Here is a 114,350-nt window from a genome sequence, read left to right as displayed (position 1 = left end):
GGCTGTGCCAGTCCGTTCGCGAGGCGAGTGGGAGATCGATGTGGCTGAAGCTCGCGGCGATGCGGGCGCGGGCGTCGGCCGCGTCGATGTTGCGGATGTGGACGTCCGCGTCGTCGGGAGGCTGGAGGTGCTCGAGCGTCTCGTCGACAGGGAGCTCGAACAGGGCGCCGCCGACAGCCCGACCGCCGAACTCGTTGTCGATCCGGACGACGGCGGTGAGCGGGTGTCCGGTCGGGAGGGTGACGCCGACGACGAGGTCGTCGCGGTCGCGGAACGGACCGGAGATCTCGAACGCACGACCGGACGGGGCGGCGCGGTGCAGCTCGGCGAGCCATCGTGGGACGGCGTACCCGCGGTCAGCCAAGTCTCGACGGGCCCACCTGCGCAGACCAGCGTCGTCGGCAAGGGTGGCGATCGCCAGCGCGCCTGCTGAGGCCTCGGGGCGATGTTGCGCCGCGAGCCCGCGGACGACGGCAGTCGTGTTGCCCGGATCCACCTCGGGGGCGCTCAAGAGGGCGAGCAGCATCGACGCCATGCCGAGCAGGGCGCCGGGCGTCGGACTCTCGAGTCCCTTCCGCAGGCCGGAGGAGAGGGTGGCTGCGGCTCTGGACATCAGCTCGTCGAGCTCCGCGGGCGGGGTCGTCTGCATGGATCGAACGCTAGTTCGAACCACTGACATCCACGTCGTCCTCTGCTCGTGAGCGCCGTTGACGTGCATGCCGTACTGCCGAGCTGTGTTCGCCAACATCCTCGCCCGAGGACGACGCGGGCCGCCCTGTAACGCGGGCGGGTCTGCCGGACACTGACCCCGACGTGGGCGCAGCAGCAGGACGACGGGCATGACCTCCGCGGCGGAGGTGCGGCTGGAGCAGCTCTGGCAGGAGCACGCGCTGGCCGTGCTGCGCTACGCCCGTCGCCGCGTGGACCCTGCCGACGTCGACGACGTGGTCACCGAGACGTTCACGGTGGCCTGGCGACGGCAGACCGACGCGCCGGAGTTCGCCCTGCCGTGGTTGCTGGCCATCGCGCGCCGGGTGGCGGCCAACCACCTGCGGGCGCGGGACCGGCGCGCGGCCCTGCTGTCCCGGGCGGCCGACGTCGCCGAGCGGGAGCCATCGCCCCAACCCGGGGCCGGCGAGGCGGTGGCCGGGGCGCTGGCCCAGCTGCGCGACGACGACCGGGAGCTGCTGACGCTCATTGCCTGGGATGGGTTGTCGCCGGCCGAGGCCGCCGAGGTGCTCGGGTGCTCCCCGGCCGCCCTGCGGGTCCGGCTGCACCGGGCCCGGCAACGCCTGCGAGCCGTGCTGGCCGAGACCGACCCCACCCCCGTACCGGACGCCGCACCCCAGAGAGGCCGACGATGAGCCGCACCCCCGACGACCTGGACCTGCTCCTCTGCGAGGCCGACCCGGTGGGCAGCGGTGCCCCGACCGTCGCCGAGGTCGCCCAGCTCGCCCGGCTGCGGTCCCGGGTGGACGACGGCCTCGGCGCCCCGGTCCGGCGGAGGCGCCGGTGGTGGCCGGTGCTGACCGTGCCGGTGGGGGTGGTCGCCGCGGCCGCCGTCGTCGCCGTCCTGGTGTCCGGGACGCCGCCGACCCGCGAGCCCGCTGCCGACCCGGCGACCGTCGAGGTGCTCGCCGGGAACGCCGCCCGCACGCCGGAGGTCCTGGGAGAGATCGCCACGGCCGCAGCGGCGGCGTCGGTGCCCGTGCCGCAGGCCGACCAGTACGTGTACGTGCGCAGCCTGAGCGCCTCGATCGACGCGACCCCGGCCTACGAGGGCACCGGGCCGGCGGTGTTCGAGGGGCTGCAGGACCGGGAGGTCTGGCTCTCGCAGGAGCCGGACGGCGGGATCGGCCTGATCCGCGAGGACGGCGTGGACACCCGGCTGAACCTCGAGCTCGGCGGCGGGGGCGATCCCGCCCGCTACGAGGTGCTCGCCCAGCTCCCGACCGACCCGCAGCAGCTGCTGGACCAGGTGCGGGCGACCGCGTCCGACGACCTCGCGGCGTTCCTCGCGATCGGGAGCCTGCTGCAGGAGAGCCTGGCCCCACCCGCCGTCGACGCTGCGCTCTACCGCGCGGTGGCGCTGATCCCCGGCGTCGAGGTCGTACCCGGGGCGCAGGACGCCGCCGGCCGCGCCGGGATCGGGGTGGCCCTGGTGCGGAACGGCCAGCGGCACGAGTGGATCTTCGACGCCGGTACGCACTCCTACCTGGGGGCGCGGGAGTACCTGGTCGCCGACGGTCCGATGGGTCCGGCCGGCACGCTCACCGGGTTGACCGCGGTGCTCGCCCGCGGGGTCGCCGACTCCGCCGGCACGGTGCCGGACGCCGAGGACCTGGTCGGCTGAGCATCTCCGGCCGGGGTGTCCGGTCGTCCCTGCGGGTGTCCGCGCATCGCGATGACCGCACACCCTGAGGGATGTGCGGACACCCCCGGGTCAGGGCAGCTCGGAGGCTGCGTCGTCCTCGCCGGCGGGGGCCTTGCCGCGCTGGTCGAGCCGGTCGGCCAGGCCGAACAGGAGGACGCCGACCACCATCGCCAGCAGCGTCGTCCCGAAGACGGTGAAGACGAGCCCTCCGTCGAGCTGGTCCCGCGCGACGAACCACATGACGGCCAGCGCCACCACCCAGATCAGCGGGCTGGCCATGCCGAGCACGCCGACCCCGCCGAGGACCCGCACCAGGATCGACCGGCGTCCGGTCACGGCCGGGTCGGGGGAGGGAGGCACCGCTCGACCGTAGGAGGCCAGGGTTGACTGTCCGTCGTGGACCCCGTGGTCGATGCGCTGCACTCCCTGCCCGTGCCGGTACCGGAAGCGATGACGGCGGTGCCATCGGTGCCCGGCATCTACGCCTGGTGGGGGCGCTTCGGCGCACTGCCCGGCATCTCGGGCCCGCGGCACCCGACCGCCCCGGTGCAGCTGCTGTACGTCGGCATCGCGCCCAGCGGGGCGACGTCGGCGGCGACGCTGCGCTCGCGGGTGGTGGGTGACCACATCCGCGGGACGACGGGGTCGTCGACGCTGCGGCGCTCCCTGGCCGCGCTGCTCACCGAGCAGCAGGGCTGGAAGAGCCGGTGGACGACGCGACCTGTGCTGGTGAACAAGGACGAGCTGGCGCTGTCGGACTGGATGGCGCAGACGCTGCACGTCAGCTGGGCCGAGCACGCCGAGCCGTGGACGGTGGAGTCCGACGTCATCGCCGAGCTGGAGCCCCCGCTCAACCAGGCGGAGAACAAGGCGCACCCGCTGCACGGCTTCGTGGCCGACGCCCGCCGCCGCTGGCGCGAGGCGGCCAAGGCCGCCGGTCGCTGAGCGCCGGCGGCTGCGTCAGGCGGCGAGGACCTAGCCGGCCCCTGCGTCAGGGGCAGCCCTCCTCGCGCTTCACCACGCCGAAGTCGATGGAGCCCTCGACCTCGCCGGTGACCTGCTGCCCGGCCGCCACGTTCTGGTCGCAGACGATCCAGTTCGAGTCGAGCACCTGGTTGCGGGTGCCGAGCAGGTCGTGGGACACGGTGAGGAAGACGCCGTAGGTCTGGATGGTGTCCTGGGCGGTCTGCAGGTCGGTGCCGACGAGGTCGGGCATGGCGAAGTCCACGACCGGCGCTGCCACGGTCGTGGGGGTGACCGCGGGTGCGGGTGCCGGGGCGGGTGCCGGCGTGGTCGCGGGCGCCTCGGTGGTCGGGGCGGCGGTGCTGGCCGAGGTCGCCGCGCTGGTGGCGGCGGGCTCGTCGCTGCCGCAACCACCCAGGACGAAGGCGGCCAGGACGGTCGCCGCTGCTCCCCAGGCGGCAGGACGGCGGAGGAGCGGCGTCCGCAGGACACCCTCCTGGGCCCGTGCTGCTCGTGCGGACTGGTCCTGGACGTGCTGCGTCATCGTGGTTCCCCCGTTGCTCCGTGGTGCGGCGTCGTGCCGGGGACCCCATCGGCGCAGACGACACCGTCCGGTACCGCGCGGTGTCGGTTTCGTCTCCTCTGCCACACGTGCCCCGTCCCTGCCGGAGTCGGGTGTGTCGGAACCGTCCGGTGTCGTTCCCCTACCTAACCTGGCGCGGCTCCATCAGCCACCCACGGGGGACACCATGCGTTCTGCTCGCTTCCGCTTCGACGGCGGCGCCGCGACCTACGTCGGCACCGCACTGCTCGGCCTGGCCATCACCGTCTTCACGCTCGGCATCTGCTACCCGTTCGCGTTGGTGCTCAACGAGCGCTGGCGGGCCAAGCACTCCTACATCGACGGCTTCCAGCTCCGGTTCACCGGCTCGGCGATCGGCCTGTTCGGCAACTGGCTCAAGTGGCTGTTCCTCTCCTTCATCACCTTGGGCGTCTACCTGCTCTGGGTGATCCCGCGCATCCAGCGGTGGAAGTGGCAGCACACCGAGTTCGACCAGGCCGCACCGCCGTTGCCGCTGGTGTCCGTGCACGCCGCCGGGGCGCTGCCGCCCCGCGGTGACGGTGGCTGGGCCGCGCAGCCCCTCCCGGCGGTCGGCCGGTGACGGCCTCCCCGCAGGAGACGGTCTCGGCGACCGGCACCGGGCGCTGGTACCTCTGGGTGGCCGGGCTGTCGGTCGGCTTCTTGGCCTGCGTCCCGTTCTGGCACGCGGCCCAGCAGCTGCACGGGCCCGACGTCCGCCGGTGGGCGGTCGCGTTCACCGCGGTGACGGCGTGGCTCGTCGTCCTCCTGGTCCTGACGCCGGACCGGAACCCCGACGGCACGACACCGGACTCGGTGTTCAGCACACTGGGCGGGTTCTCGGCGCTGGCGGCCGCGGTCGTGTCGGTCGTGAAGCTGAACGGTCTGCGGCGCGAGGTGTACGGCGGGGTGGTCCCGACCGCCCGGCCGCTGCACACCGACCCGGCGATCGCCTCGATCCTGGCCGCCCGCACCCGCCGCGCGGAGACCCGCGAGCTGATCGCTCGGGACCGGTCCATGGCACGTGAGCTCGGCATCGGCCGCCCGGACCTCGGCCGCGGCTACGACGACGGCGGGCTGGTCGACCTGAACGGTGCGCCTGCCTCGGCGATCGCGTCGGTCTGCGACATCGCCCCGGGGCTCGCCGACGCCGTCGTCGCGGCCCGCTCGGCACGGGGCGGCTCGTACTTCACCGTCGACGAGCTCTTCCTGGACGTCCACCTGCCGACCGAGGCCGAGGAGAAGCTGCGGGAGCGCGCCTTCGTCTGACGGGTCACGCACGCCCCGAGCCCAGGAGCGACGCCGTGTGTGCGACGGGTTGGTGGGGGCATGCAACGACCCATGGAGATGCGCACGCTCGGTCGCACCGGCGTCAAGGTCAGCCCGCTCTGCCTGGGAGCCATGATGTTCGGCGCGTGGGGGAACACCGACCACGACGAGTCGGTCCGGGTCATCCACGCCGCCCTGGACGCGGGGATCAACTTCGTGGACACCGCGGACGTGTACTCGGCGGGGGAGTCCGAGGAGATCGTCGGCAAGGCCTTGGCCGGGGGACGGCGGGACGACGTCGTCCTGGCGACCAAGGCGCACGGCGCGATGGGGGAGGACCCCAACCAGCAGGGCAACAGCCGCCGCTGGCTGGTGACCGAGGTGGAGAGGAGCCTTCGGCGGCTGCAGACCGACCACATCGACCTGTACCAGATCCACCGCCCCTCGGCGGACACCGAGATCGAGGAGACCCTCGACGCGCTGACCGACCTGCAGCGGGCGGGCAAGATCCGCTACTTCGGGTCCTCGACCTTCCTGCCCTCGCAGGTCGTGCAGGCGCAGTGGGCGGCGTCGGTGCGGCACTCCGGCCGGTTCGTCAGCGAGCAGCCGCCGTACTCGATGCTGGTGCGCGGCATCGAGCGGGAGCTGCTGCCGGTGACCCAGGAGTACGGCATGGGCACGCTGGTGTGGAGCCCGCTGGCCGGTGGCTGGCTGTCGGGCAAGTGGCGCAAGGGCGCCGACGCCCCCGAGACGCACCGCGCCTCGGCGATGGGCGGCCGGATGGCCTCGCGCTACGACCTGTCGGACCCGATCAACCAGCGCAAGCTGGACGCCGCCGACGCCCTGGCCGGGGTGGCTGAGCAGGCCGGGGTGAGCCTGCCGCAGCTGGCGATCGCGTTCACCATCGCGCACCCGGGGGTGACGTCGTCGATCATCGGACCGCGGACGATGGAGCAGCTCACCAGCCAGCTCCCGGCGGTGGACGTCGTCCTGACCGACGACGTGCTGGACGCCATCGACGCGATCGTGCCGCCGGGGACCAACATCCGGGCCGACGACGCCGGGTACGCCCCGCCCGCGATCACCGACGCGTCGCTGCGTCGGCGCTGACCCCCCCCCATCCCCCTCGACGACAGGAGGCGGTCGATGGCGACCGTGGTTCTGCTGGGCACGCTGGACACCAAGGGCGAGGAGTACAGCTGGCTGCGCGCGCAGCTGGAGGCCGCCGGTTGCGAGGTCGTCACGGTCGACGTCGGCAGCTTCACCGAGGACGCCGCGGCCGACGTCCCGTCGTCCGAGGTCGCCTCCCGGTCGGGGGTGGACGTCGGCCCGCTGCTCGCAGCGCGTGACCGCGGTGCGGTGATGGACGCGATGGGGAAGGGCGCGGCAGCCGTCGTCCGGGATCTGCTCGAGCAGGGCAGGTTGCACGCCGTCCTCGCCGTCGGTGGGTCCGGTGGCTCGTCGATCGCGGCGCCGGCGATGCAGGCGCTGCCGGTCGGCGTCCCGAAGCTGCTGGTGTCGACGATGGCGTCGGGGGACGTCGCGCCCTACGTCGGGCAGTCCGACGTCACGCTCATGTACTCCGTCGTCGACATCTCGGGGCTGAACTCGATCTCGCGGGCGGTGCTCGGCAACGCCGCCGCCGCCGCGGCCGGCATGGCCGTCGCCTACGAGCGTCGGACGGCGGAGCCGGCGACCGACGACGCGCCGCTGGTCGGCGCGAGCATGTTCGGGCTCACCACGCCCGCGGTCGACTAGGCTCGGGCCCGGCTCACCGAGCTCGGCTACGAGGTGCTGGTCTTCCACGCGACCGGCGCCGGCGGCCGCGCGTTGGAGGGCCTGGCCGATGCCGGGCTGCTCGCCGGTGTGCTCGACCTGACCACCACCGAGCTCGCCGACGACCTGGTGGGCGGGGTGCTCACCGCCGGTCCGCACCGGCTGGAGGCGGCCGGACGGCGCGGCATCCCGCAGGTGGTGAGCGTCGGTGCGCTGGACATGGTCAACTTCGGCGGCCGGGAGACGGTGCCGGCTGAGTTCGCCGATCGGCAGTTCCTGGTGCACAACCCCACCGTCACGCTGATGCGCACCACGGCTGAGGAGAGCGCGGAGCTGGGACGGCGGGTGGCGGCCAAGGTCGGCGCGGCCACCGGCCCGGCCGAGGTGCTGCTGCCGGTGGGCGGGGTGTCGGGGATCGACGTCCCCGGTGGGCCGTTCGCCGACCCCGACGCGGACGAGGCCCTCTTCGGCGCCGTCCGGGAGGGGCTGGCCGGCACCGACGTGCCGGTCACCGACTGGGACGGCGCGATCAACGACCCCGGCTTCGGCCGGCTGGCCGCCGAGCGACTGCACGCCCTGATCACCGCCGAGGGGAACTGATGGACGCCGCAACGGCACGAGCTCGACTGCTGGCGACCGCCGCTGCCGGCCGGCCGATCATCGGCGCGGGCGCCGGCACCGGCCTGTCGGCGAAGGCCGCGGAGGCCGGTGGGGTCGACCTGCTGATCATCTACAACTCCGGGCGCTACCGGATGGCCGGCCGCGGTTCGTTGGCCGGGCTGATGCCCTACGGCGACGCGAACGCGATCGTCGTCGACATGGCCCGCGAGGTGCTGCCGGTCGTGCAGGACACCCCCGTGCTCGCCGGGGTGTGCGGCACCGACCCGTTCCGGCTGATGGGCCCGTTCCTCGACGAGCTGGTGCGGATCGGGTTCGCCGGGGTGCAGAACTTCCCGACGGTGGGGCTGATCGACGGGACGTTCCGGGCGAACCTCGAGGAGACCGGCATGGGTTTCGGCCTGGAGGTCGAGATGATCCGCGCCGCCCACGAGCGTGGTCTGGTGACGGCGCCCTACGTGTTCGACGCCGAGCAGGCGGTGGCCATGACCGAGGCCGGGGCGGACGTGCTGGTGCCGCACATGGGCCTGACGACCAGCGGGACCATCGGCGCGCAGACCGCGATGACCCTGGACGACGCGGTCGCGCGGGTGCAGGAGCTGCGCGACGCGGCGGTGGCGGTGCGCCCCGACGTCCTGGTGCTGTGCCACGGCGGGCCGATCGCCGAGCCCGCCGACGCCCAGTACGTGCTGGAGCGCACCACCGGCGTCGCCGGCTTCTTCGGTGCGTCGTCCATGGAGCGGCTGCCGACGGAGAAGGCGATCGCCGGGCAGGTGGCGGAGTTCGCCGCGTTGCGCCTGACGTGACCGTCCGTAGGCCGGGGGCAGGGAGCGGGTTCAGCCGGCCGTCTCGGTGATCGCGAACTGGATGCTGCCCGACGGGGCGGCGCCGGCGTCCAGGGTCTTGTCGTCCAGGACGGTCGCGGTCTTGCCGTCCAGGAAGACCCGGGCGCCGTCCTGTTCGACGACCTGGTCGTCGTCGGCCGGCACCGCGGCCAGGCTGACGGCGAGGGACTGGTCGGCGGTGTCGCCGGAGATGCGCAGGCCGCCCTGCTCGGCGGCCTCGCTCTTCTCGGTGATGCTGCGGATCGCGGTGGTCGCCTGCGGGGTCAAGGTGAGCACGGGAGAAGGTCCTCTCGGAGTCCAGGACGTCGTTGCTGACCCCTCGAGCCTCGGCGGCCCGGGCGGCCCGGGTCAACCCGGCGCCGAGATCGTCATGACCTCGTAGCACGAGCAGGTGCCTGGCAGGCTGCAGGCCGTGGCCGATGACTTCCTGGTGGCACGCAACCCTGACCCGGACTCGTCGCTGCCCTACCTGATCCGGGTGCCGCTGGGTGCCGAGGGGATCGTGCTGAAGGCCCGGGAGACCTGGCCGGGGGCGACGAAGGTCTACTGCCACCGGGCCGAGGGCTGGCCGGCGGACGCCGAGGTCCTCGAGCGGCACGAGGTGCGCACCTGCACCCGGCGCGGACCGGCCATCGACCTCGTCCTCACCCGGGCCCGCCGCAACCGCTCGCAGCTGGTGCTCACCCGAGCCCGCGGTCGCGAGGTCGTCTTCTGGCAGACCCCCAGCACCAGCAAGCAGGCCCGGCCGGGTGTTGCGCTGCCCACCGCCCGGGCGGCCGGCCAGGTGCTGGAGATCGTCGTCGACACCGCGGAGAAGTACCCCTGGACCTTCGGCCACCAGCAGGCGGTGACCACCCGGCGGCGGTTGGCCGCCGGCGACTACGCCGTGCTGCGGGACGGCGAGGTGCTGGCCGCCGTCGAGCGCAAGACCCTCGCCGACCTGGTGACCAGCCTGCGCAGCGGGAAGTTGACCTATGCGATGGCCGAGCTCAGCGCGCTGCCCCGGTCGGCGGTCGTCGTCGAGGACCGGTACAGCCGGCTGTTCTCCCTGGAGCACTGGCCCGGCGCCGCGGCTGCGGAGGCGCTGGCCGAGGCGCAGGCCCGGTTCCCCGCCGTGCCGGTGGTGTTCTGCGAGACCCGGCCGCTGGCCCAGGAGTGGACCTACCGCTGGTTGGGCGCCTGCCAGGCCGAGTTGGCAGCCGCCGCGGACACCGCCGGGGTCGAGCAGACCTTCGCCCCGGCCGGGCCGGTGCCGGTCCCGGCGCCGACCCCGGCGCAGGTGCGCCGGTGGGCGCGCGCGGAGGGCATCGACGTCAGCGACCGGGGCCGGGTCCCGGCGGAGCTGACCGCCCGGTACCTGGCCTCCCGGACAGCCAGTACCGAGGACTGAGCCACGGCCTACCGGGCGGCGGTCGGCTGCAGCACCGCCTCGGTCAGCGCCTGGGTCCGGTGCTGGGTGAACTCCTGGTACTCGGGGTCGGCCACCATCGCGCTGAAGGCCTCCCGGCTCGGGTACCGCACCAGCAGGACGGCGTCCCACGCCTGGCCCTCCTCGGCGACAAGCGGGGTGCCGCCGTCCCCGGCGTAGACGACCTCGCCGCCGTAGCGGGGGAGGAACGTCTGCTCGACGGCCCGGGAGTAGGTGGCGTAGGACTCCCGGCCGCCGTCGGCGAAGCGCAGCAGGTTGAGCATGACCACGGGCCCGCCGGGGTCCTCGGCGAGGAACTGCTTCAGGTCGGCACCGCGGGGGTTGATCGCCATGGGCCCGCACCGTAGCGGCTCAGGCGGGCACCGGCGCCGTGTGCACCAGCTCGGCGATCTGCCGCTTGACCTCGTTGAAGGCCGGCGAGGTGACGTCCCGGTCGGGGAGGTGCGTGCGGGACAGGGCGGTGCCGCCGATGAACAGCAGCGCATCCGCCAGGCCGGCTGCGGAGAGCGCCGCGAGGACGTGGCTGATCGCGTGGTCGCGGAGCACCTGGGAGTCCGCCACCCCGAACCGGTCGCGGACCACTGCGGCCTCGGCCGGGTCGAGTCCGCGGCGGGGACGACGGCCGGCGGTCACGGGTGCTCGGCGCGGAGCCGCTCGAGGGTGCGGGTCATCCGTTGACCCCGGGCCAGCAGGTCGAGCCGCTCGGGTGCACAGCGGGGGAGCAGCGTCCGGACGACGTCCCGGACCTCGTCCGGCAGACCGCCCAGCTCGGGGCGCCGGGCGAGGTCGAGCACGGTCTGCTCCGGCGTGGTGACCAGGACGCGGCCGAGGTCCGTCGGCATCAGGGCGGCGTCCAGGTCGTCGACGTCGCGGGCCACGAAGGTGAGGACGGCGTCCGGCCGGTCGAGGAGGCGCAGCGGTCGCCGTCGGGTGGGGACGGCGACGACGGCGAGGCCGACGGCGCGGGGGAGCGCTCCGTGCAGCCGGGCCGCGGTCAGGTGCATCAAGACGGGGACCCGGTCGCCGTAGAGGGCGGTCGCAGCGCCCGCGGCGACCGCCTCCAGCGTGGGCAGCCAGGTGACGTCCTGGTCGTCGGGCAGGGCGTAGTAGAGACCCGGTGCCGCCTTGCGCACCCGTCCGCCGCGGGTGAGCCGGGCAAGCTGCACGTTGGGCTGGGTGTAGACAGCAGCCAGGTCCTGGGGACGGATCGTGCGCAGCGGCGCCTGGGTGATCGCCGTCGGGACGGCAGTCATGGATCCTCCTCTCACCGTGCAAAACCTTATCTTTCGGATAAGGATGTGACCAGTGGACGGTGCGTTGTGAGGTCGGAGGTCGGCACCGGACGACCGAACAGCCAGCCCTGACCGGCGTCCACCCCGAGCGTGGCCAGCCGGGCGCACTGCTCGTCGGTCTCGATGCCCTCGGCGAGCACCGTGGTGCCCATCCCGGTGGCGAGGGCGACCAGGCCGCGCAGCAGACCGACCGAGGCGTCGTACCCGGTGACCGAGCGGTCGAGCTTGAGCACGCTGATCGGGTAGCGCTCGAGGTAGGCGACCGAGGTGTAGCCGGTGCCGAAGTCGTCCAGGGCGACCCCGACGCCCTCGAGGGCGAGATCGCGGAGGGGGACGACACCGGCGTCGGCAGGCAGCTGGTCGTGCTCGGTGATCTCCAGGTGCAGGCGCTCCGCGGCCAGTCCGCTGGTGGCCAGGGCGGCGCGCACCGTGCCGGCCAGGTCCGGGTCGACCATGGAGGACCGGCCCAGGTTGACGCTCACCGACCAGGTCGGGTCGATCTCGGCCTGGGCGGCGCGGCAGGCCTCGCGGAGCACCCAAGCGTCCAGCGCGGCGCCGTGGCCCTGGGACTCGGCGATCGGCAGGAAGGTGTCGGGGGAGACGAGCCCGCGGGTGGGGTGCCGCCAGCGCAGCAGCGCCTCGCAGCCGATCACCCGCCGGGAGGGCAGCGAGACGAGCGGCTGGTAGAGCAGGAACAGCTCGCCGGCGGTCGGGTCGCCGTCCACCAGTCGGCGCAGGTCGGCGCCCAGCGCGAGCTGACCGAGCACCTGCTCCCGCTGCTCGGGGGCGAACAGGGTCGCGGTGCCGCGGGCGCCGGACTTGCTGGCGTAGAGGGCCACGTCGGCGTCGGCGAGGGCGTGCGCGAGCTCGCTCCCCGGTCCGAGCGGGACCCACCCGGCGCTGCAGCGGACCGGGAACGGCCGGCCGGCGAGGGTGACCGGCGCGTCGAGGGCCCGGGACAGGAGGTGCGCCGGAGCGTCGGCGCCCGGGGGCAGCAGCAGGACGAACTCGTCGCCCCCCGAGCGGCACACGGTGCTGCCGGCGGGGACGGTCTCGGACAGCCGGCTCCCCACGGCGACGAGCAGCTGGTCGCCGACCTCGTGGCCCCAGGTGTCGTTGACGTGCTTGAAGTCGTCGAGGTCGAGCACCACGAGCACCCCACCGGCCTGCACGGTCCGGCTCACCGGGTGCACGAGGTCCTGGAAGGCTGTGCGCAGGCCACGACGGTTCAGCAGACCGGTCAGCGGGTCCTGGCGGGCTAGCCGCTCGCTGGCGCGCACGGTCTGCGCGCCGCGGGCGATCGCCAGGCCGGCCAGCAGCGCCGCGATGGCCAGGTACGCCTGGTTCGGGAGCAGCTGGCCGCTCTGCAGCTGGGCGAGCGCGATCGGGACGAGCACCACCGGGGTGGTGCCCAGCAGCCGGGTCGACTCCGAGCGCTGGCGGCCCGGGCCCCCGGTGGCGAAGGCGGAGGCGACCTGGGGGTGCAGGCAGCCCGCAGCGAACAGCACCTGGGCGACCACCCAGACCACGCCCTGCTCGGCGTGGACGCTGGCCAGCCGGACGCCGGTGTCGGACACCAGGGCGTCGTACACCGACGCGGTGACCCCGCCCAGCAGGACCAGCCCGATGCTGGGTCCGAGGTCCGCGCGGGAGCTGATGTAGCGCAGCGCCAGGCACACCATGACAGCGTCGAGCGCCGCCACCGCCTGCGGCCACGTCAGGTCGGGGGACCGGATGGCGAGCGCCGCCTGGACGACGGCCAGGGCGACGACGCTGGCGATCATGGCGCGGTCGGCCCGCCGTCCCCAGTGCTCCCGGCGGGTCCGTCGCAGCTCGGGCCGCGCCCCCGAGCGCTGCCGGAGGAAGAGCAGGGGAGGAAGCCGGCGACCGCCACCATGCCGGCGGTCTGGAAGGCCATCCCGAGCGCTGGTGCGGCGCCGCCGACGGCGAACGCCACGGTCCAGCAGGCCAGCGAGGCCGACATGAACAGCCAGGGTCCCCGGCGGTCGGGCCGGTACAGGCGCAGACCCACCAGCGGTGCGACCGCGGCCAGCCCACTGGCCAGCAGCACCGCAACCGGTCGGGTGGCCGGCCAGACCGAGCCCGCGACCAGCAGCACGGCGGCGACCGCCAGGACACCCGTGGCGACGGGTGCGCTGGCGACCACCGCCGTGTCCGGGGGCACCGCGCGACGGGGGAGGCTCACGCCGGGGTCGTCGGTCGCGGGTGCACCGGGCTTGAGCGTGCGGGCGGCGGGTTCACCCCGTCGGGTCTGCCGGTGGGGGGCTGATCAGCCGAAGGGCTGGGTGACCGGGATGCCGGCGAGGGCCTGCAGGGTCAACAGGACGACGACGACGGCGTACCCGGCCGAGACGATCGCGACGACGCGGAACCGGGTGCCGGAGCTCTCCAGCGCCGGCACCCGACGCCGCTGCGCCTCGAGCCCGAACGCCAGCAGCGGCAGCGCCTGCAGGGCGTGCATGCCGACGAAGTGCGGGACCCGCAGGTCGCCGCCGGTGGTGGACCAGCCCAGCAGCGGCAGGCCGGGTCCGCCGTCGGCGACGCCGACCGCGTGGGCACCGGCGATGCCGGAGAAGCTGTCGAGCTGCTCGGCCGTCGGCGAGGTCATCAGGAAGGCGACGGCCATGCCGGCCAGGCCGATGACCAGTCCGGCGCGGATCGCCAGCCGGCGGGCCGGGTCGTCGGAGGCCCGCCACAGCAGGACGGCGAGGACGAGGGTGACCAGCCACACCGCGGCGATGGCGAAGCCCATGCTGGCCCAGGCGGCGCCACGCAACGGGCTGGAGACGTTGAAGTGGCTGGTCGTGCCGGTGGCGACCGCGCCGACGATCACCGCCATCTCGACGACCATCCCGGTGACGACCACCCAGGCGATGCCGCGGCCCAGTTTCCTGCGTCGCGCGGGCAGGAGGGTGAGCAGCAGAGCGATCGTCACCGCGTAGATCGCGATGGAGATGGAGAACTTCAGCGGCTTGAGCCAGCCGTTGGTGCCGGTGATCTGCACGGGGTCGACCACGGCCAGGATCGCGGTGACCACCGCCGTGACGGCCATGACCGCAGCGAGGACCAGCAGCGGCCGGTTGAGATCGGGCCTCGTGGGGGTGGGGGATTCGAGGACGGCGGTCATGACGGACTCCCGGGGACGAAACCGAAGCGGCGGACGGACTCGTTGGCCTGGGCCATGCGGCGGAGACCGGCGAAGAGGGCGTCACCCAGCACGGTGCCGATGACGACGGTCTGGGCGGCGGTGGCGGGTCCGGCGTCCAGGTTCTTGGTGACGGTGTCGAGGTCGGCCTCGGCGACCACCTCGGCGGCGCGGGCGTAGGCGGGCAGGGTGGCGGCGAGGTCGTCGCGGCCCAGGGCCCGGTACCGGTCGAGGACGGTGGCCGCGGCGGTGATGCCGGGGCCGTCGGGGGTGAACGTCCAGCCCTGCCGCCGGACGACGTCGGCGACCCGCTGCAGGGACTCCTCGGACGGCGGGGTGGTGACGGTGGGCAGCGACGCCTGGGCGATGCCCAGGGTGTTGCCGAACGGGTGGGCGGGGTCGTCGGCCGCGATGAGGATCTGCTTGGCCGCCGCGACGCTCAGGCCGCCGACCTCGATGAGGGAGCGGATCAAACGGAGGCGGGCGAGGTGGTCCTCGCCGTACTCGGTCTGGTTGTAGCCGGTGCGCTCGCCGGGGCTGAGCAAGCCTTCACTGACGTACCACTTGATCGAGGCGGCGCTCACCCCGGTAAGGCGAGCTAGCTCGGCTATGCGCACGGTGACAGCATCTCTATCGATAGCTGCGCTGTCAATAGACCGTCACTTCTGTTCCCGGGCCTGAGGCTGACTGCTGAGCCGGTTTCATACCGGCCCGTGTCGTAAGCCGCGGTGTGATGCATAGAGTGCGGAACGTGACCGGAGGACGGGCGGACGCGGTATCGGTTGGCGCTGACGGGGTGCGCACGAGCCCTCCCCTTCCCGATCCGGGTCAGGTGGTCGAGGTTCGCGGGTCGACCTGGGCGGTGGCTAATGTCCTTACCCAAGGGTTGCCACGCAGCCCGGCCGATGAGGCAGCCGCGCAGTTGAGTCACATTGTCGAACTGCAGTCGCTCGACGAGGATCGACTCGGCGAGCAGCTTTCTGTGGTGTGGGAGCTCGAGGTCGGACACACAGTCACTCCAGACCAGGGCCTTCCAGAGCGCATCCGTCCAGATGCCTTCGACGACCCGACCGTGCTGGCTGGCTTCATCGACGCGATGCGTTGGGGTGCCGTCACCTCAGCCGACCCCAACCGCTACCAGGCGCCGTTCTGGTCGGGTGTCAACGTCGAGGCCTACCAGCTGGAACCCCTGCGCCGGGCATTGAGCGCGCCGCGCACCAACCTCCTCCTCGCCGACGACGTGGGCCTGGGCAAGACGATCGAAGCCGGCCTGGTTATCCAGGAGCTGCTGCTCCGTCACCGAGCTCGCTCTGTGGTGATCGTTTGTCCGCCTAGCCTGTCGTTGAAGTGGCAGGACGAGATGCGTGAGAAGTTCGGTCTGGACTTCACCATCGTCGACAGCGAGCTCATGGCGGAGATCCGCCGCTCCCACGGGCTGCACGCGAACCCGTTCACGCTCTTCCCGCGGGTCATTGTGAGCATGGCGTGGTTGCCTCAGGCGCGGGCCCAGCGTCTTCTGCGCGACGTGTACTCGCGCACGGCCAACCCAGAGACCGCCAAGCGCTTCGCCTTTGACATCATCGTGGTCGACGAGGCGCATCACGTTGCCCCTGCCAGCCCGTCGGCGGTGGCCGGGGGCCGGGGCTACGCGGTTGACACCCACCGCACCGTGGCCGTGCGTGAGCTTGCCGAGAAGTGCGAGCACCGGCTGTTTCTCAGCGCCACCCCGCACAACGGTCACCCTGAGTCATTCACCGCCCTGATGGAGATGATCGATCCCCGTCGGTTTTCGCGAGGTGCTCGTCTCGACGCCGCGGCGCTGCGTGACGTCACCGTCCGACGACTGAAGACGGACCTGACCGACAAGGGCTTTCAGAAGCGCTCGGTCACAGCGCTCTCCTACTCCCCGAGCGCCGAGGAGCAGAGCAAGTTCGAGCTGCTCGATCGGATCGTCCGGCGGAGTGCGGAGCTCAACGGCACCAGGCCGGGCGGTGACATCGTCACGATGCTGTTGAAGAAGCGATTCCTGTCCAGCCCTTACGCCTTTGGGACGACGTTGTCCCACTACGTTGCCGCACGCGCCGGTGCCGGCTTGGTCGATGACGACTACGACGACGTATTCGGAGAGGGGCAGGCCGACGACGAGGAAGGGCTCTGGGAGCAGGACGAGGCGACCCGGCTCCGGGACTCCAAGAGTTCGGACCCACTCAGCGGAGCCGAGTCGGGGCAATTGGAAGAGCTCGCCCAGTGGGGGCTCAGCCATGAGAGCAAGCCCGACTCACGACTGGAACGACTCGTTGAGTTCCTCGACGCCGTCTGCCGTCCCGCCGGCTCCTGGTCGAACGAGCGCGTCGTGGTCTTCACCGAGTACGCGGATACCGTCGACTGGCTGACCAGGGTGCTCACGCAACGCGGGTACGCAGACGTGCTGGCCGTCGTTCAGGGGTCGACGCCGACTGAAGACCGCGAGGTACTCCGGGAGCAGTTCAACGCCGACCCGGCTACGGAAGTGGTCCGAGTGCTGCTGGCTACCGACGCGGCCGGCGAAGGCATCGACCTGCAGAAGTACTGCCACCGTTTGGTGAACTTCGACATTCCGTTCAACCCCTCGCGCCTGGAGCAGCGGATCGGCCGCATCGACAGGTACGGCCAGACCGAGCGCCCCGAGGTCTTCCACCTGGTCCCGGATTCGACCTCCTCCACCTTCGGCGCCGATGCTCACTTCCTGTCGATGATCGGTCGCAAGATCGCCCAGGTGGAGTACGACCTCGGGTCCGCCAATCAGGTCGTGGCCGGTGAGCTGACGAGGCACTTCGCTGGGGGGCGGGCCACCAAGAAGAAGAAGAAGGGCCTCGACGGGAATCAGGTGATCTCTCAGGCGCTGGCCGGAGGGCTGACGTTGAACTACAAGCTCACCGAGCTGGAGCAGGGCTACAGCGCCTCCCGAACGGCGATGCACCTGTCTCCCGCCAACTTGCGCCGAGTCGTTGACACCGCCCTTCAGATCAATCACCAGCTGCCGCTGATCCCCAATGACGACTTCGTCGAGGACCTCGACGCCGAGGTGTTCGATGTGCCCGCGCTGACGGCGGGATGGCGGCCTGCTCTGCGAGGCCTCGACACCCGTCGGAAGCCCGGCATCTCCCGCCCGATCACCTTCGACCCGGAGGCGACCGCGGGACGCGACGACCTGGTCTATGTGCACCTCGGGCACCCCATCGTGCAGAAGGCACAGCGGTCGTTGCGTCGCTCGCTGTGGAGCGCCGACTCCCCGCTGAACCGGGTGACCGCTGTGGTCGTCGATGGGCTCCCCGAGTCCTTCGTCGCCGCGGTGACGCGCATGGTGCTGGTCGGCCGGGGCGGTCTGCGGCTGCACGAGGAGGTGTTCCTCGCCGGCGTCCGGCTGCGTGGACGGCGGGTCATGGCCGAGGACATTGCCGAGACCGCGCTGGATACGGCTCTGGACGGAGGCGCTTTCATCGCCGCCCAGCGTGACCTTCGGGTCCAGCTGGAGGGGCTGTGGGACGCCGATGATGGAGCGCTACGGGCGCGGTTGGAGCAGTCGATGAGTCAACGGGCGGAGCGCCGACACACGCTCGTCGTCGAGCAGCTGATGAAGCGTGAAGCGGCCGACGTCCAGCGAGCGCAGGACATTTTCGCCGCGTTCCGCACCAACCTGAGCGAGAGCCTTGGAGCACTGGAGCAGGTTGAGAACGACCAGCAGCTGTCGCTGCTCCCGGATGAACAGGAACGCCAACGTCGCCGCGACATCGACGGCATGCTGCGGCGTCTCGCCGAGCTCGGCGACGAAGAAGACCGGGAGATCGGCGCGATCCGCGATCGATACGCCGAGGTCAAGCCGCACACCACGGCGGCTGCGGTGGTTTTCGCGCTGACGCCGGCCGACGCCCGAGGGGTGCTTGCCTGATGGCCCGCACTGCCTCCGCCGCCGGTCAGGGCGGTCGCCAGGTCACTGGTGCCTGGATGCGCCCGATGAGCGCCGCCGAGCTGCATCGCTCGTGGCTGACCCTCCTGGACACTGAGGGCCCGTTTCTCGCGGTCCCACCCCTCAAGCGCGTGTGGCCTCAAGGAATGCCGGCCCTCGCCGTCGAGGCAAAGGCCGCCCTGGCGTCGGCGCACCGCACCTTCGTCGCCGCGTGGGAAAGCTACGACCGGGACCCGTCCAAAGAGCACGCGCTCGCCAACTACCGGGACGCCCGGGACGCCTGGGTGCAGATCGTGCTCCGGGACGTCGCGGGTTGGGCCGAGTCCATGAGCTGGGAAGAGATTCCTGGCCTGGTGGCGTCGTCGCCCGGCCGGGAGGTCACGGTGACCGCGCAGGCGGCTATCCGGGACGGCGACAGATGGGGCTGCCTCGTCCACCTGGTCGACCCAATTGACTCGCTGCGCCAAGCCCCGGGCGACCGGTGGGCTGCTTCACCCGTCGACAGGTTGGAGGCTCTGCTGCGGGCCGGCGGACCTGAGGTCGGCTTGGTCACCGATGGTCGCTGGTGGGGTCTGGTGTGCGCCCGGGAGGGCGCCATGGTTGCGTCGGGGGTAGTCGACGCTCTGGACTGGGTCGCCGAGCCCCGGGTGCGGGATGCGTTCTTCTCGCTGGTCTCCCGTCGCCAGCTGATCGGTGGTGACCCCGCCGAGCGACTGCCAGTGCTGTTCAAGGACTCGGTGGCTGAAGCAGAGGAGATCACCGAGGCGCTCGGCGCGCAGGTGCGCCAGGCAGTTGAGCTGCTGATCCAATCCTTCGCCGAGTCCGCCGCTGAATCACAGCGGCACGGACTGCCCGACCCCCTTCCCCGTCGAGCTCACGACACGTACGAGGGTGCGGTCACGGTGCTGATGCGGATCGTTTTCCTCCTCTTCGCGGAGGAGCGGGGATTGCTACCGACCGGCGAGCTCTTCGAGCAGGGGTACGGGATCTCCGGAGAGCTGTCCAGATTGGTCGAGCGTGAGGCCGCTGAGACCGAAGAGGCGCTCGACTCGACCTCGTTGACTTGGCACCGGCTCTTGGCCACCAGCCGGGCCCTCTACACAGGGGCCTCGTTCGAGAACCTCCGGATGCCGCCCTACGGAGGGGGACTGTTCGATCCGTCCCGGTTCCCCTTCTTGACCGGTACGACCGACCGAGAGACCTTGGCGCTCACCGTGCCCGACCGGGTGATGCTGCACGTTTTGCGGTCCGTGCAGCTACCTCGGCTGAAGAGTGGCGAGGCCCGTCAGATCTCGTTCCGTGAGCTGGACGTCGAGCAGATCGGCTACATCTACGAGGGACTGCTCGGCTACACGGCTGAGCGCGTCGACGAGCCCCATTTGGGATTGATCGGCAAGGCCGGCAGCGAGCCGGAGATCCCCGTGGCCGTGCTCGAAGATCTAGCGGCCGAGCACGCAGACCCGAAGAAGCTGGCCGAAGCGATCCGGCAGTGGCTCAAGGACGACCAGCCCGCAGCTGTCCCGGCCTCGGCGACCGCGATCGCCAAGGGCATCGGTGCGGAGCCAGACCCTGGCGCCGTCAGTGCGTTGCGACAGGCGGTCGGGGACGACACAGCGCTTCACGGCCGGGTGCTCCCGTGGCTTGGCCTGGCTCGGCTCGACTTGCGGAAACAGCCCTTTGTCGTGTTGGACGGCGGCCTGCTGGTGAAGGAGACGCCGTCGCGCCGCAATGCGGGTGCCCACTACACGCCCAAGTCGCTGGCCACTGACGTTGTCAGGCACGCACTGGAGCCACTGTGCTTCGACCCCGGGCCGCACCAGACGGCGGATGAGAGTCAGTGGAAGCCCAAGACGTCGGAACAGATCCTTGCGCTCAAAGTCGCCGACATCGCGTGCGGCTCCGGGGCGTTCCTGGTCGCCGCCGCCCGGTACCTGTCTGAGCGAGTGGTCGAGGCGTGGGTTCGGCAAAACCCCGACCATGAGGCTCGCACCGACCTTGAACGCCGGGCGATCCGTGAGGTGGTCGCCAGCTGCCTCTACGGCGCGGACATCAATGAGATGGCCGTCGAGATGTGCAAGCTGTCACTCTGGCTGGTCTCCCTTGACCGGGATCAACCGTTCTCCTTCGTCGACGACAAGATATTCCTCGGCAACTCGCTGCTCGGGCTCACCGATGTGCAGCAATTGCGCACGCTGCACATCGATCCAAGCCGCGCGAAGAGGCTCGAGACGTACGGCGTGGACGACGTCAAGGTCAACGAGGTGGTACGCCGCGCCTCGGAGCTCCGCGTTCAGCTCGCCACCGAGATCGACGATCGCGACCCCGCCCGAGACGGTGCAGCGAAACGCCGCCAGCTTGCAGACCTACGGCGGCTCACCGCGGACCTGCGTCGGCTTGCGGACGGCGTCATCGCCGCTGGCCTGCCCTTGGGTGGGAAACCGGGTGGAAAGCTGGACGACGCCTACGAGAACCTCCGCATCGCCGCCCGAACCGCAGCTCCCCGTGATGGCGAGCCGGGCAACCCTGCCATGCTCGACACTTTGATCGACAAGGGCTTGACGCCCACGGTCGCGACCGACTACCGGCGATGGCAGCCGCTCCACTGGGTGCTTGAAGCTCCCGACGTCCTCGTTGACCATGGAGGCTTTGACGCGATCGTCGGTAATCCTCCCTTCCTTGGCGGTCAGAAGCTCACCGGCGCCATGGGCGACGGAGTACGCGAGTGGTTCGTGCACGCGCTAGCGGGCGGGACCAAGGGCAGCGCCGACCTGGTCGCCTACTTCCTGCTTCGTGCGACGAGCCTTCTTCGCAGCACTGGCACGGTCGGGCTGATCGCTACCAACACCATCGCTCAGGGCGACACCCGGGAGGTGGGCTTGGACCGGATGGTCGACGCGGGATTCACAATCACTCGCGCCATCCAGAGCCGGTCTTGGCCGGCGAAGAGCGCCAATCTGGAGTTTGCGGCGGTATGGGGCACCGTCTCGGCCGTGGCCGACTACGTGCCAAGGGTCAGCGACGAGCTTGTGGTAGCCGGAATCTCGACGCGTCTAGAGGCCGAAGGGCGGGTGACTGGGAATCCGGTGCGGCTCGCGGAGAATTCTGGGATTGTTTTTCAAGGAGCAATTCATCGAGGCGAAGGCTTTCTTGTCACACAGGAGGATGTAGAGACGTGGACTGCAAAGTCTCCCGCAAACTCAAACGTACTTAAGAAGTTTCTGACTGGCGACGACGTAAACTCAAACGTGGGCGCAAGCGCATCCCGATGGATTATCAACTTCGGAAGCATTCGTCAGGCGCCTGGTCTCGAATTTGAACTTCCGTCTCAGCGCCTGCGGGAAACGGTGGCAAAAGAGCGGCAGGCGAACCGTGATCCTCTAGTTCGCCAGCTCCCGTGGTGGCAATATTGGAGGTCGGCGCCGGCTCTGACTAAGGCTATCGCCAACCTTGATGAAGTTCTAGTGATTGCGCTATTGAGCAAGTCTGTCATGCCTATGCGAGTGCCGGCTCGGCAGGTCTTCAGCAATACCTTGGGTGTCTTTGCGTGCGACAATCATGTCCTGCAAAGCGTCCTTTCGTCCTCGGTGCATCAGCTGTGGGCAATTACCTACGGGTCCACGTTGGAGACTCGCGTGCGTTACGTTCCCTCTGACGTCTTTGAGACCTTTCCCCGCCCCCCGTCGACGGACTGGCTAGCTCAGGTTGGCGAAGCGCTCGATTCGGAGCGGCGTGAGGCATTGTTGCGTCGACAGCTGGGCCTAACCTCACTGTATAACCAGGTCAACGACTCGGAAATTGGCGACTCGGTGGATTCAGACGTGAATCGGATTCGCGCAATCCACGTCGAGCTAGACCAAGCCGTGATGGCGGCCTACGGCTGGGGCGACGTTCAACTCGACCACGGGTTCCACACCTACCGCCAGATGACGCGGTGGACTGTCAGCCCTGCCGCGCGGGTGGAAATCCTCGATCGGCTGCTGGAGGAAAATCATCTCCGGGCCGCAGCCGAGCAGGCAGCGGGTGTCACCGGTAAGGGTGCCAATCGGCGAATCTTCTCTGAGGAACAGGAGGCACTCTTCCCGTGACCGCAGCCACCCCCTCTAACGCCCGTCCGCAAGGCACGTACGAACTGAGTCACGAGCTCGACGGTTCGTCGTACGAGGTGCGTGAAAACCTCGTCGACATCCTGGAGCGGGAGCTGCTTGGCCCGGTCGGTGGCCCAGACGAGGTGCTCACGTTCAGTCCGCGCCAGCAGTACCTGGTCGGGCACATTGCTCCGGTCAAGCTGAGCGACGACGTTGCCGTCGCCGAAGTGGAGGAGGGAGAGTCCGGCCGCGGTGACCTGGTGCAGGTCCGCACTGACGAGGCCGCCCTGGCTGAAGGGCGTGGTGTACCAGTATTCGCCGCCGACGACTCCGAGGCCGAGTCGGAAGACGACGACGCCGAAGACCGCACGCCCAAGCAGGGACTCATGATCCCCTCGTCCATGGGTCTGCGGTTTCAGGTACCCGCGGATCTGGCCGCGTTCACGGTGCGCGCTTCCTGGGGTGTGTACGAGCCGGTCGAGACCGATGAGGTCACGAAGTCCGGCCGGCCGATCCGTAACTACCAGCGCACCCCTGTTGAAGAGCCCCGGACCGTCGAGCTCGCTGATCTGGTGCCCGGTGAGACCCACACAGTGCCCCTCCGCGACAAGGTCTGCCTGCGGATCGACCGCTACGACGACACGGCCCTTGGACGCGTGCTCGTGGAGATCGCCCTGTGCAACGACCGAGTCACCCCGATGCCGATCCCGATCGGCATGTGGCTGTTCCAGACTCGACTCGTCATCGACGCCGATGGGGCCCAGGTCTTCCTTCCGGTCCGAGACGCCCTCGAGGAGCACTGGGCAGAGCACGACCCCGAGGTCCGGCGGCTCGATCTCCAGTACCGCGATCGGCTGCAGTTCGCGATCGGCCGGTGCTGCTCAGTCACGTGGAAGGCGGAAGTCGGATCACGACGTGCCACGTCCGTCGAGACGACCTGGCTGCCTGTGTCAGAGACGCCGCAAACGCGTGCCGGCGAGATCGACAACGCGATGCTGTCCATGGCCGCGTTGGCAGAGGCGGACTCCACCGGGTTGGCGACCGGGCTGTCTCCGCTGTTCGCCGGCTACGGAGCCTGGCTTGATGAGCAGGAGGAGCTGGCTACCAAACTCCCGGCCCACCTCCAGGACACCGCCGCGGATGCCCTGTTCGAGGCCCGGAAGGTGCACAAGCGGCTGACCGCCGGGCTGGCGCACGTCACGTCCAAGCCTGAGGCCCTGCGCTGCTTCCAGTTCATGAACAGAGTGATGCGGGACCAGCGCATCGCCTCGCAGGTTGCCGCTGGACGCGCCTCGAATGCGGAGATGTCGATCGCTGACGCGCATGCGTTGGTGGCAGCCCGTGGCGACAAGGCCGCGACCTGGCGCCCGTTCCAGCTCGCGTTCATCCTGATGCAACTCGGGGCGCTCACCGACCCCACTGCCCGGCTGCGGAGCGCGGATCTTCAGGCGCAGGTCGAGCTGTTGTTCTTCCCCACCGGTGGCGGCAAGACCGAGGCGTACCTCGGCCTGGCGGCCTACACGTTCGCCATCCGCCGCAGGCAGGGTGTTGTCGATTCCGACGACGGCCCGCTCGACGGAAACGACGGGGTCGCCGTGCTCATGCGCTACACGCTTCGGCTGCTGACCGCTCAACAGTTCCAACGAGCGACAGCCCTCGTCTGCGCCGCTGAGCTGGCCCGGTGCGAGGATGAAGCCACCTGGGGGACAACGCCCTTTCGCATCGGACTTTGGGTCGGTACCGCCGTCAGCCCCAAGCGGTACGAGGAGGCCGAGGACCAGCTCGTCAAGGCCAACCAGTACGGCAGCCACCGACTCACGGTGCTGCAGGTCCAGCGGTGCCCCTGGTGTGGCACTCCGATTGGGGCCGCCAACGTCCGTGCCGACCCCGTCGCGCGGCGGGTGTTCGTGTACTGCGGAGACGAGCTGGCTCGCTGTCCATTTGCGAAGGGCGGCGCAGTCACTGAGGGCTTGCCAGTCCTGACCGTTGACGAGGAGATCTATCGCCTCACCCCCGCTTTCGTCATCGCCACCGTCGACAAGTTTGCGCGATTGGCCCGGGAGGGTGAGGCCGCGGCCCTGTTCGGTTACGTCAACCGGAGGTGCGGCAGACACGGGTACGTGCACGTCGACTACCCGCATTGCACGGGCAGCTCACACACCTCAAAGGGCGGCCCGGCGGCCACCGTCGTGCCAGTGAGCCGGCTCCGGCCACCGGACCTGATCATTCAGGATGAGTTGCATTTGATCACCGGGGCGCTCGGCACATCCGTCGGGCTGTTTGAGGTGGCCATCGAGACCCTCTGCAGCTGGCAGACTCCGGACGCCATGCCGGTGAAGCCGCTGATTGTGGCCTCGACCGCGACCGTGCGCAACGCGCAAGCGCAAGTGCGCGCCCTCTACGGGCGCTGGGTGGAGATCTTTCCGCCGCAGGTGCTCGACGTCGCCAACACGTTTTTTTCGTACGAGATCCCGATCAGCAAGGAACACCCGGGGCGGCGTTATATCGGGGTCAGTGCTCAGGGCGTGCGACTCTCCAGCGCCGAGATCCGGGTCGCCGAGGTGCTGCTGTCGGCAGGCCAGTTGCTCTTCGACCGTTCCGCGGACGACCCGGCGCTGACGGGGGACGCGCGGAAGGCCGCGGACCCCTACATGACCCTGGTGGGCTACTTCAACGCCACGCGTGAGCTCGCTGGCATGGCCCGCTATGTCGCGGACGACGTCCAGAACCGGGTTAAGCGACCGCGCCGGGGGGCCGGGTTCCCCAGCCGGCTCGGGGCCTCGTTCGGTGTACTCCACGTGGGTGAACTGACTTCTCGTATCGCGTCGGCTGAGATTGGTCGGACCCTGGACCGCCTCGGTGGTGAGTTCAACCCGGACTACGACAGCTCCGCAGCGTTCGGGGCGCGCATGGCGGCAGCCGATGCGGGTGTGTCCGCCTCCCCTCGCAAGGACGTGCCCTTCGACGTGGTTTTGGCGACCTCGATGCTGCAGGTCGGTGTCGACGTCCAGCGACTAGGTCTGATGCTCGTGGTCGGGCAACCGAAGAACACCGCCGAGTACATCCAGGCGTCATCTCGGGTCGGCCGAGACTCGGATGATCGGCCCGGTCTGGTGGTGTCGCTGGGGAACTGGGCGCGGCCGCGCGACCTTGCACACTTCGAGCAGTTCCGGCACTACCACGAGACCTTCTACGCGCAGGTGGAGGCGCTGTCGGTCACCCCCTACTCGCCGACGTCTCTCGAGCGTGGGATCGACGGCCTGCTGGTGAGCGTCGTCCGCGTGCTCCAGGCCGCCACCGCCGACGGTCTGTCTCCCGAGCAGGCAGCGGGACGAATCAAGCAGAACCTCACCGCCGTACAGGGGCTCGTGTCCCGCTTGATGCAGCGGATTGAGGCCGCGGCGCAGGACGAGGACGCGACCAAGCTGGCAGACCATCTACTGGTCAACCGGGTCGAGCACTGGTCGAAGCGCGCTGGAGAAGCCGTGGCCAACGGACAGACTCTCGTCTACGAGCGCACAGGGAAGGGCAACGCTCACATGCCGCTGATGATCAGCCCGGAGAACGCCGTCGCCGTTGCTGGCAGCTCGGTGCCCGCGCCCTTCCGGATCGCCAATTCAATGCGTGAGGTCCAGCCGGAGATCAACCTGCTGGTCAGTCCGCTGCCCGACCGGCTCTTCGCCCGTGCGCCCGAGGGCGCTCCTGCCTGGACTTTGCCTTCAGGGGACGACGCCTGATGGCCGAAGCCTCCACCGCATCGGCCGACGCAGTCGCGGACATGCTGGCCGACGCCACGGACTCCCTTGACCCGCTGACCGACGCCGAGAACGCACACGTCAAGAACCGTGCTCGAGTTGGATCAGCCCGTCCCTCGTCATTGCTGTACACCTACGGCCCCGGCGCAGTGATGGACCTGCCGAACTTCGCCGTGATGCCGGCCGGGCTCGACGACTGGGACCCCATCTGGAAGCGTCGCGAGCACGTGCCGACCATCATCGAGCCACGGCTGCTCGACGTCGTCCGGATGCACCTCGGCAGGGATGTCGACTCCCTCCGGCCTTACCCCTGGCAGCCGAAACGCGGAGGCCCGTCCACCGAGGGGACCGACCTCGGTGTCCCGGCTCGCGTGTTCCCGCAGTGGTTCCGGTGTACCGGCTGCGACTACCTCGGTCCGCTGCCGCGCTTCACCTACACGAACACCCACCCCTTCCGCCCCGACCTCGCGCAGTTCACCCACGAGAGCTGCCCTGGGCGAGGCAAAAAGTCCGGGGGGAAGGGCAAGCGGAGCAACCCGGCTGTGCCCGCGCAACACCTGTTGACCTGTACCAACGGACACCTCGACGAGTTCCCGTATGCACTGTGGGTGCACAAGGGGAGGGCCTGCCCCAGGGCTGAGAGTCCTGACCTCAAAATGCGGGACGCGAACGTCGGCGGCAGCGTCGGCTCCACGATCGTGTGCACGCAGTGCTCGGCCAGCCGCGGAATGTCGGAGGCGCAGGGGCGGGTCGGCCGCGACAAGTTGCCACAGAAGTGCCGCGGCCGCCACCCACATCTCGGCGCCTTCGATGCCGACTGCGACGCGCGACCGGCCATCGTCCTGATGGGTGCGTCGAACCTGTGGTTCGCGTCGACGCAGTCGGTCATCGTGATGCCGCGCGATGACAAGCAGCAGACGGCTGCGCTGGCCGACCAGATGCGCGCTGAACTCGGCTTGGAGAAGGTCGCGAAGTACCAGGCGCATCCGGACTTCCTGCGGGATCTTTTGTCGGCACACATCGACCTCGAGACGGTGACGGACGACGAGCTGGCGGCTGCGGCCGCGAAGGCGATGGCGGGGGATTCCGATGAGGTGCGCCAAGACAAGCTGGCGGGCTGGGACCCGATTGACTTGCTGGTGCCCGAGTGGGCCTACCTCCAGCAACCTGCATTGTTTGCGCAGCAGTCCAACAGCACTGGTCTTATGGTCACTGAGCGCGACCGAGGCGCAAAGCTGCATCCTCACGTTCAGCGCGTGGTCGCGGTCAACAAGATGAAGAAGGTGAACGCCGTCCTGGGGTTCACCCGACTGGACGAGATGGACCGGGTCAACGACCTGTCGAGCCGGCTGGTCAAGCTGACTCGCAACAAGCGGCCCAGGTGGGTGCCGGCAACCGAGGATCGCGGGGAAGGCGTCTTCCTGCAGCTCGACGTTGACGCGGTTGCCGCATGGGAGACCGTCGTCCTGGCGTCCCCGCTGTGGGCGGAGCATCGGCAGGCGCATGACCGCAACTTCGCCCGGCGGTTCTCGGAGACAGCGAAGAACGTCGACTCAGCGACGAGATTCCCTGCTCCCCGGTACTGGTTGCTGCATACGTTCTCGCACGCGCTCATCCGGGAAATGGCCATGTACAGCGGATACGGCGCAGCGAGCCTGTCCGAGCGCATCTACGGCTGGCCGGGCTCCGCGGAACGGTCCGCTGCGGCTGGCCTCCTAATTTGCACTACGGCGTCCGACAGCGAGGGCACGCTCGGAGGTCTGGTTGCACTATCGCAACCAGAGCGGTTGCAGTCGTTGGTGTCCTCGGCACTTCGGCGGGCTGCGCGCTGCTCGTCGGACCCGGTCTGTGCGATGCGGACACCAAGGGACCCTGAGGACTTCCTACACGGAGCGGCGTGTCATTGCTGCACGTTTGCATCCGAGACGTCTTGTGAGAACGCCAACCGATTTCTCGATCGGCGTTTTATGCTCACGCTCGCGACGACGACTGGCGCTAGAGTGCCTGGGTTCTTCGGCGTCACTAATGGCAGTTGATCCGTTGAACGACCTCGGCGGCTACTTCACAGGAGCTGAGGCCCGGGCCCTCGCTGCGGGGTTCGCTGGTGGCCGCCACATCACTCAAGTGCTCACTGCTGTTGATTCGGCCAGGCGCACCCAAGGTGGTCAATTGCTGGCGGCGGCCGGGCTAAATCACACAACCGCCGACTTGGCGGTAGCTGTCCTGACTGCCGTTGCGGGTGCGAAGGGTTCCGACCGCAAAGTGACTCCCGTGTGGACGATGCCCGGCAACGAGGCCACCGTTGGGCATTTAACCAGCCAATTCCACGTCCTCGTGCAGGGTGCGCGGCAGTCCATTACGTGCGCAACGTACAACTTTCAATCTTCGTCACAGATGTGGTCCGAATTGGCACTCGCCGCAGGTCGGCCCGGGGTTGCCGTCACGGTATATATTGACGCTTCGAAAGCGGATGCGGTTGCTGTGCAGAAGCAGCTTGCCGGTGCGACTGTCTACCGATCAAGCGAGCTGGATTCTGGACAAAAGGTCGTCAGTCATGCGAAATTTGTTGTGGTTGACCATCAACTAGTGCTTCTGACTAGTGCCAACTTCTCATACAGTGCTGAGAATCGCAACGTCGAGTTTGGTCTTTTGCTGCATGATAGCGGTCTGGCCGAATCAATCGAGTCTGTGATGACAAGCAAACACGGGTCTCTGTACAACCTGGCTAGTACTTGATGTGTCCACTCGAAGTGTGCGGAACTATGAGTTGGTCGGCTGTCATCGAGGTTGACCCTTCTTGCCCTGCAGTAGGTCACCTCTTACGCCCGCGTAATTCCGATGCATGTCGGCCAGTCCGGGTGACGATGGAGGTGACCGAATGCGCTGGTTCGGTGATGTTCCGAAGGTGTTGAAGGTCGGCTTTGCCGAGTTCATGGGTGCCCGTGAGGCACTTGATTACTGGCAGGTTCGGCTGGATGACGAGTTCGCTTCTGAGCAGCACGGCGAACGACCAGATCCGGACCGGACCGCCGAGACCCTGTTCCTCCTCGCGCAGGTGCAACTCGACCAGGCAGTAGCAATCTTGAATTCTGAATTCGACGTGGACGCCCGTCCGTTCTCAGGCGGCGAAGTTGGCCGAAGGTTGAGGGATGTCATTTCCGCCGTGGAAGACGGTCAGAGTGCGATAGAGGCTTATCAATTCGAGATTGATGTGGTTGGCGAGGGGGTGGACCTCTGGCGCTCGCTTCGGCAGGCGGAAAGTCTGGCCGTAACCCATGCGTTTGAATGGGATGGCAGCATCACCCTTACGCTGGGGCCACCACTGCCCCAGCTGAAATACTTGCGTGTCGAGGGCAGTGATGGCGCTGAACTAAATTCAACACCCATGGAGGTGTTTTCCGCAGCGAGCGCCTGCACAAGTTGCGTAGCTGAACTAGCGGTTCGCTATCGCAAATGGCGTAGTCAGGGCTGGGGTCCGGAACCCCAACATGAGGACGGGTATGGACAGACCGCACCGTAATGAGTCGAATAGGTGTATGCGAACGGCCAATCGGGGGTCGATTCCGCTGGCCGCGGAACGCGTCGTGGCGCTGAGAGCATCGAGACAGTTAGTCGTTTGGCCGGTCCTAATACATAGCTGATGTATTGGTTGATTGTCGAGACCAGGAGGAAGGTTGTCGAGATCTATTGTCGAACAATGTTTACGTGAAGCGCGAGCAGCCGACGGGTCGCGAGCTGGGCTCGTTTGGCTGGCGTTGGGGCGCGGTAAACGTTTCCGGAATAGGGCGGGATGTCACGTAAGTCCGGCGGGTGGGCCTGTCGCGTGGCCAGTCACAGTTCACCCAGAGCGGTGCCAGTCCCTCGGTGTCAGAACCGCATGATTAAGTGCTGTCGATCGGCGAAGCGTTCGACACATCGACGGGGGTTGTCGTGGTTCCGACTGTGGTGTTCCTGCACGGCGTAGGTGACGGCGATCCCAGTGCTGGCTGGTTCGGGCACATGAATGCCGGTCTTGAGGCAGTCGGTTACGACGCTGTCGACAAGGGCCAGACCATCGCCCCCCGGTATAGCAGCATCCTCGAGATGGACGGGGTGTCGGCCTCCGTGCCGGCGCGGACATACCAGCCCGACGACGAAGACGAGCGCCGTCGGCTGTACGAGCGTCAGCAGGTGAGCTTGGGGCGCCTGATCGGGCAGGACGACCGTGTCGAACCCGGCGGCCTGGCCAACGTGCCTGCTCTCATCGTCGACCTCATCCATGATGCGGCCACGTTGGTCGACCCCGGGCTCATGAAGCAGGTCACTCGCTACCTGAAGAACGAAGGGGTCCGCGGGGCCATCCTGCGCAACGTCCTGGAGCAGCTGCCGGTCGAGGGCAGCATCGTCTTGGTGGGGCACAGCTTGGGCTCCGTGGTCGCCATCGACCTCCTGGATCACCTCCCCGCGCAGGTGCACGTGCGTCGCCTGATCACCGTCGGCAGTCCGGCCGGGTCACCTTTCCTCCACGAGAAGACCGATCGGCTCCTCAAGCGCTTTCCGTACGGGACGGTCCGCGACTGGGCCAACCTTTACGGCCGTCTCGACCCCATCACCGCAGGTCGTGGGCTCGGCGGCACGTTCCCGGCAGCCCAGGATTTCCCGCTCGCGGTCGGCGTCTCGCACGGGGCGGAGTTCTACCTGCAGCATTCCCACGTCGCGACCCTGCTCGGTGAAGCGGTCTTCGGGTCGCAGAGCCGGGAACTCGTGCCGGTGGAGCGGGCCATCGATCTGCCAGAGTCGGTCCCCGAGCAGATGGCCGTCTTCGCGCTGTCCTTCGCCCACCACGTCCGGCGCAACATCACCGACCAAGCGGTGGCCCGCCGCTACGCCCTTGCGCTCGAGATCGTCCAGGAGGAGATGAGCAACAGGCTCCGGACGATGTTCGCCGCCGAGGGGAGGCTCGCTACCCCCGCCGTTCTCGCGCTGACGGACGGCAAAGCACCCCGGGTCCAGAGGGACTGGGAGCTCGACCAGGTCATCGAACCCATGGTGCTGTCGGCGTTGTCCAACCTGGTCCAGCCATACGACATCGACCCGGGCAAGGCGCCCATGGCAGCCCTCCGGGACATGGCGATCGAGGTCGGGATTCAGCCGGAGAGCGGCGAGACGATCGCTGCGTGCATCAGTGAGGTCCGTGACGCCCTCGTGAAGTCATCAGGCATCCCGTGGGGTCGGATTCTTATCGGTGCCGCCGGCGTGGCCCTCGTGGCTGCGGGACCGCTGGGCGTCGCCCTCGCCGCACCAGCCGGCGCGTTCGGGGCGGCTGCCTTCACTGGCGCGCTGGCGGCCTTCGGTCCTGGCGGAATGGTCGGCGGGATGGCGCTTCTCGGGACCATGACATCGGCCGGCAGTGCCGCAGCTGCGGCCGCTGCGTCGGCGCCCAGTGCGGCGGATGCGTCGCTCGACCAAATCGTTGTCGACGTCCTCGTGAAGGTGTCGGCGGCACGTGCCCGGCAGAAGCTGGACCTCACGCCGGAGGAACAGGTCTGGTTCCACGTCGTCGCCCTCGAGACGGAGGTCGCAGCTGAACGAAACCGCCTGACCAGCTTGAGCGACAAGAAGTCCCTCCGCATCGCCGACCTCGACAAGAAGCTTGAGGTGCTCCGTCGGTTGCTCAGCTGGATGCTCGAAAACGGACTGGCGCCGCGGATGCTCGACGCCGAGGTGGTGGCGCCGTGACATCGCAGCTCGCCTGGCTGGATTTCGACGCCGAGCAGCAGCGGCGCACCAGAGAGATGCTGCGGCTGTTCGAGGAGAAGGAAAGCCGGGACGAGCTCGGGATCGGTCAGGTGCGGGATGCCTTCTCCGACCTGATGTTCCCGGGGATGTCCGTCCTGCTCACGCGAGCCCGCTACTTCCTTCTGGTTCCCTGGTGCGCCGCCGCCGCGGACCGCACTGCTCGTCAGCGTCGACCCCAGTCGCTGGCCGACGTCGAGCGGCGCGTCGTCCTGACGCTGCTGGCCGAGGCGCCTGACGATTTCGGCATCATCGGCGCCCGCGCTGGCGCGAAGGTCAAGAACCTGCCATCGGTCATCTACAACCAGGCGCTCGAGCGGTACGGCATCGCGCGGGCTTATGTCGACGACCGGACTGCGCTGGAGGAAGAGCTCGGCGAGGAGGTCACTCGCCGGGCAAGCGGCCGCTGGGTGCCCTCGGTCCCGCCCGCACCGCCTGGCTTCCCCGACAGCGTCGTAGGCGGACTGCGTGTGGAGGCCGACGAGGCACGGTGGCTGACCGAGCAAATCGTGTCCGCTTGCCCGACGTCCTTCCTGGCGCACGTGCTGCAGTCCTCCGAGCCGATTGACGAGGTGCCCTGGGCGTGGTCGCACCCGGCAGTCACGGACGCCGACAGCGAGACCCGTGCGGTCGTGCAGGACGCAGAGCTGTTCTCCCTCGCGATGCACGGAGCGGCCCTGCTCTACAACCTGCTCATCGCGGAGAAGTACGAGGCGGCTGATCTGACCTCCGTGGTGGGGCCCGTCGACCGCTACCGCAGCCGTATCGACGAGTGGGCCGAGACGGTGTCCGGGCACCCCCGGCTCTCATCCTGGGACACCGCCAGCATGTGGGCCCGGGTGACCAACCAGAACCCACGCATCCAGGGCAATCCGCGCGCCCGCCTGTTCATCTCCACCTGGCTCGGCGTCCTCGGTGAGCTGGCCGGAATGGCCGACCGCGCCGATCTGAGGGCGCTCGTCCGCGACCGGGAGATCTCGATCAAAGGCCCGCAGTCGCGGCTCCGCCACGACAAGCTGCTCCGCACATGGGCAGGGGCCTCGGGAAGTCGCCGACTCGACTTCCGGTGGACCAACGTCCGGACGATCGTGTCCGACATCCACGCAGGAGCGGAGAGCGCCAGTGCTGGAGCCTGACGGCCGCGCGCTCCTGCTCGATGCCCTCCGCCCCCCGGACGGCTACATCCTCGACAGTGCCGTCGCGACGACATTCACCGTCCACCTCGAGTCCGCGTTGTCCGTTGCGCTCGCCTTCATCCCTCGGCGGTTGGCGGACAGCGCAGATCCGATCGCCCTCATGGAGGCCGTCCGGTCAGCCGCCGACCGGCTCGACGTCTTCCACCAAGCGGGCATGGCCGCTGCGCCACAGTCCCACTCGTCGATCGTGGCCTTCCTCGAGCCAGTGCTCCATGCGGTCCGGCGCCCGAAGGCCGGGCACCTCTTCCACCCCAAGCTGTGGGCCCTGCGGTTCGTGGCCGACGAAGGCGAAGGGGTGCGCATGCGGCTCGTCGTTCCGAGCCGGAACCTCACGAGCGACCGCAGCTGGGATCTGCTGCTGCAGCTCGATGGTGAGCTGACCGACTCGGCCGATCCGGTCAACGAACCGGTCGCCCGGCTGCTCGAGGCCCTTCCCGGTCTTTCGGTCGGGGAGGTGTCCCAAGTGCGGCGGGCGAGGATCGGGCGGTTGGCCGACGACGTTCGACGGACGCGCTGGGAGCTGCCCCAGGACATGACGGACATCAGCTTCGACGTCCTCGGGTTCGGAGCTGTCCTGGAGGACGACTTCTTCGTCGGCACGCGAGACGTCGTCGTCATCTCGCCGTTCCTCACCCCTGCCGGTCTGGCCACGGTGACGGCCGGTCGTCCGGCCACGGTCATCAGCCGCCAGGCCACCCTCGACGCGCTCCCTGCGGACACCTTGGCCGGGCATGACGTCTACGTCCTCGACCCCTTGACCAGCGAGCTGGTCCAGGCCCCCGACGCAGGACCGCCAGTCGCCACCGGCCTCGCCGGTCTGCACGCCAAGTGCTACGTGCTCAGCTACGACCGCAGGACCTGGATCCGCGTCGGGTCAGCCAATGCCACTGAAGCTGCCTTCGGGGGGAACGCGGAGATCATCGTGACCCTCGTGGGGCCCTCGTCGAAGCTGGGCGCAGCCGAGATGTTCGGGGACGACGGCCCGCTGCGCTCCATCCTGACCACCTACACACCGCAAACCCCGGAGGATGACGACGCGGAACTGACGCGTCTGGACAACGTCCTCGTCGATCTGGCGTCCGGGCTCTTCACGGTCACCGTGCTCGGTGGCGACGACGCGTACCGCGCTCGATTCACGGGCCCGGCCCTCGCCCCCGGGGAGGCCGGCATCGAGGTCTCGGCGCGGATGATCACCCTCCCGGGATCGGATCAACCACTTCGCGCCGGCGAACCTGTCGACCTCACCTTCGGTCCTATGGCCATCGATGAGATCTCCGCCTTCGTCGTGCTGACGGCCACCGGCCCAGACGGGGCACGAGCACGCTGCCTGGTGCTCGCCGACCTCGTCGATGCCCCCGGCGGACGGCTGGACGCCGTCATCGCTGGTCAGGTCGACACCCCTGAGAAGTTCCTCCGCTTCCTTGCCCTGCTGCTGGGAGCGGGGGACTCGACCTTCCTCATGGGCGCGGCCGACGCGGGCGACGCGAGCCGAGCAGTTGGTGTCCGGTTCGAGGCGCCGGGTCTGTTCGAGCTGCTGATGAGAGCCCTCGTCGACCACCCAGATCGCCTGGAGGACCTCGCGCGGCTCGTACCCAAGGTGGCCGGGGCCGGTGTCCTGCCTCCCGGATTCGCAGAGATATGGGCCGTCGTCGACGCGGCACGCGCCGAGGGAAGTGGGAAGCAGTGACCGGTTACGACGCGGCGGCGGACTTGGCCGGGCTCAAGGACTTCCAACGCGCGACCGTCGAGCACGTCGCCCAGCGCTTCTTCGTCGACACCGAGCCCACCCGCCGTTTCCTCGTCGCAGACGAGACCGGCCTCGGCAAAAGCGTCGTCGCGCGTGGTGTCGTCGCGAAGACCTTGCAGCACCTCCAGGACGACGACTCCGTGGACAGGATCGACATCGTCTACATCTGCTCGAATGCCGACATCGCAAGGCAGAACATCGAGCGGCTCCAGGTCGCCGGAGCCCGGGCCACCCACCTCTCCACCCGCTTGACGATGCTGGCCCGCCACACCGCGGCACTGGCTGCGGCCGACCGGACCCACATCGGCAAGCCAGTGAACCTGGTGGCCTTCACCCCGGGCACAAGTTTCGAGCAGGGGTGGAGCACCGGGCTCGCCCAGGAGCGCGCACTCATCTACTTGTTGCTCGAGCAGGAGCTCGGACTGACTGGCTGGGACGCGCGCAGTGCTCTCACCACACTGCGCGCGACGACTCGCACCTTCGGCCGTTTCCGGCAGGTCGTCGAAAGCCTCCGCGCCGAGCTCGGGAACGGCCCCGACGCGGTGATCGCGGAGTCATTCGCAGCGGCGATCCGCGGATCGGGTGCCGCGGGCGACGCCACAGCGCTGTTCGCTGATGTCGGCCGAAGTCGGGAGCTGACCGCCGATCTGCACCAGCGCTCCGTCGAGCTCATCCGCCTCATGCGCGGCCACCTCGCGCGCGCCTCGATCGACAGCCTCGAGCCCGATCTGGTTATCCTCGACGAGTTCCAGCGATTCCGGAACCTGCTGTCGACCGATGCTCACACGGAGAGCGCCGAGCTGGCGCAGGCGTTGTTCGGGTACGGCGCCGCGAAAGTGCTCCTCCTGTCGGCGACCCCGTACAAACCGTTCACGTTGGACCAGGAAGCCGCGGACACCGGCGAGAGCCACCACGAGGACCTCTTCGCAACCTTGCGGTTCCTCCGCGACGATGACCGATGGCTGGGCGACGTCCGGCAGGCCCTGGAGACGTACCGGACCGCGCTGGCATCCGGCGCCGGTGCGGCTGACGCTGCGAGTGGGGTGCGCCAACTCCTTCTGCCGGTGATGACCCGGTCCGAGCGACCCCGCCTGCGCACCGGCGAGATGGTGGTGGAGCGGCAGAACGACCTCGCCGACGTCGCGGTGGACGACGTCCGCGGGTACGTGACGCTGCGGGCCTTGGCGGACGAGTTGGGCGGGATCGCGACGCTCGAGTACTGGAAGTCGGCCCCCTACTTCCTCAACTTCGCCGACGGCTACAAGCTCGGCGACAGGCTGAAGGCGGCTGTGAAGGACGGGCCGTCCGCCGCCGTGCGCGAGCTTGTGTCCAGTGCGCAGCAGATGGACGCAGAGGCCGTCCGCGGGTTCCGGCCGATCGACTTCGGCAACGCCCGCCTGCGCCGGCTGGCTGCTGACACAGTCGACCAGGGCTGGGAGAAGCTGCTGTGGTTGCCGCCGTCCATGCCGTACTTCGCCCTGCGGGCCCCGTTCGCGCAGCACGCGGCCGCGGGCATCACCAAGCGGCTGGTGTTCTCGTCCTGGTCTGCGACGCCCACCGCCATCGCGGGACTCCTCAGCTACGAAGCGGACCGCAAGCTGTCCGGCGAAGCGCTGAGGGAGAACTCCCGTGCGGCTCGGGCCGCGGTCGCGAGCCGGTTGGACTACCGCCTCGAAGACGGGCGTCCCTCTGCCATGAGTGCGCTTGCGCTCTTCTGGCCGCACCCCGTCCTGGCGCAGGCGGCAGACCCCCTGGCCATCGCTCGCTCAGCGGGGGGAGCGCTGCTCTCGCAGGCGGACCTCGAGACCCGGGTGCGGGATGCACTCGAGGCACGGGGAGCTCAGGACGAACCGACCACGGACGGGGACAGCGCTTGGCGGCGCTACCTCGGCTGGCCCGGCGCAGTTCCCGCGGAGGCGTGGGCGGAGGCCGATGACGTGGCCGCCTACTTCGCGGGCGGGGCTGGGGACAGCGAGGGCGCGGGTGAGGAGTCGGCAGAGGCGGGCACCGGGCTGACAGCCCACATCGCCGCAGCGCTCGGTGTCGTCGACACGGGGAGGGCGCACCTCGGACGGCGGAACGCCCTGAGCCGTGACGTCGTCCGGTTGGCCGCCCACAGCCCGGGCAACATCGCCTGGCGCGCGCTCGGCCGGGTGCTGGCGGAAGCAGACGTCAGCCCGCAGGGCCGTTGGCATGCGGCGGTGCACCTCGCGGCAGGCTTGCGATCTCTGTTCAATCGGCTCGAGGGCACATTGGTCATCGGCGAGGACGACGCCGCCTACTGGCGATCCGTCCTTGACTACTGCGCCGCCGGGAACCTGCAGGCGGTCCTGGACGAGTACGTCCACCACCTGCGCAGTTCGTTCTCCGACGGTCCTCTCGACGACGACGGCCTGCTCGACCTGGCTGGCCGGATCGTCAGTGCGATCACGCTCCGCGTGGTCAACTACGCCCCCTATTTCCCGGTGCAGGACGACGGTCCACGCCTGCGAAGCCGATTTGCGCTGCGTTACGGCTCGGCGCGCGGAACCGCGGGCGACAGCGCCGAGGCTGCGCAAGTCCGGCAGCAGGACGTGCGGGCCGCCTTCAACAGCCCGTTCTGGCCCTTCGTGCTGACAACCACCTCGGCGGGCCAGGAGGGCATCGATTTCCACTGGTGGTGTTCAGCCATCGTGCACTGGAACACCCCGGCCAACCCCGTGGACTTCGAGCAGCGGGAGGGCAGGGTGCACCGCTTCGGCGGGCACGCTGTCCGCAGGAACGTGGCCGCTGCCCACCGATCGGACGTGATGTCGTCCGACGACGTGGATCCGTGGCGAGCGGCGTACGACGCGGCCAACCGAGCCACGGCTGACCAGGGCGACTTCGTGCCGTACTGGGTCTACGACGGGCCGGCGAAGATCGAGCGACATGTTTACCCGTATGCGCTGAGCCTGGACGGCCCCCGGTACGACCGGCTCAAGCGCGACCTCGCCATGTACCGACTGGCCTTCGGTCAGCCGCGCCAGGAGGACCTGCTCAAGTTGCTCTCGCGCAGAAGCGACGACGAGTTGAAGTCAGCTGACGTCATCGATCTTCGCCCCCCGGCCTTAGAGCGTGACTAGTGACGGCTCATCACCGATCGGCTTCTACGGTCTCTACCAAGAGGACGGGAGCAGGTTGGCTCCGACCAGGAGCCCGGTCGTTCATCCCGGGCCACCATTCCGGCGAGAGATCATGACCCGCTCGGATGACGGGGTCTTGAATCTGGCAGAGCGCTCGACGACAGTCGTGGCGACAGACGCCTAGGCAATCGCAGGGCAGCATCGGCCAGCGGTGATCGATGATGATTCGGGGGGCGCGTGAACGGATCGGCTTTCATGGGCGAGAAAGAAGCCCACTACCGGTCTGCGTTGCGCTCGGCGTCGCTGGTGGTCGAGGCTGACTACGACAGAGGGGATGTCGACAACATCCTTGCGGCTCTGGGCTCGTTGTACGCCTACTTGGCCAGGCGCGGGGACCCCGCAGAACGGGCCTTCGATCGCTACCCGCACTGTCTCCTGGTCGGCATGGTGGGGACGGCAGCCATCGCGCCGGAGGCCAACACGTTCTGGCCGGAGTTCTGGCGCGCGACCAAAATTCACCCGGATCAAGATCTCCAGCGATTCGTGGGTGATGCTTTCCTCCAAGCGCTCGGGCGTGCCCGGCTGCCACAATTCACCGACGTCGTCGCCCACCGACGGTTCGTCGGCCCCGCCGCCATGCATGCGGCCATTCCGAATTCGGGGATGCACCGGCTCGTCGACGTCATCCTTGCCCGCCGGCGTCACGACCCGGGACTTGCTGGAGCGGACCTCCTGACCTGGCTGACGGCCAACACAGGCCGCCTCAACTACGTGGACTCCTCCGTCGGCAGGTTTCTCCAGTTCGGCGACGAGCTGGCTCTCGACGTCCTCGACCGCGTCATCGAAGTCGTCGCCCACGCGGGGGAGCACCTCGGATCTCTCGACGACGGCACGCTGTCGACGGAGACAACGGGGCTTCCCAGCGTGATGCTCACGGCCCTGGTCGAGGAGCTCCACGAACGTCGTCATGACCTCGTGATCCAGCCTGCACCCCTACGCCGCAAGCACCGCACGGAGCCCACCGTTGCCCTGGACGTCGGGGCGGGGGCCGTGGTGGTGATGCTGCCTGCGGTCTCCGCGGAGGACGGCGCCGCGGTCTGGTCGGTGGCGGGCGATGGCGCAACGGAGTCGATACGCGCCGCTGCGCAGTGGGTCGGCAAGGCGGCAACCACGACACCGCTCGCAGCCGCAGTCCGACAACCGGTGCGGCGACTCAACGTGCGGCTACGTGGGCAGGAGCGACTCGACGTCGAGCTGGTCGACCCCTCTGATCCTCTGTTGCTCTTCGACGTCGACGGGCAGCTGTTGCCAGCGGGTCTCCCGGTGCCGCGCGGCGAGGTCTGGGCGGTCATCCCGAAGGACAAGGAGGTCGTCGACGTGGCCGGCACCCCCCTTCGAATCATGGGCCAATTGGGGCAACCCGTTGGGTGGAGGGGCTGGTTGATCTGCTCTCTCGATCTCCAGAACGCATCGGCGGTCCGGCTGTCCGACGCTGCCTCCACGGTGCGTCCGCGCCTGGTCCGCAGCTCCGGTGCCCCATCCATCGAGGGCATCTCCCCGCTGGCAGCCGTCACCACCCGCCGGGGCATGGAGGTGTCGAGCACCCGCCCGACGGTCGTCCTCCCGCCCGGGAGCGACCCTTCTCAGTGGCAGGTCGAGGTCCTGCGCCCCGATGACAGGGGGCGGGGCGTCGTGAGGATGGCGCTGGCCGAATGCCCACAAATCGCAGGCGGCCACGACCCGTTGCACCAGTTCGGTTCACCCCTGCTCGGCGAGTTCACCATCTCGGTACGCGGCGCCTTCGGGAAGAAGGCCCAGCGCACCGTGTTCGTCGCGGAGGGGTTGGGCGTCGACGTTGCCCCTCGTCTTCGCTGGACCACTGCAGGGCTGCTTGACCCAGCAGCCGCGACCATTCGACCCGCACCCGGGATGACGACGTCGTCCAGCGCCCTCTCCTTCGACGCCGACACCGTGCAGAGCGACGTGACCTGCGAGGTCGGCCTGCAGGCGCGCACAATTCTGATCAGGCCTCCCGCTGTCGAGGTGCAGGTGACGGGACAAGGTCTGCCCGGTGGGTGGACGTCGCGCCCACCGATCGTGCATGCAGAGACGTTCGACGCGCAGGCGTTCCTCAGTGTCCGGCTGCCGGGGGACAACTGTGCCTATCGCCTTGAGTTGTCAGCCGATGATGCCGACGACCGGCAGTCGATCGAGTCGACTGACCGGCGGGGCCGCGAAACTCGGCTGTTCAGCCTCGGCCGATTCGCGGACACCGCCCGACGTGTGGGCTCGGGCCGATTCGACCTGGTCGGGATCGACAGCAGGTCCACCGTGGCGCTGCTCCGGCCCAGGACGTTCGCGTCGGGTGCCAGGGCGGTGGACAGAGGCTTGCAGCTCGACGACCTCCGGTACGTCGAAGGACTTCATGCAGCCACGTACCGCAACACCGCTCCCTGGCTACCACCCGTGGTGCGGGAGGTCGACGAGTCCGGTTTCGTCCAGCTCGGCGACGAGCTCAAGCAGGCCGGCCCCTTGCTCGTCAGCCTTGCGGTCGTCGATCCCTGGGCCCCCACGGACTGGCCGGACTGGCCGGGACCCACGGCACTGCAGGTTGCTCGCCCCGGTCATCACGAGGCGGTCGACTCCGGTTCAGAGCTCCTGTCCGCTGCTCTCGCAGGGGCGCCAGTCCCTGACGACGGCGTGGTCACCGACCTGACGGCGGTCTGGCCGGTCCTTGATCTGGAGGATCGACTTCCTCTCCCCACTGACACCGCCCGACGCGTCCGCCGCCTTGTCCTGGACTCACTGCACAGTGACCCACCGGCGGCGCTCTCATCACTCATGTTCCAGGTGCGCGACCGTGCGGCAGCTGTTCGTCTCCTCATCCGGGCTGGGCTCGTCGAACGCCGATTCCGGGACATCGAGCAAGACGCGATCCGACGCGGGTGGGCATCTGCTCCGGTCCTCGCCGCACTCGCTGCTGTTCCGCAGTGGCGGAAGGACGAGTGGTCGGACAACAGCGGTGATGACCTTCGCCGGTCCCTGGCTCTCGGTGGCGGAGAGAGTCTCGTGGCGATCCTTGATTCGCGTCATGACCCGCATCGGGAGGTAGGTGGTTTCGGGCCGACAGCCAGCGCCCTGGACCAGCTCGATCCGGCTCGTGTGGAGGACTTGTGGAGCGCGGTGCAGGTCGTCCCCGAAGGCTTGCTCCACCCGGACAGCCGGATGGCGGCAGCCAAGCAGCTGTTCGACGCGCGCCGGGAGAAGGAACTGACAGGTGTGCTCGCCTTCATCGAGCGCGACCTCTCACGGGTGCGGAAGTGCCTCGTGGGCGCTGCTCCTCCGGATCTGTTCGCACAGTTCGAAGCGCGACTGGACGGCACCCCGACTGCTGCCTGGGGCCTGTTGCCGGCCGCTTCATTCGGTTGGGCCGCTTTGGCCCGGCTGAGGGCCTACAACAGCGCAGCCGTTCCTCTCCTGGGGGACGGGCGACGCGAGGCCTGGTTCGTGCTGGCGACCCACGCACCTGACTACGTAGGCATGGACATCGTGCTGGCGGACGCCCACGCGTACACCGCTGCGACGGCGAGCAAGAAGAGGGATCACCATGGATGACGCGCTCGACCCGCTCGTAGCGAGCCGGGCGGTGACCGACACCTACCAGCGATACGTCAAGACCTTGGTCGACGTCCGTGACGAGGCAATGGCGCGATCCTTCGCAGCGGCTGTCGACCACGGCGGCGCTCTTGCGAAGGGCCCGTACCTCGAGGCGACTCCCGCCTACAGTCCCGGTGCTTCGCTGGCAGACCTGATCGATGAAGGCGTTCTGCACCGAGGCTTCGCCTCGCTAGCCAGTGCAGCCATGCCTCTGGACCGGCCGCTCTACGCCCACCAGGAGCAAGCCATCCGGAAGGCAGTCGCTGGCCGGAACGTGGTCGTGACCACCGGAACCGGCTCGGGCAAGACCGAGTCCTTCCTCATCCCCATCATCAACAGGCTGGTGACGGAAGAAGCTCAGGGGAGTCTGGGCCCCGGTGTTCGCGCCCTTCTGCTCTACCCGATGAATGCGTTGGCGAATGACCAGGTCAAAAGGCTCCGCACTCTGCTGAGTGCACATCCTCGGCTGACGTTCGGCAGGTACACGGGCGAGACGAAGGAGCGGACGGCGGACGCCCTGGCTCAGTTCACCGCGCTCAACCCGGGCCAACCTCGGCTGTCCAACGAGGTGCTGAGCCGCGAGGAGATGAGGGCCGCGCCACCGCACATCCTGCTCACCAACTACGCGATGCTGGAGTACCTCCTTCTCCGCCCCCTCGACCTCGCCCTGTTCCAGGGAGACCGCTGGGCCTTCGTCGCCCTCGACGAGGCACACGTCTACGACGGAGCGAAGGGCGCGGAGATCGCGATGCTGCTCCGGCGCCTCCACGACCGGGTGGGTGGCGGGCGAAAGCTGCAGTGCATCGCGACCAGCGCCTCGGTCCAGGGCCGACCGACCCAGATCATGGACTTCGCCAGGAAGCTCTTCGCGAGCCCCTTCGAGTGGATCGACGACGACGTCACGCGGCAGGACCTCGTGACCGCCAGCCGGGTGGCTTCCCCCACTGAGTCGACGTGGGGTCCACTGACCCCTGACCAGTGGTCCGCGCTGAGGGGCGCAGAGGACCCCGCCGGAGCGGTGCTGTCCTACGCGCCGGCGAGCTCCCAGGGCCTCGACCCCGCCCAACTTTTGGACGAAGAGGCCTCCGTGGTCGCCTTGAAGCGGCTCCTGACCGACGGACCCCAGACGGTCGCCGACATCGCCGGCCGGATGTTCCCGGGCCGGCCGCAGCCGCAGAGCATCGTCCGAGACCTCGTCGCGGTTGCCAGCGCCACTCTGGACAGCACAGGGAACCCGGTGCTGTCAGCTCGATACCACCAGTTCATCCGGGCGACCGAAGGTGCCTTCACCTGTCTGTCTACCGCTGGCCCTCACGTCCAACTGGCGCGCCACGAACGGTGCCCGGACTGCACAGCGGCGTGTTTCGAGTTCGGCTCATGCCAGCGATGCGGGGCTGTATACCTGGCCGGTTCCCTCGAGCAGCGGGATCAGGACAACTACTTCGTGCCCTCCCCATCCGCTGACGGTCGCCACACCTGGCTCATGCTCGGCAACGAGGTCGCGTTCGAGGACGAGGACGAGGACCTTCTCGATGTGGGCGGACGATCCACAGCGGCGAACCAGACCGTGTATCTCTGCGCGGAGTGCGGCGCCCTGCACGCGGCAACCCGATCGGTGTGCGGTGCTCAAGGGTGTTCATCCACTGCGCTGAGGCCTGTGCGGAAGTTCGACCGATCCCAGAAGGTGATGAGCTCGTGCACCCGATGCGGTGCGAGGGCGCGAGAGGTCGTCCGCCGTCTGCAGACCGGCTCGGACGCCCCGCCGTCGGTCCTGACCACGGCGCTGTACCAGCAGCTCCCTCCTGGCCCGAGCGCTGCGGCGGACCTCCCGGGGCAGGGGCGGAAGCTCCTGCTGTTCAGCGACAGCAGGCAGGCCGCCGCCTTCGCTGCTCCCTACCTCGAAAATACCTACGGCCAGCTGCAGCAACGTTCTCTGCTGGTTGATGGCCTGGGCCGCGCCGTGCAGCAATCGGGAGAAGTTGGTGTCGACGACCTGGTGCACTACACCCTCCAGGCTGCCGACGAAGCCGAGTTCTTCAGGTCCACCGCTACCCGGGACACCAAGCGGCGGGAAGTAGCTCGTTGGCTGGCCCTGGAACTGGTCGCCATGGACCGACGGCAGTCTCTCGAGGGCCTGGGTCTGCTGGTGGTACGGCACCAGCAGTCGGAGGTGGCCCTCCCTGCACCCTTGCTGGATGCCGGTCTGGGTCAGGTCGAGGGATGGGACTTGCTGGAGGAACTGGTCGGCACGATGCGGCAGCAGGGCGCCATCACCATGCCGCCGGGCGTTGATCACAAGGACGAGGCGTTCCTGCCGCGAGTTGGCCCCATCTACATGCGGCAGACGGGGTCCGAGAAGAAGAAGAAGGTCCTCAGCTGGAGCCCCACTCGTGGCACCAACCGTCGGTTCGACTACCTAAGTCGAGTGCTTGAGAAGTCCGGGCACCAGTCGTCCGCGGCCGCGATGCTCGCTGGTTGTTGGAAGTTCGTGGAGCAGTTGGGCTGGCTGGCGTCGACGACCGACCGCACCTTGGGAGCCTTGTTCCAGGACGAAATCGAGTCTCTGCGGTTCACCACAGAGCACGAAGGCCGGTGGTTCCGCTGCTCGAGGTGTAGAACGACTGCACCGAGGTCGGTCCGGTCCGTGTGTCCGACCCTCCGTTGCGACGGGGTCATGGTCGCGATGTCGATCCCGTCGACTGATGAGGACGACCAGCACTACCGGCGGCTCTACCGCACGATGCAACCCATCCCGATGCAGGCCCAAGAACACACGGCGCAGTGGTCGTCGACGAGGGCCGCGGAGATCCAGAACGACTTCGTCGATGGCAAGACGAATGTGTTGTCGTGCTCGACCACGTTCGAGCTCGGTGTCGATGTCGGTGATCTGCAATCGGTGGTCCTGCGCAACATGCCTCCATCGACCGCGAACTACGTGCAGCGAGCTGGGCGAGCGGGGAGGCGGGCTGCCTCGGCTGCTCTTGTGCTCACGTTCGCCCAGCGCCGTTCCCATGACCTGTCTCGGTTCCAGAACCCTGAGCGGATGATCGCTGGGCACATGCGGGTGCCGATCATCCCGCTCGAGAACGACCGCATCGATCGTCGGCACGCACACTCCATCGCTATGGCCGCGTACTTCCGTGCGTGCTTCCAGGCTGATGGCTCGCGATGGTCCAAGGTGGGGCAATTCTTCACCGACTCCGGCGGTATCGCTCCGAGTGACGGTGTGCGCTCCTTCCTCACCCCTGTCCCGACGGATGTTCTGGCGTCGCTCCGCGCCGTGCTTCCTCCCGGGGTCGCTGAGCGCATCGGCGTCGATGACGGTTCGTGGGTGGGCGAGCTCTGTGACCTGCTGGACCTCGTCCGCGACGAGGTCAACGCCGAACTAGCTAGCTACCAGAAGCGGATCGACGAATTCGTCTCAGCTGCGAAGTTCGGGCCCGCGCAGGCGATGAGTAAGACCATAGAGACGATCAACGGCCGTGACCTGCTCGGCTACCTCGGCAGCCGCAATGTTCTGCCCAAATACGGCTTTCCGGTCGACACGGTCGAGCTGCGCACCCTGCACTCCGGTGAACCTGTCGGTCGCCAACTCGAGCTCAGCCGTGATCTCTCGCAGGCCATCTACGACTACGCCCCGGGGAACCAGGTGATCGCCGGTGGGAAGCGGTGGACCTCAGCAGGCCTGCACCGATTCCCGGGCAAGGACCTGGTCGCTGTTGACTACCAGGCCTGTAGCGCATGCGGCGCCTACGTCGAGGGCGCGGATGCGAGTGAACCGGCGTGCCCCGCATGCGCCACGGCGTACAGCCGTGGGCCGCGCACGTACGTCATCCCCGAGTTCGGCTTCAACTGCGACCCCGATCCGACAGACGTGGGGACGGGTGCTCCCGAGCGACGGTGGGGAGGCGCGACGTACATCCAGTCCCTGGGTGCCGAGGTGTTCGAGAAGGAATGGGCCATGCCGTCGGGCGCGCTCTGCCGCGCCCGGGCTGGCGCGCGAGGGCGCATCTCCGTGATCTCCGATGCCGGTGGGCCGCAGTTCCACATCTGTGACTGGTGCGGGTGGACGACTGTCCTGCAGGCGGGGCAGAGGTGGACCGCGCACAAACGACCCACCGACCGGAAGGACTGCAACGGTGGGTGGGCCCAGCGATCGCTGGGCCACTCCTACGAGACCGACATCGTGGAGTTGACGAGCAGCGCGTGGGACACCCTCACGGGTGACAGTGACTGGTTGTCCCTGCTGTACGCGATCATTCGGGGAGCTACGGAGAGCCTGGAGATCAGCGAGGACGATCTGGACGGGGCACTCTTCCGTTCACCCAACGGGCGTCGGGCCGTCATCCTCTTCGACACGGTGCCGGGTGGGGCGGGGGGAGCCAAGTTGGTCGCTGACTCCCTGGACCTGGTGGTCGGCGGCGCTCTGGAACGAGTGTCGTCCTGCGAATGCGGACCGGAAACAGCTTGCTACGGGTGCCTGCGGTCCTACCGGAACGCCCGACACCACGAGCAGCTCAGCCGGGCCGGTGCCCAGCGGATGCTGGCCGTTCTCGGTCACGTCCCGCCGAGCTAGTCATGGCGCCAGCGCTCCACCCCGTTGAGTGACCGCCGTCATGGATGGGCGAGAGGGACGTGATGATGAAGCCGTGACCGGTCATGTGTTCGTCGTCCGCAGCAGCATCGAGGGCATCGTGTGCGATGACCTTGTCGTGTCCACAGATGGGCGGGGGGCCGCTGGGGTACGCAGGTCGTGGTGGCCTGCGCTGGGGTGGAGGTCCGAAGCGGACCGGTCAGCCGCACGGCCGGAGGATGCACGGGGGCGATGGACTCGACTTGCGTCGGGCACCGGCGTCGAGCCGAGTCGGTGGCTGCTCGCCGTCGGGTCTCGAGGAAGTGGAGGCCCGTCCTGGGTCGCCGATGGTGTCCGCGAGGTGCTGGAGGCCATCGCTTCGCAGAGCGCCGAGCACCTGACCCCCGGACGGCCGAGGCGGGTGGCGGTACCAGTCTTCGGGGTGGATGGCGGTGGCCTCGACGGGCAGCGCGGTGAAGTCGTCGAGGAGCTGCTAAAGGCGTGCGACGACTCTGCCGAACTGCACGGCCTGGACGTGGTCATCGTCGCCAGAGCGGCCTCTGACTACTCGGCGCTCCAATCCCTCCGACGCAGTGCTCCTGCGCGCGGACTCGTCGCACCCCTCGAGGGGGATGCTCGACGACTAGGTGACCTGGCTCGGCGTGGCCAGCTCGCGCTCTTCATGGGAGCCGGGACAGGGGTAGCTGCAGGTCTCCCGCTCTGGGACGGTCTGCTTACGCGCTTGGCCGAGGGCGTACGCATGCCTGGCGGAGCCGAAGCGCTCGCCCGCATGAACCCGCTGGACGCCGCTGAGGTGCTTCGGCGGGCATTCAGCAAGTCCGGGGACAAGGCTCGTACGCTCGGCGAGCGGGTCGCCGATGTCATCGGCACGCCCGCGCGGTTCGCGCTCAGTCACGCGCTGCTCGCTGCTCTGAACGTCGGCAACGCGATCACCACGAACTTCGACGACCTGTACGAACGGGCCGTCGAGACCGCGACCGGCGCCCGGCCTCAAGTGCTGCTCCCGAAGGGGGAGCAAGCAGAGGGCGGCTCAGGACGGTGGCTGCTCAAGCTGCACGGGGACGCCAGCGAGCCGGACACCGTCGTCCTGGACCGCCGATCCTTCGTCCGGTACGATGCCGAGCAGCGGCCTCTGGCCGCCGTCCTGCAGGCCACGCTGCTGACCCGCCACCTGTTCGTGGTGGGCGCCTCCATGAACGACGACAACGTCATCAGGCTCGTCCACGAGGTGGCGGTCCTGAAGGAGAAACGAGGCGGGAAGGCCGAGCTGGGCACGGTCGTGACACTTCAAGACGACCCACTCTCCGCAGAATTGTGGGCGCCGGAGCTGCGCTACCTCTCGGTCGGGGGCGCCGCGCCCTCCGAGGAGACGGTTGACAAGCGCTCGGCCCGGATGGTGAGCGCGGCTCGGGAGCTCGACGTCTTCCTCGACCGGGTCGCGCAGCACGCAGCGCGTGGCACCGCCACGCTCATGGACCCGCGGTACTCGGCGCTGATCCGGGACGACGACGAGCGCAGGACGGCGCAGAAGCTCGCACAGCTGAGGAGCTGGGTCGAGAAGTGGGCCACGTCCGGTCAGCACGCCGAGGACTGGCGCGACGTCCTCGATGCGTTGGACTCGGCGGGAGGGTCGTCGGCCGACTCCTAGGCGGCGAGCGCGGCGCCCTTGAAGACCTGATCCCTCTGCCAGGCGACGTGCACGGGTGCGGGAAGCGGCGTACCGGGTTGAGCGGACAGAGGACGGCCGTGGAGCCAGTAGACCTGTCGGCCCGCCTCGGTCCTCGCCGTGAAAGAACCGGACACCGTGACCCGGTGCCGGTCATCGAACCCCAGGACTCCTCGGTCGAACAGCTTGTGGTGGAGCATGCACAGCGCCAACCCGTTGTCCAGATCATCCGGACCGTCGAAGGCGAACCAGCGAACGTGCGCTGCCTCAAGCCCCACCGGGACACCGGCGACCTGGCCGTCGTAACCGCAGAAGGCGCACCGCCGGTCCCAGGCGTCGACGACAGACATCCGCCACGTCGGATCCCGCCGACGAAGGTTCGTCGACGGGCCGACGGTTGTCTCCACCAGCTCGACGAGACCGACGGCGGTGAGGACGTCGTCGGAGATGGTGGCGGGGAATTGGCTGTCCACCAACGAGCGAGCCAGCTCGGCGACGGCGCCCGGGGCCGACCGGAGGTGCTGCTCGATCTCCGGGACGAAGGCGCCGGTGACCCCGTCCCGACGAAGAGGCCCCACTGAGTCCATGGCGACGTCGTGGTCCAGGTGCCAGACGGCCTCCGCTCGGAGTCGGGTGAACGGGTACGCGGCGCTCTGCGCAGGCGATGTCCGGGACGCCGGACCGAACTCGGCGATCAGCTCTGCGAGCTGGGTCTCGGCGACCGACCACGGCACCGCCGAGCTACCGGTTGACTGCAGTCGACCGAGGGCGAGCAGCACCAGCAGCGGTTTGTGAGGCGACCGGGTGCCGTCGCGTCGGTGCTGTTTCAGGCTCCCGAAACGTCGGAGGACGTCGTCGGCGGTAGACGTCATTCTCCCGACAAGGTGTCGATGAGCGCATCGTCGCGGACGGCGTCGATGCCCAAGCCCTTCAGCGCATCGACGAGCACCTGCTCCCGCGCTGGGTCGATCTCGAGGTAGTCGCCGTTGAGTGTCGTCGTGATACGGCGGGCGCCCATGGGCGGTGATTTCAGCGCAGCCCACGCCTCGACGTCGCTCTCCGCGAACAACTCCAACGTCAGCGCGGTCGGCATGGGCGGCCAGTCGCCGTCCAGGACGGCGCCGGTGTCGTCCCACGAGTACGGCGACTCCGGAGTGAGGTCCTCGTCCTCCATCTCCTCCGCGCTCTCGGGCGCACCCGGGACCCACGTTGCGCTGAGCTCGCGGTTGAGATCCATGGCCTGACCGACGGTGGTGCACTCCTTCACCCGCGCAATTGCGTCGCTCAATGCCCGTGCGCGATCTCTGTCGATGACGCACAGCGATTCGTGCAGTCGATAGAACCCGTAGACCACAGAGCTCGGCCGTGCATCACCCGTCATGCCACCAGGCAATCAGAATGGTGACCTTGGTGACGAGCGGTTGGTCTGCAGCGTGTCCCAACAGACGCGATTGGTCAGGCCTCGACCCCCGCCGCTCGCAGCAACTGGGCCAGCCGGCCGATCTCGGACGCGGCGGGAGTGGTGGTGAGCGACGCTTGGAGGTGGGCCCACATGTCCTTCATCGTTAGGAAGCTGAAGGTGCACCCGTCCAGATGCTTGGCGATGGTCGGGTCCGCCGACCACGCTGCAGCGGCGGCAGTCGGATCATTCGAACCGGGACCCTTGAGCGCGGCGACCGCGATGGAGTAGTGGAAGTCGCGCTGACCAGCCGCCTTCTCGACCTCATCCCGAAAAGCTTCGGACCACTCCGGCCGCCATAGCTCACGGAAGTGGCGCCACGTTGCCCTCTTGGGGTTGGCCTTTTCCTCCCGCAGCTCGGCCAGCTTCCCTGCAGGGAAGAAGCCAGCCTGCCAGGCCTTGCACGACACGACCCGGACTCGGTCGGGCCCGGACAGGCTCGGGTGAATCCCGATGACGTCTACGTCACTGGCTACTGAGTGCTCGTGTGCGCTGTAGCCCGGGAAAGCCTTCGACGGCCGGAACTTCAGGTTGTGGCGGGTGAAGTAGCCGTTGAGCTGCAGGTAGTCCTCAACGACCTGCTCCAGCACGTCCTCTTTCACAGGTTCACCTCGCACATCGGGCCGTCGGTCTCTGCACGGACAACGCCGAGGGCCCGGGACGAACCGGCGCGATGTCCGGCCTGCCTCATCGAGCACGCCTCGCCGAGCGGCATGACCTCACCAGGCATAGCTGGACACCAGGCTTCGGATGTCGGCGAGGTCGCCGTCGAGTTCGCGTCGGGTGTCCGCCGTCCAGGCCATCGCGAGCGCTTCGCAGATGTCCGTGGCGTCTTTGAGCTCGGCCATGGTGTCCTCGTAGCCCTCAGGGACGACCATGGACGCCAGGCCGTCCTTCGCGTGGGTCTCGACCTTGGCCTCGTAGCGCTCGCCGACCCAGCGGCGCAGCAAGTTCAGCGCGGCGGTCGGCCGCCCGTAGATGTTCTCGCCACCGGACTTCTGCAGCTCGCGGACCACGGCGGTGGCCAGGACCGTCCGCTGCTCCAGCAGGTCGATGGCCTCGAACCGCTCGACCGCACCAGCCTCTGACGATGCAACCAGTCGCATGATGTCCTCCCCGTGTCAGCGCACGCGCTCGAGCGCGGCGGTGAAGCTGTCGTTCCACTCGCTCAGGTGCGGCCACCTGGCAGCGACCGTGTCGGTTGCCTGCTCCGCGGTCAAGCCCTGGCTCCGCCGCAACCACGCACGCAGCACCAGGCCGGTGCGCGACTGCCCGGCGTGGCAGTGCACCAGGACCTGTCGTCCTTCCGCCCGCAACGCCGCCATGTCGTCGAGGACGTCGGCCAGCACGGCGTCGACCTCGCTGTTGGCGTCGTCGTCGGTCAGGTAGGCGAATCGCTGCACCTCGTGGTCGAAGGGCTCACCGGTCCGGCACAGCGAGACGACGGCGAACTCCCGCGAGCTGTGCCGGGCGCCGTCCAGGTCGCTGGCCCAGACGCCGTCGGTGATCTCGCGTGGCTCAAGCGCCTGAGTGGATGGCGGCTCGTGTCGGGGTTGAGACTTGCCGAGGAGCCCGGCGGTCAACGCATGCAGATCCGGGAGGTCCCACACGCGGCCACCGAACCCGGGCACCCGTCCGTGCGCGACCGACGTCCAGCGCATCGGGATGCCCGCGATGCCGAACACGGCCCCGGCCAGCCCACCCGCGACGGCGGCCACCGTGTCGGTGTCCCCGCCGAGGTCGATCACGCGCCGCAGCACCTGCGCGAAGGACGTCGCCCCACGTAGCGCCCACACGGCCTGGCCGAGCGTGGGCCACACGGCTCCGTTGCTCTCGGTCGCATCCGTCGGCGTCCAGTCGGGGGCCAGCACCGCCGCCCAGCGCTCACGGTGCTCGGCTGCGACGTGCTGCAGGGTCTCGGGGACGGCGGCCAGCGGATCGTCGCCGTCCAGGGCCACCCGCACCAGGTCGTGGAAGATCGCGCAGCCCTCGCCGGCCGACGGGTCGCCGTGGGTGAGCGCGGAGATCCGACGGGCGGCGTCCATGGTCGCCGCCCGTCCCTGCGGCGCGAAGAAGACCGCCGCCGGCGTCGTCCGCATCAATGACCCGTTGCCGGCGGCGTGACCGGAGCGCTCGAAGTGCTCGGCCGCGGCGACGTCCCACCGTCGACCGGACCCCAGGACGGCGCGCGTCTGGTTGCCCATGTCCGGCGGGTTCGCCTCGGCCCAGCGGCGGAAGCGGTCGAACAGGTCGGCCTCGTCCAGGCCGCCGCGCTCGGCCAGGGAACCGGCGACGAGCAGGGCCATCTGGGTGTCGTCGGTGAACTCGCCCGGCTCCCAGTCCAACGACCCGCCGCCGCACATCTCCGTCGCGGCGCCCCGGGCGTCGTCCGGGAATCGGGCCGAGAAGCGCCGAGCCGGGCCGAACTCGAACGGGGCGCCGAGGGCGTCGCCGACGGCGGAGCCGATGACGGCGCCGGCGGCGCGGTGCGGGCGGGGCATGGTCATGACGCCTCCAGGACTGGGTGGGTGAGGTCGATTGCCGTCAGGTGCACGGTGCGGTCGCGCCAGCGGACGTCGTCCACCCTGATGCGACCGCCCCCGCCGTACCGGCGGCCCGCGCCGGCGCCACGAACCGCGGTGAGGTCGGTGCCCTGCACCCGCTCGGCGAACCCGCGGGCCAGCGCAGCGGTCGTGCGGACGGCGGGCCGGCCCAGGGCGTCCAACGCGGCGGCCTCGAGCAGGGGCCGCCAGTGGGCGGTGAGCGCTCGACGCGAGCCGAACAGCTCAAGGGACACCGGTCTGCCGGCGATCCCGATGAGGACACCGCTCTGTCCTGCCAGCGGGGCCAGGTCCATCGCCTCGACCTTGGCCCGGTCGAGCCGATCGGTCAATGAGTCGGTGGGGGAGGGGCCGGCCACCGCGGAGTAGCCGGACACCCGCCGCCAGACCCGGTCCTGCCCGTCGGGCTGCTCCAGGTGCGGTCGCAGGGCAACTGGTGCGCGTCGGGCCCGGCGCCGGTGCGTGCTCTCGCCGCCCCACCGGCCGTGCTCGACGCAGAGGACTGGGAGGACGGTGGAGGTGGCCGGGGCCAGCACCGTCGATGCGGTGAGCGTCCGGTTCTGCCAGCCACCCTCGAGCAGCTCGCCGGCCAGCAGGAGCGTCGGCTTCGCCGAGCGGTTGGTCACCACGAGCTGGTCGACCGACGGCGAGCCCGCCCGCTCGCTGACGTCGACGGCGGCATCGGCGCCGGTGGCGAGGCCGGTGACCGGGGACGCGTCGGTCCAGACCGGGAAGACGGTGAGGGCACCGCGGTGGGTGCCCTGCCCCACGTGCAGTCGGAGACGAACCATGCTGACCACCCCGTTCGAATTAGCGCAACCTTGCGCATAACAAGAGATAGACGGGTTCTGCGCTAAAGTCAACCCGTGTACCGAGACTCCAGCGGCAAGGCGCTGACCGACTACCCACGGCCGTCGGTCGCGGTGGACACCGCGGTGCTGACCGTGCCGCCCGTCGAGGCGTCCCTCGACGTCGTGCTCGTGCGGGCGGACGGCGGCTGGGCGCTGCCCGGGACCTTCCTGCACGAGGGGGAGACGCTCGCCCAGGCCGTGCGGCGGTCCCTCGTGGAGAAGGTCGGGCTGAGCGATCGGTCGCCGCACCAGCTGCAGGTCTTCGACGACCCGGAGCGGGACGACCGCGGATGGGTGCTGAGCGCGGCGCACGTCGACGTCGTCCCGTGGGGCGAGCTGGCGCCGGTGCTGGAGGCCCGCCCGGACGACGTCGTGCACCGGCCCTGCGACGAGGTGCGGGGCCTGGCGTTCGACCACGACACGATCGTCCGGCTGGCAGCAGAGCACGTGCGGGCGCGGTACCGGGAGCGGCCCGACCCGGCCGGGCTGGTGCACGAGCCGTTCACCCTGCGGGAGCTGCGGGTCGTGCACCAGGCCGTGCTGGGCCGGCTGCCGCGGTCGGCGGACACCTTTCGCCGGGCCATGCTGCCGTTGCTGACCGAGGTGCCCGGGGTGCGGGAGGGGACGGTCGGCAAGCCGGCGCAGCTGTACCGGCGGAGCTAGGGGGCGGGGTTGCTGAGCTCGCCAACGCTGCTGGCACCCACGCGCATGTGGGCCCAGATGGCGTGGTCCAGGTCGGTCGCATTCTTCCCGGGGATGAGTTGGGCGGCGGCGTGTACGAGAGCCTCCGCTTTAGCAGCGGACACCCGCCTGCCGACGGCCTTGCTGACGCCGCGGATAACCCAGGTGTCAGCCTTCACGCCAGGCGAGCCGAGCAGCATTCCGAAGTACTTCCATGTCACGACGGCGAGCCCTCGTACCGATGTCCACGCGGCCTTCTGGTCATGGTCGTCGACGCGGACGTCGGCGCCGTGCGCCACACCCACGGCGACCAAGTTCGACGCCGCCTCGACGATGGCCGACGCCTTGGTCCGCCCTGATGTCTTCTGCCTGACGCCAAGGATGTTCGCCAGTGTCTCCGCGTCCTGAGTGCTGAGGGCCGTGAGGTCGTCGACCGACCCCTCGCGGCTCTTCTTGTAGGCATCAACAGCCCTTTGGACTCCGGTCGCCGCGCTCGTGTCCGTGGCCGCGCGCCCGTACCGGGCGCGGATGGAGAGGACGGAGTCGACCAGGGCGGCCTCGATTTGGCCGGGCCTTCCCCCTGGCCATCGGACAGCCGCAGTCAAGACCTCCTTCTGCAGCCACGTGGCCAGCTTCTCGGCGTCGGAGTCCAGGGCGGTCATGTCCGGAGCATCCACCATCCAGCGGCTACCCGAAATGCCGACCGGTGGTGTTCCAACTCGAGCGCCATGGCTGGGGATTGTCTGACCTGTGTGCCAATGTCCGCATCGGTCGTCACGGGGTCGGCCGGCAGGAGGTTCGGCATGGCCGACTATGGCGTCTCAGCGGGGCAGGTGTGCCCGCAGTGCGGGCTGGAGGACGCCGTCCCGGTGGTGATCGGGATGCCGGGCCCCGAGCTCGGGCGGGCCGCGGACCGTGGCCTGGCCGTCCTCGCCGGCTGCGTGGTCGTCGAGGGACGAGGCGCTTTCCACTGCCGGGTGTGCTCGCACGAGTGGGGGTCCATCGACGACCCGACCGCCGACGAGCAGGCGCTCGCCGACCTGCTCGCCGTCGGTTACGACGACGTCGTGCGGGCGCTCGGCACCGGCTGGCGGCAGGTGGGCGACGACGTGGTCAGCCTGACCTGGTTCGTCAGCGGTGAGCCGGCGCAGGTCGCCGTCGGTGTGGGCGCCGGTGTGCTCGTCGTCGGCCCGGCGCGCCCGGACCTCGCCGTCATCGAGGACGAGGGTCGGACGTTCAGCCGGGACGACCTGCTCTGCTCCCCGGAGTGGCTGGTCGCCGCAGCCGACGAGTTCGCGCGCGGACGGCGCCGGAGCTTCCGCTGGTGCCCGACCTGCCGTCGGCCGCACGCACCCGAGGACTTCGCGGCCTACCGCGGGGTCTGCGTGGACTGCGCCCAGCGCCACCACGGGCTGGAGCGGTGAGCGAGCCGCGACGGCGCTGGGTGTCCGGGATGCCGACCCATGCCGAGCTGGAGTCCGTCGACTTCCACCCGGCCGAGGAGCTCCCGCAGGGGCCGATCCCGACCGGCCCGGAGTTCCGGGTGATGAGGTCCATCCTGGGTCTCACCCTCGGTGAGCTCGCCGGCCTAGCCTGCCGGCCCGTGCACTGGGTGGCCGCCATCGAGGGTCGCCGTGTCCCGCTGGCCGACCCCGACGAGCTGACCCTGCACACGGTGCTCATGAAGTCCGGGGTGCGGTGGCACCCGGATCTGGTGGAGGTCGCGAACACGGCCTGGCGGTCTCTCGACGTGCAGGACTGGGCGCAGTTGCTCGACGACACCGGCAGTACGGACATCGCTGACCTCGACGAGATGGCCGGGACCCGGGTGGATATCAGCAATCAGGACGGCGACCTGCTCGTCGTCGGCCTCCACGCCGAGGTGCGGATGGTCTTCCCGTTGGACATCGAGGAGTTCTGGGACGTCGTCGAGGACGTCGCGCGGGCCACCGGGCCAGCTGCATGACCCGCCCGGGTTGGGCGTGCTCCCGGACGGCACGTGCCCCTGCCAAGCTGCCGGGGACGGGGTCGACGACGACGGGGGAACGGCGATGACGGCGCGGATGTACCCGCAGGACCCAGCATTCGCCTCGCCTGCAGAACGGTTGTTCGTGCAGTCGCTCCGGGGCCAGCTGCCCGACGACGCCGTGCTGATCTGCAACCAGCGGTTCACCGACCGCGGTGCCGACCGGGAGGCGGACGTGATCGTGGCCTGGCCCGGTCACGGCGTTGCCGTGCTCGAGGTCAAGGGCGGCAGCGTCTCGTTGCAGGACGGGCAGTGGTGGCAGACCGGTGGCCGCAGCAAGGCCATCCACCCGGTCGAGCAGGCGCTGAAGTGCAAGTACGCCCTCCGTGACTTCCTCGACCACGCGCCGCGGTGGTCGCGCGGCAACCCCCGCCTCGCCCACCTGGTCGCACTGCCCACGACCACGCTGCCCGACGGCTTCGTCGCCCCGGATGCACCGCGGTGGGCGGTCATCGACAAGACCGAGCTTGACCAAGCCGCTGGACGCATCGCCTCGGCCCTGCGCCGGGCAGAGAACCAGCCGGACGCACCGAGCGCGGACGACGTCGAGCTGCTCGTCGACTGCCTGGTCGGCACGTTGATCCCGCAGGCGGACCTGGTGGCGCAGCTCGGCGAGCGGGAGGCGGCTGTCGAACTGCTCACCAAGGAGCAGGCCCGCTTGCTCGACTTCCTCGAGTCGCACGACCGGGTCGAGATCCGCGGGGGAGCCGGCTCGGGGAAGACCTGGCTGGCCGTCGAGAAGGCCCGGCGGCTGACCGCAGACGGCCAGCGGGTCGCGCTGCTCTGCTACTCCCGCGGGTTGGCCGAGTTCCTGCGACGCCGGGTGGCGACACTGCCGCGCAAGCAGCGGCCGGCCTACGTCGGTGAGTTCCACGAACTGGGCATCGCCTGGGGCGTCGAGCGCGGGCGGGACGACGACGGTGAGTACTGGGAGAGCCGGTTGCCCGAGGAGATGGTCGAGCGCGCGGGCCAGCTGGCTGCGGCCGACCTGTTCGACGCGGTGGTCATCGACGAGGCGCAGGACTTCGACCAGTCCTGGTGGCCGGCCGTCCTGGCGTCGCTCCGGGAGCCCGAGAACGGGTGCCTCTACATCTTCTCCGACGAGGGGCAGCGGGTGTTCATGCGGCACGGCAGCTCGCCGGTGCCGCTGGAGACCTACGACCTCAAGGCCAACCTGCGCAACACCAAGCAGATCGGCGGCACCTTCTCCAGCCTCACCCGGGCCCAGATGACGCTGCTCGGCGGCGAAGGCCTCCCGGTCCGCTTCGTCCCGTGCACCGACGAGGACGCCCTCGAGGTGGCCGACGACGTGGCGGTGGGCCTGCTCGACGCCGGCTGGCCACCGGAGTCGGTCGCGCTGCTCACCACGCTGCGCCGGCACCCCGTGCAGATCGAGCGGCAGGCCGCCGGGCAGGACGCCTACTGGGCGTCGTACTGGGACGACAAGGACCTCTTCTACGGGCACGTCCTGGGCTTCAAGGGGCTCGAGCGGCCGGCGATCGTGCTGGCCATCAACGGCTTCCGGGACGAGCAGCGGGCCCGCGAGATGCTCTACGTCGGGCTGTCCCGGGCGCGCGACCTGCTGGTGGTGTGCGGCGATCCGGAACTCATCCGGCGGGTCGGCGGAGACGCTGTCGCCCACCGCCTTGGTGTCCAGGGATGACCATGGCCGGCGACCGCCAGCCAAGCGTCATCCTGAGCAAGATGGGTCTCTCCCGTGTACGAGTGGAGGTGGCGCGTTGATGACGGAGGTCGACATCGACGAGGGCCTGCTCGACCAGGCCAAGGCGTTGCTGGGCACGACGACCACCGAGGCCACCGTGCACGCGGCGCTGGAGGAGCTGGTAGCGCTTCGGCGCCACGCCGCCGCCCTCGACGAGCTCGCGGGCGTCGAGCTCGACGACCGGGCGACCACGTCCGGTTCGAGGGTGGAAGCGCTTCAAGCCCGGGACTGACGGCGCAGGTCATGCCGCAATGCAGACCACGTGCCCGCGATCGCACGGACGACGTCGTCCGCCGGTTCGTGCTCCCAGAAGCGGAGGACGGTCCAGCCCATGCCCTCCAACTGCGCCGTCACCGAGAGGTCCCGCAGCTGGTTGGTCTCCAGCTTCACCACCCACCACGCCGAGTTCGCCCGGGGATGGTGCAGGTGCTCCGGGCACGAGTGCCAGAAGCACCCGTCGATGAAGATGGCCAACCGGACCCGGGTGAAGGCGATGTCGATCGTCCGCCGGCGTTGGCCCGGCACCGGGTAGGCGACCCGGTACCGAAGGCCGGCCGCGTGCAGCCGGCGCCGCACAGCCAGCTCTGGTCCGTTGTCACGTCTCCGTGTTCTGCGCATCCGCGCCGAGACGACGGCGCTCGACGAGCCGGGGTGCGGCGGGGGCTGTGGGGTGCGGGCCACCTGGGGGACCCTGCCCAGCGATCGACGCAGACGCCAGGGACAGCCGCCGACCTGTGAACGGCGGGCGCAGGTCAGACGGACTGCAGGTCCGCCACCGTCCGGGCCAGTGCCGCGGCCACCGGGGTGCCCGACAGACGTCGAGTGATCACCCCCGACCGCGCGGCAGTACCGGTGAGTGCCGCGCTGCCGCCGATGCGGGTCAGGACCGGCTCAGCTGGGCACGACGGTGATGGGACACCGGGGCCCACCGGACCGGGCCAGGCGCGCATCGGCCGTGACCAGTGGACAGTCCAGCGCCTCGGCCAGAGCGACATAGCTGGCGTCGTACGCCGTGACGGCGTCCCGCAACTGCCAGATGCGGTCCAGCAGCGGGTGGATGGGATGTCGGACCAGCGCCAACCGGGCCCAGGTCCCGAGGCAGGCTTCGGCCGCCGTATGGGTCAGCTGGCGGGAGAGGGCGAGACGGCGGAGGGTCTGAGCTACTTCGGCGTCCGCGAGGTGTGGCACGTGGACCTGGTCGCCGGTGAGCATCGCGCGGGCCGGGCCCGCACGGAGCAGGGCGGCGAGTCCGGCTGAAGCGTCCAGGACCATCACTTCTCGGCGCGGCCCTCGTCGAGATGGGTGACCAGCGTGTCCACCGAGATCCCGGTGTCCGGGAGTGCGTCGAGCAGGCGACCGTTGTCGGCCCGGCGAGACACCATGTCCAGCTCGCGCACCGCCACTGCACTGACCGACGATCGCTCGGCCCGGGCGATGGACTCCAACCGAGTGATGACGTCGTCGGGGACGTTCCGCAAGTACAGCGTGGGCATGTCGCTATGTTCCACGCACGCGTTGCACATAGCAAGCGCTCGGCGCACCATCCGGTCAGGTGTGCGAGCGCCCTCTTCTGGTCACCGGGGGAGCGGTGACAACCATGCACGCAGGAATGAGGAGCTCGATGACGGTGCAGTCGGTGGCAGTGCTCGGCCTGGGCACGATGGGTGCGGCGATGGCCGCGCGCCTGGTGGATGCCGGGCTCGACGTCCGGGTGTGGAACCGCAGCCCGGAGAAATCCGAGCCGTTCGGTGACCGGGCGGCCGCTTCCGCCGCCGAGGCGGTCGAGGGGGCGGACGCCGTCCTCACCATGCTCTTCGACGCCGACTCCGTGCGCTCGGTCGCCGACGACGTGCTGCCGGCCATGCACCAGGGCGCGATCTGGATCCAGTCCTCCACCACCGGGCCGGCCGCCGCCGAGGAGTTCGCCGCCCGCGCCGCCGAGGCCGGGGTTCGCTTCCTCGACGCACCCGTCCTGGGTACCAAGGCGCCCGCCGAGCAGGGCAAGCTCACCGCCCTCCTCGCCGGGGACGACGCCGACGTCGACGCCGTCCGGCCCGTGCTGGACGCGATCTCGGTCAAGCAGGTCCGGGTCGGCGCACCGCCGCAGGCCTCCGCGCTGAAGATCGCCGCCAACGCCTGGATCGCCACCGTGACCGCCGGCATCGGTCAGTCGCTGACCATCGCCGAGCGGCTCGGCGTCGACCCCGCCGTGCTGCTCACCGCGCTCGAGGGCAGCGCCGTCGACACGCCCTACCTGCAGATGAAGGGCAAGGCCGTCCTCGCCCGCGACTTCACGCCCTCGTTCGAGGTGACCGGCCTGCTCAAGGACGTCCGGCTGGCCGCGGAGACCCCGGGTGTCGACCCGACGCTGCTCGACGCACTGGCGACGCTGTACTCCAGCACCGCCGACGCGGGGCACGGCGACGAAGACGTCTCGGCCGTCTGGCACGCCTTCCAGCGGTGACCCCTTGTCGTTGCTCGAGCAGCGACAACCTGCCCGGCACTCGACATCGAGCAGCAGACCCGATCTTGTCGTTGCTCAAGCAACGACAAGATCTGTCCGATGGGTGATGTGCAGCGGTTCCGTCCTCTATCGTTGCTCTGGCGACGACAGGAGGTGCGGGGTGTCCGTGCCACGACGCCGGGCGGTGCGCCGCTCCGGCAACCTCGCCGCGGCCGGTGAGCTCGTCCGCGAGCGCCGGCTGCAGCTCGGTCTGACCCAGGCCGACCTGGCCGACCTGTCCGGCGTGGGTTTGTCCTCGGTCCGCGCGCTGGAGGCCGGCAAGGAGTCCGTCGGCCTGTCCCTCGCCCTCGACGTCCTCGCCGCCCTGGGCCTCGGGCTCGGGCTCGGACCGCGGCCCGCCCTGCTGCGGGCACCCGACGTCCTCCTGCTCGGCCAGGCGCGGGACCCGCGGTGAACGACCCGCGCGAGGTGACCGTCGCCGACGTCCACAAGGCAGGCCGACCGGCCGGGCGACTGACCCGGGACGGCGACGACGTCGTCTTCGGCTACCTGCCCGACCACGACGGCCCCGCGGTGGCGAGCACCCTCCCGCTCGGGGTCGACGAGACCCGGGCGACGGCCGGCGCCGTCCCCCCGTTCTTCGCCGGGCTGCTCCCCGAGGGGGCACGCCTGCAGGCGCTCATCACCGGCGCCCGGACCTCCACCGATGACCAGCTCACGCTGCTGCTGGTCGGCGCCGACGCGATCGGCGACGTCCAGGTCGTCCCGGCGGGGGAGGAGCCATCGGTCCCCGCGCCGCTGCTCGACCCGGCGGCGCCCGGGGACGTCGACTTCGGTGTCCTGTTCGAGCGGGCCACCTCGCCCGACGCCGGCGGGCTCGACCGGGTCGCGCTGCCCGGCGTCCAGGTCAAGGCCTCGGCGGCGGTCGTCTCGACCCCGCTGGGCACCACCACCGGCCCGGCGATCCTCAAGCTCGACCCGTCCGGCCGGCCGCACCTGGTCGCCAACGAGCACTTCTTCCTGACCATGGCCGCCGCCTGCGGTCTGCCCGTGCCCGACCACCAGCTGCTGCGCGACGCCGCCGGGCGGGCCGGTCTGCTGGTCACCCGCTTCGACCGGGTGCCCGGCCCGCCGCACCGCCTCGCGCAGGAGGACGCCTGCCAGGTGCTCGGGCGGTACCCGGCCGCCAAGTACCGGATCAGCCTGCAGGAGGCCGCCCTCGCGCTGGGTCGGACGGTCGAGGACGGTGGGGGTTCCCGTCCGCTCGCGCTGCGCCGCATCCTCGAGGTCGCCGCCTTCAGCTACCTGATCGGCAACGGTGATCTGCACGGCAAGAACCTCTCCGTCCGGCAGAACCCCGACGGGATCTGGGAGCTCACGCCGGCCTACGACCTGCTCTGCACCCAGCCCTACGCGAGCTGGTCGGACCCCATGGCCCTGGACCTCTACGGCCGGGTGGCCGAGCTCGGCCGGCGCTGGTGGCTCGACGCTGCGGCCCGGTTCGGACTGCCCGAGCGCGCGGTCATCCGGTCGCTGGACCGCATCGTCGCCGCTGCCGAGCCGTGGATCGACCGGGTCGGCGAGATCGGCTTCGACGACCCGACCACGCAGCGGTTGGCCGACCTGCTCCGCACGCGCCGGGGCGAGCTCACCGCCTGACCGGGAACGACAGGTGGGTGACCCGGGCGGACGGGACGCAGACCGTCGGGTCCGAGAGGAGCTCGGGGTCGACGACCGCGTCGGCGAAGAACCTTCGCCCGGACCCCAGCAGCACCGGGACGAGGTCGACGTCCACGCGGTCCAGCAGCCTCGCCGTCAGCGCCTGGCCGGCGACCGTCCCGGCGGCCAGGCCGACGACGGCGTCCCCGGCCAGCGCTTCGCCCTTCGCCACCGCGGCGCCGATGCCGTCGGTGACGAACACCGTCGACGGGCCGGCCCAGGCCCAGTCCGTCGGCGGCGAGTGGGTCAGCACCACCACCGGGACGCCGAGCGGGTGCACCCCGCGCCAGCCGTCGGTCAGGTCGAACAGCCGCCGCCCGACCACCACGGCCCCCAGCGAGGACCGCCACGCCGTCCAGTGGTCGGCGCTGGCCCGGGTCAGCCGGAACGGGGGCAGGTCACCGGCGTTGGGCACCTCCACGTCGCCCGCGGAGTACCAGTCGAACAGGTGCCCCGGGGTGTCGTCGTCGTGCGCGATGAACCCGTCCAACGACATCGAGGCGGCTGCGGTCACGATCCCCATGCCAGCCGAGACCGGACGGCGGCCGCGGACTCATCGGTCCTGATCGCCGAGCAGGCGGTCGAGCAGGGCTTCCTCGTGCACGGCCAGACCTTCCTCGACCATGAGGTCCGCCAACCCCGGATCCCAGGGCGTGGGCACCGGTCGGCCGGTGAGCGGTACCCCGGCGGCCGGGACGGCTGTCCGGTAGTCCTCGGCCGAGAGACGCCAGGGCTGGGCGCCCATCGCCACAACCCGCGCGGCGATCGCCATGCCTGGCCAGTCCAGGTCGCCGTGGTACCGGACGACGGCGCCGTCGGCGACCAGCCCCACCACCAGCAGCGCGCCGGCCGCCGAGGGGCTGCCCTGCAGGCACACCAGCGGACCCGTCAGCGCTCGGTCGGCGGCCGCTTGGACCACCTGGGGGTTCTCGCAGGCATGCACCACCTCACCGGCTGCGGCCCACGGGTGGGGGGCTGCCCGCAGCTCCCGCAGCGTCACGTGGGTGGGCAGTCCCAGGTCGGCCCGGGCCCGCATCGCCACCGCCCACGGCGACGGACCTGGCGGCCGCCAGCCGAGCACCAGCACGGTGCCGGAGACGTCGTCGGTGCGCACGCCCACCTGGGACCACAAGCGGGTGCGCGCCTGCCCGGTCGTCGGCACGGGTTCACCGGTCAGGGCCGCCACCCCGCGCAGCGCGACCGCCCCCGCGCGCCGGCCGGGGTCGAGCCCGTGCGCATCCCCGCAGACCGCCGCGGCCAGTTCCCCGAGTGTGGACGGCCGCGGGTCGGTGACCACCGAGTGCACCGCGGCGACGGCGGCCCGCAGGGCGTCTGCGTCCGACCGGATCAGCCCACTGGCCTGCAGGCCGGCAGTCCAGGCGGCCACCCACGGCTCCGCATCCAGGCCGGCGTCGGCCAGCAGCGCCGCCCAGCCTGCGTCAGCAGCGACGCGGGCGGCGTCCTTCGCCGATCGTTGCGCGGGGAGGTCCCGCAGCGGGCCGTGCAGGGCGACTGCTGCATCGACCAGGGACAGGGCCGCCGGCGACGCCCGCAGGACCGCGTCGAGCTCGTCCAGGGCCAACCTGCGGCGCCCCGTCCGCACGCGCGCGCCGAGCACGCCGCCCAGGAGGTCGGCGGCGACGTCGTCCAGGTCGACCACCACCGTGCCGACCGCCCGCAGCCCGGTCTTCTCCAGCTGGCGGCGCACCGACTGCCAGAACACCGCCAGGGCCGGCTCGGCCAGCTCGTCCAGGAGGTTCACGAGAAGACGTGCCGGGTCGTGCCGTCCCAGTGCACCCGGGTCGTGATGGCGGCCGTCCCCTCGGCCCGGCGCACCTCGTAGACATCCAGCGATGGGACGCCCGGGCCGAAGCCCCACAGCGCGTGCCCGGTCATCACGAAATCGAGGTCCAGCCGGACGAGCTGGGCCATCAGCTCGCCGATCGTCCGCTCGTCGACCTTCGCGAAGGCGTCGTCGAGCAGGATCAGCCGCAGTGCCTCCGGGTCGGGCAGCCCGGTGAAGAAGGCGTCGGCGGCCGCGAACAACGCCAGGTAGCTGACCACCCGGGTCTCGCCCTGGGACAACCGCGCCCGGCGGGTGATCTTCCGCCGCTCGCCCGGGCCGGGGCCGAGGATGAACACCTCGACCGTGTGCCACGACCGGTGGTCCAGGGCCGCCCGCAGTGCCGTCGCGTAGCCCTGCGCCGGATCGCTGCGCAGCTCCTCCTCCACCCGCGCGCGCAGCAGGGTGGTCAGCTCCGCGGTGGTGTCGGTCGACCGCGCCGAGGACCGCTGCAGCACCAGCTCCTCGATGCGCGCCGCCGACCCGGCCACGTCGTCGGCCAACGGCCACCGGATCTCCACCCCGATGCCGTGGCTGGTGCGGATCCCGGACAGCCGCGCGTTCATCCGCTCGACCTGCTGCCTCGACCACTGCAGCTGGTGGCGCAGCTCGTCGGCCACCGAACCCAGCACGAACGTGGTGAAGATCCGCTGCTCCTTCTCGGTCAGCGCCGACCGGCCCAGGTCGCGTCGCCGCACCAGCTCGGCCACCGCGGCCGGCAGCGTCCGACGTCCGGCGGCCTCGCCGATCTCGACCAGGTTCACGCCGTCCGCGACCGACGTCAGCAGGTCGTAGTCACCGGGGTCGCGGTGGTTCTCCAGCTTCAGCAACGCCTTGAGGTAGGCGTCCGGGTCCGGCTCGGGCACGGGGTGGGGCAGGCCCGAGGTGAGGACGTCGACCAACGACCCCGCGGTCGGCAGCCCGACGATCCCCGCCGCCTCGGCCAACCCGGGCAGCTCCGCGCGGCGTCGCAGACGGTCGTCCGCCGACCCCGCCGTCTCCCGGGCCTGCGCCGTCGCGGCGGCAGCGGTCTCCGCAGCGGCCTGCGCCCGGGTCAACGCCCCTACCGACGTCAGCCGCGCCCGGTCGGCGTCGCGCAGCGCGATGCCGGCCGAGGTCACCGCCTCCTCCGCGGCGCGCAGCTCGGCGCGCGCGGCCTCGACGTCCAGACCCGAGGCCAGCTCGGCGGCGGCCAGCTCGGTGGCCGCCACGTGCCAGCGCTCGCGGTCCCGCTCGGCCGCGGCCTCGGCGGAGACCCGCCGAGCTCGGTCGTCGTCGGCGGTCGAGCGCTCCACGCCGACCCGCTGCAGCGCACGGACCAGGTCGCCGAGCGCGACCGCCACGGCCTCGGCCTCGGACGCCGTCTGCCCGGCGCGCTCGCGGGCGGTGGCCAGGAGCTGCTCGTCGGCCGGCATCCCCAACCGCCCGCACAGCTCGGCGTGCCGGCCCTGCTCGGTGTTCCACCGGGCCCGTTGCTCGGCCGCTGTACGGGTCAACCGCTGCGTGGTCGCCGCCTCCCGGCCCAGGTCGGCCTCGGCGGCATCACGTCGGGTGCGGGCGTCGCGCACGGCGGTCGTGCGGGGGGCCGTGCGCACGTGTGCCCTCACCGCCTCGACGACCCGGGCGACCTCTGCGCGCCGCGCCCTCAGGTCGCTGACCTCGTCGGCGATCCTGGCCAGTTCGGCCGTCACGCGGGCCAGCTCCTCGGCCCGGTGCCGAGCACGCGCCGTCGTCCCGATGTGCCGGGCGTGCGGTGCGGTGTGCCGACCGGTGAGCGGGCCGAGCCGGAAGCTGCCGTCGGCATCGACCCAGCAACTCCCCGACCGGTCGCCCCAGCCGATCCGGGCCAGGACGGCGGTGACCTGCTCGGCCGGCAGACCGCCGTCCGGGTCGGGCACCAGGACGGCGGACAGCGCCCGCGAGGCGGTGGGGCCCCCGGCATCGACCACGAGCTCGCCGTCCGCGGCCGCCCCGTCGGCCCGCACCACGGCGGTGAGCAACCCGGACGCGAGCAGCGCCGCCTCCACCCCGGCCTGCTGGTCGGCGGTCACCCCGTCGCGGAAGTCCACCGAGCGCCAGAGCGGCACGCCGTCGACGGGCCCGGTCCACCCGGGCCGCCCGGGCTCGGGGTCGTGCGCGGCGAGCAGCTGTGCCTGCTCGCGCTCCAGGTCGACGGCCCTGGCCCGGCGATCCCTCTCCTGCCCCCGCAGCTCGGCCGCCTCGGTCTGCCGGAGCTCGACGCCCGCCGCGGCGGCGTCGGCGGCGGCGACGTCGAGGGCGTCCAGGTCGTCGGGGCGGTCGGGACCGTCGGCCAGCCACGCGCCGACCGGGGTCGCCGACCAGTCCACCTCGCCCAGGTGCGCAACGGTGCCGGGGGAGGACATCCACGCGGTCCACTCCTCCCGCAGCGACGTCCGGGATGTCGTCTCCGTCTCGATCGCGGCGTCCCGGCGCTGTCCGGCCTCGTGCTCGCGGCCGGCCGCCTCGTCGCGACTGCGTTCGGCCTGCACCACGGCACCCTCGGCCCTCGCCAGCCGCCGCTGCTCCGTCCACCGGGAGTCGAGCTGCTGGCGTCGGTCGCGGGCGGCCTGGCGCACCACCCCGGCGCCGGCCCGCCAGGCCTCGAGGTCCGCACCGCCGAGGTCGACGTCGGTCAGGGCGGGCCGGCCCACCGGCTCGGCGTCGACGTCCGGCCGGGTGCGCACGGCCTCGACGAGCCCGGGCACCTCGACCAACCGGGCGGCGACCTCGCCGGGCAGGGGGTCGGGCACCCCGGCGGCCGCGGCCCGTTCGGCCAGCGCGGCCAGGTGTTCGCCGGTCCGCCCGGCCGCGACGACGGCGTCCCTGGCCGTGCGCGCCAGCCGGTCGGCCGCGGTGTGCTCGGCGCCCCGGGCGTCGGCGGCGCGACCGGCGGCCTGGACAGCCGTCGCCCGGTGCGCCGTCACGGTGCGGGCCCGTTCCAGCAGGTCCTGCCGGTCGGCCGACTGCTGCAACCCGACCAGGGTGGCCTGCACCTCGGTCAGCTGCTCGCGGCACTGGGTCAGCCGCGCCTCCGCCTGTGCGTCCTCGGACTCCGCAGCGGTCAGGGCGGCGCGAGCAGAAGCGTCGTGCTTCTCGGCCCTGCCGAGCTCCCGGACGGCGGCCCGTGCCTGCCCGGTCGCCGCACCGAGCTCGCCCTGGGCGTAGCGGCGGTACGCGGCCAGGAACGTCTCGAGGTCGGCGACGCTGCGTTCGAGCCGGTCCTGCAGGGCGCGGGTCTCGGAGATCTCGTCGAGCTTGGCGCCGGCGGCGTCCAGCGTGGCCTGGGACAGCGGCGGCAGCGCGTCGGACAGCAGTGCAGGCAACCGGCCCTCGTCGATCCGGTTGCCGACGTCGGGGGAGCGCAGGGTGTGCAGCAGCTGGGTGAGGCCGTCGAAGCGCTCGGCGGCCTGGGCGTCGACGAGCCCGAACACCCGTTCCCGGACCCGTTCGCGGTGGGTGTCCGCGGAGCTGGTGAGCACGTTCGGGCCGAGCAGCTGGTTCAGGTCCTCGCGGCGCAGCGGGTGGCGATCGGCGTCGATCAGTCGCAGGCCGTGGCCGACCCGCAGCTCGGTGACGAACCACGAGACGGCGACCGTGCCGGTGTTGGCCGACCAGCGCAGGTGCGCGCCCAGCGTGAGGTGCCCGTCGGGCTCGGTCAGCCCGTCCCCGTGGGCCAGCTCGAGCCACAGGTAACCGACCCGGTTGGTGGTGCCGGGGTCCCCGACCCGCATCAGCCGGTCGAGGTTCACCGCCGCGGACCCGCTGGAGTCCATCCGGCGGCGATCGGCGTCCAGCAGGAAGGGCAGCAGCAGCTCCAGCGCCCGTGACTTGCCCGAGCCGTTGGTGCCGCGCAGCACCATGCGGCCGCCGGTGAGCACGAACTCGGTGTCGAGGTAGTGCCAGACGTTCTGGATGCCGGCCCGGGTCAGCCGCCAGCGCGCCGTCACGCGCCGCCACCCAGGTCGAACAGGCCCGGTTCCTCCGGCAGCACCGGCTTCGGGGCGACCCGGTGATGGGTCACCTCGGTGCGGTACCGCGCCGCGACGGCGTGCACGAGGACGCCGTCGGAGGTCGGGGTGGTCAGGGACAGGGACGTGAGCAGGTCGAGCACCTCGTCGCGGAGTCGGGTCGGGTCGTCGCGGAGCTGGGCCCGCCAGCCCTTGCCGTAGTGGGTGAGCAGCGTGGCCAGCAGGGAGTCCACAGCGGTCCACGGCACCAGCACGGACGGCGGATGGGCGCCGGTGGCCGCCTTGGCGTCGGGATCGGGGAGGTGCTCGATCACCAGTTGCTCCACCAGCAGCAGTGCGGCCTGCCGGACCGTGCCGGTGCCGGGGAAGGTGACGTCGCTGAGCGAGGCCTCCGGGTCGTGCGCGAGCACCCCCTCGGCTCGGGTCTCCAGCACCAGCCCGAAGGCCTCGTCGAGCTGGCCGGCGAGCACCGTCCGCTCGCGGGACAGGACGTCGGCGGTCTCGGCGTCCAGGTCGCTGCGCAGCACCACCGGGTGCTCGGCGAGCATCCGACGCAGCCGTCGGCGGGGCTGCGGATCGGGGACGGCGTCGATCACCGACCGTGCGTCGGCGCCGGTCGGCAGCGGACCGACGAGCAGGTAGGGCAGCAGGGGGCGGTGCACGGTGAGCAGCGCCTCGTCCTGGCGTTCGGCCCACCCGGCCGCCGTACCGTCCGTCTCGGCGATGACGCCCCACCGGACCAGCAGGTCGAGCGCGGCGACCAACGACCGGCGCTCGGGCAGCGAGTCCGGGATGTCGATGCCCAGCCCGGCTGCATCGGCCCGCACCTGCTCGACCAGGTTCGACAGCAGCACCTGCTCGCCGGCGGTGGGCGCCAGCAGGGCGGCCGTGACCAGGCAGAGGTGGACGTAGCCGCGGGTGGTGAACGGCGTGCCGTCGGCTCGACGGGCCGGGCGGACCGGCATGCCGGGGTCGGGCGCGGTCTTCAGCAACCGGGCGAAGGTCGACTCGACGACCAGGGTGTAGCCCAGCTGCGCGCCGAACATCGACCGCAGCGCGGGCGCGTGCCGGCGGACCAACCGCATCGTCTCGGGATGCTGGGCGGTCGTGAGCACCGGGGTCAGCAGCAGTGCCCGGGCCGCGGTACGGCGCTCGGCGGCGTCGTGCCCCGAGGTGGTCACGGCGCTCATGCCGGCTCGGCGGTGAGGGTCAGACCGTGCACCGTGGTGCGGCCGTCGGCGGAGTCGACCACCGTCGAACCTCCGGGCTCGACGTGCAGGGTGACCCCGAGGTCGAGGTCCGTGCGGCTGGCGGGTGCGGCGAGCAGCTGGTCGACGGCGAGCACAGCGGCCAGCTGGTCGAGCACCAGGTCGCGGGCGGCGGGGGAGAGGACGGCGCCGTCGAGCCGGCCGGCGGCCGCCAGCTCACCCGCCGCGGCCCGCCGGGCGGCCGCCTCGGCCGCGGCCTCGGCGAGCAGGCGCTCCCGGTCCAACCCCGGGTCGGGCACCCGGGCCGACCGTCCGCGGGCGGCCCGGTCACCCTGCTCGCGCACCGACACCGGGACGTCGACCGGTGGCGCGTCCCACCACGACGTGGACGGCGCGATGCGGCCGTCGTCGTCCTCCGGCCCCAGGGCGAGGTGCCGCGCCGGGGCCGCACCGAAGGTGGCCGCCCACAACCGGTGCGCGGTGTCGTCGTCGGTGTCGGGCGTGGCGAACAGCGCAGCCAACCGCAGCAGGTCGTCGCGCCGCGAGAGCCCGGTGCCGGCCGAGGAGACCATGCGCTTGGCGTTGGTGAGCAGCTGCCCCAACGCCTGCTCGGCGGCCGCTCGCAACCGCTCGGGGCCGGAGCGGGCGCCGGTGAACCACGCGGCGAACTCGACCCAGTCCTGCTCCCGTCGGCCGGGGAGCCGCTCGACCGCCGCGCCCGACAGCCCCGGCAGCAGGGCGAGCCGGTCGAGGACGGCGGGCAGGTGCGGGGCCACCTCGGCCAACCGCTCGGTGACCAGCGGGGCGTGCCGGCCCACGTCGGACCCCAACAGCTCGACGTAGTCCAGGAGCACGCCCTTGAAGGTGGCGTACTCCTCTCCGGCCAGGTCGTAGCGGGACAACACGGTGGCGAGGTAGGCGTAGAAGTCGGCCAGGCTGTCCAGGAACACCCGCTGGTTGCTGAACAGGGTGGTGACCTCGCCGGCCAGCCGTTCCGGGTCAGCAGGATCGGCGACGGCCAGCCCACGGATCAGCTCGAGCCGGTCGGCTGTGCCGGCGAGCAGCTCGCGGGCGACCTCCCGCGCACCCTCGGTGGTGGCCAGCAGCTCCTCGACCTGGCGCTGCACCCGCCCGCCGAGCTTGGAGATCTGGTAGCGGGTCCGGGCGCGTTGCCAGTCGGCGATCGTGCGCACCCGGGCGTCGCGGACGGAGCGGACCAGGTTGCCCCAACGGACGAGGGCATCGCAGCGGTCCTCGACGGTGTCGGTGTCCAGACCTGGGGTGTCCAGCCGTTCGGCGATCTCGGCGGCGGACAGGTCGATGAGCAGCCCGGAGCTGAACAGCCGCATGATCGCGAGGTAGTCGGTGCTGAGCTCGGCCGAGCCGACGTACCGGTAGAGGTCGAGCCGGTCCTGCGGCCCGGTCACCGGGAGGTGTCCACGACGGCCAGCCCCTCGGTGCGCCAGGCGGTGAGCAGCTCCTGGTCCCCGCTGGCGGCCACCAGGTCGTCGTCGGCGACGGCGAGGGCAGCCGCGCAGTGCACTGCGTCGAGACCGCGCAAGCGGTGGTGACCAGCCAGGTCGGACGCCCGCGCCAGACGGGTCCGGTCCGCGGGGACGACGGCGACGGTGGCCCATCGCCGCTCGAGTTCGGTGCGGGCGGCTGCGAGCTCCTCCTCGTCGACTCGACCGCTCCGCGCGGCCCGGGCGAGCGCAGCCGTCGCCTCCACGTGCCCTACGGCCGACACCGTCACGAGGTCGGCCTCGTCCCACAGCCGCCGACACGCCGTCGTGCTCGGCTCGCCCAGCAGCAAGGGGACGATGGCGCTCGTGTCCAGGTAGAGCCTCACCCGCGGTCGGCGATGACCTGCTCGGACAACCGCACGCCGCTCGCCGGGAGCGGCGGTTCCGTGCTCGGCTGCTTGCGGGCTGCAGGCAACTCGACGACACCCTCGGCCACCAACCGGTCGAAGGCGCTGGTCGTGCCGATGGGGACGATCCGCGCCACCGGCGTGCCGTGGTCGGTCACGGTGATGGTCTCGCCCTCCCGCACGGCCGCCAGGTGCCGGCTGAGTCCGTCCCGGAGCTGTCGGATGCCGATGCTGGTCACGTCGCCTCCTGGTGGCCACAATGTTCGCTCAATGTAGCCACTGCGGGCACCGTGGCGGAAATGGCGGTAGACCGGACCCCGTGCACCGGATCGCGCTCCTCGACGACCACCAGTCCGCCGCCGCCCGCTTCGCCGACTGGTCGGGCCTGCCCGAGCCCGCCGAGGTGGTCGCCTTCGCCGACTCCGTCCCCGACGCCGACGCGCTGGTGGCCCGGCTGCGCGGGTTCGACGTCGTCGTCGCGATGCGCGAGCGGACGGCGTTCCCCCGCGAGGTGCTCGAGCGGCTCACCGACCTGCGGCTGCTGGTCACCACCGGCGGCGCCAACGCGGCCATCGACCTGGACGCGACCCGGGACCTCGGCATCACCGTCTGCGGCACCGGCGCGCACGGACCGGCCACCACCGAGCTGACCTGGGCACTGATCCTCGCCGTCGCCCGCCACGTCCCCGCCGAGGACGCCTCGGTCCGGGCCGGCGGCTGGCAGCACACCGTCGGCCGCGACCTCGCCGGAGCGACCCTGGGCCTCCTCGGGCTGGGCCGGCTCGGGGAGCAGGTCGCACGGGTCGGCCTCGCCTTCGGCATGGACGTCGTGGCGTGGAGCGCGAACCTCACCGACGAGCGGGCCGCCGAGGTCGGCGTCCGGCGGGTCGAGCGCGACGAGTTGCTGCGGACGGCGGACGTGGTGACCATCCACCTCAAGCTCTCCGACCGGACGCGTGGCCTCCTGGGTGCGGCCGAGCTGGCGCTGCTCAAGCCCACCGCGATCCTGGTCAACACCAGCCGCGGGCCGATCGTCGACGAGGCCGCGCTGGTCGAGGTGCTGCGGGCCGGCGGGATCCACGGCGCCGGCCTGGACGTCTACGACACCGAGCCGCTGCCGGTGGACTCCCCGCTGCGGGAGCTGCGCCGCGCCGTCCTCACCCCGCACCTGGGCTACGTCACCGAGCGCACCTACGAGGTGTTCTGGCGCGACGCCGTCGAGGACGTCGCGGCCTGGCTGCGCGGCACCCCGGTGCGCATGATCAGCTGACCGGCCACGTCGGCCGGGGGAGCACCGGCACGCAGTCCCGGCCGTCGGCGATGTGCAGGCTGCAGTCCAGCCCGTCGCGACCGCGCAGGATCGCCTCCACCGCGGTGGCCCACGCGTGGTCGTCGGGACCGACCCCGGCCGGCCCGCGACGCTCCAGGCACAGCGCCAGGTGCAGCTCTGCGGGCTCGACGCGCTCGGCCTCCGCCACCGCGGCGTGCATCTCGACCAGGTGCCCCAGCGCGACCCGGTCCGGCTCGACCGGCACGTCCTCGACCGGGATGAGCAGCGGGGCCATCGTGCCGTCGCGGCGCAGCCAAGCCAGGACCAGAGAGCGGCGGGACGGCGGGCCGCCCAGGTCGAGCAGGCCGCGCCAGCGCTCGGTGAGCGCGGCGTCGTCCGTGACGGGGACCGAGGGGTGCAGGGAGGAGGTCATGCCGGGCAGGATGCCGCGGATCCGGCGTCCGCGATGATCTTGTCCACAGGCTCTGCGGATGTCGGACCCCGCAGGTTGGATGAGGTCATGCAGACCTTCACCGCGCACGCCGGACTCACCCTGCCCGCCCTCGGCTTCGGCACCTACCGGCTCAACGGCAGCGAGGGCGTCGCGGCGATCGGCGCGGCGGTCGACGCCGGCTGGACGCTGCTGGACTCCGCGGTGAACTACGAGAACGAGGGCGCCGTCGGGCGGGCCGTGCGCGACTCGGGACGACGCGACGAGCTGATCGTGACCTCCAAGCTCCCCGGCCGGCACCACGCCCGCGACGAGGCGATCGCCTGCGTCGAGGAGAGCCTGTTCCGCACCGGCCTCGACGTCCTGGACCTGTACCTCATCCACTGGCCCAACCCGAGCGTGGACAAGTACGTCGAGGCGTGGGGCGCGCTGATCGAGGCCCGCGACCGCGGCCTGGTCAAGGCCATCGGCGTCTGCAACTTCGAGCCCGAGCACCTGGACCGGCTGCAGGCCGAGACCGGCGAGCTGCCGCAGGTCAACCAGATCGAGCTGCACCCCTACTTCCCGCAGGCCGAGCTGCTGGCCTACGGCGCCGAGCACGGGATCATCACCGAGGCCTGGACGCCGCTGGGCCGCGGCAACGACCTGCTCGAGCACCCGGTGCTCACCGAGGTGGCCGCCGCGCACGAGGCCACCCCCGCGCAGGTCGCCCTGGCCTGGTCGATCGCCCTCGGTGCCCTGCCGCTGCCCAAGGCCGCCTCCCCGCAGCGGCAGGCCGAGAACCTCGCCGCGGCCGACCTCACCCTGACCGACGACGAGGTCGCCCGGATCTCCGCGCTGGGCCGGCCCGACGGCCGCACCTACGACCAGGACCCCACCCGCTACGAGGAGTTCTAGAGCCCGGTCCCGCCGGATCCCCAGTTCGACCTCGACCGGGTGCGCCGGTTGTGCCGCATCCGGCCCAGCCGGCGCACCCGGCTGAGCTGCACGGCGACCAGCGTGCCGAATCCGACGACGACCACGACGACCAGCCAGGCGACGCCGTCCCCGCCCGAGGCGAGCACGCGGACCAGCAGCCCGACCGCGCCGAGGAGCAGCAGGACGCCGAGGACGAAGCCGAGTCGCTCGACGGCGGTCCACGACGGCTTCCGCTCCATGGCCGGACGGTAGTACCGCCAACGGGTGAGAGCCGTTCAACCGCGGACGCCGGGACCCCGATGCATGCGGGACCACCCCGTCGTCAGGAGCACCCCCGTGGACCGACCCACCGAAGCCGTCTCGACCCGCGTCCTGCTGTGGGGTGTCGTCGCCCCGCTCCTGGTCGGCAGCATCGTGCCCCCGCTCGCGGCCATCGCGATGATCTGGCTGATCTGCGGTCTGCTCACCCTGATGCTGCAGGCCGCCGGCGGCGCCTTCCGCCGCGTCGACCCGGGTGAGGACGGCGAGACCGCCGACCTGCACGAGGAGCTGGGCGCCACCCTGCCCGCCCCGGTGGTCGCCGGCCGCTGGTGGAACCGCCCCGACGAGGACCCCAACACCGCCGCCGCCCGCGCCGGCAGCTGGGGCTGATCCCCGGCCGCTAGCCTCGGCGCACCACGGACGGACGTCGACGGGGGGATCCGGTGGTGCGGCGCGGCCTGGCCCGGTGGGTGCTCCTGCTGAGCATCCTGGTCATCGGCCTCACGCTGTCCGCCGCCGTCGCCGTCTGGGTCACCGAGACCCAGGTGCAGCGCACCCAGGACCGGCGCGACGACCTCGCCCAGGTCGCCCGGATCGAGAGCCAGCTGCTCACCGGGTACGTCGACGAGGAGACCGGGCTGCGCGGTTACCTCCTCACCGGCGAGGACGCGTTCCTCGCCCCGTACGCGCGGGCCGCGCTCGCCACCCCGCAGCTCACGGCGGACCTGCGCACCAGCTGGGCCGCCGTCGGCGGTCCGGCCGGGCTGGTCGACGACCTCGAGGCCGCCCACGACGTCTGGGTCGAGCACGCCCGCAGCCAGATCGCGCTGGTCGACGCCGGGAACCCGGACGCCGCCAGCAGCGTCACCGAGACCGAGCGCGGCAAGGACTACTTCGACGCCATCCGGGACCGCGAGCGGGCCGTCGCGGACTGGGTCACCACCGCCGAGGACAGCACCGCCGACCAGCTGTCCGGCCTGCAGACCCGGATGACCGGGCTGCTCGCGGCCACCCTCACCACCCTGCTCGCGGTCACCGTCGCCGGCTGCGTCGTGCTGTGGCGCTCCGTCGTCGCACCGCTGGGCCGACTGGCCGCGGCCACCCGCGCCGTGGCCGCCGGCGACCTGGCCGCGACGCTGCCGGCCACCGGCGCGCCCGAGATGCGCAGCCTGGCCACCGACGTCACCGCCATGCGCGACCGGCTCGCCGCCGACCTGCACGGCACCCGGCAGGCGCTCGACGCCCTCGCCCAGACCGGGCCGGCGGTCTCCGCGCTGCGCTCGGCGCTGGAACCAGCCGGGGGAGTGATCCCGGGGGTGGTCGTGGCCGCGCGGCTCGACCCGGCCGAGGGCGTGCTCGCCGGCGACTGGTACGACACCGTCGCGCTGTCGGCGACCCGGCTGGCGGTGGTCGTCGGCGACGTCGCCGGCCACGGCCCGGCCAGCGCCGTCTTCGCCCTCCGGCTCAAGCACAGCCTGCTCACCGCGCTGCGGGCCGGCCTCGCGCCCGGCGACGCGCTGGCCACCGTCTGCGGCGAGCTCGCCGACGTCCCGGCCGGTCAGTTCGCCACCGCGTTCGTCGCCGTCCTGGACGCCGGGCGGGGCGTGGTCGAGCACGCCAACGCCGGCCACCCCGCCGGTCAGCTGGTCGCGGCCGGAGGTCGGTGGACCGAGCTGGACACCACCGGCCCGCTGCTGTCCTCGGTGTTCGTGGGCCGGGACTGGACGACGACGACCACCGCGTGGGCGCCCGGCGACCTGCTGCTCGTCCACACCGACGGCGTCACCGAGGCCCGCGATGCCGCCGGCGCGGAGTTCGGCACCGAGGGCATCCACCGGGCGGTCGCGGCCAGTGGCACGGAGGACCCCCACCGCGTGGTGGACGCCGTGGCGGCCACCAGCATGCGGTTCGGCGGCAGCCAGCCGCGCCGCGACGACCACACCGTCGTCTGCCTGCAGCACGTACCGGTCGCGCCCGCCGCCCGGACGTCGTCCGACGTCGGCCGGGACGCGGTCAGCCGGCGCTGAGCCAGGCCTCGACGTCGTCCAGCTGGGCGTGGGTCAGGCCGGTCTCCAGCACGGGTGCGACGACGAGGACGTCGGGGTTGCCGGCCAACCAGGCGGCGGTGTCCTCGGCCTGCATGGCCAGGTCGTCGTCGATCCAGACGGTGCGCCGGCCGGGCTGCTCGGCGACCACGGCCTGGGCGGCGACGAGCTTCCACCAGTTCGGCGCACCGGCCAGGCTGGTGGTGAAGCCCGTCGGGCCCTCGCCGTCGGCGCGCTCGTGCACCCGCAGGCCGCGCGGTAGACCCATCGGGTCGGCCAGCAGCTCGTCCGCGTGGTGCACCCAGGTGGTCAGCCACTGCAGCTCGATCCGGCCGCTGGCGTGCCAGTCGGCCAGCCGCCGGGTGACCGTCGGGTCCCAGGACAGCGTGTAGCCGCGGAACACCCCGCGCTCCCGCCCGGCCACCCCACCGCCGTCCAACGCGTTGAGCACGCCGTCGACGTCGAGCAGGACCAGGGGAGGGTGCACGGTCCCGTCCTACCCTGCTGGCGCTCCCGCCGCCCAGGCAGCACTGTGTGCGGCATGGGGAAGCTGATCGCCGTCGTGCTGGTCCTCGTCGTGCTGGCCCTGGTCGCCCGGACCTACCAGCGCAGCCGGACGCCGACCCGCCCCGCCGTCCGGCGCCGCGACACGTCGTCCGACGGCGGGGGAGCGGTGACCTCGACCGGCTGGTCCGACGGCGGCGCCGACTATGGCTCCGGCCGCAGCCACGGGCACCACGGCTCGGACGGCGGCGCGGACGGCGGTGCCGACAGCGGTTCGGACGGCGGGGGCGGCGGCGACGGCGGGGGCGGTGGCGGCGGGGGCGACTAGCTCCGCCGCGTCACCGCGGTGCCGAACCAGCCGATCCCGGCGAGGGCGGCCAGCTCGAGCAGGTAGCCGGGGATGGTCAGGCCGACCACCGGCAGCACCTGCGAGGCGACGACGGCGACCAGCGCGGCCGGCACGAACCAGCGCGGCGTCGTCCCGGCCCGCAGCGCCGCCACCAGGCCGAGGATCCCGCCGAGGGCGATCACCGCGGTCGAGCCCAGGATGGTGGGCAGCAGCAGGTCCAGCCGGCCGTTGAGCGACCCGACCAGCTCGGCACCCTCCGCCGCAGGCAGCACGGCGGGGTCCACGGCAAGCACGAACGGCAGCGCCTCGGCGGTGATGACCAGGCCGAAGACGATTCCGCCCAGGCTGACCAGCAGCGCGGACACGCACGCCAGCACGGAGTGCCGGCCCAGCAGCACGAGGAAGACGGCCGCGGCGACGAACGACACGATGTAGCCCGGGCCGCCCACGTACAGGTTCATCTGCCAGTACCCGGCGCGGGCGGCGTCGGCGACGTCGATGGTGCCGTCGAACGGTCCCTCCCAGATCGTGAACACCAGCCGGGCGACGAGCGAGGCCAGCAGCAGGGCGAGCAGGACGACGGCGCCGCGCGGTGCGGCAGCCGGAGCGTCGACGGGACGGGCGGAGCGGACGGACTGGGACACAGGTGACCTCCGGGGTCGATCGGGTGTCTCCACGCTGGCTCCCGCACGCGCCCGGGCGCATCGGCCCCAACACCTATCTGCAGGTCAGGAGGTGTGCTGCAGCCAGATCCGGGTGGCCTGCACCCGGCGGTTCGTCCCGCCGTCCGCCCGCAGGTCGAGCTTGGCGAACACCGACCGGAGGTGGGCGTCGACGGTGCGCTCGGAGATCACCAGCTGCGCCGCGATCCCGGCGTTGCTCGCGCCGGAGGCCAGCAGACCCAGCACCTCGCTCTCCCGCGCGGTCAGCCCCGGCACCCGGGTCGGCGTCCCCGGCTCGGCGGGTGCGAGCGCGGCGGCCAGCCGTCCGCCGCCCACCCAGGCGCCCCCGACGACGAGCACCGCGAGGACGGCGACCGCGGCGACGGTCAGCGTCGGGCCGAGGTCCACCGCGGGGGCGGCCAGCAGGGTGCCGGCGCCGAGGACGACGAGGACCGCGGTGGCGACCGTCGTCGTCCGCACGACGGCGGGCACGGCCGCGGCGGCGTCCCGCGAGGCGAGCACGGCGCAGCCGGCCGCGCACGTGCTGCCGCCGGCCAGCGCGACGAGGAAGGCGACCGAGCCGAGGGCGGGGTCGACCGCGCCGGGGTCGCGGGCGACGGCCAGCAGCAGGCAGAACAGCACGACCAGGGGCGCGGCGGCCGTGCCGGCGGCGGCGATGCCGAGTCCGGCGCGCGCCGGCCCCTGCGAGGTGAGGGCGGCCCGGCCGAGGCGGACGGGGAGCAGGAGCAGAGCCAGGCCGGCGGCGAGGGTGAGCAGCGCACCGACCGGTGCGGCGGCGGTGCGCCAGGCCTCGGGGGCGATGGTCGCGACCCCGGCGAAGGGGTCGGCGGGGCTGGTCAGCAGCAGGTTGGTCGCGGTGGCGGCAGCGAGCGCGCCGGTGACCACACGGGCGTCCCAGGCGGGGTCGGAGCTGCGGCGGACGGCGGCGGCCGCGGTCAGCTGGGCCAGCAGGAGCGGGGGGATCCAGGCCGATCCCCAGATCGCGACGGCGAGCGCGCTGCCGGACCCGACGGCCCAGGCGGCAGCGGCGAGGTAGGCCAGCAGCGAGGCCGACAGGCAGCGTGCGGAGCGCCGGGCGGCACTGGTCAGCCGGGTGGACGCGACCGCCGTGGCGACCGCCCCGCCGGCCAGCGCGAGGGCGCCGACCGGGTCGGTGGCGAAGCCCTGGTCGCCGTCCCAGCGCAGGGCGGTCAGGGCCAGCACGACGCCCGCCCCGGCCCCGGCGACCAGGACGTCGGGGCGCGCCGTGGGCCGGACATCCATGCGGGGCAGCGTGGTGGACCCGGTGCCGGGCGGCAAGGCCCCTGGCTGCGTGGTCGGCGAGCTGAGGCATGCTGGACGGTCGATCGGCCCGCTCGGGGCCGCAGCACGAGGAGGACGGACATGGCGAAGACAGCTGCCAAGGACGCCAAGAAGGCCGTGAAGAAGGCCGAGTCCCGCTGGGAGAAGCTGCTCAAGAAGGTCAACAGCAGCGACAAGGGCAAGGACCGCAAGCGGGCCAAGAAGGCTGCGAAGAACGCCGAGAAGGCTGCCAAGCAGGCGCGCAAGGCGGCCAAGAAGGCCAAGAAGAAGTGATCTGCCGGTCCCGCCCTCCCGGGGGCGGGACCGTTCACTCCGGCGGGAGGCCCTGGGCCGTGCGGATGCGCGACCGGGTGACCAGCAGCTGCTCGGCCTCGCCGGCGTCGAGCTCGTCGTCGGTGGACAGCTCGATCCGGGCCAGCCCGATCGCCGTCCAGCGGGAGGCCTGGGCCAGGTCGCCAGCGGTCTCGAAGACCTCGGCCATCGCCAGGCAGTCGGAGACGTCGGGCCGGGTGCGCCGCAGCTCGTCGGCGACGGCCTGGGCCTCGTCCCGACGGTCGGACGCCAGCAGGACGGCGGCGATCGAGCACCGCGGGTCCGGGACGGCGCGGCGGCCCTCGACGTCGACCGCGCGGCGGAAGACGGCGATCGCGGCGTCGGTGTCACCGGCGAGGTCCAGATGCCAGCCGGCCTCGGCCAGCAACTCCGCGGTGGACGGTTCGTCGTCGGGGTGCTCCACCTCGGCCCACCCCAGGATCTGCTCCGCCAGCTCGCGGTGGGCGTCGGGGGAGCGGTGGCCCTCGGTGGCCTCGAGGTCGTCGTAGGTCAGGGGCTCGCGCACGCCGACGACAGTACGGAGGGCGTCCCGTCCACAGGCAGGTGCCCGGCGGGTCACTGACCTGCATAGACTCCCGCGAACTGTCGGATGACCACGGGAGCGGACTGTGCGACGAGGTGCGTGGGCGTCGGTGCTCGCGGTGCTGGCGCTGGCCGTGGCCGGCTGCTCGGAGCCGGAGCAGCCGAGCACGAGCCTGCCGACCGCCGTGAGCACGTCTGCGGAGCCGACGTTGGAGGCATTGGGGCCGGCGGATTTCCCGGTGCCGCCGGAGGCGCGTGAGCAGACCGAGGCGGGCGCGATGACGATGGCGACGTACTACCTGGACCTAATCGACCACACGAAGAACGAGGTGGGTACGCCTGCCTTGGATGCGGAGCCACTGCGCGCCCTGAGTGCCGACTGCGATGTCTGCGGGCAGATTGCCGCCAGCTTCGAAAATGGTCAGAGCCTGGGGTATCGGTACAGCGGCACGGAGTTGGATGAGCCGGACTTCGGAACTCTGACCGTTAGCGGTTCCTCTGCGGACGTTCCGTTCACTGTCCAGCAATCGGCGCTCACCGTCACCGGGCCCGATGGTGCTGAGGTGCGTTCCACTCCCGCTGTACTGCTGCGCGGCGGGATGGTCTTCGAATGGGACTCGACCCGACAAGCGTGGGTCGCAACCCAGCTCAACTTGGTCCAAGACACGTGATCCGCCGGGCAACGATCGTGCTCTGCGTCGCGATGGCCGTAGCGTTGCTGAGCGGGACTGCAGCAGCCATCGCGGCCGGAGAAGATTGCGGATACGGCACTTGCCCAGACGCCCCCGAGGTAGCTGCCGGCGATGGCGCGCTCTTCCCGTCCTACTACGAGGAGCGCCCAGGCTCAGTCGACTTCGCGAGCAACGCAGGGCCGGCTGACGCGCCACCGCCGCCATTCGAGTGGCGTCTCAGGACTCCTTGTCAGGCCGACGATGCGAACCAAGGAGGCTGCAACCCAGGTCAGCCCACCTGCGCCGCTCCGCCGGATCGGATCGTCAACTACTACGTGGTGTCCCGGCGCGCGCTGGTGGTCGAGGGGCCGGAGGTCGGTGCGGTCAACGGGAACTGGGCGCTCGTCGGGGCCCGGTGCGTCGACGTCACCGACCTGAACCCCGCACCGACTCCCGAGGAGGTGTTCCGGTACTTCCAGACCCTCCCGCTCCCGCAGCTGACCACCGCCGTCCAGCCGCCCGGCGGCACCGTCCTCGTGGGGCTGCCAACGATCTTCTACACCGACGCGCCGACCGAGCAGGTGTTCACCGTCGACATCCGCGGCTTCGCGGTCGTCATCACCGCGGTCGCCCAGAGCTTCACCTGGCACACCGGCGCCGGCGACGCCGTCGTCACCTCGGACGGTCCGGGCGCCCCGTACCCGGACGAGACGGTCACCTTCGACTACACGTCCGGCAGCTACTCGACCTACCTCACCGTCACCTGGGGCGGCACCTTCACCGTCGACGGCAGCGCTCCGGTCGACGTCGCGGGCACGACCACCACCGACGGGCCCGCCGTCCAGCTGACCGCGGTCGAGGCGCACGCCGTCCTCACGAACCCCTACGACTGACCGCGCCCGCCAAGCGAGGCGTCATCTGACGCCGAGGAACCACAATCGGCGCGGAATGGTGCATGAGCGTCATACGACGCCCAGCGCGGCGGCCACCACCCACCGCGACGAGGCGTCATATGACGCTGAGGCATCAGAACCGCCGCCGAATGGTGCGTGAGCGTCATGTGACGCCCAGCGGCCACGCGGCCACCAAGCTAGCTACGCGTTCAGCTTCTCCCACCGCGCCGCCAACGCACCGCGCCGATCCGCGTTGCCGTGCAGGTCCACGTACCGCATCCCGAAGCCCGCCAGCAACGCGTCGTCCAGCCGCCGCACCGCACCCGGCGGATACCGGTAACCCATCCGCTCCGCGATCGCCGCGTCGTCCGCCGACCGCAGCACCTCGCCCAACTCGACCAACGACGTCACGCCCAGCTCGAGCAGCAGCCCGGAGATCCAGTCGTAGTGGTCCGGCCGAGACCAGCCCGCGTCGGCGTACTGCCCGGCCAGGAAGGCGGCCAGCTCGCGCGGGGCGATGCGCGGGTCGTCGGGGTCCTCGTCGTCCACGGCCGCGGCCGGCGCCGGGGCGCGCAGCCGCTCGCGGATCGCGGTGAACTCCTGGTCGGCCAGCTCCAGCAGCCCGGCGGCCAGGGTGAACCGGCGGTCGAACTCCGAGGCGTGCTCGGCCGGCACCGTGCCCTTGTAGCGGATGTCGTGCTCGAACTCCGCCCACGCGTGCTGCAGCACCGTGCGCACCTGGACCTGCACCCGCCGGTCCACCAGCGCCGGCCACTCACCGGCGCGGGCGGCGTCCAGACCGATCTGCAGGTGCCGGCTGGAGTAGCCGAACCTGCCCTCCCGTGCGGTCTGCGAGCCCAGGTCGCGGTCGTCGTGCACCACGACCTGGTCCCCGAGCAGCTCGGCCACCGCGACCACGTCGCTCTGCACGTAGGTGATCACCCGGACGCCGACCGTGTCGCCGATCTCGGCCGCCGGGTCGGTGTAGATCCGCACGCCGTCCACCTCGCGGGTCGCCTTCTCCGCGAACGACGCCACCGTCTTCGCCCGCCCAGCGACCGACAGGTAGTTGATGCCCGCCTCGTCCAACAGGCCGGTGACCAGCGCGAGCGCCTGCTCGGCGGCGGCCGCCGTCGCCGCGAACCCGTCGGCGTAGGCCTGGATCGCCCGCTGCGCCGGGTCGATCGCCGCGGTGACCGGCGGGCCGGGCTTGAGGTCCGGCGGCAGGGTCGGCGTGACGATCGCACCCTCGGCGGCGCTGCCGTAGGTGGTCACCTCCTCCGGACGGCGGACGGCGACCCACGCGACGTAGGCGCAGACCACCGCGTCGACCTGGTCCTCGACCACCCGCAGCTCGCTCTTGCGGGTCGCGGTCTGCACCGCCGAGCGCAGCGCCACCCAGCTCGGACCCAGGTCCAGCTCCGGCACACCCTCGAGGTGGCCCATGAGCACCAGCAGCTCCGCGCGCAGCCCGTCCACCGTCCGGCCCGGCTTGTTCTTGTACTTCAGCGTCCGGCCCAGCCGGAACAGCGCCACCGTCGCCGCGTGCGGGTAGACCTCGATCGCCCGCCGGTCCCGGCCCGAGCGCGGGTCCAGGTCCAGCCGCAGCCGCTTGCCCAGCCGGCCGCCCCGGGTGTCGCCGTCGGTGAACTCGGGCTTGCCCTGGTTCGTCGGGTGCGCCCCGGCCTGGAACTTTGCGAAGTCGGCGTTGAGCTCCCGCTCCGCCCGCCGGTTGCCGGTCTCGTTGGGCACCAGCAGCGGCGCGTCGATGGCCACCACGCACGGCCCGGCGGTGAACGGCTCCAGCGCGGCGACGATCTCGTCGTCGGTGCGGACGGCGCTCACGTGCAGCAGCCGACCCCCGTCGTCCAGGACGGCGAGGCCCGTCGGGTTCTTGAATCCCCAGGCGAGGTCGATCCCGATGAGGTGCACGGGCACAGCCTGCCCTGTGCGACCTAGCTACCCGCGGACGCCCGGCCGGCCTGCCACTGCCGGACCCACGACCGGCCGTAGTCGTTGCCGTGCGGGGTGCGCAGCACGGTGTGGATGTGGAAGGGCTTGGGCGTCCGGTAGTCCAGGAACACGCCGCAGTGGTGGTCCAGCTCGGCGATCAGGACGGGGGACTGCAGCCGGGAGTAGAAGACGTCGCCGTCGCCGTGCCCGCCGATCCAGCTGAACGTGGTCTCGGCCCAGTGCTCCTGGACCTCGCGGAGCTTGGCCGCCCGCGGACCCTCGGGCAGCAGCGCCAGCGCCCGGGCGGCGACGGCGAGCGCGGCCTCCTGCGCGGCCGGCGGCAGGTCGGCGACCCGGACGCCCTCGATCGGGATCACCCGGTTGTCCTGGAACGCCCCGCCCAGGTGCCGCTCGTCGCCGGGGTGCACCCGGCCCTCGGGCATGGCCGGGTCGACCATCTCCGCGTAGACCGTCGCGGCGGCCCGCTGCTCGGGCGTCATCCCGGCCATCACCGCCCGGTTGGCGGCGATCCGGTCGGCGAAGGAGCCGGTGCCGGCGTGCGGGCCCTCGTCGATCACGTCGGGCTCCGCGCCGAGGAACACGGGGGAGACGACCATCCGGCCCTCGACCACCAGGCAGTTGACCGCGCAGTGGTGGCCGTAGAGCTGCCACCCCCAGGGCGCCCGCAGGTCGGGCTCGCCGTAGACCGCGATGTTGTAGCTGAACTCGTTGAGCACGGTGGGCAGCCCGACGACCTCGCCGAGGAAGCCGTTGATCAGCATCATCGCGTGCGCCTGCTCGTACCCCTCCGGGGACAGCGAGGCGCCATCAGCGCCAGCGCGGCCTCCCGGACGGCGACCGGCTGGAACTCCAGCCGCAGCCCGGTGTCGAACTGCATGAACTCCGGGTTGGCCCAGGTCTGCCACTCGACGGCGTCCACCTCGTGGGTCACCCGGGCCCGGTCGTCGTCGTCGAGCAGGCCGAGCAGGGCGTGCGCCGCGTCGACCATCGCGGCCACCGGCGCCTCCTCGCCCGGGCGAGCGGGCTCCAGCGGGTGCAGGCCCTCGCGCAGGGTGCCGTCCTCGGTGATGCCGCGGAACGGCGACCGGTACAGCGGCGTCCAGCCCTCGACCAGGCCGCCGGTGAAGGTGCCCGGCGTCCGCGCGTGGTCGCGGTAGTCGTAGGGGTCCAGGCCGGCGACCTCGGCGATGCGGGGGTGGCCGGACGGGAAGAGGTACTGGCGGAACTCGGACATCGTCGTCCCCTTCACTCGTTGTGCCGGGCGACGGCAGCCCGGACGGCGGCCTCGTCGCCGGCGGCGATCGCCTCGACGAGGTCGTGGTGCACCTGCACGCGGTGCTGGCGGTAGGTCGGGTCGACGTCGTCCGGGCGGACCTCGGCGGCGTCGAGCTGGCCGAGCGTGGCGGTGTAGACCGCGCGGGCCGTGGCGTTGGGGCAGGCCGCGGCGATCCGCTCGTGCAATGCCCAGTTGGCGTGCAGGAACGACGGCCAGTCAGGAGCCTCGGTCAGGACGGCGAGCAGGGCGCGCAGCTCGGCGATGTCGGCCTCGGTGCGGCACCGGGCGGCGCCCACGTCGACCAGCACCTCGAGGTGCTCGCGCAGCTCCACGGCGTCGGCGACGGCGGCCGGGTCGTCGGCGACGGTGAGCAGGGTGTGCCGCATCCGGACGACCGGCCCGCGGTCGGCGGCGAACAGCCCACCCCCGCGGCCGGGCCGGATCTGCAGCAGCCCGCGGTCGCGCAGCAGCCGGACCGCCTCGCTGACCGTGGAGTAGGCGTACCCGGTCTCCGCGCGCAGCGACTCGATCGTGCCGACCGGGTCGCCCGGGGACGCCGTCGCCAGCCGCTCGCCGAGGTCGGCCGCCAGCTGCTCGGCGCGGGTCCGGACGCCTTGTCCCGGTGCGGTTCGCTGTGCCATGGTCGAAGTGAATCGCAAACCCCCGAACCTTTCAAGGGTTCAGATTGGCAGAGGTGGACGGATGAGACTCGTGGGCATCGCGCGGGACGGTGGCGTCGTCGCCGGCTCCCTCGCCGACGACGGCGGCACGGTGCGGGAGATCGCCCCGCTGGCCGACTTCTGGGCCGACCCGGCCCGGCACCTGGCCGCCGAGCCGACCGGTGCCCCCCGGCCGGTGGGCGAGGTCGAGCTGGTGCCGCCCGTGCTCCCCGGCGCACGGGTGGTCTGCATCGGGCTGAACTACCTCAAGCACATCGCGGAGGGCTCCTTCAGCGGCGAGCCGCTGCCCGAGCACCCGACGCTGTTCGCCCGTTGGACGGCCTCGCTCACCGTCGGCGACGCCGAGGTGCCGGTGCCGGTCGACGAGGACGGGCTGGACTGGGAGGGCGAGGTCGTCGCCTGGGTGGGGGAGACCCTGGTCGACGCCACCCCGGAGCAGGCGCTGGCCGCCGTCGTCGGGTACTCGACGTTCAACGACATCACCGCCCGCCGGGCGCAGAAGCTGACCAGCCAGTGGATCCTCGGCAAGAACGCCGACCGGTCCGGCCCGCTGGGCCCGATGGTGCCGGCCGCCGAGGTCGGCGACCTGCGCGACGGGCTGCGCGTGCAGACCCGGGTGAACGGCGAGACCGTGCAGGACGGCAGGACCGACCAGATGGTCTACGGCGTGGGGGAGACCCTGGCGCTGGTGTCCCGCACGATGACGCTGCACCCCGGCGACCTGCTGGCCACCGGGACGCCGTCCGGCGTGGGCTACGCGCGGACGCCGCCGTGGCTGCTGCAGCCCGGCGACGTCGTGGAGGTGGAGGTCGACCGGCTCGGCGTCCTGCGCACCACCGTGGTCGCCGGCCGGACCGCCTGACGCGAGGGGTGCTCCGGCTCGACCGGAGCACCCCTCGCACCCCCTACGCGGAGATCTCCTCCAGGGCCCGGTTGCGGGTCTCGATCCCGCCGACGGCCATGGTGACCAGCCCGACCACGCAGAACCCGGCCAGGATCGCGAAGATCGCACCGGCCCCGCCGTGCCCGTTGAGCAGGTACCCGAAGATGCTCGGGGACAGGATGCTGGCCACCCGGGCCAGGCTGCTCGCGCTGGAGCTGGCGAACCCGCGCATCCGGGTCGGGTAGAGCTCGCTGGTGTACATGTACAGCGAGACCGTCGGCAGGATGATCCCGATGGTCATGATCACGCCGGTGGCGAAGAGCACGGGCCAGCTGGAGTTGTCCAGCAGGTCGATGTTCACGAACCCGAACAGCGCGCCGACCCCGGCGATCGCGAAGCCGGTCATGAACACCCGGCGGCGGCCCAGCCGCTCCACCAGCGAGGCCACGACGTAGCACATGGCCACCTGCACGGCGCCCAGGATCACGGTCAGCAGCAGCGACCGGGTGGGCACCAGCCCGCCGATGGACACGTAGAGGCTGGGCAGCCAGACGGTGAACCCGTAGGTCACGAAGAACGTCGAGAACCAGATGATCCCGAGCACCAGCGTCCGCGACCCGTAGGGCGCCTCGAAGAGCTCGCGCAGCCGGGCCGGGCGGTGCACCGTGGCCGCAGCGACCACCTCGGGCTCGGGCAGGGTGCGGCCGGCGGACGTGGCCGACTGCTCCAGCCGGGCCACGTGGTGCTCGGCCTCGTCGAGGCGCCCCTTGTCGGCCAACCAGCGGGCCGACTCCGGCAGGGTGAACCAGGCGACGACGGCGACCACCAGCGGCAGCGCGCCCAGGCCCAGCAGGGTGCGCCAGACGGCCTCGGGCTCCATGCGGGGGATGAGCAGCAGCGCGATCAGCGGGGCGAAGAACAGGCCCCAGGTGAACAGCGACTGGTAGACGACGGAGAACCGGCCGCGGTTGCGCCGGCCCAGGTACTCGTTGACCAGCGTCGCGGCGATGGGCACCTCGGCGCCCAGCCCGATGCCCTGCAGCAGCCGGAAGACCAGCAGGCTGTCCGCGCTGGTGGCCAGGGCGCAGCCGATCGCCAGCGCGCCGAAGACGGCCAGGCAGGAGATGAACGCCAGCCGCCGGCCGATCCGGTCGCTGAGCGCGCCGATGACCAGCGCACCGAGGAACTGGCCCAGGTGGCCGGCGCTGACGATCAGGCCGGCCTGGCTGAAGTCGATGCCGAAGGTGGCGACCACCAGCGGCAGGACGACGGCGAGGCTGATGGCGTCGAAGCCGTCGAAGAACGTGCCGCCGCCGACGATCGACGCCAGACGGATGTGGAACCGGCCGGTGGGGACCCGGTCGATGCGGGCCGCGATCAGGGCCGAGGCCTCGCCGCTGGTCGAGGTGGGCGGTGCGGTGCCGGCCCCGGAGCGGGGGCGTGCTGGCGAGGCCATGGGGTTCTCCTGTGAACGTGGCAGGCCGGGAGGGGGAGTGGTGGAGCCGACGCGGTCCCGAGGTCTACGGGGTGACCTGCGTCATGTCCGCAGATAGTCGGCGCTGCGGCAGAGAACGTCAAGCACTTTCGAAAGTTTGCTCCGAGGCGGTCGGGACCGGCGTGACGCCGTTGGGCAGTTTTCGAATCCTTGGTTGACAATCAGACGATGAGCTGTCGACCATCGTCGACGGCACCACGCGGTGCCGACCGTCCCCCGAGGAGGAACCGTGTCCGGTGTGGCTGACGTCCAGGTCCGGGAGGGCCTGGTCTACGAGGACCGGCCGACCGGGCCGCTGGCGCTGGACCTGCACGTGCCGCAGGGCCGGGTGCGTCCCCCCGTCGTGCTCTACGCCCACGGCGGCGGCTGGCTGGGCGGGCGCCGGACCGACTTCGCCGAGCGCCTCACCGCCCTGGCCGCGCAGGGGGTCGCGGTGGCGAGCATCGACTACCGCACCGTCGACCTGGCGGCCTGGCCGGCCCAGGGCCACGACGTCCTGGCCGCCGCGGCCTGGCTCCGGGAGCACGCCGACGAGCTGGGTGTCTCCGGTGACCCGGTCGTGCTCATGGGCAGCTCCGCGGGCGCGCACGTGGTCACCCTGACCGCACTGAGCAGCCCCTCGCCCGACGTCGCCGGCATCGTGGCGCTGTTCGGCCGGCACGACCTCGCCGCGACCGCCCCCAAGCCGGCCGCGCACCTGGAGGTGCCCGCGGTCATCCGCGCCGACGCCCCGCCCGCCGGGTTCGAGCACCTGGACCAGCGCGGCAAGCTCGCCCTGCTGGCCGGGGTGCCCGTCGCCGACCTCACCGCCGAGCGGTTGGCCGAGCTGAGCCCGGTGCACCACGCCGGCCCGGACGCCCCGCCGGTCTTCCTCGCGCACGGCACCGCCGACGCCCTCGTGCACCACTCCCACGCGCTGCGGCTGGCCGGCGCCCTCGCCGACGCACCCAGCCGGTCGGAGGTCACGCTGGTCCTGGTTCCCGGCGCCAACCACGAGGACGACGCCTTCGCCGACCCGCGCTTCCTCGGCTCGGTCGCCGCGTTCGTCGACCGCTGCACCGCACCCCTCACCAGCTCCGCCCGCTGAGCCCCACCCCGTGACCAGCAGAGAGGCCCAGGTCATGAACCCCCAGCCCCACGCAGCCCAGACCCAGGAAGCCCCGCACACCGATGCCGACGTGGTCGTGGTCGGAGGCGGTCCCTCCGGCCTCGCCCTCGCCGGCGAGCTGGCCCGCTCCGGCGTCCGCGTCGTCCTGCTTGAGCGCCGCATGTCCGGCGTCCAGTCGCGGGCCGGCACGATCCTGCCCCGGGTGCTGGAGCTCTTCGACTCCCGCGGGCTGGCCGAGCGGTTCTTCGCCCGGGCGCGGGAGATCCGGGACAACCCGTTCGTCCCGGTGCACATCTGGGCCGGCATGAAGCCGGTCCACTGGCGGAACCTGGACACCCGCTTCCCGCACCGGTTGATCCTGCCGCAGAGCACGACCGAGGAGATCCTCACCGAGGACTGCGAGGCCGTCGGCGTGGAGATGGTCCGCGGCGCCACGGTGGCCGGGCTGGTGCAGGACGAGGACGGCGTCACCCTGGACGTCGACATGGAGGACGGGCCCGCCCGCCGGGTGACCGCCCGCTGGGTCGTCGGCTGCGACGGCGGCCGCAGCGCCGTCCGCAAGGCCGTCGGCATCGACTTCGTCGGCCGGGACGAGACCTTCACCGGGATCATCGTGGACATCGCCATGGTCGCGCCGTGGCCCGAGGTCCGGAAGGTCACCGACAACGACCGCGGCTGGGTCAACGCCTACCCGTTCGCCCGCGGGGACGACCCGGTGCTCCGGTTCAACATCGTGCACGTGGACAGCCGGCTGGCGGCCAAGAACGAGCCGGTGACCACCGAGGAGGTCCGCCGCGACCTGACCGAGATCCTCGAGATGGACCTGGAGTTCGACGACCTGCTGTGGGCGTCGCGCTACACCGACGCGATGCGGCTGGCCGACCGGTTCCGCGAGGGCCGGGTCTTCCTGGTCGGCGACAGCACCCGCATCCACTACCCGGCCAGCGGGGTCGGGATGAACTTCTGCCTGCAGGACGCCTTCAACCTGGGCTGGAAGCTGGCCGCGGTGGTCAAGGGCCAGGCCCGGCCCGAGCTGCTGGACACCTACGAGGCCGAGCGCCGCCCCGTGGTGGAGGCGCTGCTGGAGAGCGTGAACGCGCAGTGCGCGGTGCAGTTCGACTTCAGCGTGGGCGGCATCGCCTACAAGCGGTTCTTCGAGCGCGAGCTCATGCCGCTGCCCGACGTCAACCGGCGCCTCGCCCTGGACCTCAACGGCCTGGCCGTCGACTACCCGACCCCGGCCGGCAGCCACCGGCTGGCCGGGCGCCGGGTGCACGACGTCGAGCTGCAGACCGAGCAGGGGACGACGCGGATCGGCGAGCTGCTGCGCGGCATGGACTTCCTGCTGCTGGACCTCACCGGCGACGACCCCTACCGGGACAGCAAGCACGGCGCGGCGCCGGTCCAGGTGGTCAGCGGCGTCCCGACGCTGTGCCCCGACGAGCTGCGCGGCGTCGGCAGCCTGCTGGTCCGCCCGGACGGCTACGTCGCCTGGGCCGAGGACGGACCGGGTGACCCCGCCCGGGCGGACGCGGCGATCGACCAGTGGCTGGAGGTCGTCCGATGAGCCGGCGCACGCTGCTCCGCGGTGCCCGGCTGGTCACGATGGACCCCGACCTCGGGGACCTGACCGGTGACGTCCTGGTCGAGGACGACGTCATCGCGGCCGTCGGTCCGGACCTGGCGGTCACCGATGCCGAGGTGGTCGACGCGGCCGACTGGATCGTGGCCCCGGGGTTCGTCGACACCCACCGGCACACCTGGCAGAGCGCCATGCGGCACACCTACGCCGACCTGGACCCGATGCAGTACTTCGCCGAGGTGCTCGAGCGGATCGGGCCGTCCTTCGAGCCCGAGGACGTCCGGGTGGGCAACCTGCTCGGCGCGGCCGGTGCGCTGTCCGCCGGCACCACCACGCTGGTCGACTGGTCGCACATCCAGAACACCCCCGAGCACTCGGACGCCGCGGTCGCGGGCCTGCGCGAGGCCGGCATCCGCGGGGTCTTCGCGCACGGCTGGCCGCTGGTCACCGACGGCAGCTGGACGGTGGCCAGCACGCTGGGGCACCCGCAGGACATCCGTCGGGTGCAGGCCGAGTACTTCTCCTCGTCGGACCAGCTGCTGACGCTGGCCATGGCGATGCGCGGGCCGGAGGAGGCGTCGCCGGAGGTGTTCACCGCCGACCTGCGGCTGGCCCGCGAGCTGGGCATCCGCAGCACCGTGCACGTCGGGGCCTACGCCCGGCACGCGCACGACCACGCGGTGGACCAGTACGCGGCGGCGGGCCTGCTCGGCCCGGACATGACCTTCGTGCACTGCAACCGCCTGCACCGCCACGAGCTGCAGCTGATCGCCGACGCCGGGGCCTCGGTCTCCCTGGGCGCGCACTGCGAGATGAACTCCGCCGGGATCGGCGACATCCCGCTGGACCACCTGCTCGACATCGGGCTGCGCCCCAGCCTGAGCGGTGACACCGAGACCAAGTGCACCGGGGACATGTTCACCCAGATGAAGATGGTCTTCGCCGCCTACCGGTTCTGGACCGGCGGCGGGCACTCCTCGGTGGAGCGGCCGGTGCCGCTGCGGATGCGCGACGTCCTGAAGTTCGCGACCGTGCACGGCGCCCGCGCCGTCGGCATGGCCGACCGGATCGGGTCGCTGACCCCGGGCAAGCAGGCCGACCTGGTCTGCGTCCGGGCGACCGACCTGAACATCGCGCCGTCGCTGGACCCGGTCGCCTCGCTGGTGCTCGCCGCCCACGAGGGCAACGTGGACTCGGTGATGGTGGCCGGCCGCTTCGTCAAGCGCGACGGCCGGCTGGTCGGCATCGACCAGCGCGCTCTGCTCGAGCAGGCGCTGGCCTCCCAGGAGCGGATCGGCGCCCGCACCCGCGCGGCGGGCTGAGGTCCGGCCGGTCAGCCGGGGACGACGGCGTCCCTGGCCGACGGCAGGCCCTCCTGGCCCTCCAGGGCCAGCAACCGCTCGGCCGGGGCGGAGATGTGCTCGGTGAGCAGCTCCACGGCGAGGTCGGCGTCGCGGGCGACCGCGGCGTCCATCAGACCCCGGTGCGCCTCGGCGGCGTCCAGGTGGGCGTCGGGGCCCAGCGACAGCGACCAGTGCCGGTACAGCTCGGCCTCCTCGCGCAGCCGCATCGCGATGTCCAGCAGCCGCCGGTTGGGGCAGCCGGCCAGCAGCGCCTCGTGGAAGGCGGCGTGCACCTGGTCCCAGGTCTCGTTGGGCCGGGCCTCGTCGGCGGGGTCGGCCACCGGGGTGCGGGCCAGCATGTGGTGGGCGGCGACGGTCCCGGTCTCCCACGCCAGGTCGCCGTGCTCGACCGACAGCCGGAACACCATGGTCTCCACCGCGATCCGGGCCGCGGTCAGCTCGCGCAGGTCCTCGTAGGACAGCGGGGTGACGTGGAAGCCCTGGTGCGGCTGCATCCGGACCAGGCCCTGGTCGGTCAGCCGGGACAGCGCCTCGCGCACGACCCCGGCGCTGACCTGGAACTCCGCGCACAGCACCGGGAACTTCAGCCGGTCCCCGGGGCGCAGCCGGCCACGCAGGATGTCGCTGCGCAGCCGCTGCAGGACCTCGTCGACCCGGGTGCCGGTCTCGGTCTTCGCCACCGCCTCATCCTAGGGCCGGACGGCGGAACGTCGACCCATCTTTCGAAAATCGTCGGAGCCCTCCGGACCCGGTCACCCGGGAGGAGGAGGCCCGGTCAACGGGCAGGCACCCGCTGCCGAACACCTCTGCGTGCAGGACCCCGCGCAGACAGGTGCGGCCACGCCCCGGGTGATGGCCGAGACGCTGGCTGTCCTCTTCACGGCCGGCACCGTGGTGGGCCTGCTGGTCGCCCTCGGCACCGAGCTGGACGACGTCCGCCGGTGGCTGGTGGTCGGCATCCTGACGTGCACCGGGGGCTCCGCGCTCGGTCTGGTCGTGGCCGGCCGGCGGGTTCCGCGGGTGGTGCTGCAGGCGCTGGTCGGGGGGTCGGCGGTGCTGATCGCACTCGCGGTGCTGGTGCCGGTCGACGCGTTGTCGGCGGTCGCGCTCGCCTGCCTGCTCGCCTTCGTCGTGGTCGACTCCTGCTACTTCTTCTCCCGCCGGTTCGCCGTCGGGCACGTGCTGGGCGGGTTCGTCGTCGTCGACAGCGCCCTGCTGCTGCGCGGGGACGTCGCGGCGGGGACCGTGCTGGCGCTGAACACGATCATGGTCGCCCTGGCCGTCGTCACCCACCGGCTGGCCGTGCGCGCCTCGGGCGCGAGCTCGGACCCGCTGACCGGCCTGCCCAACCGCCGCGCCTTCGACGACGCCCTGCAGGACCTGGTCCGGGACGGCGGCACGGCCTCGGTCGCCCTGCTGGACCTCGACCACTTCAAGGAGATCAACGACACCAGCGGTCACGAGGCCGGTGACCGGGTGCTGCTGCGGGTCGCCGAGGTCCAGCTGCCCCCGGGGGCGCTGCTGGCCCGGCACGGCGGGGACGAGTTCGCCCTGCTGCTCCCCGGCCGCGGCGGCGAGGAGGCGGTCGTCGAGGTCTGGCGGCTCTGCGACCGGCTGGTCGACACCGGCCTGTCCTGCGGCGTCGCGCAGTTGCACGCCGGGGAGTCCGCCGCCCAGCTCATGCGGCGGGCCGACGGCGCGCTCTACGCCGCCAAGGCGGCCGGCCGCGGTCGGGTCGAGCTGGCGTCGGCCGCCCGGGTCGCGTCGTGAGGCGCCGTCGCGCCCCCGAGGTGGCCACCCCGCGCGTGATGGCCTCGACGCTGTCGCTGTTCTACGTGCTGGGCGGGACCAGCGGCCTGCTGGCGGTGCTGGGCAGCGCCCCGGACCAGCCGCGCCGGTGGGCCGTCGTGGCCATCGCGGTGTCCGCCGTCCTCTCCGGCGCCGCGCTGCACCGGTGGGGCGCCCGCTGCCCGCGGGCCTTCTTCCACCTGCCGGTCGCCGTCGCCAGCCTGCTCATCGCCCTGGCCGCGTTCCTGGCCCCGGATCCGGTCACCGCCCTGGCCGTCGGCGCGATCATGATGTTCGTCGGGGTGGACGCGTTCTTCTACTTCGCCCTCCTCGAGGGCCTGGCCCAGCTGGCCCTCGCCGTCGGGGCGGTCACGGTGGCCCTCCTGCTGCGCGGCGGCCTGCCCACCACCACGGTGCTCGCGCTGGGCGTCGTCGTGGTCGCGGTGGGCGTGGTGACCGGCCGGCTGGTCGCCCGGGCCTCGGTCGCCGGCGTCGACGGGCTGACCGGGCTGGCCAACCGCCGCGGGTTCGACGAGGCGCTGCAGGAGCTCCTGCGCCCGGGCGTCGTCCTCAGCGCGGCCCTGCTCGACCTCGACCACTTCAAGGAGATCAACGACACCGGCGGGCACGCCGCCGGCGACGAGGTGCTGCGCCGGGTCGCCCGGGCCTGGCGGCGCGCGCTGCCGGCCGGATCCGTGCTGGCCCGGCACGGCGGCGACGAGTTCGCGCTGCTGCTGCCCGGGCGCACCGGACCCGAGGCGCTGGCCCTGGTCGACCGGCTGCGCGACCTGCACCCGGACGTCGGGATGTCCTGCGGGGTGGCCCAGCACCGGCCGCGGGACACCGCCGCCCAGCTCATGCGCCGGGCCGACCAGGCGCTGTACACCGCCAAGGCCGCCGGTCGGGGCCGGGCTGCGCTGGCCACCGAGCCCCGGGAGTCCGCACAGCGCTAGGGCTGTCGGTCAACAGGATCGTCACCCGGGCATGGCACCGTGTCCGCGTGCCACCCAGCCGAGTCCGCGTCCCGAGCGTCAAGGACATCCCGGTCGCCCCGCCGCCCGGGCCCCAGGACGCCGTCGACCCCCGCAGCGCCGAGCACGCCCGGCTGGCCGAGTCCACCGACCAGTCCGCGCCCTGGCGCATGTGGGGTCCCTACCTCGCCGGCCGCCAGTGGGGCACCGTCCGCGAGGACTACTCCGCGAGCGGCGACGCCTGGGCCGGGTTCCCGTTCGACCACGCCGTCGCCCGCGCCTACCGCTGGGGCGAGGACGGCCTGGGCGGGTTCTGCGACCGCTACGGCTTCCTCAACTTCTCCGTCGCCATGTGGAACGGCAAGGACCCGATCCTCAAGGAGCGGCTGTTCGGGCTGACCAACGACGAGGGCAACCACGGCGAGGACGCCAAGGAGCACTGGTGGGCCGTCGACGGCACCCCCACGCACTCCTGGGTGCAGTGGCTCTACCGCTACCCGCAGGCCGAGTACCCCTACGCGAAGCTGCGCGAGGAGAACAAGAAGCGCTCGCGCATGGAGCGGGAATACGAGCTGTCCGACACCGGCGTCCTGGACGAGGACCGGTTCTTCGACGTCCAGGTCAGCTATGCCAAGGCCGCCCCCGACGACATCTGCATCACCGTCACCGCCACCAACCACGGCCCGGACCCCGCGCCGCTGCACCTGCTGCCGCAGGTCTGGTTCCGCAACACCTGGTCCTGGGGCCGGGACAAGCGGCAGGGCCACCTGACCCAGCTGCTCGCGCCCACCCTGACGGCGTCCGGGCTGGAGGCCGTCGAGGCCGAGCACGGCTTCCTCGGCCGCTACGTGCTCGCCGCCGAGGGCGCCCCCAAGGTGCTGTGCTGCGACAACGAGACCGACTCGGTGACCCTGTTCGGCGACCGGCGCAACGCCAGCAAGTACCCCAAGGACGGCATCAACCGCCGGGTCGTGCACGGCGACAAGTCCGCGATCAACCCCAGCGACTCGGGCACCAAGGCCGCGTTCTGGTACAGCTGGGACGCCGTCGCCCCCGGCGAGACGGTGACCGTCAAGCTCCGGCTGACCACCGACGAGCCGGTGGACGGCATGTTCGCCGAGTCCTTCGACGAGGTCTTCGCCGAGCGCAAGGCCGAGGCCGACGCCTTCTACGCCACCGTGATCCACCCGGGCCTGTCCGACGACGACCGGCACGTGGCCCGCCGCGCCTACGCCGGGCTGCTGTGGACCAAGCAGCTCTACCGCTTCGACGTCTCGCAGTGGCTGGACGGCGACCCCGACGTCCCGGCCCCCGCCGACCGCGCGCAGAAGGGACGCCGGAACACCACCTGGCGGCACGTGGCGCTGGCCGACGTGATCTCGATGCCCGACGAGTGGGAGTACCCCTGGTTCGCCGCCTGGGACACCGCCTTCCACACCATCCCGCTGGCGCACGTCGACCCCGACTTCGCCAAGGAGCAGCTCGTGCTCATGTGCCGCGAGTGGGCGATGCACCCCAACGGCCAGCTGCCCGCCTACGAGTGGGCCTTCGGCGACGTCAACCCACCGGTGCACGCCTGGGCGGCCTGGCACGTCTACCGGATCGACGGCTACCGGGACCGGGAGTTCCTGGTCCGGGTGTTCACCAAGCTGCTGCTCAACTTCTCCTGGTGGGTCAACCGCAAGGACGCCGACGGGTCCAACGTCTTCGAGGGCGGCTTCCTCGGCATGGACAACATCGCGCTGTTCGACCGGTCCGCGCCGCTGCCCCCGGGGTACCGGCTGGAGCAGTCCGACGCGACGAGCTGGATGGCGTTCTACTGCCAGCAGATGTTCAAGATCGCCCTGGAGCTGTCCCGCTACGACAAAGCGTGGGACGGCACGGCGACCAAGTTCCTCGAGCACTTCCTGTCCATCGCCGAGGCGATGAACGCGTTCGGCTCCAACGAGGTCTCGCTGTGGGACGAGGAGGACGGCTTCTTCTACGACGTCCTGGTCGCCCCCGACGGCGCCGCGCAGCCGATGCGGGTGCGCTCGATGGTCGGCCTGCTGCCGATCCTCGGGGTCACCGAGGTGCCGCACTGGATCACCCAGGAGGTCCCCGACGTCACCGAGCGGCTGCGCTGGCTGCAGCGCCGCCGTCCCGAGCTGGTCGCGCCGCTGCGCAGCCGGTCGGCACCCGAGGGCCGCAAGATGCTGCTGTCGCTGGTGGACAAGGACCGGCTGCGCCGGATCCTCACCCGGATGTTCGACACCGAGGAGTTCCTCTCCCCGTTCGGCATCCGGTCGCTGAGCAAGTCCACCGGTGAGGTGATCGCCAAGGTCGGCGGCCGGGACGCCCGGATCGAGTACGAGCCGGGGGAGTCGCGGACGGCGCTGTTCGGCGGCAACTCCAACTGGCGCGGGCCGGTCTGGTTCCCGGTGAACGTGCTGCTGGCGGACAAGCTGCGCACGCTGGGCCGGTTCTACGGGGACACGTTCACCATCGAGCTGCCCACCGGCTCGGGCAACCACTGCACGCTGGTGGACGCCGCGGACCTGATCGACAACGGGCTGACCGCGCTGTTCCGCCCCGTCGACGGCAAGCGCCCGGCCGACGGCGACCGGATCGAGGCCTCGGACTCCCCGCTGTGGCGCGAGCACCCGACGTTCAGCGAGTTCTTCGACGGCGACACCGGCGAGGGCCTGGGCGCCACCCACCAGACCGGCTGGACGGCGCTGGTCGCCCACCTGCTCAACCCGCGGTTGCCCCCGGACCCGCGCTGGAGCTGAGCGAGAAGACTGGCCAGCCGATCTCGGTGCGCCAGGCCGAGCTGTCCGGGGTGTCCCGGGGCCCGACCAGGTAGGTCTCGCGCACCGGGCCGGCGACGGCCAGCGCGTGGTCGGCGACCCACCGGCCCAGCTCGCCGTAGGTCACGTCGATCGCGTCGTGGTCGCCGACGTGGGTGCGCACGGCGAGCTCGACGGCCGGCAGCACGACCGGGTGCACCCGCCCGGACGTCGGCGCGGCGCCGGTGGGCAGGTGCACCAGCACCGCGCCCCGGCCGGCGGTGAACAGCGCGTCGTCGTAGCTGCCGCCCGGCGGCCCGGCCGGCGCGGGGACGACGGCGTGCAGCTCGGCCATCGCCCCGGAGTACCAGGTGAGGACGTCGTCCAGACCCACCACCGCCTCGACCGCGGCGACCGGGGTGGCCGGCACCGACCGCAGCTCGACGTCCACCGGACCCGGGTCCAGCAGCCGCTGCAGCGACACCACCGCGGCCCGGGTGCGGGCCAGCTGGTCCTCCAGACGCTGCAGGTGCCCGGCCACCAAGGCGGCGCGGGCACCGGGGTCGGCGGTCTGCAGCACGGCGCGGACGTCGTCCAGGGGCAGGTCCAGCGCGCGCAGCTGGTGGATGACCTGCGCGGTGGGGATCTGGTCGGGGGAGTAGGAGCGGTAGCCGGTGGCCGGGTCCACCCGGGCGGGCTCGAGCAGGCCGCCGTCGTGGTACCGGCGCAGGGTGCGGACGCTCAGGTGGGTGAGGGTCGCGAACTCCCCGATGCTCAGCACGGGCCCGACTCCGCACCCTCTCCCCGGGGGAGGGTCCCGCGTGTTGACCCTCCCGACGGGGGAGCGCGCACGGTGCCCGGCATGACGAACCTGCCGAGCACCGTGACCGCCTACCTCGACCAGCCCGCGATCGACCAGTTCACCGCCGACGCCTCGGTCACCGACGAGGGTCGCACGCACCACGGCCCCGCGGAGATCCAGGCCTGGCTGGACCGGTCGGCGTCGGAGTGGACCTAGACGACCGAGCGCACCGGCAGCGCCCGCGTCGACGACGACCGCTGGACGGTCACCAACCACCTGGAGGGCGACTTCCCCGGCGGCGTGGTGGACCTGGTCTTCCGCTTCACCCTGCGCGAGGGCCGGATCGCCGAACTGGTCATCGCACCGTGAACCCGGGGGCTCAGCGGGTGTAGCGGCCGGCGTCGATGTCCTCCACCAGGGTGGGGTGCGTCGGCGTCCAGCCCAGCAGCTCGCGCGTGCGGTCCGACGACGTCGGGCTGTCCAGGCCGAGCACCGACCCGAGGAAACCGAAGTGCGCCTCGGCGTCGGCGGCCGGCAGCGAGGTCACCGGCAGGTCCAGCGCCCGGCCGATCGCCTCGGCGATCTCCCGGGTCGGGATGCCCTCCTCGGCCACCGCGTGCAGCACCGAGCCGGCCGGTGCCTGCTCCACGGCCAGCCGGAACAGGGTGCTGGCGTCGGCGCGGTGGACGGCCGGCCACCGCGTGGTGCCCTCGTCCACGTAGGCCGACGTGCCGGTGGTCCGGGCGGTGGTGACCAGGGCCGGGATGAACCCGGTGTCGCCCTCGGCGTGCACGGTCGGGGACAGCCGGACGACGACCGAGCGCACCCCGCGGTCGGCGGCCTCCAGGGTCAGCTGGGCGGTGTGGTGCCGGGCCAGCACGCCCTGCGGGTCGCCCTCGACGGTGCGGCCGTCGTCCTCGGTGGCGGTCCGTCCCGGGGTGACCCCGAGTGCGCCGGAGGCGATCACCAGCGGCTTGTCGGTGCCGGCCAGCGCGTCGACGAACGCCTGCACCGCCTCGCGGTCGGCGGACGCGGCCTGGGCGCCCTGCCCGGTGAAGGCCAGGTCGTGCTTGAAGGCCAGGTGGACGACGCCGTCGGCCTGCTGCGCGCCGGTTCGCAGCACGTCGAGGTCGTCGAGGGAGCCGCGCAGGACGTCGGCCCCGGCGGCGGTGAGCGCCCGGGCGGAGTCGTCGGAGCGGGCGAGGCCGGTGACCCGGTGGCCGGCGGCGAGGAGCTCCGGGACGAGGGCGGACCCGATCCAGCCCGAGGCGCCGGTGATGAAGACGTGCACGATAGGTACCTCCGAGGAGTGACGGCAGTGGCTGACATCGACGCTACACGCTCATGTCAGGGACTGTCATCAGTAGGCTCGGGTGCATGGGTCGCTGGGCACCGGACGCGCGCGGGCGCCTGCACCAGGCGGCGATGGAGCTCTACACCGAGCACGGCTACGACGGGACGACGACCGCCGACATCGCCGAGCGGGCCGGGCTGAGCGAGCGCACCTACTTCCGGCACTTCGCCGACAAGCGCGAGGTGCTCTTCGACAGCACCGACGCGCTGCAGACCCTGGTGCTCGACGGCATCGCCGGCGCCGACCCCGCCGCCGCGCCGCTGGACGCCGCGGCGGCCGGGCTCGGCGACGGCGCGGCGCTGCTGCAGTCCTTCGGCCAGGGACCGCGGCACCGGGCGGCCGTCGTCGCCGCGCACGCCGAGCTGCGGGAGCGCGAGCTGGCCAAGATGGCGACCCTGGCCCAGGCCGTGGCCGGGATGCTGGTGGCGCGCGGGTCCGCCGAGGCGTCTGCCGCGCTGACCGCCGAGACCGCGGTCGCGGTCTTCCGGGTCGCCTTCGACCGCTGGGTGGCCGACCCGGACGGGCCGGCCCTGCCCGACGTCCTGGCGGCGTGCTTCGCGGAGCTGCGGGAGGTCAGCGCGCGGGGTCGGTGATCCCGTTCGTGCAGGCCAGACCGGCGACGTCCCAGCCGGCCCGGGTGGCGCCGGCGGCGTAGGCGGCCTCGTAGAAGGCGAGGACGGCGGCGCGCGGGTCGGCCGCCGTCCGGGCGACCTCGTAGGGCAGCACCGCGAGGTGGCTGCCGCCGCGGGCCAACCAGGTCGCGCCCTCGGGCAGCGGCTCGGTCTCCAGGCCGGCCGGCTCGGGGGCGGTGTAGGAGTAGAAGGCCGGGTCCGGGTAGCTGGCGTCGCCGAACCAGAACCCGGAGCTGATGACTTCGCGGGAGTAGGCCTCGCGGGTGACCGGGTCGGCCTCGGGCTGGTGGACGACGCGGTCGGAGAACCGGGTGAGCGCGATGTCGAAGGTGTGCCAGAAGTGGTGCACCGGGCTGGTCTTGCCGGAGAACCCGCCGGCGAACTCCTCGAGCACCAGGTTCACCTGGCTGAGCACCTGCCAGTAGCGGGTGACGGCGGCCGGGTCCCACGACGCGTGCTCGGTGTCGTCGGCGAAGCGCCGGTCGGCGTCGGGCAGGTCGAAGGGGCGGGCGTCGACGATGTCGACGTCGATCTCGAGGTCGGAAAGCGACGCCACCACCGCGGCGTGCACCTGGGCGACCGGCCGGCCCAGCAGGGAGGTCGACACCCGTCGTCCGTCGATGGTGCTGACGTCCAGGCGGTGGTCGAGCAGGTCGAGGTCGATCGTGAACGTCGGGTTCAGCCCCATAGGGCGGGTGGTGATGCCGCGGCCGGTGACGTGGAAGGGCACGTTCCACCAGTGGTTGCGCCGCGGGCTGGCCAGCAGCCGCACCCGGCCCACGACCTGGGCGACCCGGTGCACGGTGGCCAGGGTGTCCGACCAGCCGGCGTAGGGGATCAGGGGGAACAGCTCCACGGGGGACCTCCAGGTCATCGGGTGCGGGCCCGCCCATCCTGCCGGGAACGCCCGGGGGCCCGGGTGGGTTGTCCCGCACGTGCCCACGTCCGACGTGCCCCTGCAGAAGCTCGGCTTCCTCACCATCGGCGTCTTCGACGGCGACGACCCGCGCCCGGGGATGGAGGCACTGCTCACCCAGCTCCAGCTCGGCGAGGAGCTCGGCTTCGACTCCGCCTGGCTGCGGCACCGGCACCTGCAGTACGGCGTCTCCTCGCCGGTGGCGATCATGGCCGCGGCGTCCCAGCGCACGTCCCGGATCGAGCTGGGGACGGCGGTCACCCCGCTGGCCTGGGAGAATCCGCTGCGGCTGGCCGAGGACCTGGCCACGGTCGACCTGCTGTCCGGCGGCCGGATCAACCCGGGCATCAGCGTGAGCCAGCCGATGCGCTGGGACGACGTCAAGGACGCGCTCTACCCCGACACCGCCGAGGTCGAGGACTTCACCTACGGCCGGGTGCAGCGGTTCCTGGCGATGGTCGGCGGCGAGCCGGTCACGACGGCGACCACGCAGGGCATCGAGGTGTTCTCCGACAGGATCCAGCCGCACAGCCCGGGCCTGCGCGATCGGGTCTGGTACGGCGCGGGCAGCCTGCGCTCGGCGCGGTGGGCCGCGGAGCAGCGGCTGAACCTGCTGACCTCCAGCGTCGTCACCGGCGCCGAGGGCGGCGACTTCGCGGCCATCCAGGGCGGCCAGATCGCCGCCTACCGGGAGGCCTTCCCCGAGGGCCGGGTCTCCCAGGGCCTTGTGGTCATCCCGACCGACACCGCCACGCCCGCCCAGCGCGAGAAGTACGAGGCCTACGCCGCCGCCCGGCTGCCCCGCACCCGGGAGCCGCAGGGCCCGGGCAAGCTCCTCTTCGCCCCGGACGTCGTGGGGACGTCGGAGCAGATCGCCGAGCAGCTGTACGCCCACACCGGGTTCCAGCAGGTGACCGAGGTGGCGTTCGCGCTGCCGTTCAGCTTCGACCACGAGGACTACGTGCAGATCCTCACCGACATGGCCACCCGCCTCGGCCCGGCCCTGGGCTGGTCCCCGGCGCAGGCATGACGCGGCCTTAACCTGGCGTTGAGCCCCGCGACCGGAGAGTGACCTGCATGCGAACCACACCTCTCCTCCTCACCGCCTGGGCCGGCGCCGCCACCGTCGCGGTGGGCCTCGGGTTCTTCTCCGTCTCCCTGCTCGACGCCGACCCGGTGTCGGCGTCGTCGTCCACCCCCTCGTCGGCCGCGTCGACGGCGGCGAGCACCACCCCGGGGGACGCGGCGTCGACGACGGCGGCCTCCCCGACCGCCGGCGGCCAGCAGCTGACCGGCCAGCAGGTCACCGAGGCCGGCACCGTCTACGGGTCTTGCGTCGACGGCCTGCCGCAGGCGGCCAGCGCCCCGGCGGCCGGCTGGGAGGTCGACGACTCCTCCACCCCGACCGACGTGGAGTTCAAGGCCGGTGACCGGCGGATCCACGTCGTCGTGACCTGCACGCCCACCGGCCCGGCCTTCGCCGTCGTCGAGGGCGGGGACGACGACGGGGTGCAGACCACCCCGTCCCCGGGCTCCGGCTCGCCGGCCACGCAGACCGCCGGGGTCACCCCGGACGACCACGGCTCGGGCGGGCACGGCTCCGACGACACCGGCCCCGACGACTCCGGGTCCGGCGGGCACGGCTCGGGTGGCCACGGCTCCGACGACTGACCGGGTTAGCGTCGCGCCCGTGGCCTCCCTGCTGCTGATCGAGGACGACGAGCGCATCCGCGGCGCGGTCATCCGGACGATGCGCGAGCGCGGGCACGTCGTCGACTCGGCCGGGACGGCGCTCCAGGGTCTCCAGCAGGCCCTGGACCGCCGTCCCGACCTGGTGCTGCTGGACCTCGGCCTGCCCGATCTGGACGGCGTCGAGCTGCTCCGCATGCTGCGTGCGGTGTCGGCGGTGCCGGTCATCGTCACCACCGCCCGGGACGAGGACGCCACCGTCGTCGCCGCGCTGGACGCCGGGGCCGACGACTACGTCCTCAAGCCCTTCCAGGCCGGCCAGCTCGACGCGCGCATCCGTGCCGTCCTGCGGCGGGCGGCCGGCCCGGGGGCGGAGGTCGCCCCGGTGACGGTGGGCGACCTGGTCGTCGACGTCCGGGCGCACCGGGTGACGCTGGCCGGGACCGAGGTGGTGCTCAGCCCCAAGGAGTTCGAGCTGCTGGCCTACCTCGCCGAGCGGGCCGGCACCGTGGTGGCCAAGCGCGAGCTGCTGGCGGAGGTGTGGCAGCTGCCCTACGGCGGCTCGGACAAGACCGTCGACGTCCACCTGTCCTGGCTGCGCCGCAAGCTGGGCGAGACCGCCGACGCACCCCGCCTGCTGCACACCGTGCGCGGGGTCGGCGTCCGGCTGGCCGGGCCGACCGGGTGAGGCGCCGGATCACGCTGCTGGTCGCCGCGACCACCTCGGTGGTGCTGCTGGCCTTCCTGCTGCCGGCGGCCTCGCTGGTCGCCCGGGTGGCCGAGGCCCGCGCGCTGGACGCCGCCCGCCAGCAGGTGCAGTCCCTCCTCCCGGTGGTCGCGCTGGCCGCCGGGTCCGCCGACGTGCGGGCCGCCGTCGACGCCGGGGTCGCCGCGGGTCGGCAGGTGGCGGTGGTCTGGCCCGACGGCACGGTGCTCGGCGACCCCGGCGCGGTGGCCGGCGACGTCCCGACCACCGCGACGGCCACCGTCGCGGTGGCCGGTGGCACCGCCGTGGTGCAACCGGTGACCCGGGCCGACGGCGTGGCCGTCGTCCAGGTGTTCGTGCCCGAGGCGGAGGCCGAGGCCGGCGTGCTGCGCACCTGGCTGGTGCTCGGCGGGCTGGGTGTCGTGCTGTTCACCCTGGCGCTGCTGGTGGCCGACCGGCTGGCCCGCACGCTGACCCGGCCGGTCTCCGACCTGGCGTCCACCGCCGACCGGCTCGGCCGCGGCGACCTGACCGCCCGGGTCGAACCCGGCGGGCCGGCCGACATCCGTGCCGTGGGCACCGCGGTCAACCGGCTTGCCGGCCGCATCACCGAGCTGCTTGCCGCCGAGCGGGAGAACGCCGCCGACCTCGCCCACCGGCTGCGCACCCCGCTCACCGCCCTGCAGCTGGACGCCGACGCCCTGCCGCCCGGCCCCGGCCGGGACCGACTGGTGGACGACGTGGACGAGCTCACCCGCACCGTCGACGCCGTCATCACCGAGGCCCGCCGACCGGTCCGCGAGGGCCTGCAGGCCCGCTGCGACGCGGTCGCGGTGGTGGCCGACCGGGTCGCGTTCTGGTCCGTGCTGGCCGACGACGAGGACCGGACGGCGACCGTCCAGCTGCCGGCCGGCCCGCTGTCGGTGCGGGTGGCCGAGGCCGACCTGGGTGCCGCGGTGGACGCCCTGCTGGGCAACGTCTTCGCGCACACCCCCGCCGGCACGCCGTTCGCGGTGTCCGTGCGGGCCGGGTCGCGGGCGGGCGCCGTCCTCGAGGTCGCGGACCGCGGGCCGGGCATCGCGGGCGACGCACTGCTCGAGCGCGGGGTCTCCGGCCGGGGGTCGACCGGGCTGGGGCTGGACATCGTCCGGCGCACCGCCGAGGCCTCCGGCGGTGCCTGCACCGTCACCTCCGACGGCGGGACGACGGTGCGGGTGGACCTCGGCCCGGCCGACTGACCTCAGCCCAGCGCCGTCCGCAGCACCGCCGCGAAGGCCGCCGGGTCGCCGCCCTGGCCGGGGTGGAAACCGCCGTGCCCACCGGGGAAGACGTCCAGCGGGACGCCGAGCTCGGCGGCGACGGCCCGCGAGGTCCGGCCGGTGAGCGCGGCGTCGCCGGACCACGCGCCCACCCCGATCCGGACCCGATCGGTCGGCAGCGCCGCGGCGTCCAGGCGGTGGGTGGGCACGGTCTCGATGCCCAGCACCATCCGGGTCATCGACCGCAGGTCGGCCTCCGACGGCGGGGGCGGCGGGGGTGCGTCGGCCGCGGGGGCGGGCGGGGCGAAGCCGGCGATCGCCATGAACGCACCCATGGCCGGGAACAGCCCCTGCTCGCGGTGGGTCGCGCTCACCCCGGCCAGGCGCTCGCGGAGCTCGGCGGCGTCGGGCAGGTACTCCGTGAGCGGCGGCTCGTGCGCGACCACCGTCGCGACCTGCTCCGGGTGCCGGGAGGCCAGCACCAGGGCCGCGATCCCGCCGCCGCTGGAGCCGAACACGTCGACCGGCTGGTCGGTGACCGCGGCGATCACCCGGGACAGGTCGTCGGCCAGCACCTCGGGGTCCGGGAGCTCGGTGGGGTCGGCCATGGTGCTCGCCCCGGTGCCGCGCGGGTCGTGCAGCACGACGGTCCGGTCGGTCGCGAGCTCGGCGGCCAGGGCCCGGAAGCCGTCGGCGGGCATCGGGTGGCCGATCAGCACCAGCACCGGACCGGAGCCCAGCACCCCGTAGGCGAGCGTCGCGCCGGGGGCGTCCAGGGTCTGCATCATGCCGGGGAGACTGCCGCACCCCGCCGAACTCATCGGGGGAGGATCGGTCGGTGCCACGACTCAGCTCCGGGATCCTGCTCTTCCGCCGCGCGCCCGAGCTGCAGGTGCTGCTGGGCCACATGGGCGGCCCGTTCTGGGCCAAGAAGGACGAGCACGCCTGGTCCATCCCCAAGGGCGAGCACGGCCCGGACGAGGACGCCGAGACCGCCGCCCGGCGGGAGTTCGCCGAGGAGACGGGGTCCCCGGCGCCGGAGGACCTGGTCCCGCTCGGCGTGGTGAAGGGGTCCAAGACGCTCACCGTCTGGGCCGCCGAGGGCGATCTGGACGCCGAGGCCGTCGTCAGCAACACCTTCACCCTGGAGTGGCCACCGCGGTCGGGACGGCTCCAGGAGTTCCCGGAGATCGACCGCGCCGCCTGGTTCGACCTCGCCACGGCCCGCACGAAGCTCGTGAAGGGTCAGCTGCCGTTCCTGGAGCGACTTGTCGACACAGCGTGATGTCGACATGAGCACGCCATCCCAGGGGGTGGTCCTGCCCCGTCCCGGGTGAGGCCGACCCCGTCCCGGACCGTTCCGTCACGTCCCCGCACCCACGATGCGCACACCCGGGCCGGAGTCGGCCCGGGACGGGGATCCGGGCGCGACAGGTGCCCGGACGGGGTCGGAGGTATCACCGTGCAGCATCGTTCCTGGTCGCGCGTCGGCGTGGCAGCACTGGTCGGAGGGGTAGCCCTCCTCGGACTGGCACCACCGGCGTCGGCCGCACCCGGCGACGCCGCCGGCACCGCGCTGCGGATCGACCTCGAGGCCGGCGTCGGGGTCGTGCCCGGGCTCGCCCTGGACGTCGGCGCCCTGCTGGGCAGCGTCACGGCGCCCCCGGACGACTCCGTGACCGGCCTGGGCGTCGCCGCCGCCCTGGCCGGCGCCACCGGGCTGACCGCGAGCAACGGCGTCGTCTCGGCCGCGGCCACCTCCGGCGCGACCGGCAGCGAGGGCACCTCCGAGGTCGACGGTCTGCTGCTGGAGCTGCTCGGCGTGCCGACCTCGGCCACCGTGCTGGCCGGCACCGCGACCTGCCCGGTGGGCGGCGCGCCGGTCGCCGCCGCCGAGGTCACCGACCTGTCCGTGCTCGGGCAGACCATCACGGCCACGGTGCCCGGGGCCACGGTCACCGTCGACGCCGCCGTGGCGAGCCTCGCCGTCGTCGACGCCCGGCTGGTCGCCTCGGTGACCACCGACGTCGAGACGACCACCGCGACCACCGCGACCGCCCGCGCCCTGCAGATCGACCTGCAGCTCACCGCCACCGTCGCCGGTCTCCCGGTCACCGTGCCGCTGGGCCAGGTCGTCGCCGGCGAGGCCAGCTGCACCACGCCCGCAGTCGCACCGCCGGTCGTCGCCCCGACGGCGGTCGGCCTCACCCCCGACTCGGGCCCGACGGCCGGCGGCACCCAGGTGACCGTCACCGGCACCGACTTCGTGGTCGGCGGGACGACGGTCACCGTGGACGGCGTGGCCGTGCCCGCCGGCGACGTCACGGTGACCAGCCCGACCACGCTGGTCTTCGCGACCCCGCCCCACGTGGCGGGTTCGGTCGCGGTCACCGTCGGCACCACGGCCGGGGTCTCCGCACCGCTGGGCTACACCTACGTCGCCGCACCCACGGCCGCGTCCCTCACCCCGACGTCCGGGCCCACCCCGGGTGGCACCCCGGTGACGGTCACCGGCACCGGCTTCGTGCCCGGTGCCACGTCGGTCACCATCGGCGGGGTCGTCGTCCCGGCGGCCCAGGTCACGGTGACCTCCCCGACGACGCTGACCTTCACGACCCCGCCGCACCCCGCCGGCCCGGTCGGCGTCACCGTCACCACGCCCGGCGGCACCTCCGCGCCGCTGCCGTTCGTCTACACACCCGTCGCGCCGGCGGCCACCGGGCTCGACCCGTCCGCCGGGCCGACCGCCGGCGGCACGACGGTGACCCTCACCGGCTCGGGCTTCGTGGCCGGGTCGACCTCGGTGACCATCGGCGGGACGACGGTGCCGGCCGGCGCGGTCACGGTGACCTCGCCGTCCTCGCTGTCGTTCGTGACCCCGCCGCACGCGGCGGGCGTCGTCGACGTCACCGCCACCACCGACGGCGGGACGACGGCCCCGCAGCCCTTCCGCTACGTCGCCGCGCCGGTCGCCGGCCAGCTCGACCCGGGCTCCGGCCCGACGTCCGGCGGCACCACGGTCACCGTGACCGGCAGCGGCTTCGTGCCCGGCGCGACCACGGTGACCATCGGCGGCGTGGTCGTGCCCGCCGGCCAGGTCACGGTGACCGGCCCGACGACGGCCACCTTCGCCACCCCGCCGCACGCCGCGGGCGCGGTCGACGTGGTGGTCGGCACCCCGGGCGGGACGGCGGCCCCGCTGCCGTTCACCTACGTGGTCGTCGCGCCGACGGCCACCGGGCTGGACCCGGCGACCGGTCCGACCGGAGGCGGGACCACGGTCACCGTCACCGGCGGTGGGTTCGTCCCCGGCGGCACCACGGTGACCATCGGCGGGGTCGTCGTCCCCGCCGACCAGGTCACGGTCGTCGACGCCTCGACCCTGACGTTCGTGACCCCGCCGCACGCGGCGGGCACGGTCGGGGTGGTCGTCACCACCGAGGGCGGCGCCAGCGGTGAGCTGCGGTTCCGTTACGGCACGCCGACCAGCGGGTCCGCCGCGAGCGGCTCGGGCTCGAGGTCGGGTCCGTCCGGGCTGGCCTACACCGGGGCCGATCTGGCCCTGCCGGTGCTCGGCGGCGGGCTCGCCCTGCTAGCCGGTCTGGCGCTGACCGTCGGCGCCCGGCGGCGACGGACCGCCTGACCCGCCCGTGTCCACGGCCCCCCGCGCAGCTGCGCGGGGGGCCGTGGCCGTCCGGGGTCAGCCGAAGGAGGGGACGGCGTCCGGGGTCACCGTGATGCCCGCGGCCAGCTCCACCACCTGCGCGTCGGTCAGCGGCAGCCCGGCCCAGACCTGCACGGTCAGCGCGGCGTCGTCCCGCTCGACGTACACGGTCCGGGTGCCGTCGTCGGCGACCTGCCACACCGCCGGGCGGTCGCCCACCGTGAGGGTGCTGGCCGCGAAGTCGGGTGCGACGTCCGCGCTCAGCGAGACGGCGACCGCGTCGACGTAGGACACCGCACCCGCGGGGCCCGAGGGCGGGGGCGCGTCCGGCGGGGCGAGCACGAACGACCCGGGGTCCGAGGTGCGCACCACCCACCCGGCCGGCGCGGTGGCCAGGTCGAACCCGGCCGGCTGGTCCCCGGTGTAGGCCGCCAGCTCCAAGCCGGCGGCGGGGGACGCGGCGGGGGGCGTCGACCAGCCGAGCACCGTGCTGCCGCCCACGGCGACGGCGGCCACGACGGCGGCGGCCAGCACGCCACGGGTGGCCCGGGTGCGCAGGCGGTGCCGGCGCAGGGCGCGGCGTCCGCGGTCGAGGTCGTCGTCCACGGTGCCCGGGGCGGTCGGGACCACGGGGCCGGCGGCGTCGGCGAGCAGGGTGCGCAGGTCGGTCATCGGGGGCTCCTGGTGGTCGCGGGGGAGAGGGTGGCCGGGCCGAGCGCCCGGCGCAGGTGGTCCAGCGCCTTGGAGGTCTGGCTCTTGACGGTGCCCTCGGACAGGCCGAGGGCGGCGGCGGTGTCGGCCACCGTGAGGTCGTGCAGGAAGCGGAAGACGAGGACGGCGCGCATCCCCGGTGGCAGCCCGCGCAGCGCGCCGAGGACCGGACCGGCCTCGGTGCGCTCGGCTGTGGCCGCCTCAGGCACCTCGGCGACCCGCAGCTCGCGTCGCCACGGCCGGCGGTGCTCGTCGACCAGCGCGTTGGCCAGCATCCGGCGGACGTAGCCCTCGCGGTTGCCGGCCCGTTGGTAGGCCGGCCAGGCCACGTAGAGCTTGGTCAGCACCGTCTGCACGAGGTCCTCGGCGAGGTGCCGGTCGCCGGCGGTGAGCAGGGTCGCGGTGCGCAGCAGCTGCGGTCGCCCGTCGGTCACGAAGGCGCGGAACTGCTCGTCGCGGGTGGTCGTCGTCATGGGCTGTCGTCCCTCATGCCCCTCTGACGGATCGGTGGTCGGCCCAGGTTGCCCCACCGCGTCACCTGACCGGCCCCGGCTCGTTGGTGTACCTGACAGTCACAGTCACGACACCGGAGTCGCCTGATGTCCCGTCGCCTCGTCCTCGGCGCCCTCACCGCCGGAGCACTCGCCCTCGGCGCCACCCCTGCCTCGGCCGCCCCGGAGGTGTCCGACCTGACGCCGGCGACCGCCGTGCCCGCGCCGACGGCGGCGGTCGACCCGTTCTACGACCCGCCCGCGCCGACGGGGGCGCCGGGCACCGTGCTGCGCACCCGCCCGGCCGCCGTCCCGCTTGCCGGGGTGCTGCCGTTCACCGCCACGACGGTGCTCTACACGTCGACGACGGCGACCGGGGAGCCGCAGGTGGTGTCGGGCACCGTCTTCACCCCGACGCTGTCCGCGCAGGCCGGCACCGTGCTGACCATCGCGCCGGGCACCCAGGGCCTGGGTCCGCAGTGCGCGCCGAGCAAGCAGTTCGTCGCCGGCACCGAGTACGAGCTGAGCGCGGTGGCCGCCGGCCTGGCGCAGGGCTTCACCGTCGCGGTGACCGACTACGACGGGTACCTGAACGGGGGTTCGCCGACCTACACGACCGGGCCGGCGATGGCGCACGCCGTCCTCGACCTGGCGCGGGCCGCCTCCGCGGTGCCCGGCGCCCGCAGCACCGACGCCTCCCCGGTCCTGCTGCAGGGCTACTCGCAGGGCGGCGGCGGTGCGGCGTGGGCGACCTCGCTGGCGCCGGAGTACGCGCCCGACCTGGCGATCGAGGGTGCCGCCGTCGGCGGCGTGCCGGCCGACCTGGGTGCGCTCGCGCAGAGCCTGGACGGCGGACCCGCGGCCTGCTTCGGGCTGCTCGGGGTGATCGGCCTGGACGCCGCCTACCCCGACGCCATCCGCCTCGACGAGCGGCTGAACGCCCGTGGTCAGCAGGTCGTGGCCCAGCTGCGCAGCGAGTGCGTCGGCGGCGCCGGCACGCTGGGCACGGCGTTCACCTCGATCGCCGACTACACCGCCGACGGGTCGACCCTGGAGCAGCTGCTGGCCGAGCCGGAGATCGCCGCGGTCATCGCGCAGAACGACCTCTCCACCCGGCCGGTGCCGACCGTGCCGATCTACCAGTCGCACGCCGCGGCCGACGAGGTCGTGGCGCTCGGCCAGGCGCAGGACCTGCACGCCACCTGGTGCGCGGCCGGGGTCACCACCCGGCTGGACCTGCTGCCGGCGGAGCACGTCACCGGCGGCGCGCTGAGCACCGCCCCGTTCGGGCTCTGGCTGTCCGCGATCGCCGCCGGCCGACCGGTGCTCGCGGCCTGCTGACCTCGAGATCGGGGTTCCCGGGGTCCTGGGGGCAGCAGGACCCCGAGAACCCCGATCTCGACCATCGCCGACACCCGCGGGACCGGCAGACTGGCCCGATGACGGACGGGCTGACGGTGCTGGTGTTCGGGGCGAGCGGGATGGTCGGGCAGGGCGTGCTGCGCGAGTGCCTGCTCGACGACCGGGTGCGCGAGGTCCGGGCCGTCGTCCGGGCGCCGCTGGGCGTCACCGACCCCAAGCTGCGCGAGGTCGTCGGCACCGACCTGGCCCTGCCGGGGGAGCACCTGGCCGGGGTCGACGCCACCTTCGACAGCGTGGGCGTCTCCTCCTCCGGCCGGCGCGAGCCCGAGTACCGGCGGCTGACCTACGACCTCACCGTCGGCATCGCCCGCGCGGTCGCCGACGCCTCGCCCGGCTCCGCCTTCGCCTACGTCTCCGGCGCGGGCACCGACCGGGACGGCAGGCTGATGTGGGCCCGCGTCAAGGGCGAGACCGAGGACGCCGTCGCCGCGCTGCCGCTGCGCACCTGGCTGCTGCGCCCGGGGATCATCCAGCCGCTGCACGGGGTGCGGACCAAGACCCGCCTCTACGGTGTGGTGTACGCGGCGCTCCGCCCGGCGTTCCCGCTGCTCCGGCGCGTGGCCCCCGACCACGTCACGACCACCGAGGCGGTGGGCCGGGCGTTCCTCGCCGCGGTCACCGGGGGTGCGTCCGAGGGTGTGCTCACCACGTCGGGGATCAACGCGCTGGCCGATGAGTCCCCGGGCGGGCGGCGGTCCTGACGGCATGGACACCACCGCGCTGACCGCGCTGCTGGACCGGCACGTCGCCGAGGGCCGCTACCCGGGCGCGGTGCTCGCCGTCCGGCACGCGGGGACGACGACGGTGCACCCCGCGGGCACGCTGGCCGTCGGCGGCACCGACCCGGTCACCGCGGACACCCCGTTCCGGGTCGCATCGCTGACCAAGCCGTTCGGCGGCGTGCTGGCGTTGTCGCTGGCCGCCGACGGCCTGCTCGACCTGGACGCGGACGCCACCCGCTGGCTGCCCGAGCTCGCCGACCAGCAGGTGCTCGCCCACCCCGACGCCGAGCTGACCGACGTCGTCCCCGCTGAGCGGACGCCGACGGTGCGCGACCTGCTGCACATGACCGCCGGCGCCGGCCTGCGGATGGACACCTCACCACTCGCCCACGCCATGTGGGAGCGCCAGGTCAGCCCGGGCCCGCTGCCGCCGCAGCTGGCCCCCGACGAGTGGCTGGCCCGGCTCGGTGCGCTGCCGCTGTCCGACCAGCCGGGGGAGGGCTGGCGGTACCACACCGGCAGCGACGTCCTCGGCGTCCTGCTGGCCCGGGTGACCGGTCGCCCGCTCGCCGACCTGCTCGCCGAGCGGGTCACCGGACCGCTCGGCCTGACCGGCACCCGGTTCTGGACCGCCGCCGGGTTGCCGACGCAGTACGCACCGGGCGACGACGGGCTGCAGGTCGTCGACCCGCCGCACGGCGTGTGGTCCCGGCCGCCGGCCTTCGAGTCCATCGGCGGCGGCCTGGTGTCGACGGCGTCCGACGTGTGCGCCCTCCTCGGGGCGATCGCCGACGACGCGCTGCCCGGCGGGGTGCGGTCGGCCGACGTGCTGCGCGACGGGCTGACCGACACCCAGCGCACGGCGGCGCAGGCCTTCCTCGGCCCGGGCCGGACCTGGGCGGCCGGCAACCTCGAGCTCACCCTCGAGGCCACCGACCCGTGGACGACGCCCGGCCGCTTCGGCTGGACCGGCGGCACCGGGACGACGGCCTACGCCGACCCGTCGCTGGACCTGGTCGCCGTCCTGCTGACCCAACGGATGATGACCGGCCCGCACGACGGCCCCGAGGAGTTCTGGCAGGTCGCCCACGACGCCGTCGCCTGAGGCGGGTCAGGGCAGGGCGGCCCGGCGGCGGTGCAGGTCGGCCTGCTCGGCGGTGTTCTGGGTGCGGGCCAGCGCGGCGTCGTAGGCGGCGCGGGCCTCGTCGACCCGGTCCAGCCGGCGCAGCAGGTCGGCGCGGACGGCGTGCAGCACCGGCGAGCGGTCGAGGTCGACCCGGTCGACCAGCGCCAGCCCGACCGAGGGCCCGTCCAGCTCGGCGACCGCCACCGCCCGGTTCAGCGCGACCACCGGCGTGGCCGGGAGCAGGTCGTACAGCGCGACCACCTGCGCCCAGTCCGTGTCTGCCCAGGTGGCCGCGTCGGCGTGCACCGCCGCGATCGCCGCCTGCACCTGGTGGGTCCCGGGCCTCCCGACCCGCAGGCACTGCCGCACCAGCTCCTGGCCCTCCTCGACCTGCGCCCGGTCCCAGAGCGACCGGTCCTGCCGGTCCAGCGGCCGGGCCCGTGCCGGCGCCCGGGAGGCGGTGAGCAGCAGCAGCGCCAGCAGCCCCCGGGCCTCGGGCTCGTCGGGCCGCAGCGCCACCAGCAGCCGGGCCAGCCGGATCGCGTCGGCCGCCAGGTCGGGGCGGGTCGGCTCGGTGCCAGTGGCGGGGGAGTGCGCCTCGGTGCCGACCAGGTGGACGACGGCGAGGACCGACGCCCACCGGGCCGGCAGGTCGGCCTCGGCCGGCACCCGGTACGGGATCCGGGCCTTCGCGATCTTGTGCTTGGCGCGGGTGATCCGGGCGGCCATCGTCGCCTCGGGAACCAGGAACGCCCGGGCGATCTCCGGGGTGGTCAGCCCGCCGACCATCCGCAGGGTCAGGGCGACCCGGGACTCGGGGGCCAGCGCCGGGTGGCAGCAGGTGAACAGCAGCCGCAGCTGGTCGTCGCGCACCGCACCCACCTCCTCCTGCCCGGGCCCGGCCTGCAGCCGGGCCACCTCCGCGAGCTTCGCCGTCCCCACCGCCTCCCGGCGCAGCCGGTCGACCGCCTTGTGGCGCGCCGTGGTGATCACCCACCCGACCGGGGACGGCGGCGTCCCGCGATCCGGCCAGGTGGCGGCCGCGACGGCGAAGGCCTCCGCGACCGCCTCCTCGGCCAGGTCCAGGTCGCCCAGCTGGCGGGCCAGCACGGCCACCGCCCGGCCGTGCGCCTCCCGGAAGACCTGCTCCAGCGGGCTCACCAGGCGAACGGGCGGACCTCGATCGGCAGCCCGATCGCGGCCACGGTCCGCCGTCCCCAGTCCAGCGCTGCGTCCAGGTCGGGGGCCTCGACGACGGTGAACCCGCCCAGGTACTCCTTGCCCTCGGCGAACGGGCCGTCGACCAGCAGCACGTCGTCGCCCTCGGGCCGCAGCACGGTGGCCGTCGACGGCGCCTCCAGCCCGCCGGTGAAGACCCACGCGCCGGCCTGCTGCATGTCGGTCCGCAGCTGCTCGACCCTGGCCATGATCGGCTCGAGCTGCTCGGCGGTGGGCTGCTCGCCCGCGCCGGGGGTGACGACGCTCAACAGGTACTGGGCCATGACTGCCTCCTCGTTCTCCGGTCGGCCCGGTCGGCCGACCCACCCCCTGTACGAATGAGCTGGCCCCGGATCGACACGGTCAGGGGCGGCCGGCGTGCGGGACGGCGACCTCGGTGGTCATCAGCACGCCCTCGCGGACCGGACGGCGGTTGTGCTCCAGGAAGTCCGGGGCGCAGCACAGCAGCAGGGTGCGGCCGTCGTCCCCGCCCAGCGCGCAGGCGTAGACGCCCAGGCCCTCGGGCGCGGCGACCGACTCGACCACCTCGCCGCCCGGCGCGATCCGCACGGCCCGTCCGCCCACCGCGTCGGCGGCCCACACGTGGCCCTCGGCGTCCCCGGTGCAGCCGTCGGGGGCGATCACCAGCGCCCGGAGCACCTCGTCCAACGTGGTGCCGGTGGGCGCGGGCCCGAACTCCGCCCACACCCGGCGGTTGCTCAGCGACCCGTCGGCGGCCAGGTCGAAGGCGGTGTACCGGTTGCCCAGCGTCTCGCCGACCAGCAGCGTGCCGCCGTCGGCGGTGATCACCATGCCGTTGGGGAACAGCAGGTCCTCGGCGACGACGGTGATCGTGCCGTCGGGATCGACCCGCTTGAGCGACGCCGGGGCGGGCGCCCCGCCGGCCATCAGGTCGAAGCCGAAGTCGCCGACGAACACGTGCCCGGCGGCGTCGACCACCAGGTCGTTGAGCAGGCCGCCGCAGTACGGGGCGAGCGCGGCGTAGGTGGCCAGCTCGCTGCCGTCCCAGCGCAGCAGCCGCTGGTCGGTCATCGACACCACGACCAGCGAGCCGTCCGGCAGCCGGCCCGAGCCCGAGGGCTGGGTCGGCACCTCCAGGACGACGGTCTCCTCACCGGACATCGACACCTGGCTCACCGTGCCGCGGTAGAAGTCCGACACCCACCAGTGGCCCTGGTGCCAGCGCGGGCCCTCGAAGAACGACCCACCGGTCAGCAGCGTGCTCAGCGTCATGCCCGGACCCTAGATGAGTAAGTCCGATTGGATCAGTGGTCGTAGGCGATCAGTGATCTTGT

103 protein-coding genes and 2 pseudogenes (1 of these 105 running past the window's edge) are annotated in these 114,350 nt (G+C 72.0%); 57 read left to right on the top strand and 48 right to left on the bottom strand.

Features of this window, described 5'->3' with window-relative positions; translation table 11 throughout:
- On the bottom strand, positions 1–649 hold the 5' portion of the coding sequence (locus UXQ13_RS11780) for a hypothetical protein (RefSeq protein WP_336392343.1). It extends 437 nt beyond the left edge of the window; 649 of the gene's 1,086 nt are visible here — the first part of the coding sequence; the start codon lies at positions 647–649; its stop codon lies off the left edge, out of view.
- 190 nt (positions 650–839) lie between these two features.
- On the opposite strand from UXQ13_RS11780, the gene UXQ13_RS11775 reads away from it, so the two are divergent.
- A complete protein-coding gene (locus tag UXQ13_RS11775; RefSeq protein ID WP_336392342.1) occupies positions 840–1,364 on the top strand; it encodes an RNA polymerase sigma factor in 525 nt (174 codons plus the stop codon).
- The gene (locus UXQ13_RS11770) at positions 1,361–2,353 is read left to right on the top strand and encodes a CU044_5270 family protein (protein WP_225235164.1); all 993 of its coding nucleotides are present in this window, start codon (positions 1,361–1,363) and stop codon (positions 2,351–2,353) included. The genes UXQ13_RS11775 and UXQ13_RS11770 overlap by 4 nt, the downstream gene beginning before the upstream one ends.
- Before the next feature lie 90 nt (positions 2,354–2,443).
- On the opposite strand, the gene UXQ13_RS11765 is transcribed toward UXQ13_RS11770, so the two are convergent.
- The gene (locus tag UXQ13_RS11765; RefSeq protein ID WP_336392341.1) at positions 2,444–2,734 is read right to left on the bottom strand and encodes a hypothetical protein; all 291 of its coding nucleotides are present in this window, start codon (positions 2,732–2,734) and stop codon (positions 2,444–2,446) included.
- A 99-nt stretch (positions 2,735–2,833) separates the two neighbouring features.
- Here UXQ13_RS11765 and UXQ13_RS11760 point away from each other — a divergent pair, with 99 nt between their 5' ends.
- The gene (locus tag UXQ13_RS11760) at positions 2,834–3,319 is read left to right on the top strand and encodes a GIY-YIG nuclease family protein (RefSeq protein ID WP_336392340.1); all 486 of its coding nucleotides are present in this window, start codon (positions 2,834–2,836) and stop codon (positions 3,317–3,319) included.
- Positions 3,320–3,365: 46 nt separating this feature from the next.
- Here UXQ13_RS11760 and UXQ13_RS11755 read toward each other — a convergent pair whose 3' ends face one another.
- A complete protein-coding gene (locus UXQ13_RS11755) occupies positions 3,366–3,881 on the bottom strand; it encodes a hypothetical protein (RefSeq protein ID WP_336392339.1) in 516 nt (171 codons plus the stop codon).
- A 205-nt stretch (positions 3,882–4,086) separates the two neighbouring features.
- Here UXQ13_RS11755 and UXQ13_RS11750 point away from each other — a divergent pair, with 205 nt between their 5' ends.
- From UXQ13_RS11750 to UXQ13_RS11730, 6 genes and pseudogenes are all read left to right on the top strand, one after another.
- Positions 4,087–4,500: a DUF898 domain-containing protein gene (locus UXQ13_RS11750; protein WP_225235168.1), complete on the top strand. Its 414-nt coding sequence runs from the start codon at positions 4,087–4,089 to the stop codon at positions 4,498–4,500.
- Positions 4,497–5,186 (top strand): hypothetical protein, encoded by a 690-nt coding sequence (locus UXQ13_RS11745; protein WP_225235169.1) that lies wholly within the window; start codon positions 4,497–4,499, stop codon positions 5,184–5,186. Before UXQ13_RS11750 ends, UXQ13_RS11745 begins: the two co-directional genes overlap by 4 nt.
- A gap of 60 nt (positions 5,187–5,246) precedes the next feature.
- A complete protein-coding gene (locus tag UXQ13_RS11740) occupies positions 5,247–6,296 on the top strand; it encodes an aldo/keto reductase (RefSeq protein WP_336392338.1) in 1,050 nt (349 codons plus the stop codon).
- Positions 6,297–6,332: 36 nt separating this feature from the next.
- Positions 6,333–6,944: a Tm-1-like ATP-binding domain-containing protein gene (locus UXQ13_RS23650; RefSeq protein WP_419146486.1), complete on the top strand. Its 612-nt coding sequence runs from the start codon at positions 6,333–6,335 to the stop codon at positions 6,942–6,944.
- Between the two features lie 15 nt (positions 6,945–6,959).
- A pseudogene (locus UXQ13_RS23645) lies at positions 6,960–7,562 on the top strand (hypothetical protein); the annotation flags it as partial.
- The gene (locus UXQ13_RS11730) at positions 7,562–8,386 is read left to right on the top strand and encodes a phosphoenolpyruvate hydrolase family protein (protein WP_225235172.1); all 825 of its coding nucleotides are present in this window, start codon (positions 7,562–7,564) and stop codon (positions 8,384–8,386) included. The pseudogene UXQ13_RS23645 and the gene UXQ13_RS11730, both read left to right, overlap by 1 nt.
- 30 nt (positions 8,387–8,416) lie before the next feature.
- Here the strand turns inward: UXQ13_RS11730 and UXQ13_RS11725 are convergent, their stop codons facing one another.
- Positions 8,417–8,701, bottom strand: a complete 285-nt coding sequence (locus tag UXQ13_RS11725) for a Fe-S cluster assembly protein HesB (RefSeq protein WP_225235173.1) — start codon at positions 8,699–8,701, stop codon at positions 8,417–8,419.
- Between the two features lie 136 nt (positions 8,702–8,837).
- Here UXQ13_RS11725 and UXQ13_RS11720 point away from each other — a divergent pair, with 136 nt between their 5' ends.
- Positions 8,838–9,815 (top strand): ERCC4 domain-containing protein, encoded by a 978-nt coding sequence (locus UXQ13_RS11720; protein ID WP_225235174.1) that lies wholly within the window; start codon positions 8,838–8,840, stop codon positions 9,813–9,815.
- An 8-nt stretch (positions 9,816–9,823) separates the two neighbouring features.
- Here the strand turns inward: UXQ13_RS11720 and UXQ13_RS11715 are convergent, their stop codons facing one another.
- From UXQ13_RS11715 to UXQ13_RS11685, 7 genes are all read right to left on the bottom strand, one after another.
- Positions 9,824–10,186 (bottom strand): DUF1330 domain-containing protein, encoded by a 363-nt coding sequence (locus UXQ13_RS11715; protein WP_225235175.1) that lies wholly within the window; start codon positions 10,184–10,186, stop codon positions 9,824–9,826.
- Positions 10,187–10,205: 19 nt separating this feature from the next.
- Positions 10,206–10,487 (bottom strand): hypothetical protein, encoded by a 282-nt coding sequence (locus UXQ13_RS11710; RefSeq protein ID WP_225235176.1) that lies wholly within the window; start codon positions 10,485–10,487, stop codon positions 10,206–10,208.
- A complete protein-coding gene (locus UXQ13_RS11705) occupies positions 10,484–11,107 on the bottom strand; it encodes a type IV toxin-antitoxin system AbiEi family antitoxin domain-containing protein (protein ID WP_225235177.1) in 624 nt (207 codons plus the stop codon). Before UXQ13_RS11705 ends, UXQ13_RS11710 begins: the two co-directional genes overlap by 4 nt.
- A 26-nt stretch (positions 11,108–11,133) precedes the next feature.
- On the bottom strand, positions 11,134–12,930 hold the full coding sequence (locus UXQ13_RS11700) for a putative bifunctional diguanylate cyclase/phosphodiesterase (protein WP_225235178.1): 1,797 nt from the start codon (positions 12,928–12,930) through the stop codon (positions 11,134–11,136).
- A complete protein-coding gene (locus UXQ13_RS11695) occupies positions 12,927–13,352 on the bottom strand; it encodes a hypothetical protein (protein ID WP_336392337.1) in 426 nt (141 codons plus the stop codon). The genes UXQ13_RS11700 and UXQ13_RS11695 overlap by 4 nt, the downstream gene beginning before the upstream one ends.
- Positions 13,353–13,436: 84 nt before the next feature.
- Positions 13,437–14,294, bottom strand: coding sequence for a hypothetical protein (locus UXQ13_RS11690; protein WP_225235180.1), 858 nt, complete (start codon positions 14,292–14,294; stop codon positions 13,437–13,439).
- A complete protein-coding gene (locus UXQ13_RS11685) occupies positions 14,291–14,929 on the bottom strand; it encodes a MerR family transcriptional regulator (protein WP_225235181.1) in 639 nt (212 codons plus the stop codon). Before UXQ13_RS11685 ends, UXQ13_RS11690 begins: the two co-directional genes overlap by 4 nt.
- A gap of 134 nt (positions 14,930–15,063) precedes the next feature.
- Here UXQ13_RS11685 and drmD point away from each other — a divergent pair, with 134 nt between their 5' ends.
- From drmD to UXQ13_RS11620, 13 genes are all read left to right on the top strand, one after another.
- Positions 15,064–18,240, top strand: coding sequence for a DISARM system SNF2-like helicase DrmD (gene drmD / locus UXQ13_RS11680; RefSeq protein WP_225235182.1), 3,177 nt, complete (start codon positions 15,064–15,066; stop codon positions 18,238–18,240).
- A 65-nt stretch (positions 18,241–18,305) separates the two neighbouring features.
- Positions 18,306–22,343 carry a DNA methyltransferase gene (locus tag UXQ13_RS11675; protein ID WP_225235183.1) on the top strand — a complete coding sequence of 1,346 codons (4,038 nt, stop codon included), beginning with the start codon at positions 18,306–18,308 and terminating at the stop codon, positions 22,341–22,343.
- Positions 22,340–26,080 (top strand): DISARM system helicase DrmA, encoded by a 3,741-nt coding sequence (gene drmA, locus UXQ13_RS11670; RefSeq protein WP_225235184.1) that lies wholly within the window; start codon positions 22,340–22,342, stop codon positions 26,078–26,080. Before UXQ13_RS11675 ends, drmA begins: the two co-directional genes overlap by 4 nt.
- The gene (drmB, locus tag UXQ13_RS11665) at positions 26,080–28,134 is read left to right on the top strand and encodes a DUF1998 domain-containing protein (protein WP_225235185.1); all 2,055 of its coding nucleotides are present in this window, start codon (positions 26,080–26,082) and stop codon (positions 28,132–28,134) included. Before drmA ends, drmB begins: the two co-directional genes overlap by 1 nt.
- 4 nt (positions 28,135–28,138) lie before the next feature.
- Positions 28,139–28,834 carry a DISARM system phospholipase D-like protein DrmC gene (drmC, locus tag UXQ13_RS11660; protein ID WP_225235186.1) on the top strand — a complete coding sequence of 232 codons (696 nt, stop codon included), beginning with the start codon at positions 28,139–28,141 and terminating at the stop codon, positions 28,832–28,834.
- Positions 28,835–28,976: 142 nt separating this feature from the next.
- The gene (locus UXQ13_RS11655; RefSeq protein ID WP_225235187.1) at positions 28,977–29,618 is read left to right on the top strand and encodes a hypothetical protein; all 642 of its coding nucleotides are present in this window, start codon (positions 28,977–28,979) and stop codon (positions 29,616–29,618) included.
- Between the two features lie 365 nt (positions 29,619–29,983).
- Positions 29,984–31,816 carry a GPI inositol-deacylase gene (locus UXQ13_RS11650; RefSeq protein ID WP_225235188.1) on the top strand — a complete coding sequence of 611 codons (1,833 nt, stop codon included), beginning with the start codon at positions 29,984–29,986 and terminating at the stop codon, positions 31,814–31,816.
- Positions 31,813–33,009 (top strand): DUF6361 family protein, encoded by a 1,197-nt coding sequence (locus tag UXQ13_RS11645; RefSeq protein WP_225235189.1) that lies wholly within the window; start codon positions 31,813–31,815, stop codon positions 33,007–33,009. The genes UXQ13_RS11650 and UXQ13_RS11645 overlap by 4 nt, the downstream gene beginning before the upstream one ends.
- The gene (locus UXQ13_RS11640; protein ID WP_336392336.1) at positions 32,996–34,756 is read left to right on the top strand and encodes a phospholipase D family protein; all 1,761 of its coding nucleotides are present in this window, start codon (positions 32,996–32,998) and stop codon (positions 34,754–34,756) included. The genes UXQ13_RS11645 and UXQ13_RS11640 overlap by 14 nt, the downstream gene beginning before the upstream one ends.
- Positions 34,753–37,920 carry a helicase-related protein gene (locus UXQ13_RS11635; protein WP_225235191.1) on the top strand — a complete coding sequence of 1,056 codons (3,168 nt, stop codon included), beginning with the start codon at positions 34,753–34,755 and terminating at the stop codon, positions 37,918–37,920. Before UXQ13_RS11640 ends, UXQ13_RS11635 begins: the two co-directional genes overlap by 4 nt.
- Before the next feature lie 237 nt (positions 37,921–38,157).
- Positions 38,158–41,535: a hypothetical protein gene (locus tag UXQ13_RS11630; protein WP_336392335.1), complete on the top strand. Its 3,378-nt coding sequence runs from the start codon at positions 38,158–38,160 to the stop codon at positions 41,533–41,535.
- Complete coding sequence (locus UXQ13_RS11625; RefSeq protein WP_225235193.1) at positions 41,528–46,153, top strand: DEAD/DEAH box helicase; 4,626 nt, start codon at positions 41,528–41,530, stop codon at positions 46,151–46,153. Before UXQ13_RS11630 ends, UXQ13_RS11625 begins: the two co-directional genes overlap by 8 nt.
- Before the next feature lie 358 nt (positions 46,154–46,511).
- Positions 46,512–47,819 carry an SIR2 family protein gene (locus UXQ13_RS11620; RefSeq protein ID WP_336392334.1) on the top strand — a complete coding sequence of 436 codons (1,308 nt, stop codon included), beginning with the start codon at positions 46,512–46,514 and terminating at the stop codon, positions 47,817–47,819.
- Here UXQ13_RS11620 and UXQ13_RS11615 read toward each other — a convergent pair.
- The 6 genes from UXQ13_RS11615 to UXQ13_RS11590 form a co-directional block, all read right to left on the bottom strand.
- Positions 47,816–48,709 (bottom strand): phosphorothioated DNA-binding restriction endonuclease, encoded by an 894-nt coding sequence (locus tag UXQ13_RS11615; protein WP_380093117.1) that lies wholly within the window; start codon positions 48,707–48,709, stop codon positions 47,816–47,818. The two genes, UXQ13_RS11620 and UXQ13_RS11615, sit on opposite strands and share 4 nt — an antisense overlap.
- Complete coding sequence (locus tag UXQ13_RS11610; protein WP_336392333.1) at positions 48,706–49,218, bottom strand: hypothetical protein; 513 nt, start codon at positions 49,216–49,218, stop codon at positions 48,706–48,708. The genes UXQ13_RS11615 and UXQ13_RS11610 overlap by 4 nt, the downstream gene beginning before the upstream one ends.
- A 74-nt stretch (positions 49,219–49,292) precedes the next feature.
- Entirely contained in the window at positions 49,293–49,898 is a 606-nt protein-coding gene (locus UXQ13_RS11605; RefSeq protein ID WP_225235197.1) for a hypothetical protein, read from the bottom strand.
- A 117-nt stretch (positions 49,899–50,015) separates the two neighbouring features.
- On the bottom strand, positions 50,016–50,402 hold the full coding sequence (locus tag UXQ13_RS11600; protein WP_225235198.1) for a hypothetical protein: 387 nt from the start codon (positions 50,400–50,402) through the stop codon (positions 50,016–50,018).
- 15 nt (positions 50,403–50,417) lie between these two features.
- A complete protein-coding gene (locus UXQ13_RS11595) occupies positions 50,418–51,803 on the bottom strand; it encodes an ADP-ribosylglycohydrolase family protein (protein ID WP_225235199.1) in 1,386 nt (461 codons plus the stop codon).
- Positions 51,800–52,648 carry an ARPP-1 family domain-containing protein gene (locus UXQ13_RS11590; protein ID WP_225235200.1) on the bottom strand — a complete coding sequence of 283 codons (849 nt, stop codon included), beginning with the start codon at positions 52,646–52,648 and terminating at the stop codon, positions 51,800–51,802. The genes UXQ13_RS11595 and UXQ13_RS11590 overlap by 4 nt, the downstream gene beginning before the upstream one ends.
- Before the next feature lie 75 nt (positions 52,649–52,723).
- On the opposite strand from UXQ13_RS11590, the gene UXQ13_RS11585 reads away from it, so the two are divergent.
- Entirely contained in the window at positions 52,724–53,371 is a 648-nt protein-coding gene (locus tag UXQ13_RS11585; protein ID WP_225235201.1) for an NUDIX hydrolase, read from the top strand.
- On the opposite strand, the gene UXQ13_RS11580 is transcribed toward UXQ13_RS11585, so the two are convergent.
- Entirely contained in the window at positions 53,368–54,051 is a 684-nt protein-coding gene (locus UXQ13_RS11580; protein WP_225235202.1) for an HhH-GDP family DNA glycosylase, read from the bottom strand. The genes UXQ13_RS11585 and UXQ13_RS11580 overlap by 4 nt on opposite strands.
- Before the next feature lie 141 nt (positions 54,052–54,192).
- Between UXQ13_RS11580 and UXQ13_RS11575 the strand changes: the two genes are divergently transcribed.
- The 4 genes from UXQ13_RS11575 (at position 54,193) to UXQ13_RS11560 (ending at position 57,370) form a co-directional block, all read left to right on the top strand.
- Positions 54,193–54,813, top strand: coding sequence for a hypothetical protein (locus UXQ13_RS11575; RefSeq protein WP_225235203.1), 621 nt, complete (start codon positions 54,193–54,195; stop codon positions 54,811–54,813).
- Entirely contained in the window at positions 54,810–55,355 is a 546-nt protein-coding gene (locus UXQ13_RS11570) for a hypothetical protein (protein ID WP_225235204.1), read from the top strand. The genes UXQ13_RS11575 and UXQ13_RS11570 overlap by 4 nt, the downstream gene beginning before the upstream one ends.
- Before the next feature lie 85 nt (positions 55,356–55,440).
- Positions 55,441–57,078 (top strand): nuclease-related domain-containing DEAD/DEAH box helicase, encoded by a 1,638-nt coding sequence (locus UXQ13_RS11565; protein WP_336392332.1) that lies wholly within the window; start codon positions 55,441–55,443, stop codon positions 57,076–57,078.
- A gap of 79 nt (positions 57,079–57,157) precedes the next feature.
- The gene (locus UXQ13_RS11560) at positions 57,158–57,370 is read left to right on the top strand and encodes a type II toxin-antitoxin system VapB family antitoxin (RefSeq protein ID WP_225235205.1); all 213 of its coding nucleotides are present in this window, start codon (positions 57,158–57,160) and stop codon (positions 57,368–57,370) included.
- On the opposite strand, the gene UXQ13_RS11555 is transcribed toward UXQ13_RS11560, so the two are convergent.
- The 3 genes from UXQ13_RS11555 to UXQ13_RS11545 all read right to left on the bottom strand — a co-directional run bounded on the left by UXQ13_RS11555 (position 57,355) and on the right by UXQ13_RS11545 (position 58,631).
- Positions 57,355–57,756, bottom strand: a complete 402-nt coding sequence (locus UXQ13_RS11555) for a very short patch repair endonuclease (protein ID WP_225236090.1) — start codon at positions 57,754–57,756, stop codon at positions 57,355–57,357. The two genes, UXQ13_RS11560 and UXQ13_RS11555, sit on opposite strands and share 16 nt — an antisense overlap.
- Positions 57,757–58,029: 273 nt before the next feature.
- On the bottom strand, positions 58,030–58,410 hold the full coding sequence (locus UXQ13_RS11550) for a type II toxin-antitoxin system VapC family toxin (RefSeq protein WP_225236091.1): 381 nt from the start codon (positions 58,408–58,410) through the stop codon (positions 58,030–58,032).
- Complete coding sequence (locus tag UXQ13_RS11545; RefSeq protein WP_225235206.1) at positions 58,410–58,631, bottom strand: antitoxin; 222 nt, start codon at positions 58,629–58,631, stop codon at positions 58,410–58,412. Before UXQ13_RS11545 ends, UXQ13_RS11550 begins: the two co-directional genes overlap by 1 nt.
- A gap of 104 nt (positions 58,632–58,735) precedes the next feature.
- On the opposite strand from UXQ13_RS11545, the gene UXQ13_RS11540 reads away from it, so the two are divergent.
- The 3 genes from UXQ13_RS11540 (at position 58,736) to UXQ13_RS11530 (ending at position 61,261) form a co-directional block, all read left to right on the top strand.
- Complete coding sequence (locus UXQ13_RS11540) at positions 58,736–59,602, top strand: NAD(P)-dependent oxidoreductase (protein WP_336392331.1); 867 nt, start codon at positions 58,736–58,738, stop codon at positions 59,600–59,602.
- Between the two features lie 160 nt (positions 59,603–59,762).
- Complete coding sequence (locus UXQ13_RS11535; RefSeq protein WP_336392330.1) at positions 59,763–60,056, top strand: helix-turn-helix domain-containing protein; 294 nt, start codon at positions 59,763–59,765, stop codon at positions 60,054–60,056.
- On the top strand, positions 60,053–61,261 hold the full coding sequence (locus UXQ13_RS11530; RefSeq protein ID WP_336392329.1) for a type II toxin-antitoxin system HipA family toxin: 1,209 nt from the start codon (positions 60,053–60,055) through the stop codon (positions 61,259–61,261). The genes UXQ13_RS11535 and UXQ13_RS11530 overlap by 4 nt, the downstream gene beginning before the upstream one ends.
- Here UXQ13_RS11530 and UXQ13_RS11525 read toward each other — a convergent pair.
- The 7 genes from UXQ13_RS11525 to UXQ13_RS11495 are packed head-to-tail and all read right to left on the bottom strand — an operon-like array spanning position 61,251 to position 70,470.
- Positions 61,251–61,844 (bottom strand): dihydrofolate reductase family protein, encoded by a 594-nt coding sequence (locus UXQ13_RS11525; RefSeq protein WP_336392328.1) that lies wholly within the window; start codon positions 61,842–61,844, stop codon positions 61,251–61,253. The genes UXQ13_RS11530 and UXQ13_RS11525 overlap by 11 nt on opposite strands.
- A gap of 30 nt (positions 61,845–61,874) precedes the next feature.
- Positions 61,875–63,083, bottom strand: a complete 1,209-nt coding sequence (locus UXQ13_RS11520; protein ID WP_336392327.1) for a TIGR02679 family protein — start codon at positions 63,081–63,083, stop codon at positions 61,875–61,877.
- Positions 63,080–67,132 (bottom strand): SbcC/MukB-like Walker B domain-containing protein, encoded by a 4,053-nt coding sequence (locus UXQ13_RS11515; protein ID WP_336392326.1) that lies wholly within the window; start codon positions 67,130–67,132, stop codon positions 63,080–63,082. Before UXQ13_RS11515 ends, UXQ13_RS11520 begins: the two co-directional genes overlap by 4 nt.
- On the bottom strand, positions 67,129–68,343 hold the full coding sequence (locus UXQ13_RS11510) for a TIGR02678 family protein (protein ID WP_336392325.1): 1,215 nt from the start codon (positions 68,341–68,343) through the stop codon (positions 67,129–67,131). Before UXQ13_RS11510 ends, UXQ13_RS11515 begins: the two co-directional genes overlap by 4 nt.
- Positions 68,340–69,788, bottom strand: coding sequence for a DUF2397 domain-containing protein (locus UXQ13_RS11505; protein WP_336392324.1), 1,449 nt, complete (start codon positions 69,786–69,788; stop codon positions 68,340–68,342). The genes UXQ13_RS11510 and UXQ13_RS11505 overlap by 4 nt, the downstream gene beginning before the upstream one ends.
- Positions 69,785–70,210, bottom strand: a complete 426-nt coding sequence (locus tag UXQ13_RS11500) for a type II toxin-antitoxin system VapC family toxin (RefSeq protein ID WP_336392323.1) — start codon at positions 70,208–70,210, stop codon at positions 69,785–69,787. Before UXQ13_RS11500 ends, UXQ13_RS11505 begins: the two co-directional genes overlap by 4 nt.
- Complete coding sequence (locus UXQ13_RS11495) at positions 70,207–70,470, bottom strand: type II toxin-antitoxin system Phd/YefM family antitoxin (RefSeq protein ID WP_336392322.1); 264 nt, start codon at positions 70,468–70,470, stop codon at positions 70,207–70,209. The genes UXQ13_RS11500 and UXQ13_RS11495 overlap by 4 nt, the downstream gene beginning before the upstream one ends.
- 80 nt (positions 70,471–70,550) lie before the next feature.
- Between UXQ13_RS11495 and UXQ13_RS11490 the strand changes: the two genes are divergently transcribed.
- Positions 70,551–71,501, top strand: a complete 951-nt coding sequence (locus tag UXQ13_RS11490; protein WP_336392321.1) for a D-2-hydroxyacid dehydrogenase family protein — start codon at positions 70,551–70,553, stop codon at positions 71,499–71,501.
- On the opposite strand, the gene UXQ13_RS11485 is transcribed toward UXQ13_RS11490, so the two are convergent.
- Positions 71,494–71,934, bottom strand: coding sequence for a hypothetical protein (locus UXQ13_RS11485; protein ID WP_336392320.1), 441 nt, complete (start codon positions 71,932–71,934; stop codon positions 71,494–71,496). The two genes, UXQ13_RS11490 and UXQ13_RS11485, sit on opposite strands and share 8 nt — an antisense overlap.
- 87 nt (positions 71,935–72,021) lie before the next feature.
- On the opposite strand from UXQ13_RS11485, the gene UXQ13_RS11480 reads away from it, so the two are divergent.
- Complete coding sequence (locus UXQ13_RS11480) at positions 72,022–72,849, top strand: aldo/keto reductase (protein ID WP_336392319.1); 828 nt, start codon at positions 72,022–72,024, stop codon at positions 72,847–72,849.
- On the opposite strand, the gene UXQ13_RS11475 is transcribed toward UXQ13_RS11480, so the two are convergent.
- Positions 72,846–73,109 (bottom strand): hypothetical protein, encoded by a 264-nt coding sequence (locus tag UXQ13_RS11475; RefSeq protein WP_336392318.1) that lies wholly within the window; start codon positions 73,107–73,109, stop codon positions 72,846–72,848. The genes UXQ13_RS11480 and UXQ13_RS11475 overlap by 4 nt on opposite strands.
- 97 nt (positions 73,110–73,206) lie before the next feature.
- Here UXQ13_RS11475 and UXQ13_RS11470 point away from each other — a divergent pair, with 97 nt between their 5' ends.
- Positions 73,207–73,521: a hypothetical protein gene (locus tag UXQ13_RS11470; protein WP_336392317.1), complete on the top strand. Its 315-nt coding sequence runs from the start codon at positions 73,207–73,209 to the stop codon at positions 73,519–73,521.
- A 56-nt stretch (positions 73,522–73,577) separates the two neighbouring features.
- Positions 73,578–75,158 carry a PP2C family protein-serine/threonine phosphatase gene (locus UXQ13_RS11465; protein WP_336392316.1) on the top strand — a complete coding sequence of 527 codons (1,581 nt, stop codon included), beginning with the start codon at positions 73,578–73,580 and terminating at the stop codon, positions 75,156–75,158.
- On the opposite strand, the gene UXQ13_RS11460 is transcribed toward UXQ13_RS11465, so the two are convergent.
- Complete coding sequence (locus UXQ13_RS11460) at positions 75,145–75,663, bottom strand: HAD domain-containing protein (RefSeq protein ID WP_225235208.1); 519 nt, start codon at positions 75,661–75,663, stop codon at positions 75,145–75,147. The two genes, UXQ13_RS11465 and UXQ13_RS11460, sit on opposite strands and share 14 nt — an antisense overlap.
- A gap of 54 nt (positions 75,664–75,717) precedes the next feature.
- Here UXQ13_RS11460 and UXQ13_RS11455 point away from each other — a divergent pair, with 54 nt between their 5' ends.
- Positions 75,718–76,008 carry a hypothetical protein gene (locus tag UXQ13_RS11455; protein ID WP_336392315.1) on the top strand — a complete coding sequence of 97 codons (291 nt, stop codon included), beginning with the start codon at positions 75,718–75,720 and terminating at the stop codon, positions 76,006–76,008.
- Here UXQ13_RS11455 and UXQ13_RS11450 read toward each other — a convergent pair.
- Together UXQ13_RS11450 and UXQ13_RS11445 are read right to left on the bottom strand one after the other, a co-directional pair.
- Positions 76,005–76,673, bottom strand: a complete 669-nt coding sequence (locus tag UXQ13_RS11450) for a hypothetical protein (protein ID WP_336392314.1) — start codon at positions 76,671–76,673, stop codon at positions 76,005–76,007. The genes UXQ13_RS11455 and UXQ13_RS11450 overlap by 4 nt on opposite strands.
- An 84-nt stretch (positions 76,674–76,757) precedes the next feature.
- Positions 76,758–77,975 carry a helix-turn-helix transcriptional regulator gene (locus tag UXQ13_RS11445; protein WP_225235209.1) on the bottom strand — a complete coding sequence of 406 codons (1,218 nt, stop codon included), beginning with the start codon at positions 77,973–77,975 and terminating at the stop codon, positions 76,758–76,760.
- 120 nt (positions 77,976–78,095) lie between these two features.
- Here UXQ13_RS11445 and UXQ13_RS11440 point away from each other — a divergent pair, with 120 nt between their 5' ends.
- The gene (locus UXQ13_RS11440) at positions 78,096–78,287 is read left to right on the top strand and encodes a hypothetical protein (protein ID WP_225235210.1); all 192 of its coding nucleotides are present in this window, start codon (positions 78,096–78,098) and stop codon (positions 78,285–78,287) included.
- A 34-nt stretch (positions 78,288–78,321) separates the two neighbouring features.
- Here UXQ13_RS11440 and UXQ13_RS11435 read toward each other — a convergent pair whose 3' ends face one another.
- Positions 78,322–78,852 (bottom strand): hypothetical protein, encoded by a 531-nt coding sequence (locus tag UXQ13_RS11435; protein ID WP_225235211.1) that lies wholly within the window; start codon positions 78,850–78,852, stop codon positions 78,322–78,324.
- A 127-nt stretch (positions 78,853–78,979) separates the two neighbouring features.
- Here UXQ13_RS11435 and UXQ13_RS11430 point away from each other — a divergent pair, with 127 nt between their 5' ends.
- Together UXQ13_RS11430 and UXQ13_RS11425 are read left to right on the top strand one after the other, a co-directional pair.
- Positions 78,980–79,540, top strand: coding sequence for a hypothetical protein (locus UXQ13_RS11430; RefSeq protein ID WP_225235212.1), 561 nt, complete (start codon positions 78,980–78,982; stop codon positions 79,538–79,540).
- 335 nt (positions 79,541–79,875) lie between these two features.
- Positions 79,876–80,433 carry a hypothetical protein gene (locus tag UXQ13_RS11425; protein ID WP_225235213.1) on the top strand — a complete coding sequence of 186 codons (558 nt, stop codon included), beginning with the start codon at positions 79,876–79,878 and terminating at the stop codon, positions 80,431–80,433.
- 201 nt (positions 80,434–80,634) lie between these two features.
- Here the strand turns inward: UXQ13_RS11425 and UXQ13_RS11420 are convergent, their stop codons facing one another.
- From UXQ13_RS11420 to UXQ13_RS11410, 3 genes and pseudogenes are all read right to left on the bottom strand, one after another.
- Positions 80,635–82,365, bottom strand: coding sequence for a DUF429 domain-containing protein (locus UXQ13_RS11420; protein WP_336392313.1), 1,731 nt, complete (start codon positions 82,363–82,365; stop codon positions 80,635–80,637).
- A gap of 23 nt (positions 82,366–82,388) precedes the next feature.
- Positions 82,389–83,395: pseudogene (locus UXQ13_RS11415) on the bottom strand (DUF3500 domain-containing protein).
- Positions 83,396–83,652: 257 nt separating this feature from the next.
- Positions 83,653–84,324, bottom strand: a complete 672-nt coding sequence (locus UXQ13_RS11410) for a FadR/GntR family transcriptional regulator (protein ID WP_336392312.1) — start codon at positions 84,322–84,324, stop codon at positions 83,653–83,655.
- A 61-nt stretch (positions 84,325–84,385) separates the two neighbouring features.
- Between UXQ13_RS11410 and UXQ13_RS11405 the strand changes: the two genes are divergently transcribed.
- Complete coding sequence (locus tag UXQ13_RS11405; protein WP_336392311.1) at positions 84,386–85,225, top strand: fumarylacetoacetate hydrolase family protein; 840 nt, start codon at positions 84,386–84,388, stop codon at positions 85,223–85,225.
- Positions 85,226–85,268: 43 nt separating this feature from the next.
- Here UXQ13_RS11405 and UXQ13_RS11400 read toward each other — a convergent pair whose 3' ends face one another.
- The gene (locus UXQ13_RS11400) at positions 85,269–86,702 is read right to left on the bottom strand and encodes an MFS transporter (protein ID WP_336392310.1); all 1,434 of its coding nucleotides are present in this window, start codon (positions 86,700–86,702) and stop codon (positions 85,269–85,271) included.
- 268 nt (positions 86,703–86,970) lie between these two features.
- Between UXQ13_RS11400 and UXQ13_RS11395 the strand changes: the two genes are divergently transcribed.
- The 3 genes from UXQ13_RS11395 to UXQ13_RS11385 are packed head-to-tail and all read left to right on the top strand — an operon-like array spanning position 86,971 to position 90,753.
- Positions 86,971–87,828: an alpha/beta hydrolase gene (locus UXQ13_RS11395; protein ID WP_336392309.1), complete on the top strand. Its 858-nt coding sequence runs from the start codon at positions 86,971–86,973 to the stop codon at positions 87,826–87,828.
- A 10-nt stretch (positions 87,829–87,838) separates the two neighbouring features.
- Positions 87,839–89,416, top strand: a complete 1,578-nt coding sequence (locus UXQ13_RS11390) for an FAD-dependent oxidoreductase (RefSeq protein ID WP_336392308.1) — start codon at positions 87,839–87,841, stop codon at positions 89,414–89,416.
- A complete protein-coding gene (locus UXQ13_RS11385; RefSeq protein ID WP_336392307.1) occupies positions 89,413–90,753 on the top strand; it encodes an amidohydrolase family protein in 1,341 nt (446 codons plus the stop codon). Before UXQ13_RS11390 ends, UXQ13_RS11385 begins: the two co-directional genes overlap by 4 nt.
- Positions 90,754–90,764: 11 nt before the next feature.
- Here the strand turns inward: UXQ13_RS11385 and UXQ13_RS11380 are convergent, their stop codons facing one another.
- Positions 90,765–91,475, bottom strand: a complete 711-nt coding sequence (locus UXQ13_RS11380; protein WP_336392306.1) for a GntR family transcriptional regulator — start codon at positions 91,473–91,475, stop codon at positions 90,765–90,767.
- 172 nt (positions 91,476–91,647) lie between these two features.
- On the opposite strand from UXQ13_RS11380, the gene UXQ13_RS11375 reads away from it, so the two are divergent.
- The 3 genes from UXQ13_RS11375 to UXQ13_RS11365 are packed head-to-tail and all read left to right on the top strand — an operon-like array spanning position 91,648 to position 96,325.
- Entirely contained in the window at positions 91,648–92,565 is a 918-nt protein-coding gene (locus tag UXQ13_RS11375) for a GGDEF domain-containing protein (protein WP_336392305.1), read from the top strand.
- Positions 92,562–93,536, top strand: coding sequence for a GGDEF domain-containing protein (locus tag UXQ13_RS11370; protein ID WP_225235219.1), 975 nt, complete (start codon positions 92,562–92,564; stop codon positions 93,534–93,536). The genes UXQ13_RS11375 and UXQ13_RS11370 overlap by 4 nt, the downstream gene beginning before the upstream one ends.
- Before the next feature lie 47 nt (positions 93,537–93,583).
- Positions 93,584–96,325 carry an MGH1-like glycoside hydrolase domain-containing protein gene (locus UXQ13_RS11365; protein ID WP_225235220.1) on the top strand — a complete coding sequence of 914 codons (2,742 nt, stop codon included), beginning with the start codon at positions 93,584–93,586 and terminating at the stop codon, positions 96,323–96,325.
- Here UXQ13_RS11365 and UXQ13_RS11360 read toward each other — a convergent pair.
- Complete coding sequence (locus UXQ13_RS11360) at positions 96,288–97,103, bottom strand: MerR family transcriptional regulator (protein WP_336392304.1); 816 nt, start codon at positions 97,101–97,103, stop codon at positions 96,288–96,290. The genes UXQ13_RS11365 and UXQ13_RS11360 overlap by 38 nt on opposite strands.
- A gap of 81 nt (positions 97,104–97,184) precedes the next feature.
- Between UXQ13_RS11360 and UXQ13_RS11355 the strand changes: the two genes are divergently transcribed.
- Complete coding sequence (locus tag UXQ13_RS11355) at positions 97,185–97,340, top strand: hypothetical protein (RefSeq protein ID WP_336392303.1); 156 nt, start codon at positions 97,185–97,187, stop codon at positions 97,338–97,340.
- Between the two features lie 163 nt (positions 97,341–97,503).
- On the opposite strand, the gene UXQ13_RS11350 is transcribed toward UXQ13_RS11355, so the two are convergent.
- Positions 97,504–98,415 carry an SDR family oxidoreductase gene (locus tag UXQ13_RS11350; RefSeq protein ID WP_336392302.1) on the bottom strand — a complete coding sequence of 304 codons (912 nt, stop codon included), beginning with the start codon at positions 98,413–98,415 and terminating at the stop codon, positions 97,504–97,506.
- A gap of 86 nt (positions 98,416–98,501) precedes the next feature.
- Here UXQ13_RS11350 and UXQ13_RS11345 point away from each other — a divergent pair, with 86 nt between their 5' ends.
- On the top strand, positions 98,502–99,071 hold the full coding sequence (locus tag UXQ13_RS11345) for a TetR/AcrR family transcriptional regulator (protein WP_225235225.1): 570 nt from the start codon (positions 98,502–98,504) through the stop codon (positions 99,069–99,071).
- Here UXQ13_RS11345 and UXQ13_RS11340 read toward each other — a convergent pair.
- Positions 99,052–99,966 carry a DUF5996 family protein gene (locus UXQ13_RS11340; protein ID WP_225235226.1) on the bottom strand — a complete coding sequence of 305 codons (915 nt, stop codon included), beginning with the start codon at positions 99,964–99,966 and terminating at the stop codon, positions 99,052–99,054. The genes UXQ13_RS11345 and UXQ13_RS11340 overlap by 20 nt on opposite strands.
- 79 nt (positions 99,967–100,045) lie before the next feature.
- Between UXQ13_RS11340 and UXQ13_RS11335 the strand changes: the two genes are divergently transcribed.
- The 4 genes from UXQ13_RS11335 to UXQ13_RS11320 are packed head-to-tail and all read left to right on the top strand — an operon-like array spanning position 100,046 to position 103,659.
- Positions 100,046–101,056 carry an LLM class flavin-dependent oxidoreductase gene (locus UXQ13_RS11335; protein WP_225235227.1) on the top strand — a complete coding sequence of 337 codons (1,011 nt, stop codon included), beginning with the start codon at positions 100,046–100,048 and terminating at the stop codon, positions 101,054–101,056.
- Positions 101,057–101,103: 47 nt separating this feature from the next.
- A complete protein-coding gene (locus tag UXQ13_RS11330) occupies positions 101,104–101,697 on the top strand; it encodes a hypothetical protein (protein WP_225235228.1) in 594 nt (197 codons plus the stop codon).
- Between the two features lie 19 nt (positions 101,698–101,716).
- A complete protein-coding gene (locus UXQ13_RS11325; protein ID WP_225235229.1) occupies positions 101,717–102,403 on the top strand; it encodes a response regulator transcription factor in 687 nt (228 codons plus the stop codon).
- Positions 102,400–103,659, top strand: a complete 1,260-nt coding sequence (locus tag UXQ13_RS11320; protein ID WP_225235230.1) for a HAMP domain-containing sensor histidine kinase — start codon at positions 102,400–102,402, stop codon at positions 103,657–103,659. Before UXQ13_RS11325 ends, UXQ13_RS11320 begins: the two co-directional genes overlap by 4 nt.
- A 2-nt stretch (positions 103,660–103,661) precedes the next feature.
- Here the strand turns inward: UXQ13_RS11320 and UXQ13_RS11315 are convergent, their stop codons facing one another.
- The gene (locus tag UXQ13_RS11315) at positions 103,662–104,468 is read right to left on the bottom strand and encodes an alpha/beta fold hydrolase (protein ID WP_336392301.1); all 807 of its coding nucleotides are present in this window, start codon (positions 104,466–104,468) and stop codon (positions 103,662–103,664) included.
- 50 nt (positions 104,469–104,518) lie between these two features.
- Between UXQ13_RS11315 and UXQ13_RS11310 the strand changes: the two genes are divergently transcribed.
- Positions 104,519–104,965, top strand: a complete 447-nt coding sequence (locus tag UXQ13_RS11310) for an NUDIX hydrolase (protein ID WP_225235232.1) — start codon at positions 104,519–104,521, stop codon at positions 104,963–104,965.
- Positions 104,966–105,172: 207 nt separating this feature from the next.
- The gene (locus UXQ13_RS11305) at positions 105,173–107,323 is read left to right on the top strand and encodes an IPT/TIG domain-containing protein (protein WP_336392300.1); all 2,151 of its coding nucleotides are present in this window, start codon (positions 105,173–105,175) and stop codon (positions 107,321–107,323) included.
- Between the two features lie 57 nt (positions 107,324–107,380).
- On the opposite strand, the gene UXQ13_RS11300 is transcribed toward UXQ13_RS11305, so the two are convergent.
- Together UXQ13_RS11300 and UXQ13_RS11295 are read right to left on the bottom strand one after the other, a co-directional pair.
- On the bottom strand, positions 107,381–108,016 hold the full coding sequence (locus tag UXQ13_RS11300; RefSeq protein ID WP_225235234.1) for a hypothetical protein: 636 nt from the start codon (positions 108,014–108,016) through the stop codon (positions 107,381–107,383).
- Positions 108,013–108,528 carry a SigE family RNA polymerase sigma factor gene (locus UXQ13_RS11295; RefSeq protein ID WP_225235235.1) on the bottom strand — a complete coding sequence of 172 codons (516 nt, stop codon included), beginning with the start codon at positions 108,526–108,528 and terminating at the stop codon, positions 108,013–108,015. The genes UXQ13_RS11300 and UXQ13_RS11295 overlap by 4 nt, the downstream gene beginning before the upstream one ends.
- 126 nt (positions 108,529–108,654) lie before the next feature.
- On the opposite strand from UXQ13_RS11295, the gene UXQ13_RS11290 reads away from it, so the two are divergent.
- The 3 genes from UXQ13_RS11290 to UXQ13_RS11280 all read left to right on the top strand — a co-directional run bounded on the left by UXQ13_RS11290 (position 108,655) and on the right by UXQ13_RS11280 (position 111,795).
- Positions 108,655–109,887 (top strand): lipase family protein, encoded by a 1,233-nt coding sequence (locus tag UXQ13_RS11290; RefSeq protein WP_225235236.1) that lies wholly within the window; start codon positions 108,655–108,657, stop codon positions 109,885–109,887.
- Between the two features lie 98 nt (positions 109,888–109,985).
- Entirely contained in the window at positions 109,986–110,669 is a 684-nt protein-coding gene (locus UXQ13_RS11285) for a Rossmann-fold NAD(P)-binding domain-containing protein (protein WP_225235237.1), read from the top strand.
- A gap of 4 nt (positions 110,670–110,673) precedes the next feature.
- Positions 110,674–111,795, top strand: a complete 1,122-nt coding sequence (locus UXQ13_RS11280) for a serine hydrolase domain-containing protein (protein WP_225235238.1) — start codon at positions 110,674–110,676, stop codon at positions 111,793–111,795.
- A 6-nt stretch (positions 111,796–111,801) separates the two neighbouring features.
- On the opposite strand, the gene UXQ13_RS11275 is transcribed toward UXQ13_RS11280, so the two are convergent.
- The 3 genes from UXQ13_RS11275 to UXQ13_RS11265 form a co-directional block, all read right to left on the bottom strand.
- Entirely contained in the window at positions 111,802–112,977 is a 1,176-nt protein-coding gene (locus UXQ13_RS11275; RefSeq protein ID WP_225235239.1) for an RNA polymerase sigma factor, read from the bottom strand.
- On the bottom strand, positions 112,974–113,318 hold the full coding sequence (locus UXQ13_RS11270) for a YciI family protein (RefSeq protein ID WP_225235240.1): 345 nt from the start codon (positions 113,316–113,318) through the stop codon (positions 112,974–112,976). Before UXQ13_RS11270 ends, UXQ13_RS11275 begins: the two co-directional genes overlap by 4 nt.
- Positions 113,319–113,397: 79 nt before the next feature.
- Entirely contained in the window at positions 113,398–114,288 is an 891-nt protein-coding gene (locus tag UXQ13_RS11265; RefSeq protein WP_225235241.1) for an SMP-30/gluconolactonase/LRE family protein, read from the bottom strand.
- Positions 114,289–114,350 lie beyond the last annotated feature (62 nt).

The sequence above is a fragment of the Klenkia terrae genome (assembly GCF_037083865.1).
In the GTDB taxonomy this organism is placed as follows: Bacteria; Actinomycetota; Actinomycetes; order Mycobacteriales; family Geodermatophilaceae; genus Klenkia; species Klenkia terrae.
This window is presented reverse-complemented; position numbering and strand designations above follow the sequence as displayed.

Bases quoted from the DNA above. Each gene is read 5' to 3' on its own strand.
- UXQ13_RS11775 (WP_336392342.1), top strand. From the start codon at position 840: ATGACCTCCGCGGCGGAGGTGCGGCTGGAGCAGCTCTGGCAGGAGCAC.
- UXQ13_RS11770 (WP_225235164.1), top strand. From the start codon at position 1,361: ATGAGCCGCACCCCCGACGACCTGGACCTGCTCCTCTGCGAGGCCGAC.
- UXQ13_RS11755 (WP_336392339.1), bottom strand. From the start codon at position 3,881: ATGACGCAGCACGTCCAGGACCAGTCCGCACGAGCAGCACGGGCCCAG.
- UXQ13_RS11750 (WP_225235168.1), top strand. From the start codon at position 4,087: ATGCGTTCTGCTCGCTTCCGCTTCGACGGCGGCGCCGCGACCTACGTC.
- UXQ13_RS11740 (WP_336392338.1), top strand. From the start codon at position 5,247: ATGCAACGACCCATGGAGATGCGCACGCTCGGTCGCACCGGCGTCAAG.
- UXQ13_RS23650 (WP_419146486.1), top strand. From the start codon at position 6,333: ATGGCGACCGTGGTTCTGCTGGGCACGCTGGACACCAAGGGCGAGGAG.
- UXQ13_RS11730 (WP_225235172.1), top strand. From the start codon at position 7,562: ATGGACGCCGCAACGGCACGAGCTCGACTGCTGGCGACCGCCGCTGCC.
- UXQ13_RS11715 (WP_225235175.1), bottom strand. From the start codon at position 10,186: ATGGCGATCAACCCCCGCGGTGCCGACCTGAAGCAGTTCCTCGCCGAG.
- UXQ13_RS11705 (WP_225235177.1), bottom strand. From the start codon at position 11,107: ATGACTGCCGTCCCGACGGCGATCACCCAGGCGCCGCTGCGCACGATC.
- UXQ13_RS11700 (WP_225235178.1), bottom strand. From the start codon at position 12,930: ATGATCGCCAGCGTCGTCGCCCTGGCCGTCGTCCAGGCGGCGCTCGCC.
- UXQ13_RS11690 (WP_225235180.1), bottom strand. From the start codon at position 14,294: ATGACCGCCGTCCTCGAATCCCCCACCCCCACGAGGCCCGATCTCAAC.
- UXQ13_RS11675 (WP_225235183.1), top strand. From the start codon at position 18,306: ATGAGCGCCGCCGAGCTGCATCGCTCGTGGCTGACCCTCCTGGACACT.
- drmB (WP_225235185.1), top strand. From the start codon at position 26,080: ATGGCCGAAGCCTCCACCGCATCGGCCGACGCAGTCGCGGACATGCTG.
- UXQ13_RS11655 (WP_225235187.1), top strand. From the start codon at position 28,977: ATGCGCTGGTTCGGTGATGTTCCGAAGGTGTTGAAGGTCGGCTTTGCC.
- UXQ13_RS11625 (WP_225235193.1), top strand. From the start codon at position 41,528: ATGGATGACGCGCTCGACCCGCTCGTAGCGAGCCGGGCGGTGACCGAC.
- UXQ13_RS11615 (WP_380093117.1), bottom strand. From the start codon at position 48,709: ATGACGTCTACCGCCGACGACGTCCTCCGACGTTTCGGGAGCCTGAAA.
- UXQ13_RS11610 (WP_336392333.1), bottom strand. From the start codon at position 49,218: ATGACGGGTGATGCACGGCCGAGCTCTGTGGTCTACGGGTTCTATCGA.
- UXQ13_RS11600 (WP_225235198.1), bottom strand. From the start codon at position 50,402: ATGCGACTGGTTGCATCGTCAGAGGCTGGTGCGGTCGAGCGGTTCGAG.
- UXQ13_RS11595 (WP_225235199.1), bottom strand. From the start codon at position 51,803: ATGACCATGCCCCGCCCGCACCGCGCCGCCGGCGCCGTCATCGGCTCC.
- UXQ13_RS11590 (WP_225235200.1), bottom strand. From the start codon at position 52,648: ATGGTTCGTCTCCGACTGCACGTGGGGCAGGGCACCCACCGCGGTGCC.
- UXQ13_RS11580 (WP_225235202.1), bottom strand. From the start codon at position 54,051: ATGACCGCCCTGGACTCCGACGCCGAGAAGCTGGCCACGTGGCTGCAG.
- UXQ13_RS11575 (WP_225235203.1), top strand. From the start codon at position 54,193: ATGGCCGACTATGGCGTCTCAGCGGGGCAGGTGTGCCCGCAGTGCGGG.
- UXQ13_RS11565 (WP_336392332.1), top strand. From the start codon at position 55,441: ATGACGGCGCGGATGTACCCGCAGGACCCAGCATTCGCCTCGCCTGCA.
- UXQ13_RS11560 (WP_225235205.1), top strand. From the start codon at position 57,158: ATGACGGAGGTCGACATCGACGAGGGCCTGCTCGACCAGGCCAAGGCG.
- UXQ13_RS11555 (WP_225236090.1), bottom strand. From the start codon at position 57,756: ATGCGCAGAACACGGAGACGTGACAACGGACCAGAGCTGGCTGTGCGG.
- UXQ13_RS11550 (WP_225236091.1), bottom strand. From the start codon at position 58,410: ATGGTCCTGGACGCTTCAGCCGGACTCGCCGCCCTGCTCCGTGCGGGC.
- UXQ13_RS11545 (WP_225235206.1), bottom strand. From the start codon at position 58,631: ATGCCCACGCTGTACTTGCGGAACGTCCCCGACGACGTCATCACTCGG.
- UXQ13_RS11540 (WP_336392331.1), top strand. From the start codon at position 58,736: ATGCACGCAGGAATGAGGAGCTCGATGACGGTGCAGTCGGTGGCAGTG.
- UXQ13_RS11525 (WP_336392328.1), bottom strand. From the start codon at position 61,844: ATGGGGATCGTGACCGCAGCCGCCTCGATGTCGTTGGACGGGTTCATC.
- UXQ13_RS11510 (WP_336392325.1), bottom strand. From the start codon at position 68,343: ATGAGCGCCGTGACCACCTCGGGGCACGACGCCGCCGAGCGCCGTACC.
- UXQ13_RS11485 (WP_336392320.1), bottom strand. From the start codon at position 71,934: ATGACCTCCTCCCTGCACCCCTCGGTCCCCGTCACGGACGACGCCGCG.
- UXQ13_RS11480 (WP_336392319.1), top strand. From the start codon at position 72,022: ATGCAGACCTTCACCGCGCACGCCGGACTCACCCTGCCCGCCCTCGGC.
- UXQ13_RS11475 (WP_336392318.1), bottom strand. From the start codon at position 73,109: ATGGAGCGGAAGCCGTCGTGGACCGCCGTCGAGCGACTCGGCTTCGTC.
- UXQ13_RS11455 (WP_336392315.1), top strand. From the start codon at position 75,718: ATGGGGAAGCTGATCGCCGTCGTGCTGGTCCTCGTCGTGCTGGCCCTG.
- UXQ13_RS11445 (WP_225235209.1), bottom strand. From the start codon at position 77,975: ATGGATGTCCGGCCCACGGCGCGCCCCGACGTCCTGGTCGCCGGGGCC.
- UXQ13_RS11440 (WP_225235210.1), top strand. From the start codon at position 78,096: ATGGCGAAGACAGCTGCCAAGGACGCCAAGAAGGCCGTGAAGAAGGCC.
- UXQ13_RS11410 (WP_336392312.1), bottom strand. From the start codon at position 84,324: ATGGCACAGCGAACCGCACCGGGACAAGGCGTCCGGACCCGCGCCGAG.
- UXQ13_RS11405 (WP_336392311.1), top strand. From the start codon at position 84,386: ATGAGACTCGTGGGCATCGCGCGGGACGGTGGCGTCGTCGCCGGCTCC.
- UXQ13_RS11400 (WP_336392310.1), bottom strand. From the start codon at position 86,702: ATGGCCTCGCCAGCACGCCCCCGCTCCGGGGCCGGCACCGCACCGCCC.
- UXQ13_RS11385 (WP_336392307.1), top strand. From the start codon at position 89,413: ATGAGCCGGCGCACGCTGCTCCGCGGTGCCCGGCTGGTCACGATGGAC.
- UXQ13_RS11375 (WP_336392305.1), top strand. From the start codon at position 91,648: ATGGCCGAGACGCTGGCTGTCCTCTTCACGGCCGGCACCGTGGTGGGC.
- UXQ13_RS11355 (WP_336392303.1), top strand. From the start codon at position 97,185: ATGACGAACCTGCCGAGCACCGTGACCGCCTACCTCGACCAGCCCGCG.
- UXQ13_RS11345 (WP_225235225.1), top strand. From the start codon at position 98,502: ATGGGTCGCTGGGCACCGGACGCGCGCGGGCGCCTGCACCAGGCGGCG.
- UXQ13_RS11330 (WP_225235228.1), top strand. From the start codon at position 101,104: ATGCGAACCACACCTCTCCTCCTCACCGCCTGGGCCGGCGCCGCCACC.
- UXQ13_RS11315 (WP_336392301.1), bottom strand. From the start codon at position 104,468: ATGATGCAGACCCTGGACGCCCCCGGCGCGACGCTCGCCTACGGGGTG.
- UXQ13_RS11300 (WP_225235234.1), bottom strand. From the start codon at position 108,016: ATGACCGACCTGCGCACCCTGCTCGCCGACGCCGCCGGCCCCGTGGTC.
- UXQ13_RS11295 (WP_225235235.1), bottom strand. From the start codon at position 108,528: ATGACGACGACCACCCGCGACGAGCAGTTCCGCGCCTTCGTGACCGAC.
- UXQ13_RS11290 (WP_225235236.1), top strand. From the start codon at position 108,655: ATGTCCCGTCGCCTCGTCCTCGGCGCCCTCACCGCCGGAGCACTCGCC.
- UXQ13_RS11285 (WP_225235237.1), top strand. From the start codon at position 109,986: ATGACGGACGGGCTGACGGTGCTGGTGTTCGGGGCGAGCGGGATGGTC.
- UXQ13_RS11280 (WP_225235238.1), top strand. From the start codon at position 110,674: ATGGACACCACCGCGCTGACCGCGCTGCTGGACCGGCACGTCGCCGAG.
- UXQ13_RS11270 (WP_225235240.1), bottom strand. From the start codon at position 113,318: ATGGCCCAGTACCTGTTGAGCGTCGTCACCCCCGGCGCGGGCGAGCAG.
- UXQ13_RS11265 (WP_225235241.1), bottom strand. From the start codon at position 114,288: ATGACGCTGAGCACGCTGCTGACCGGTGGGTCGTTCTTCGAGGGCCCG.